The 115,343-nt window shown below is 64.0% G+C and carries 108 protein-coding genes and 5 tRNA genes (2 of these 113 only partly in view); 86 read left to right on the top strand and 27 right to left on the bottom strand.

Annotated features, from left to right (window positions below; genetic code table 11):
* The 12 genes from KTJ89_RS02075 to KTJ89_RS02130 all read left to right on the top strand — a co-directional run.
* On the top strand, positions 1-207 hold the 3' portion of the coding sequence (locus KTJ89_RS02075; protein WP_172169190.1) for a Cg1360 family ATP-synthase-associated protein. Its footprint begins 240 nt before the window's first position; the window shows 207 of its 447 coding nt (coding positions 241-447); its start codon lies beyond the left edge, outside the window; its stop codon occupies positions 205-207.
* Positions 208-536: 329 nt separating this feature from the next.
* Positions 537-1,283: a F0F1 ATP synthase subunit A gene (atpB, locus tag KTJ89_RS02080; protein ID WP_172170245.1), complete on the top strand. Its 747-nt coding sequence runs from the start codon at positions 537-539 to the stop codon at positions 1,281-1,283.
* Positions 1,284-1,364: 81 nt separating this feature from the next.
* Positions 1,365-1,589 carry a F0F1 ATP synthase subunit C gene (atpE, locus tag KTJ89_RS02085; protein ID WP_101572413.1) on the top strand — a complete coding sequence of 75 codons (225 nt, stop codon included), beginning with the start codon at positions 1,365-1,367 and terminating at the stop codon, positions 1,587-1,589.
* A gap of 19 nt (positions 1,590-1,608) precedes the next feature.
* Entirely contained in the window at positions 1,609-2,160 is a 552-nt protein-coding gene (locus tag KTJ89_RS02090; RefSeq protein ID WP_172169193.1) for a F0F1 ATP synthase subunit B, read from the top strand.
* Positions 2,160-2,966 carry a F0F1 ATP synthase subunit delta gene (locus KTJ89_RS02095; protein ID WP_172169196.1) on the top strand — a complete coding sequence of 269 codons (807 nt, stop codon included), beginning with the start codon at positions 2,160-2,162 and terminating at the stop codon, positions 2,964-2,966. Before KTJ89_RS02090 ends, KTJ89_RS02095 begins: the two co-directional genes overlap by 1 nt.
* 81 nt (positions 2,967-3,047) lie before the next feature.
* Positions 3,048-4,682: a F0F1 ATP synthase subunit alpha gene (gene atpA, locus KTJ89_RS02100; protein WP_139907924.1), complete on the top strand. Its 1,635-nt coding sequence runs from the start codon at positions 3,048-3,050 to the stop codon at positions 4,680-4,682.
* A gap of 31 nt (positions 4,683-4,713) precedes the next feature.
* Positions 4,714-5,646 carry a F0F1 ATP synthase subunit gamma gene (locus tag KTJ89_RS02105; protein ID WP_139466984.1) on the top strand — a complete coding sequence of 311 codons (933 nt, stop codon included), beginning with the start codon at positions 4,714-4,716 and terminating at the stop codon, positions 5,644-5,646.
* A gap of 26 nt (positions 5,647-5,672) precedes the next feature.
* Complete coding sequence (atpD, locus tag KTJ89_RS02110; protein WP_025776912.1) at positions 5,673-7,121, top strand: F0F1 ATP synthase subunit beta; 1,449 nt, start codon at positions 5,673-5,675, stop codon at positions 7,119-7,121.
* Positions 7,122-7,124: 3 nt separating this feature from the next.
* Positions 7,125-7,385, top strand: coding sequence for a F0F1 ATP synthase subunit epsilon (locus KTJ89_RS02115; RefSeq protein WP_101545515.1), 261 nt, complete (start codon positions 7,125-7,127; stop codon positions 7,383-7,385).
* A 22-nt stretch (positions 7,386-7,407) separates the two neighbouring features.
* Positions 7,408-7,875: a DUF2550 domain-containing protein gene (locus KTJ89_RS02120; protein ID WP_025776910.1), complete on the top strand. Its 468-nt coding sequence runs from the start codon at positions 7,408-7,410 to the stop codon at positions 7,873-7,875.
* Positions 7,875-9,188 (top strand): UDP-N-acetylglucosamine 1-carboxyvinyltransferase, encoded by a 1,314-nt coding sequence (gene murA, locus KTJ89_RS02125; RefSeq protein ID WP_172169199.1) that lies wholly within the window; start codon positions 7,875-7,877, stop codon positions 9,186-9,188. Before KTJ89_RS02120 ends, murA begins: the two co-directional genes overlap by 1 nt.
* 571 nt (positions 9,189-9,759) lie before the next feature.
* Entirely contained in the window at positions 9,760-10,542 is a 783-nt protein-coding gene (locus KTJ89_RS02130; protein ID WP_172169202.1) for a hypothetical protein, read from the top strand.
* 256 nt (positions 10,543-10,798) lie between these two features.
* Here KTJ89_RS02130 and nucS read toward each other — a convergent pair whose 3' ends face one another.
* Positions 10,799-11,494 (bottom strand): endonuclease NucS, encoded by a 696-nt coding sequence (gene nucS, locus KTJ89_RS02135; protein ID WP_139466990.1) that lies wholly within the window; start codon positions 11,492-11,494, stop codon positions 10,799-10,801.
* A 108-nt stretch (positions 11,495-11,602) separates the two neighbouring features.
* On the opposite strand from nucS, the gene KTJ89_RS19415 reads away from it, so the two are divergent.
* On the top strand, positions 11,603-11,821 hold the full coding sequence (locus tag KTJ89_RS19415) for an Rv1322 family protein (RefSeq protein WP_139467416.1): 219 nt from the start codon (positions 11,603-11,605) through the stop codon (positions 11,819-11,821).
* A 174-nt stretch (positions 11,822-11,995) separates the two neighbouring features.
* Here KTJ89_RS19415 and KTJ89_RS02140 read toward each other — a convergent pair whose 3' ends face one another.
* Positions 11,996-13,615, bottom strand: a complete 1,620-nt coding sequence (locus tag KTJ89_RS02140; protein WP_172169205.1) for a coiled-coil domain-containing protein — start codon at positions 13,613-13,615, stop codon at positions 11,996-11,998.
* A 233-nt stretch (positions 13,616-13,848) separates the two neighbouring features.
* Here KTJ89_RS02140 and KTJ89_RS02145 point away from each other — a divergent pair, with 233 nt between their 5' ends.
* The 9 genes from KTJ89_RS02145 (at position 13,849) to ettA (ending at position 22,733) form a co-directional block, all read left to right on the top strand.
* A complete protein-coding gene (locus KTJ89_RS02145) occupies positions 13,849-15,039 on the top strand; it encodes an acetyl-CoA C-acetyltransferase (RefSeq protein ID WP_172169208.1) in 1,191 nt (396 codons plus the stop codon).
* An 87-nt stretch (positions 15,040-15,126) separates the two neighbouring features.
* On the top strand, positions 15,127-15,441 hold the full coding sequence (locus KTJ89_RS02150) for a thiamine-binding protein (protein ID WP_139466993.1): 315 nt from the start codon (positions 15,127-15,129) through the stop codon (positions 15,439-15,441).
* Positions 15,442-15,529: 88 nt separating this feature from the next.
* Positions 15,530-15,736 (top strand): hypothetical protein, encoded by a 207-nt coding sequence (locus tag KTJ89_RS02155; protein WP_172169211.1) that lies wholly within the window; start codon positions 15,530-15,532, stop codon positions 15,734-15,736.
* 121 nt (positions 15,737-15,857) lie between these two features.
* Positions 15,858-15,931: transfer RNA gene (locus KTJ89_RS02160), tRNA-Arg, on the top strand.
* Between the two features lie 124 nt (positions 15,932-16,055).
* Positions 16,056-17,753, top strand: coding sequence for a dynamin family protein (locus tag KTJ89_RS02165; protein ID WP_172169214.1), 1,698 nt, complete (start codon positions 16,056-16,058; stop codon positions 17,751-17,753).
* Complete coding sequence (locus KTJ89_RS02170) at positions 17,750-19,330, top strand: GTPase (protein WP_172169217.1); 1,581 nt, start codon at positions 17,750-17,752, stop codon at positions 19,328-19,330. The genes KTJ89_RS02165 and KTJ89_RS02170 overlap by 4 nt, the downstream gene beginning before the upstream one ends.
* A gap of 190 nt (positions 19,331-19,520) precedes the next feature.
* Positions 19,521-20,114: a single-stranded DNA-binding protein gene (locus KTJ89_RS02175; protein ID WP_259356728.1), complete on the top strand. Its 594-nt coding sequence runs from the start codon at positions 19,521-19,523 to the stop codon at positions 20,112-20,114.
* A 101-nt stretch (positions 20,115-20,215) separates the two neighbouring features.
* Entirely contained in the window at positions 20,216-20,941 is a 726-nt protein-coding gene (locus KTJ89_RS02180; protein WP_139466998.1) for a DUF6993 domain-containing protein, read from the top strand.
* A 109-nt stretch (positions 20,942-21,050) separates the two neighbouring features.
* Complete coding sequence (ettA, locus tag KTJ89_RS02185) at positions 21,051-22,733, top strand: energy-dependent translational throttle protein EttA (protein ID WP_172169223.1); 1,683 nt, start codon at positions 21,051-21,053, stop codon at positions 22,731-22,733.
* Positions 22,734-22,942: 209 nt separating this feature from the next.
* Here the strand turns inward: ettA and KTJ89_RS02190 are convergent, their stop codons facing one another.
* Complete coding sequence (locus KTJ89_RS02190; protein WP_229663906.1) at positions 22,943-23,188, bottom strand: hypothetical protein; 246 nt, start codon at positions 23,186-23,188, stop codon at positions 22,943-22,945.
* Positions 23,185-24,093, bottom strand: coding sequence for an acyl-CoA thioesterase (locus KTJ89_RS02195; RefSeq protein WP_172169226.1), 909 nt, complete (start codon positions 24,091-24,093; stop codon positions 23,185-23,187). Before KTJ89_RS02195 ends, KTJ89_RS02190 begins: the two co-directional genes overlap by 4 nt.
* 95 nt (positions 24,094-24,188) lie before the next feature.
* Between KTJ89_RS02195 and KTJ89_RS02200 the strand changes: the two genes are divergently transcribed.
* Entirely contained in the window at positions 24,189-24,731 is a 543-nt protein-coding gene (locus KTJ89_RS02200; protein WP_172169229.1) for an acyl-CoA thioesterase, read from the top strand.
* On the top strand, positions 24,728-25,399 hold the full coding sequence (locus KTJ89_RS02205; RefSeq protein WP_139907946.1) for a DUF8185 domain-containing protein: 672 nt from the start codon (positions 24,728-24,730) through the stop codon (positions 25,397-25,399). Before KTJ89_RS02200 ends, KTJ89_RS02205 begins: the two co-directional genes overlap by 4 nt.
* 28 nt (positions 25,400-25,427) lie before the next feature.
* Here the strand turns inward: KTJ89_RS02205 and KTJ89_RS02210 are convergent, their stop codons facing one another.
* From KTJ89_RS02210 to pepN, 3 genes are read right to left on the bottom strand one after another with little or no spacing between them, the layout of a single operon-like run.
* Positions 25,428-25,832 carry a globin gene (locus KTJ89_RS02210; RefSeq protein WP_172169232.1) on the bottom strand — a complete coding sequence of 135 codons (405 nt, stop codon included), beginning with the start codon at positions 25,830-25,832 and terminating at the stop codon, positions 25,428-25,430.
* Positions 25,813-26,907, bottom strand: coding sequence for a mechanosensitive ion channel family protein (locus tag KTJ89_RS02215; protein ID WP_172169235.1), 1,095 nt, complete (start codon positions 26,905-26,907; stop codon positions 25,813-25,815). The genes KTJ89_RS02210 and KTJ89_RS02215 overlap by 20 nt, the downstream gene beginning before the upstream one ends.
* Positions 26,908-26,919: 12 nt before the next feature.
* Positions 26,920-29,598 carry an aminopeptidase N gene (pepN, locus tag KTJ89_RS02220; protein WP_172169238.1) on the bottom strand — a complete coding sequence of 893 codons (2,679 nt, stop codon included), beginning with the start codon at positions 29,596-29,598 and terminating at the stop codon, positions 26,920-26,922.
* Positions 29,599-29,791: 193 nt separating this feature from the next.
* Between pepN and KTJ89_RS02225 the strand changes: the two genes are divergently transcribed.
* The 3 genes from KTJ89_RS02225 (at position 29,792) to KTJ89_RS02235 (ending at position 32,061) form a co-directional block, all read left to right on the top strand.
* Entirely contained in the window at positions 29,792-30,397 is a 606-nt protein-coding gene (locus tag KTJ89_RS02225; RefSeq protein ID WP_139467006.1) for a mycothiol-dependent nitroreductase Rv2466c family protein, read from the top strand.
* A 64-nt stretch (positions 30,398-30,461) separates the two neighbouring features.
* Positions 30,462-30,935 (top strand): ribose-5-phosphate isomerase, encoded by a 474-nt coding sequence (locus tag KTJ89_RS02230; protein ID WP_172169241.1) that lies wholly within the window; start codon positions 30,462-30,464, stop codon positions 30,933-30,935.
* 13 nt (positions 30,936-30,948) lie between these two features.
* The gene (locus KTJ89_RS02235; protein ID WP_259356729.1) at positions 30,949-32,061 is read left to right on the top strand and encodes an alcohol dehydrogenase catalytic domain-containing protein; all 1,113 of its coding nucleotides are present in this window, start codon (positions 30,949-30,951) and stop codon (positions 32,059-32,061) included.
* Positions 32,062-32,214: 153 nt separating this feature from the next.
* Here the strand turns inward: KTJ89_RS02235 and KTJ89_RS02240 are convergent.
* A tRNA-Pro gene (locus KTJ89_RS02240) sits at positions 32,215-32,288 on the bottom strand.
* 165 nt (positions 32,289-32,453) lie between these two features.
* Between KTJ89_RS02240 and KTJ89_RS02245 the strand changes: the two genes are divergently transcribed.
* The 7 genes from KTJ89_RS02245 (at position 32,454) to KTJ89_RS02275 (ending at position 39,847) form a co-directional block, all read left to right on the top strand.
* Positions 32,454-32,527 (top strand) — tRNA-Gly (locus KTJ89_RS02245).
* A 62-nt stretch (positions 32,528-32,589) separates the two neighbouring features.
* Positions 32,590-34,008, top strand: a complete 1,419-nt coding sequence (locus KTJ89_RS02250) for a glycoside hydrolase family 15 protein (RefSeq protein ID WP_253903688.1) — start codon at positions 32,590-32,592, stop codon at positions 34,006-34,008.
* A gap of 212 nt (positions 34,009-34,220) precedes the next feature.
* Positions 34,221-35,597 (top strand): trigger factor, encoded by a 1,377-nt coding sequence (gene tig, locus KTJ89_RS02255; RefSeq protein WP_172169247.1) that lies wholly within the window; start codon positions 34,221-34,223, stop codon positions 35,595-35,597.
* 204 nt (positions 35,598-35,801) lie between these two features.
* Complete coding sequence (locus tag KTJ89_RS02260) at positions 35,802-36,398, top strand: ATP-dependent Clp protease proteolytic subunit (RefSeq protein WP_101545567.1); 597 nt, start codon at positions 35,802-35,804, stop codon at positions 36,396-36,398.
* A 26-nt stretch (positions 36,399-36,424) separates the two neighbouring features.
* Positions 36,425-37,069: an ATP-dependent Clp protease proteolytic subunit gene (locus KTJ89_RS02265; protein ID WP_139467010.1), complete on the top strand. Its 645-nt coding sequence runs from the start codon at positions 36,425-36,427 to the stop codon at positions 37,067-37,069.
* A gap of 195 nt (positions 37,070-37,264) precedes the next feature.
* Entirely contained in the window at positions 37,265-38,548 is a 1,284-nt protein-coding gene (clpX, locus tag KTJ89_RS02270; protein WP_139467011.1) for an ATP-dependent Clp protease ATP-binding subunit ClpX, read from the top strand.
* 12 nt (positions 38,549-38,560) lie between these two features.
* A complete protein-coding gene (locus tag KTJ89_RS02275) occupies positions 38,561-39,847 on the top strand; it encodes an MFS transporter (protein WP_259356730.1) in 1,287 nt (428 codons plus the stop codon).
* A gap of 549 nt (positions 39,848-40,396) precedes the next feature.
* Here the strand turns inward: KTJ89_RS02275 and KTJ89_RS02280 are convergent.
* Together KTJ89_RS02280 and valS are read right to left on the bottom strand one after the other, a co-directional pair.
* Entirely contained in the window at positions 40,397-41,089 is a 693-nt protein-coding gene (locus KTJ89_RS02280) for an AIM24 family protein (protein WP_139467014.1), read from the bottom strand.
* A 258-nt stretch (positions 41,090-41,347) separates the two neighbouring features.
* Complete coding sequence (valS, locus tag KTJ89_RS02285) at positions 41,348-43,993, bottom strand: valine--tRNA ligase (RefSeq protein ID WP_172169253.1); 2,646 nt, start codon at positions 43,991-43,993, stop codon at positions 41,348-41,350.
* Positions 43,994-44,179: 186 nt separating this feature from the next.
* Here valS and KTJ89_RS02290 point away from each other — a divergent pair, with 186 nt between their 5' ends.
* The 6 genes from KTJ89_RS02290 to ndk all read left to right on the top strand — a co-directional run bounded on the left by KTJ89_RS02290 (position 44,180) and on the right by ndk (position 52,175).
* A complete protein-coding gene (locus KTJ89_RS02290; protein WP_139907952.1) occupies positions 44,180-45,412 on the top strand; it encodes an acyltransferase in 1,233 nt (410 codons plus the stop codon).
* A gap of 78 nt (positions 45,413-45,490) precedes the next feature.
* Entirely contained in the window at positions 45,491-46,246 is a 756-nt protein-coding gene (locus KTJ89_RS02295; RefSeq protein WP_139467019.1) for an SDR family oxidoreductase, read from the top strand.
* A 311-nt stretch (positions 46,247-46,557) separates the two neighbouring features.
* Complete coding sequence (gene ileS / locus KTJ89_RS02300; protein ID WP_259356731.1) at positions 46,558-49,821, top strand: isoleucine--tRNA ligase; 3,264 nt, start codon at positions 46,558-46,560, stop codon at positions 49,819-49,821.
* On the top strand, positions 49,818-51,311 hold the full coding sequence (locus tag KTJ89_RS02305) for a bifunctional folylpolyglutamate synthase/dihydrofolate synthase (RefSeq protein ID WP_172169259.1): 1,494 nt from the start codon (positions 49,818-49,820) through the stop codon (positions 51,309-51,311). The genes ileS and KTJ89_RS02305 overlap by 4 nt, the downstream gene beginning before the upstream one ends.
* The gene (locus KTJ89_RS02310) at positions 51,308-51,673 is read left to right on the top strand and encodes a DUF4233 domain-containing protein (protein ID WP_139467025.1); all 366 of its coding nucleotides are present in this window, start codon (positions 51,308-51,310) and stop codon (positions 51,671-51,673) included. Before KTJ89_RS02305 ends, KTJ89_RS02310 begins: the two co-directional genes overlap by 4 nt.
* Before the next feature lie 82 nt (positions 51,674-51,755).
* The gene (gene ndk, locus KTJ89_RS02315; protein WP_039210750.1) at positions 51,756-52,175 is read left to right on the top strand and encodes a nucleoside-diphosphate kinase; all 420 of its coding nucleotides are present in this window, start codon (positions 51,756-51,758) and stop codon (positions 52,173-52,175) included.
* 134 nt (positions 52,176-52,309) lie between these two features.
* Here the strand turns inward: ndk and KTJ89_RS02320 are convergent, their stop codons facing one another.
* Entirely contained in the window at positions 52,310-52,957 is a 648-nt protein-coding gene (locus tag KTJ89_RS02320) for a vitamin K epoxide reductase family protein (RefSeq protein ID WP_172169262.1), read from the bottom strand.
* A gap of 244 nt (positions 52,958-53,201) precedes the next feature.
* Between KTJ89_RS02320 and KTJ89_RS02325 the strand changes: the two genes are divergently transcribed.
* Entirely contained in the window at positions 53,202-56,279 is a 3,078-nt protein-coding gene (locus KTJ89_RS02325) for an Rne/Rng family ribonuclease (protein WP_172169265.1), read from the top strand.
* 93 nt (positions 56,280-56,372) lie between these two features.
* Here KTJ89_RS02325 and KTJ89_RS02330 read toward each other — a convergent pair whose 3' ends face one another.
* Complete coding sequence (locus KTJ89_RS02330; RefSeq protein WP_253903690.1) at positions 56,373-57,770, bottom strand: SPFH domain-containing protein; 1,398 nt, start codon at positions 57,768-57,770, stop codon at positions 56,373-56,375.
* Between the two features lie 140 nt (positions 57,771-57,910).
* On the opposite strand from KTJ89_RS02330, the gene KTJ89_RS02335 reads away from it, so the two are divergent.
* The 12 genes from KTJ89_RS02335 to KTJ89_RS02390 all read left to right on the top strand — a co-directional run bounded on the left by KTJ89_RS02335 (position 57,911) and on the right by KTJ89_RS02390 (position 68,240).
* Positions 57,911-59,440 carry an alanine/glycine:cation symporter family protein gene (locus KTJ89_RS02335; RefSeq protein ID WP_172169268.1) on the top strand — a complete coding sequence of 510 codons (1,530 nt, stop codon included), beginning with the start codon at positions 57,911-57,913 and terminating at the stop codon, positions 59,438-59,440.
* A 112-nt stretch (positions 59,441-59,552) separates the two neighbouring features.
* Positions 59,553-59,870 carry a chorismate mutase gene (locus KTJ89_RS02340; RefSeq protein ID WP_139467033.1) on the top strand — a complete coding sequence of 106 codons (318 nt, stop codon included), beginning with the start codon at positions 59,553-59,555 and terminating at the stop codon, positions 59,868-59,870.
* Positions 59,871-60,118: 248 nt separating this feature from the next.
* Entirely contained in the window at positions 60,119-60,427 is a 309-nt protein-coding gene (rplU, locus tag KTJ89_RS02345) for a 50S ribosomal protein L21 (RefSeq protein ID WP_025776790.1), read from the top strand.
* Between the two features lie 15 nt (positions 60,428-60,442).
* Complete coding sequence (rpmA, locus tag KTJ89_RS02350) at positions 60,443-60,694, top strand: 50S ribosomal protein L27 (protein ID WP_025776788.1); 252 nt, start codon at positions 60,443-60,445, stop codon at positions 60,692-60,694.
* 100 nt (positions 60,695-60,794) lie between these two features.
* On the top strand, positions 60,795-62,360 hold the full coding sequence (gene obgE, locus KTJ89_RS02355; protein WP_259356732.1) for a GTPase ObgE: 1,566 nt from the start codon (positions 60,795-60,797) through the stop codon (positions 62,358-62,360).
* Positions 62,357-63,523, top strand: coding sequence for a glutamate 5-kinase (gene proB, locus KTJ89_RS02360; protein ID WP_139907962.1), 1,167 nt, complete (start codon positions 62,357-62,359; stop codon positions 63,521-63,523). Before obgE ends, proB begins: the two co-directional genes overlap by 4 nt.
* Positions 63,524-63,526: 3 nt before the next feature.
* Positions 63,527-64,816 (top strand): glutamate-5-semialdehyde dehydrogenase, encoded by a 1,290-nt coding sequence (locus KTJ89_RS02365; protein WP_139467039.1) that lies wholly within the window; start codon positions 63,527-63,529, stop codon positions 64,814-64,816.
* 176 nt (positions 64,817-64,992) lie between these two features.
* A complete protein-coding gene (locus KTJ89_RS02370) occupies positions 64,993-65,154 on the top strand; it encodes a hypothetical protein (RefSeq protein ID WP_167443897.1) in 162 nt (53 codons plus the stop codon).
* A gap of 1 nt (position 65,155) precedes the next feature.
* A complete protein-coding gene (gene nadD / locus KTJ89_RS02375) occupies positions 65,156-65,761 on the top strand; it encodes a nicotinate-nucleotide adenylyltransferase (RefSeq protein ID WP_139467041.1) in 606 nt (201 codons plus the stop codon).
* Complete coding sequence (locus KTJ89_RS02380) at positions 65,754-67,217, top strand: hypothetical protein (RefSeq protein ID WP_172169274.1); 1,464 nt, start codon at positions 65,754-65,756, stop codon at positions 67,215-67,217. Before nadD ends, KTJ89_RS02380 begins: the two co-directional genes overlap by 8 nt.
* A 52-nt stretch (positions 67,218-67,269) precedes the next feature.
* The gene (gene rsfS, locus KTJ89_RS02385; RefSeq protein ID WP_229663911.1) at positions 67,270-67,647 is read left to right on the top strand and encodes a ribosome silencing factor; all 378 of its coding nucleotides are present in this window, start codon (positions 67,270-67,272) and stop codon (positions 67,645-67,647) included.
* Entirely contained in the window at positions 67,644-68,240 is a 597-nt protein-coding gene (locus tag KTJ89_RS02390) for a histidine phosphatase family protein (protein ID WP_172169277.1), read from the top strand. Before rsfS ends, KTJ89_RS02390 begins: the two co-directional genes overlap by 4 nt.
* A 93-nt stretch (positions 68,241-68,333) precedes the next feature.
* Here the strand turns inward: KTJ89_RS02390 and KTJ89_RS02395 are convergent, their stop codons facing one another.
* The gene (locus KTJ89_RS02395) at positions 68,334-69,473 is read right to left on the bottom strand and encodes a glycosyltransferase family 4 protein (RefSeq protein ID WP_259356733.1); all 1,140 of its coding nucleotides are present in this window, start codon (positions 69,471-69,473) and stop codon (positions 68,334-68,336) included.
* A 114-nt stretch (positions 69,474-69,587) separates the two neighbouring features.
* Here KTJ89_RS02395 and KTJ89_RS02400 point away from each other — a divergent pair, with 114 nt between their 5' ends.
* The 6 genes from KTJ89_RS02400 to KTJ89_RS02425 are packed head-to-tail and all read left to right on the top strand — an operon-like array spanning position 69,588 to position 75,489.
* Complete coding sequence (locus KTJ89_RS02400) at positions 69,588-72,626, top strand: DUF4040 family protein (protein WP_172169280.1); 3,039 nt, start codon at positions 69,588-69,590, stop codon at positions 72,624-72,626.
* Entirely contained in the window at positions 72,623-72,955 is a 333-nt protein-coding gene (locus KTJ89_RS02405) for a sodium:proton antiporter (RefSeq protein ID WP_139467048.1), read from the top strand. The genes KTJ89_RS02400 and KTJ89_RS02405 overlap by 4 nt, the downstream gene beginning before the upstream one ends.
* Positions 72,952-74,469: a monovalent cation/H+ antiporter subunit D family protein gene (locus KTJ89_RS02410; RefSeq protein ID WP_172169283.1), complete on the top strand. Its 1,518-nt coding sequence runs from the start codon at positions 72,952-72,954 to the stop codon at positions 74,467-74,469. Before KTJ89_RS02405 ends, KTJ89_RS02410 begins: the two co-directional genes overlap by 4 nt.
* Complete coding sequence (locus KTJ89_RS02415; protein ID WP_139467420.1) at positions 74,469-74,843, top strand: Na+/H+ antiporter subunit E; 375 nt, start codon at positions 74,469-74,471, stop codon at positions 74,841-74,843. Before KTJ89_RS02410 ends, KTJ89_RS02415 begins: the two co-directional genes overlap by 1 nt.
* Positions 74,840-75,100, top strand: coding sequence for a monovalent cation/H+ antiporter complex subunit F (locus tag KTJ89_RS02420; RefSeq protein ID WP_139467051.1), 261 nt, complete (start codon positions 74,840-74,842; stop codon positions 75,098-75,100). Before KTJ89_RS02415 ends, KTJ89_RS02420 begins: the two co-directional genes overlap by 4 nt.
* A complete protein-coding gene (locus KTJ89_RS02425) occupies positions 75,100-75,489 on the top strand; it encodes a cation:proton antiporter (protein WP_101545629.1) in 390 nt (129 codons plus the stop codon). The genes KTJ89_RS02420 and KTJ89_RS02425 overlap by 1 nt, the downstream gene beginning before the upstream one ends.
* Positions 75,490-75,534: 45 nt before the next feature.
* Here the strand turns inward: KTJ89_RS02425 and KTJ89_RS02430 are convergent, their stop codons facing one another.
* Positions 75,535-76,257, bottom strand: coding sequence for an alpha-ketoglutarate-dependent dioxygenase AlkB family protein (locus KTJ89_RS02430; protein WP_139467053.1), 723 nt, complete (start codon positions 76,255-76,257; stop codon positions 75,535-75,537).
* Positions 76,258-76,313: 56 nt separating this feature from the next.
* Here KTJ89_RS02430 and KTJ89_RS02435 point away from each other — a divergent pair, with 56 nt between their 5' ends.
* Positions 76,314-76,982 carry an alpha/beta fold hydrolase gene (locus KTJ89_RS02435; RefSeq protein ID WP_139907966.1) on the top strand — a complete coding sequence of 223 codons (669 nt, stop codon included), beginning with the start codon at positions 76,314-76,316 and terminating at the stop codon, positions 76,980-76,982.
* Positions 76,983-77,050: 68 nt separating this feature from the next.
* Here the strand turns inward: KTJ89_RS02435 and KTJ89_RS02440 are convergent, their stop codons facing one another.
* Positions 77,051-78,262, bottom strand: coding sequence for an NAD(P)/FAD-dependent oxidoreductase (locus KTJ89_RS02440; protein WP_139907967.1), 1,212 nt, complete (start codon positions 78,260-78,262; stop codon positions 77,051-77,053).
* A gap of 162 nt (positions 78,263-78,424) precedes the next feature.
* On the opposite strand from KTJ89_RS02440, the gene KTJ89_RS02445 reads away from it, so the two are divergent.
* The 4 genes from KTJ89_RS02445 to KTJ89_RS02460 all read left to right on the top strand — a co-directional run bounded on the left by KTJ89_RS02445 (position 78,425) and on the right by KTJ89_RS02460 (position 81,771).
* A tRNA-Ala gene (locus KTJ89_RS02445) sits at positions 78,425-78,497 on the top strand.
* 117 nt (positions 78,498-78,614) lie between these two features.
* Positions 78,615-78,971, top strand: coding sequence for a DoxX family protein (locus KTJ89_RS02450; RefSeq protein WP_229663912.1), 357 nt, complete (start codon positions 78,615-78,617; stop codon positions 78,969-78,971).
* A gap of 161 nt (positions 78,972-79,132) precedes the next feature.
* On the top strand, positions 79,133-80,485 hold the full coding sequence (locus KTJ89_RS02455) for a GH1 family beta-glucosidase (RefSeq protein WP_172169286.1): 1,353 nt from the start codon (positions 79,133-79,135) through the stop codon (positions 80,483-80,485).
* Between the two features lie 65 nt (positions 80,486-80,550).
* Complete coding sequence (locus KTJ89_RS02460; protein WP_172169289.1) at positions 80,551-81,771, top strand: MFS transporter; 1,221 nt, start codon at positions 80,551-80,553, stop codon at positions 81,769-81,771.
* 35 nt (positions 81,772-81,806) lie between these two features.
* On the opposite strand, the gene KTJ89_RS02465 is transcribed toward KTJ89_RS02460, so the two are convergent.
* The 4 genes from KTJ89_RS02465 to KTJ89_RS02480 form a co-directional block, all read right to left on the bottom strand.
* Positions 81,807-82,349, bottom strand: coding sequence for a YdeI/OmpD-associated family protein (locus KTJ89_RS02465; RefSeq protein ID WP_172169292.1), 543 nt, complete (start codon positions 82,347-82,349; stop codon positions 81,807-81,809).
* Positions 82,350-82,461: 112 nt separating this feature from the next.
* The gene (locus tag KTJ89_RS02470) at positions 82,462-83,991 is read right to left on the bottom strand and encodes a 3-hydroxyacyl-CoA dehydrogenase NAD-binding domain-containing protein (protein WP_259356734.1); all 1,530 of its coding nucleotides are present in this window, start codon (positions 83,989-83,991) and stop codon (positions 82,462-82,464) included.
* On the bottom strand, positions 83,988-84,899 hold the full coding sequence (locus tag KTJ89_RS02475) for a beta-keto acid cleavage family enzyme (protein WP_172169299.1): 912 nt from the start codon (positions 84,897-84,899) through the stop codon (positions 83,988-83,990). The genes KTJ89_RS02470 and KTJ89_RS02475 overlap by 4 nt, the downstream gene beginning before the upstream one ends.
* Positions 84,896-85,828, bottom strand: coding sequence for a TetR family transcriptional regulator C-terminal domain-containing protein (locus KTJ89_RS02480; protein ID WP_259356735.1), 933 nt, complete (start codon positions 85,826-85,828; stop codon positions 84,896-84,898). Before KTJ89_RS02480 ends, KTJ89_RS02475 begins: the two co-directional genes overlap by 4 nt.
* A 193-nt stretch (positions 85,829-86,021) precedes the next feature.
* Here KTJ89_RS02480 and KTJ89_RS02485 point away from each other — a divergent pair, with 193 nt between their 5' ends.
* Positions 86,022-87,395, top strand: coding sequence for a pyridoxal phosphate-dependent decarboxylase family protein (locus tag KTJ89_RS02485; RefSeq protein WP_139907974.1), 1,374 nt, complete (start codon positions 86,022-86,024; stop codon positions 87,393-87,395).
* A gap of 70 nt (positions 87,396-87,465) precedes the next feature.
* Here the strand turns inward: KTJ89_RS02485 and yczE are convergent, their stop codons facing one another.
* Positions 87,466-88,161, bottom strand: coding sequence for a membrane protein YczE (gene yczE / locus KTJ89_RS02490; protein WP_139907975.1), 696 nt, complete (start codon positions 88,159-88,161; stop codon positions 87,466-87,468).
* 108 nt (positions 88,162-88,269) lie between these two features.
* Between yczE and yczR the strand changes: the two genes are divergently transcribed.
* The 5 genes from yczR to KTJ89_RS02515 all read left to right on the top strand — a co-directional run bounded on the left by yczR (position 88,270) and on the right by KTJ89_RS02515 (position 93,747).
* A complete protein-coding gene (gene yczR / locus KTJ89_RS02495; protein ID WP_139907976.1) occupies positions 88,270-89,760 on the top strand; it encodes a MocR-like transcription factor YczR in 1,491 nt (496 codons plus the stop codon).
* Between the two features lie 41 nt (positions 89,761-89,801).
* Positions 89,802-90,581, top strand: a complete 780-nt coding sequence (locus tag KTJ89_RS02500; RefSeq protein WP_139467073.1) for a YggS family pyridoxal phosphate-dependent enzyme — start codon at positions 89,802-89,804, stop codon at positions 90,579-90,581.
* 14 nt (positions 90,582-90,595) lie between these two features.
* Entirely contained in the window at positions 90,596-91,621 is a 1,026-nt protein-coding gene (locus KTJ89_RS02505; RefSeq protein ID WP_172169308.1) for an arsenic resistance protein, read from the top strand.
* Between the two features lie 32 nt (positions 91,622-91,653).
* Entirely contained in the window at positions 91,654-93,111 is a 1,458-nt protein-coding gene (locus tag KTJ89_RS02510; RefSeq protein ID WP_259356736.1) for a DNA-3-methyladenine glycosylase 2 family protein, read from the top strand.
* A gap of 63 nt (positions 93,112-93,174) precedes the next feature.
* Entirely contained in the window at positions 93,175-93,747 is a 573-nt protein-coding gene (locus KTJ89_RS02515; protein ID WP_310650269.1) for a methylated-DNA--[protein]-cysteine S-methyltransferase, read from the top strand.
* Positions 93,748-93,850: 103 nt separating this feature from the next.
* Here the strand turns inward: KTJ89_RS02515 and KTJ89_RS02520 are convergent.
* A tRNA-Ala gene (locus tag KTJ89_RS02520) sits at positions 93,851-93,923 on the bottom strand.
* A 186-nt stretch (positions 93,924-94,109) separates the two neighbouring features.
* Positions 94,110-94,337: a hypothetical protein gene (locus tag KTJ89_RS02525; protein WP_139467077.1), complete on the bottom strand. Its 228-nt coding sequence runs from the start codon at positions 94,335-94,337 to the stop codon at positions 94,110-94,112.
* Between the two features lie 863 nt (positions 94,338-95,200).
* Between KTJ89_RS02525 and KTJ89_RS02530 the strand changes: the two genes are divergently transcribed.
* Both KTJ89_RS02530 and KTJ89_RS02535 read left to right on the top strand, forming a co-directional pair.
* On the top strand, positions 95,201-96,106 hold the full coding sequence (locus tag KTJ89_RS02530; RefSeq protein ID WP_139467079.1) for a universal stress protein: 906 nt from the start codon (positions 95,201-95,203) through the stop codon (positions 96,104-96,106).
* A 133-nt stretch (positions 96,107-96,239) separates the two neighbouring features.
* Entirely contained in the window at positions 96,240-96,983 is a 744-nt protein-coding gene (locus tag KTJ89_RS02535; RefSeq protein WP_253903692.1) for an alpha/beta fold hydrolase, read from the top strand.
* Between the two features lie 94 nt (positions 96,984-97,077).
* Here KTJ89_RS02535 and KTJ89_RS02540 read toward each other — a convergent pair whose 3' ends face one another.
* The gene (locus KTJ89_RS02540; RefSeq protein WP_259356737.1) at positions 97,078-97,308 is read right to left on the bottom strand and encodes a hypothetical protein; all 231 of its coding nucleotides are present in this window, start codon (positions 97,306-97,308) and stop codon (positions 97,078-97,080) included.
* Between the two features lie 72 nt (positions 97,309-97,380).
* Positions 97,381-97,800 (bottom strand): phage holin family protein, encoded by a 420-nt coding sequence (locus tag KTJ89_RS02545; protein ID WP_039210811.1) that lies wholly within the window; start codon positions 97,798-97,800, stop codon positions 97,381-97,383.
* Positions 97,801-98,052: 252 nt separating this feature from the next.
* On the opposite strand from KTJ89_RS02545, the gene KTJ89_RS02550 reads away from it, so the two are divergent.
* A complete protein-coding gene (locus KTJ89_RS02550; RefSeq protein WP_229663914.1) occupies positions 98,053-99,363 on the top strand; it encodes an MFS transporter in 1,311 nt (436 codons plus the stop codon).
* A 147-nt stretch (positions 99,364-99,510) separates the two neighbouring features.
* A complete protein-coding gene (locus KTJ89_RS02555; protein WP_172169317.1) occupies positions 99,511-100,980 on the top strand; it encodes a peptide MFS transporter in 1,470 nt (489 codons plus the stop codon).
* Positions 100,981-101,262: 282 nt separating this feature from the next.
* Here the strand turns inward: KTJ89_RS02555 and KTJ89_RS02560 are convergent, their stop codons facing one another.
* The gene (locus KTJ89_RS02560) at positions 101,263-102,120 is read right to left on the bottom strand and encodes a CPBP family intramembrane glutamic endopeptidase (protein ID WP_374990245.1); all 858 of its coding nucleotides are present in this window, start codon (positions 102,118-102,120) and stop codon (positions 101,263-101,265) included.
* 111 nt (positions 102,121-102,231) lie between these two features.
* Here KTJ89_RS02560 and KTJ89_RS02565 point away from each other — a divergent pair, with 111 nt between their 5' ends.
* Together KTJ89_RS02565 and KTJ89_RS02570 are read left to right on the top strand one after the other, a co-directional pair.
* Positions 102,232-103,449 (top strand): molybdopterin molybdotransferase MoeA, encoded by a 1,218-nt coding sequence (locus KTJ89_RS02565; protein ID WP_259356739.1) that lies wholly within the window; start codon positions 102,232-102,234, stop codon positions 103,447-103,449.
* A 37-nt stretch (positions 103,450-103,486) separates the two neighbouring features.
* Positions 103,487-104,689 carry a ThiF family adenylyltransferase gene (locus KTJ89_RS02570; protein ID WP_259356740.1) on the top strand — a complete coding sequence of 401 codons (1,203 nt, stop codon included), beginning with the start codon at positions 103,487-103,489 and terminating at the stop codon, positions 104,687-104,689.
* Between the two features lie 32 nt (positions 104,690-104,721).
* Here the strand turns inward: KTJ89_RS02570 and KTJ89_RS02575 are convergent, their stop codons facing one another.
* Complete coding sequence (locus KTJ89_RS02575) at positions 104,722-104,967, bottom strand: MoaD/ThiS family protein (protein ID WP_139467091.1); 246 nt, start codon at positions 104,965-104,967, stop codon at positions 104,722-104,724.
* Entirely contained in the window at positions 104,968-106,056 is a 1,089-nt protein-coding gene (moaA, locus tag KTJ89_RS02580) for a GTP 3',8-cyclase MoaA (protein WP_172169326.1), read from the bottom strand.
* A gap of 41 nt (positions 106,057-106,097) precedes the next feature.
* On the opposite strand from moaA, the gene KTJ89_RS02585 reads away from it, so the two are divergent.
* The 10 genes from KTJ89_RS02585 to KTJ89_RS02630 form a co-directional block, all read left to right on the top strand.
* Positions 106,098-107,306, top strand: a complete 1,209-nt coding sequence (locus tag KTJ89_RS02585) for a molybdopterin molybdotransferase MoeA (protein WP_259356741.1) — start codon at positions 106,098-106,100, stop codon at positions 107,304-107,306.
* Positions 107,303-107,773, top strand: a complete 471-nt coding sequence (gene moaC, locus KTJ89_RS02590; RefSeq protein WP_172170255.1) for a cyclic pyranopterin monophosphate synthase MoaC — start codon at positions 107,303-107,305, stop codon at positions 107,771-107,773. The genes KTJ89_RS02585 and moaC overlap by 4 nt, the downstream gene beginning before the upstream one ends.
* Entirely contained in the window at positions 107,770-108,201 is a 432-nt protein-coding gene (locus tag KTJ89_RS02595; protein ID WP_259356742.1) for a molybdenum cofactor biosynthesis protein MoaE, read from the top strand. The genes moaC and KTJ89_RS02595 overlap by 4 nt, the downstream gene beginning before the upstream one ends.
* Complete coding sequence (locus KTJ89_RS02600) at positions 108,198-108,599, top strand: TOBE domain-containing protein (protein WP_259356743.1); 402 nt, start codon at positions 108,198-108,200, stop codon at positions 108,597-108,599. Before KTJ89_RS02595 ends, KTJ89_RS02600 begins: the two co-directional genes overlap by 4 nt.
* A 95-nt stretch (positions 108,600-108,694) precedes the next feature.
* Entirely contained in the window at positions 108,695-109,459 is a 765-nt protein-coding gene (gene modA, locus KTJ89_RS02605) for a molybdate ABC transporter substrate-binding protein (protein ID WP_259356744.1), read from the top strand.
* A 2-nt stretch (positions 109,460-109,461) separates the two neighbouring features.
* Complete coding sequence (locus tag KTJ89_RS02610; RefSeq protein ID WP_259356745.1) at positions 109,462-111,195, top strand: ABC transporter permease; 1,734 nt, start codon at positions 109,462-109,464, stop codon at positions 111,193-111,195.
* A 28-nt stretch (positions 111,196-111,223) separates the two neighbouring features.
* On the top strand, positions 111,224-112,915 hold the full coding sequence (locus KTJ89_RS02615) for an AMP-binding protein (protein WP_259356746.1): 1,692 nt from the start codon (positions 111,224-111,226) through the stop codon (positions 112,913-112,915).
* Between the two features lie 127 nt (positions 112,916-113,042).
* Complete coding sequence (locus tag KTJ89_RS02620) at positions 113,043-113,792, top strand: amino acid ABC transporter ATP-binding protein (RefSeq protein WP_374990246.1); 750 nt, start codon at positions 113,043-113,045, stop codon at positions 113,790-113,792.
* Positions 113,793-113,837: 45 nt separating this feature from the next.
* A complete protein-coding gene (locus KTJ89_RS02625; RefSeq protein ID WP_139467106.1) occupies positions 113,838-114,737 on the top strand; it encodes a glutamate ABC transporter substrate-binding protein in 900 nt (299 codons plus the stop codon).
* A gap of 68 nt (positions 114,738-114,805) precedes the next feature.
* A protein-coding gene (locus KTJ89_RS02630) for an amino acid ABC transporter permease (RefSeq protein ID WP_092014068.1) crosses the window boundary here: on the top strand, positions 114,806-115,343 show its 5' portion. 125 nt of this gene lie beyond the right edge of the window; 538 of the gene's 663 nt are visible here — the first part of the coding sequence; its start codon is at positions 114,806-114,808; its stop codon lies off the right edge, out of view.

The raw sequence follows: 115,343 nt of genomic DNA on the forward strand, positions 1-115,343 counted from the left end.
ACCGCGATCGCCGGGTTCCTCGGCATCGGGTTCCTCTTCAAGGCCTTCATCTTCATGATCGTCATCTGGCGCATCAAGGATGCGACCTGGCTCGACGGCACGGTCGCCTTCTTCACCATCGTCGTCGCGGTCATCGGCTCCTCGCTCGTCGAGGCGATCACCGTGGTCAAGGGACGCGTGCCCTATGTCGATCCGGAGGCGAGATAGGCGAGCGGAGACCGATCGTCGCTCCCATCTGAGACGCGTCGTGGGGTGAGGCGCAAGACGAATGACGTGTCGTATAAAATCGTTGACAGAAATTGCACAGAGAAGCCTGATGAATTTGTCGGTCACTCTCTACAGTTGGTAGAGTAGACCCGGTGCTTGGGCGGATCTTCGCCCTTTGTCGCTCCTGAACCTCAAGCCTCGCCATCAGTGCGGGGCCAAGGCCAGGCCATCAGGGCCCTTGACCATGGGAGAGTAGTAAAAACGTGGGAACACTCAACGCCGCGAACACAACAGTCAGTGCTGCAGAAGGCGGCTTCCACGCACCGTCGATGGCTGAATTCTTTCCAGCCTCGTTCCTCTTTGAGGGCACACCGTTCGAAATGAACCGCGTGATGCTCATCCGCATCATCGCCACCGTCGCCGTCGTTGTGCTCCTGGCCGTCTGGGCCAAGCGCATGAAGCTCATTCCGTCCCGCTTCCAGTCGAGCATGGAGCTCGCCATGGAATTCGTGACCGTCGGCATCGCCGAGGACACGATGGGCAAGGAGAAGGCCAAGAAGTTCATGCCGCTCATCGTGGCGATCTTCTTCGGAATCCTCTTCTGGAACGTCACGAAGCTCATTCCGTTCCTCAATATGCCGGGCACCGGCGTCATCGGCATGCCGATCGTGCTGACCCTCGTGGTCTATGTGACCTACCACTGGGCCGGCATCGCCGAGAAGGGCCTCGGCCGCTATCTCAAGGATTCGCTCGTCCTGCCCGGCGTCCCGCCGGCAATGCATATCCTGCTCATCCCGATCGAGTTCATCACGAAGTTCGTCACCCAGCCGTTCACTCTGGCGATCCGACTCTTCGCGAACATGATGGTCGGCCACCTCCTGCTCGTCCTCTGCTTCTCCGCTACGAGCTTCTTCCTCTTCGACGCAGCCAACGGATTCCAGTTCTTCGGCATCGTCACCTTCGCCGGCGGCATGTTCGTCTTCATCCTGGAGATGCTCATCGTCGTGCTGCAGGCCTACATCTTCGCTCTTCTGTCCTGTGTCTACATCAATGCCGCGATCTCGGACGAACACTGAGATCGCACCCCCAGATCCGTAACTCACGAGTTGCACGGTCGGGCCAACCACCCGGCTTCATTATGAAAGGAAAAGCATCCTATGGATATGCTCGCCGCAGTTGAAGGTAGCGTTTCGACGATCGGTTACGGCCTCGCCGCAATCGGTCCCGGTATCGGTGTCGGAATCGTTATCGGCAAGACCATCGAGGGAACCGCTCGTCAGCCCGAAATGGCCGGCGCCCTGCGCGGAAACATGTTCCTCGGTATCGCTCTGATCGAGGCCCTGGCCCTCATCGGTATCGCCACCCCGTTCTTCCTCCCCTGATCTCGAAGAGGACTGAAAGATGACTCCGGTAAACATCGTCGCCGACGCGGAGAACCCGCTTCTCCCGGCGGCCTACGACATCCTCTGGAGTGCCGTCTGTCTGCTGATCGTCTTCCTGGTTGTCTGGAAGTACGTCCTTCCCGCCTTCAACAAGACCCTCGACGAGCGTGCTGAGCGCATCCAGGGTGGAATTGAGAAGGCCGAGAAGGTGCAGGCCGAAGCCGATCAGGCTCTGGCCGAGTATCAGAAGCAGCTCGCCGACGGTCGTGCCGAAGCTGCACGACTGCGCGCCGAGGCTCAGGAAGAGGGCGCCCAGATCATCGCCGACATGAAGGCCCAGGCTCATTCCGAGGCTGATCGCATCATCGCTCAGGCACAGACTCAGATCGACGCCGAACGTCAGTCCGCCATGGTGCAGCTGCGTTCCGAGGTCGGCACTCTCGCCACGGACCTGGCATCGCGCATCGTCGGTGAGTCACTCACGGACGATCAGCGTTCGGCCAATGTGGTTGATCGCTTCATCTCCGATCTCGAGTCCAACTCGTCCGCGCAGCCGGTCAAGGGGGCGTGATGCTCCAGTCGAGCAGATTGTCCCTGCAGGCCGTCCTCGAGACCGCGAATTCCGAGATCTCCGGGGGAGACCCCCGACAGATCGGGGAGGAGACTCTGGCACTCGTCGGCGTCCTCGCCGAGAATGTCGGACTGCGCAAGGCTCTGGCAGACTCCTCCGAGTCGGCCGAGAGGAAGCAGCAGCTGCTGCGGACTCTGTTCTCGACTCGGATCACGGATGCGGCTCTGCGTATCAGCGACAAGGCCGTCGGTCATCGTTGGGCGCGGACCCAGGACCTCGTCACCAGCCTTGAAGTCGCCGGTGTGACAGCGATCGCCGCTGCCGCACAGGCCGACGGGAAACTGGGACAGGTCGAAGAGGAGATCTTCCGCTTCGCGCGTCTGCTTGAATCCAACCACGAGCTGTCCCGCGCGCTTGATTCGCAGGCCACCGAAGAGAGCAAGCGCGCTCTCGTCTCGGACCTGCTCACCGGCAAGGCACAGCTAGACACCATCAAGCTGGTCGAACAGGCAGCTCTGCACCCTCGCGGACTCCGCGTGGCGAAGGCGCTCGACCAGTACAGCGATATCCTCGCCGCCCGCCAGCAGCGGTCGGTTGCGGACGTCACCGTCGCCAGACCTCTGAGCGAGTCGCAGACCGAAAGGCTGCAGGCGGCATTGTCGGCCAGCTATGGTCGCGAACTCGTCCTCAATGTCCAGGTCGACCCCGATGTTCTCGGGGGAGTCCGGGTGCAGGTCGGCGACGAGATGATGAACTCGACCGTGGCCGATCGACTGGCCGATGTGCAGCGCAAGCTCGCAGGTTGACACTAGTGGCCGGCTTCTCCGGCATCGGCGGCCCACCGGTCGTCGGACGCAAGATTTGAGTAAAGGAAGCAGGGAAACCAGATGGCGGAACTGACAATTCGCCCGGAAGAGATCCGGGACGCTCTCGGGAAGTTCGTTGACTCGTACAACCCGGAGAGCTCGGAAAAGACCGAGGTCGGCAAGGTCGTCACCGCTGGTGACGGTATCGCTCACGTTTCGGGCCTGCCCGGCACCATGGCCAACGAACTCCTGCGGTTCGAAGACGGCACACTGGGCCTGGCACAGAACCTCGACGAACGCGAGATCGGCGTCGTCATCCTCGGTGAGTTCTCCGGAATCGCCGAAGAGCAGAACGTGTACCGCACCGGAGAGGTCCTCTCGATTCCGGTCGGCGACGGGTACCTCGGCCGTGTCGTCGATCCGCTGGGTCGTCCCGTCGACGGACTCGGCGACATCGAGACCGTCGGCCGCCGTGAGCTCGAGCTTCAGGCCGCCGGCGTCATGGACCGCCAGGAAGTGCGTGAGCCGCTCCAGACCGGTTACAAGAGCATCGACGCGATGATCCCCGTCGGCCGTGGTCAGCGTCAGCTGGTCATCGGTGACCGCAAGACCGGTAAGACCGCTCTGGCGATCGACACGATCATCAACCAGAAGGCCAACTGGGAGACCGGAGACCCGAAGAAGCAGGTCCGCTGCATCTACGTGGCCGTCGGCCAGAAGGGTTCGACCATCGCCGGCGTCCGCCGTTCGCTGGAAGAGGCCGGTGCGCTCGAGTACACGACCATCGTGTCCTCTCCCGCGTCTGACCCAGCAGGCTTCAAGTACCTGGCTCCATACTCCGGTTCCGCAATCGGTCAGCACTGGATGTACGACGGCAAGCACGTCCTCATCGTGTTCGATGACCTGTCGAAGCAGGCTGAGGCCTACCGCGCCGTGTCCCTGCTGCTGCGTCGTCCGCCGGGCCGTGAAGCCTACCCCGGCGACGTCTTCTACCTGCACTCGCGTCTGCTGGAACGCTGCGCGAAGCTCTCCGATGAGCTCGGCGGCGGTTCGATGACCGGTCTTCCGATCATCGAGACGAAGGCCAACGACGTCGGTGCGTTCATTCCGACCAACGTCATCTCGATCACCGACGGTCAGATCTTCCTGCAGTCCGATCTGTTCAACGCCGGCCAGCGTCCCGCTGTCGACGTCGGTGTGTCCGTGTCTCGAGTCGGTGGTGCCGCTCAGACGAAGGCTCTCAAGGGAGTCTCGGGCACGCTGAAGATCTCGCTGGCTCAGTACCGTTCGCTCGAGGCCTTCGCGATGTTCGCATCCGATCTCGACGACGCGACCAAGCGGGATCTGGCCCGTGGTGCGCGTCTGACCGAGCTGCTTAAGCAGGGTCAGTACGCTCCGATGCCGTTCGAGAAGCAGACCGTGTCGATCTTCGCCGGAACCAACGGCTACCTCGACGAGATCCCTGTCGACGACGTGCTCCGCTTCGAGTCCGAACTGCATGATCACATCGAGCGCAAGACCGGTATCTTCACGACCATCCGTGAGACCCTGAAGCTCGACGACGACACGACTGAAGAGCTGAAGAGCGTCCTGGCCGAGTTCACCCAGAACTTCGCCAGCTCGGACCAGAGCGGTTCGAAGGCCGGCAGCGAAGACACCGCAGCCGCGTCCTCCGACGAGGTCGAGCAGGAGCAGATCGTTCGGCAGAAGCGTTGAACCTGTTCCGTAACGGCGAAAGGAAGAACTGATGGGAGCCCAGCAGAGGGTCTTCAAACAGAAGATCCGCTCGACTCAGTCCTTGAGGAAGATCTTCAAGGCGATGGAGCTCATCGCTGCTTCGCGGATCCAGAAGGCCATTGCCCGCTCGCAGGCCGCAAGCCCGTACGCGAACGCCCTGACCCGGGCCGTGTCGGCAGTGGCCAGCGAGTCGAACGTGGACCACGTTCTCACCACGGAGTCGGACAACGTCAAGCACGCTGCCGTCCTCGTGATCGGACCCGACCGCGGATTCGCCGGTGCCTATTCCGCGAACCTGCTGCGCGAAGCCGAGGAACTCATTCGGCTGCTGCGCAACGAGGGCAAGAGCGTCGACCTGTTCACTATCGGCAGCAAGGCCAAGAACTACTACACCTTCCGCGATCGTAAGATCGAGAAGTCCTGGACAGGCATCTCCGAGAACCCGCTGGCCGAACACGCACGTGAGATCGGCGAGGCGCTGTTGGAGAACTTCGACCCGGAGTCGGCCGACTCAGGGATCGACGAGATCTACATCGTCTTCACCCGTTTCGTCTCCAGCGTCACGCATGACCCGGAATACCGGCGACTGCTTCCGCTGGAGGTCGTCGACGCCGAAGAGGCATCGACCGGCGGACAGGCTGGGGAATCGTCCGATGCACCCGCGTTCCCGCTCTATGAGTTCGAACCGAGTGCGGAGGCTGTGCTCGACGCACTGTTGCCGCGATACATCGATTCGCGCATTCTGTCGGCGCTGCTCAGCGCAGCAGCATCCGAGCAGGCCTCGCGACAGGCGGCGATGAAGACAGCCACGGACAACGCGGATGATCTCATCAAGACCTACACCCGGTTGGCCAATACGGCTCGCCAGGCGGAAATCACCCAGGAACTCACCGAGATCGTCGGTGGGGCGGATGCCCTCGCGGCATCGGCAGCCGGCGACTGACCGGCGAGAGCAGAGAGAAAGAGACCATGACTGCCACAGCAACGGAAACCTCTCCGGCACAGGGCACTGCCCTCGGCCGGATTTCCCGAGTCATCGGCCCGGTTGTCGACATCGAGTTCCCGCTCGACTCCGTGCCCGAGATCTACAACGCACTGACCGCGTCGGTGGAACTGTCCGAAGGAACCCGGAAGCTGACCTTCGAGGTCGCACTTCACCTGGGCAACGGACTGGTCCGCGCAGTGTCGCTGCAGCCGACCGACGGACTTGTCCGCGGACAGGAAGTCGTCGACACCGGCGCACCGATCTCCGTTCCCGTCGGAGACGTGACCAAGCACCATGTGTGGAACACCACCGGTGACTGCCTCAACCTCGCCGACGGCGAGGAGCTGGAGATCTCCGAGCGGTGGCCCATCCACCGTCCGGCACCGTCGTTCGACGAGCTCGAGTCCAAGACCGAGATCCTCGAAGTCGGCATCAAGAGCATCGACCTCCTGACTCCATACGTCCAGGGTGGAAAGATCGGTCTGTTCGGCGGCGCCGGCGTCGGCAAGACCGTGCTCATCCAGGAGATGATCTTCCGTATCGCGCACAACCACTCGGGCACCTCGGTGTTCGCCGGTGTGGGCGAGCGTACCCGTGAGGGCAACGACCTCATCATGGAAATGGATGAGGCAGGAGTCTTCAAGGACACCGCGCTGGTGTTCGGCCAGATGGACGAGCCGCCAGGCACTCGTCTGCGCGTGGCGCTGTCGGCGCTGACCATGGCGGAGTACTTCCGCGATGTGCAGAACCAGGACGTGCTGCTGTTCATCGACAACATCTTCCGCTTCACCCAGGCCGGCTCCGAGGTCTCGACCCTGCTGGGTCGCATGCCCTCGGCCGTGGGCTACCAGCCCAACCTGGCTGACGAGATGGGTCTGCTGCAGGAGCGCATCACCTCGACGCGTGGTCACTCGATCACGTCGATGCAGGCGATCTACGTTCCCGCCGATGACTACACCGACCCGGCTCCTGCGACGACATTCGCCCACCTCGACGCGACCACGGAGCTCAGCCGTGACATCGCTTCGCGCGGTCTGTACCCGGCGATCGACCCGCTCGCATCGTCCTCGCGCATCCTCGATCCGCTGATCGTCGGTGACGAGCACTACCGCGTGGCCAACGAGGTCAAGGCGATTCTGCAGAAGAACAAGGAACTGCAGGACATCATCGCCATCCTCGGTGTCGATGAACTCGGTGAAGAGGACAAGCTCGTCGTTCACCGTGCGCGTCGTATCGAACAGTTCCTCTCGCAGAACACCTACACCGCTGAGAAGTTCACTCAGGTTCCCGGTTCGACCGTGCCGCTGGCCGACACGATCGAAGGCTTCTCGAAGATCTGCTCGGGCGAAGTCGACCACATCCCGGAGCAGGCATTCTTCAACGTCGGCGGCCTTGACGATGTCATGCGCAACTACGAAGAGATGCAGAAGTAAGCCATGGCGACACTCGAAGTGAATGTCGTGGCTGCTGATCGCGAGGTATGGGTCGGTGAGGCCAAGCGCGTCATCGCCCGTACCCTCGACGGCGAGATCGGCATCCTGCCGGGCCACGAGCCCGTGCTGGGTGTCGTCGCCGACGGCGAAGCGCGGATTCTCACTCCGGGAGAGGACACCATCAGGGTCAAAGCCGATGGCGGATTCCTCTCGGTGGAGAACAACCGTGTGATCATTGCCGCTGATCAGGCCGAACTTCTCTGATCCGCAGGTTACACTGGCAACCGTGAACCCTTCTGTCCTGCTGATCGTTCTGCTCTCGTTGGTAGGACTTGCGCTTGCTCTGATCGTGGTCGTCACGATCCGACGCAGGTCGATCTCGAAGCTCTCGGGTGCCTTTGACTGTTCCATCAACGTGGGCGAGGAGTACTCTTCTCGCCCACGTTGGCGTTTGGGCGTGGCCGTGTTCTCGGTCACTTCACTGGACTGGTATCCGGTCTTCGCACTGACGCGGCGCGCCGCGTTCCGATTGCCGCGCGCGGATCTCGACATCCTCGTCCGGCGCAAGCCCACCTCCGGTGAGCAGTACTCGGTTCTGCCCGAAGCGGTCGTTGTCGACTGCTCGTACGGCAAGGCGGACGGTCGTCCGCGTTCCGTGTCTCTGGCAATGGACACCGAATCCCTGTCCACGATGGCTTCGTGGCTCGAATCATCACCTCCTGGCTTCAATCCGACGATGGGACGTTTCACTTAATGGATGTCTTCCGCTTGACCGGGCCCGCACAGTTGGCGGGAACCATCGACGTCAGAGGCGCCAAGAACAGCGTCCTCAAACTCATGGCGGCGAGTCTCCTCGCCGTGGGACGCACGACTATCACCAACGTCCCGGCCATCCTCGACGTGCGGATCATGGTCGAACTGCTCGTCCGCCTCGGTTGCGAGGTCGACTATGACGCCGAAGACGGCGTCGTGAGCATCGACGTCCCCGCCGAAGTCGGCATCCAAGCCGACTATGAACTCGTCCGCGCAATGCGGGCTTCGATCTCCGTCCTCGGCCCACTGACCGCACGGATGCGTGCTGCACATGTGGCTCTTCCCGGCGGTGACGCCATCGGTTCCCGGGGACTCGACATGCATCAGGCCGGTCTCGAGGCCCTGGGCGCTGTCGTCCACCTCGACCACGGCTATTTCGTCGCAGAGGCTCCGACGGGGCTGCGCGGTACCGAGATCGTCCTCGAGTTCCCCTCCGTCGGAGCCACCGAGAACCTCGTCATGGCGGCAACTCTCGCCCATGGCACCACTACCATCGCCAACGCCGCACGCGAGCCCGAGATCGTCGACATCTGTACGATGCTCGTCGAGATGGGGGCGCAGATCGAGGGGATCGGCACCTCTGACCTCACCATCACCGGTGTCGAATCGCTGCAGCCGGTCACCCACCGCACCGTCGGCGACCGCATCGTCGCCGGAACCTTCGCCTTCGGCTCCGCATTGAGCGCGGGCGATGTGACCGTGCGCGGAGTCGGGCTCGACATCATGCCCAATATCGGTATGAAGCTTCGGGATTCGGGCGCCACGGTGGAAGACCTCGGTGAGATCATCCTCGGTGACGGAACGCGGGGCAAGGGCTTCCGCGTCATCGGCGCCTCGCGTCCTCATGCCATCCGGGTGGCCACCATGCCGTTCCCGGGATTCCCGACGGATCTGCAGCCGTTCGTCATCGCGTTGAACTCGGTGTCCGACGGTATCGGTCTGCTGTCGGAGAATCTGTTCGAAGCGCGCTGGCGCTTCGTGCAGGAGATCGCCCGCCTCGGTGCGAAGGTCCGCATCGACGGCAACCATGCACTCGTCACCGGCAGCGAGAGTCTTTCCGGTGCCGAAGTCGAAGCTTCCGATATCCGCGCGGGAGCGGGCCTGGTCATGGCCGCCCTCCGGGCCGGGGGAGTGACCGAGGTATCGGGAATCGATCACATCGAACGCGGCTACGAGAATTTCGTCGACAATCTTCGCGCCCTCGGTGTCGACATCGAACGTGTCGAGAAGCGCGACGTCCTCAGCTTCGACTAGTTCTCTCACTCGACGAACCCCGCGGACCCTGGCAGTCAGGATTTGCCTCGTTCGTGCAAGTCGGTCGTCGGTTTTCGGTAGTCGTCGCGCTCGTTCAAGCCGGCCCCCGTCTGTCCGAGGTTCGCTCTCTCGTTCAAGGTCGCCCTCGTCTGTCGATAGGTAAACGGCGCGGAATTCGCGCTTCGCCTTGAACGGCGACTGCGGCCGACCGCCGTTCGAGGGCCTGCGCGGTGGTTCCGCGGTCCCGCACGTCGGCCGTTCCTCGTGACGATGCGGTCTGTGTGGAAGAGTCGAGGGTTGTCCACAGCCCGACTTCTCATCCTGGTTCTCCCGCGTCTCGTCACGCATGCTTGAAGGCATGTATAGATGTCTGTCGACTGCCGCACTGCTCGAGGCCGGGTGGGACTGTCATCGGATCAGAGCCGCCGAGCGATGCTGTCTGCGACGATTGGAACGAGGGCGATATGTTGTCACCGCAGAATGTTCTGATCCGGCGCACAGTTTCGTCAGTGCGATAGCCGCGGCTCCCACAACCACACTGCCGATAGAGTCGACGGGCCTGCGCAAACGCGTGGAGGATCTGAGAATCCTCGTCCGGTCGTACGTCGATCGCCTGCCTCCGGACGCAGTATTCTCTCACCGCAGTGCACTCATCGTTCACGGCCTTCCGATTCCATACGTCGAGCGGGACGATGTCTTCGCCGAATCGGTGAGTCCGCGCAGCGGAGTTCGTCTGGCGAAGATGCTTGTGCGGCGACGCGTCTCAGATCGTGCAGGGTACGAGTTCGTCGATGGGATCCCGGTGACGACGGTCCTGCAGACGCTGCTCGACATTGCTCGGGACTGTCCGCTCGCATTCTCTGTCGCGGCGCTCGATGCAGCGGTGCGCAGCTCGGTCGTGACCGTCGAACAGATGCGTTCCTTCAGTGAAGCGCATCCTGTTCGCACAGGCACACGGAAGATCGTCAAGGTATTGGAGAATGTCGATGCACGCCGCGAGAGCGTCGCTGAGTCGATCTGCGCGGTGCGGTTAGTCGAGCATTCGATTCCGGGGTTCGAGCCGCAGGTCGACATTCGCGATGGAGCCGGCAAACACTTGGGCCGTACCGATTCCGCCAATAGACGGGCGAAGGTCATCGCAGAGTTCGATGGTGCAGGAAAGTACCACCTCGACGGAGCGGATCCGCAAGTGACTTTCGAACGTGAACAGCGCCGCGAGTATGCGCTGCGCAACGAGGGCTGGTTGGTCTTCCGTGTCCGGTGGAGCGATCTCTTCTCCGCCGACCTCTTCCTGCGGATCGGAGAGTCAGTGCGACGACGACTAGTCATGGACGACAGCCGTCGCGAAGCGTGATCCTGACGCTCGATCAAGGCGGACAGCGCAAGTCGTTCCGTAGACGGGGCGATAGACGCTGTCCGCCTTGATCGACGGTTTGGGCCCGCGCTGAGGAGCTACGGACGCTGCACGAAGGGAGCGACACGGCTCGGCTTGATCGGCGCGGCTGAAGTGAGTGGCCGGCTTTCCCGCGGGTTGATCGGCGACGCTGGAGTTGGTGGCCGGCCATCCCGCAGGTTGACCGTGGGCTGATCCACCGGCTGATCGTGGGTGATCAGAAGAGGCGCGTCTCGGGGTCGTCCATTCCGCGGAGAGCATCGTAGTCGAGAACGACGCAGCGGATGCCGCGGTCCTCAGCGAGAGTACGTGCCTGCGGTTTGATCTCCTGAGCAGCGAAGACTCCGTTGACTGGGCTCAGCAGTGGATCGCGATTCATCAGCTCGAGATAGCGGGTCAGCTGTTCGACACCGTCGATATCGCCGCGGCGCTTGATCTCCACCGCCACAGACTTCTGTCCGTCGTCACGAGCCAAGATGTCCACCGGACCGATCGCGGTCATGTACTCGCGGCGCACCAGACTGTAGCCCTCGCCGAGGGTCTCGATATGTTCGGCGAGCAGTTCCTGCAGATGCGCTTCGACCCCGTCCTTGACCAGCCCGGGATCGACCCCGAACTCATAGGAGTCGTCAGCGAGGACCTCGGCGATGGAGATGACGAGACGGTCACCGGTCTTCGTCTGGGAAACCTCCCACAGCTCCGTCAGGCCGGCTTCGGCCTGCTCGGCGTCGGGCTCGATATGCCGAACCGTACACGGGGGAGTCATCCAGTTCAGCGGCTTATAGGAACCGCCGTCGGAATGGATAAGCACCGAGCCGTCGGACTTGAGCATAATGAGGCGGGTGGCCATCGGAAGGTGGGCGGTCAGACGACCGGCATAATCAACGGAGCATTGGGCAATGACTAGACGCACGCGCTTCAGCCTACGTGAGACAATGACTCAATGCCACGATCTTCATCCTCGCGTCGCAAGAACAAATGGCAGCAGTCTCCCCGCGATCTGTCCGACTCTGTGGCAGGCATGAGGACAAGCCGTTCACTGCCGGACGGAACCTGGTCCGTGCAGACCGTGAAGGGAAACGAATCCGGCAAAGTCTATGTCTGCCCTGGATGTGGCCGGGATGTCAGTGCCGCCTCGAGCCATGTCGTTGCGTGGCGTCAGGATGCTCCCCACGGAATCGAGATCGGGGTCGAAAGCAGGCGGCACTGGCACCAGCACTGCTTCGACCGCTTCCGGTGAGGTCAGATGATCTCCGGGCTGTCGTCAACAGGGCTGGAGTCGACTGAGACCTCAGTCAGCCAACGTGCCTCACAATGACGATGGGACCCGCATCAGCGGGTCCCATCGTCATAGTCGATTCGGCCGGTCTCAGATCAATCGTGCTGGACCCGGTCGGTCTCGACTCAATCGATCTCAGCGCAGCGAGTTGCGCGAGCGCGAGGTCTTCGAGTTGTCCTTCGAGCCGGAGACCTGAGCGTTGATCGAGATCGTGTCCTCGTCGGTGGCGCCGTTGGGCAGATCTTCGCCTGCCGTGTCCTTCTCATCAGCGGCAGAGTCAGCGTTCGACTCCGCAGCGTTCTTCGAAGCAGGAGTCGACTTCGAGCTTTCGGCCGACTCGTCGGAAGCCTTCGCAGGGCCGTTGTCCTCGGCTCCGGCACCATCGTTCTTCGCAGGACCGGTCGACTTCGAACCCCCGCCCGAGGCGGATCCGGACTTCGAGGTTTCGGCGTCGTTCGATCCTGCGTCATCGGTCGACTTCGCGGAGTCGTCGGCCTTGGGCGCATCCGACGAGTCATCGTCGGCCAGCAGGTCTTCGAGCTCCTGACCGTCGGCGATCTGCTCGGTGGCGTGAGACGCCGATTCGGCCTTCGCCGGATCCACTGAGTCGCCGCCCATGACCCCGGGCATAGCGAACAGCGAACGGAGCTGGTCGAGCTGAGCAGTGATCGTCTTGCGCTGCTTCGTGAGCAGATCGACCTGCGACTGTGCGGAGGCGACATTGCGTTTGGCCTCTGCCGCGGATTCCTCAATGGTTGCCTCGGCGGTGGCGCGAGCTTCCGCAATGAGCGTCTGTGCGCGGGACTTTCCGTCGGCGATGATCTCGTCGGCCTTCTTCACCGCGTCGGTGCGAGTCTGCTCCGCACGCTCGGCAGCTTCCTTGGCCTCGGTGTCGGCCTTCGCTGCGCGTGCCTGAGCCTCTTCGACGAGCTTCTTGTTCTCGACCTGAGCCTCTTCGTAGCGCTTCTTGCGTTCGGTCTCGGCTTCCTTGCGCTTGTTCGCGAGCTCGACGTCGAAGTCGTTTCCGGCCTTCTTCGATGCCTCGTCGCGTGCCTTCGCGGACTTGAGCAGCTCATCGGCCTGCGCCTGAGCAGCCGCCACTGTCTCCTCTGCCTCGGTCTTGGCTTCGGCACGCAGATCCGCAGCTTCCTTCTCAGCGGTCGCCCGCAGTTCGGAGAGCTCGAGATCGAGACTCTCACGAGCCTCCTTGGCGGAAGCGGCATTCGCTTCCTTGGCCTGGTTGGTCTCGCGTTCGGTGGTCGCGCTGAGTTCGGCTGCACGCTTCTCAGCAGCTTTGATCGTCTCTTCGGCGCGCAGCTCGGCCGAGGAAGTGATCGCATCGGCTTCCGAGCGAGCATTGGACAGTGTGTCGTTGCTCTCGGTGTGCATCCGAGCGCGAGCGGATGCCGCCTCGGCGCGGGCCTTGTTCCGAATCGTCTCGGCATCGGAATTGGCCTGAGCCAGGGTCTCGCGGGCCTGCGACTCGGCGATCTTGAGAAGATGGTCGATGCGGCTTCCGGGAGGCCCTGCCGCCTCTGCATTGTCGTTGGCAGCCTTCTTCAGCTGTGCTTTGGCTTCGGAGAGCTCACCTGCGATCTGCAGCTTCGCCCGATCTGCATTGATGACCTGGCTTCGCGCATCGGCCAGGGCCTTGCGGACCGACTCGACCTCGGTGCGCAGCTGCTGCAGTCGCGAATCGACTTCACTCTTCTCGTAGCCGCGCATCGCTGTGCGGAATTCTTCGGTGGGCGTCACTGAAGCGAACTCCTGTCATCTTGGAAAGGGGGTGTTCTTAGGCTGTCCTCGTCCTACTCTAACGGAGACTCCATGAGTGTTGGGTGCGAATGCGAGAGTGTGGACGAGGGCTTGATCCATGGCCGCGCGGACCCCGTGATGCAGGCCACATGGGCCTCGACTAGGCTGGTGGATGTCGAAATGCATACGTGCTGCGGACACGCGTCCGCAGCGCGGATATCCGAGGAGGAAATATGGCTGATGCAGTGATCGTCGCCGGAGCGCGCACACCGTTCGGGCGACTGCAGGGAGAGCTGTCGAAACTCAGTGCCGTCGAGCTCGGCGCCGAAGCCATCGCCGGGGCACTCGATCGTGCCGACATTCAGGGCTCCGACGTCGACTACGTGATCATGGGCCAGGTTCTGCAGGCCGGAAACAGTCAGGGCCCCGGTCGACAGGCGGCAGTCAAAGCCGGCATTCCGATGTCCGTTCCGGCTGTGTCGGTCAACAAGCTGTGCCTGTCGGGAATCAACACGATCACCCAAGCGGCTCAGCTGATCCGAGCCGGCGAGTACGACGTCGTCGTGGCGGGCGGGCAGGAATCGATGAGCCAGGCCCCGCACATGCTGATGAAATCGCGTTCGGGGTACAAGTACGGTGATGTCGTCGCCAAGGACCATATGGACTACGACGGACTCTGGGACGCATTCACCGATCAGGCTATGGGCGGACTGACCGAAGAGGCCAATGCCGGTGACCGCGAGTTCTCGCGCGCTGAGCAGGATGAGTTCTCCGCTCGTTCGCACCAGCGCGCGGCGGCGGCACAGAAGGCCGGTGCCTTCGAGAATGAGATCGTGCCAGTGACCATCAGCTCGCGCAAGGGCGATGTCACCATCTCCGCAGACGAGGGTGTGCGTCCTGACACGACGGCCGAGTCCCTGTCCAAGCTGCGGCCGTCTTTCCGGAAGGACGGAACGATCACCGCCGGCAACGCTTCGCAGATCTCCGACGGAGCCTGCGCTGTCGTCGTCATGTCGCGTGAGAAGGCCGAAGAGCTCGGCGCTCCGATCCTCGCCGAGATCCGTTCGCATGCCTGGACCGCCGGACCGGACTCGACTCTCCAGCACCAGCCCTCACAGGCGATCAAGGTCGCTGCCGAGCGTGAAGGCGTCGCAGCCGACTCCTTCGACCTCTATGAGATCAACGAAGCCTTCGCCGCCGTCGGCCTGGCCAGCGCCAAGGACCTCGGCATCGACGAGGACAAGGTCAACGTCAACGGCGGCGCCGTCGCACTTGGCCACCCGATCGGTGCCTCGGGAGCCCGGGTCGTCCTCACCCTTGCCCTCGAACTCCAGCGCCGAGGCGGCGGCACGGGTATCGCCGCACTCTGCGGAGGCGGCGGGCAGGGTGACTCGCTCATCGTGACAGTGCCCACTCAGGCCTGAGCCGAGTCGTTCGACCTCAATTCAGCCAGATGAACCGGTGGGGAGCCGATCGGCTCCCCACCGGACCGGACAGAAGGGACCATCAACATGCTCGCAGCTTTCTCAGTCGCTCCTAGTGGGGGAGAAGGGGCCGACGCCTCGGTCCACGATGCCGTGGCAGCGGCTGTCGAGATCGTCCGCAATTCCGGTCTGCCGCACCGGACGGACTCGATGTTCACGACCATCGAAGGGGAATGGGACGAGGTCTTCGCGGTCATCAAAGAGGCCACCGAGGCTGTCGGCCAGTTCGGCACTCGAGTGTCCCTGGTGGTCAAGGCCGATATCCGTCCCGGCTACACCGGCGAGATCGACGGCAAACTCGAGCGTCTGGAGAAGGCGATCGACGCTCGGGGCGAAGGCTGAGTCGAATTCTTCCGAAATTCTCAGTGACGTGAGTCTCATCTGGCGTTAGTCTTTCTCCATCGGATGCATCGATCGAAGGAGATGGACAATGAATGGTGCAAAGCTCTTCTCAGTTGCCACGGCACTGACGCTTGTCGCGTTGCTGGGCTTCATGCTCGCAGGATTCTTCCCGATCATCGTCGACTTCGCCTTTGGGATCGAAGCCGTGGCAGTCATTCTTGCGATGACGGGAGTGGTGGCCGTGTCATTCGTGACGGTGAGGCAGTCGATGGAGAACGCAGCCCGTCACTACTGAGATGTTCCTGCCGAGCTTTCACGGCAGCGCGTCGGCCCCGGTTCGAGGCGACGGACGAGACAGTCCGCACCGACCCGGGGCCGCTTTCTGTTCTCATCCGGGCATCGGTTACGATATTTGAGCCTCCGTAGCTCAGTCGGATAGAGCAACCGCCTTCTAAGCGGTAGGTCGCGGGTTCGAGCCCCGCCGGGGGCGCTTCTCATGCCCGCACCCGTTGAACGGGCGGATCCGTCTGATCCCTGCAGTCGCTGAGCAATTCCGCGCCGATACGGCGTGGCAGTTGGTGCCGAGCTGGGAAAACATAGAGAGTGGAGGCGTGATGACTGAGAGCAAGAGCGCCGTGACGCCGCCGGTCGGCCAAGCGTTGAACGATATCGTCAAGCGAGTTTCGGAGACGCGCTTCACCCTGCGCAGCGAAGACTTCGCCGACGCTCGCACAGCACACTCGACACTGACTGCGGAACTCAACGACTACGTGCTGCCGCGGATCAATCGTTCGCGGACTCCGTTCCTCATCGCCGTGGGCGGGTCGACAGGTGCCGGCAAATCGACACTGGTCAACTCCCTCGTAGGGCGCAATGTCAGTCCTGCCGGCGTGCGTCGACCGACGACGGGCAACCCGGTCGTCATCTTCAACCCCGCCGATGCGAAGTTCTTCGAATCAGAGCATTACCTGCCTGACCTGCCGCGCAGCTCCGATCCTCAGTCGGCCATGCCCGGAGTCGTGCTCATCGCAGATGAGAACATCGAAGCGGGCACTGCCATCCTCGACTGTCCGGACATCGACTCCATCTCGGAGACGAACCGTGCGCTCTCGCGCAGGGTTCTGCTCAGCGCCGACCTGTGGCTCTTCGTGACAACGGCGAACCGGTACGCCGATGCCGCCCCGTGGGCCCTGTTGAAGACGGCCGCTGCGCGAAGCACTTCGGTGGCCATCGTTCTCGATCGGGTTCCGCCCGAAGCCAACCGCGAAGTCAGGCATCACCTGTCGAGTCTTCTCGCCGATGCAGGACTGGCGAACTCACCGATCTTCTCCGTCGCCGAGCTCGAGCTGGAAGACGGTCTGCTGCCTCATGCGGCGATCTACCCTATTCGCTCCTGGATCTCTCAAGTCGGCACGGAGGGCACCTCACTCGAACGCATCCGCAATCGCACGCTGACGGGTGCGATCGCTGCCCTGCCCGCACGGGTGAGGGAGCTCGCCGACTTCGCCGAAACTCAGGAACAGGCCCACATCGCCCTGGTCGGCTCAGTGGAGAAGAGCTTCCGATCGGCTCAATCCGGACTCGCCGAAGTCTTCTCCGACGGACGGGTTCTCCACGGAGAGGTCAATGCCCGCTGGCAGGACTTCGTGGGCACAGGACAGCTCTTCCGCGGACTGGAGCCGACGATGGCTCGAATGCGCGATCGCATCTCCGCCGCAGTGACCGGCAAACATGACGCGGCCACTCCATTGCATGTCGCCATCCTGCGCAGCGCGGCTGTGTCGCTGCGCGAACAGGCCATCGACGTGGTCGATGAAGTCAATGCCGAATGGCGAAACACCGCTGCAGGTGCAGCGCTCATCGAAGATCAACCCGAACTGCGCACGGTGGCCGCGGGGCTCGAGGACTCAGTGAAGTCGGCGGTGGCCACGTGGTCGGATGAAGTCAACGCGCTAGTGCGCGATATCGGTCAGGGCAAGAAGTCCAAGGCCCGGATCCTCTCCTTCGGCGTTGCAGGAGTCTGCGCCGTCGTCGAATACGCGGCCTTCTGGGATCCGCGGAGCGCCAGCGATGGCGGGCAGAGCACCCGACAAGGGGCAGGAGTCGCACTCAATCTTGCGGAGACGATCTTCGGAGCCGACGAGGCGGCCGGTCTCATCGCATCGATCCGACAGCGCTTCCTCGACGCGGCTGTGGGCATCGTGGCGGGCTGCCGTACTCCTTTCGACAACGCACTGAGACTATCCGCGGTACCGGCGCGGCAAGCGGGCGCCCTGCGCGCCTCCGGTGAACGACTTGAGGTGGCATTGTGAACAGTTCCGCACAGACCGAGATCCGGCGTCTCGCCGAAGGCATCCGACACGCCCTGTCGCTGAGTGAGGACAAGCTCGGCGGAGAAGTTCGCACCGATGCTCAGAATCTGCTCGACCGGGCGGAAGACCGCCTGGGCCTGGGTGAGGACTTCACCGTCGTGGCCTTCGCAGGGTCGACGGGCTCCGGCAAGTCCTCACTGTTCAACGCAGTGGCCGGTCTCGAGATCGCCCGTGTCGGTGTGCGCAGGCCGACGACTTCACGACCGACCGCATGCGTCTGGGGCGAGGGCGGAAACGATGTCCTCGACTGGCTGCACGTGCCCGAACGCAGCCGCACCTGGCGCGAGTCCGCGCTCGACGGCGACGATCAGAGACGCCTGCACGGACTGATCCTGCTCGACCTGCCCGACCACGACTCCACGGCAGTTGAACACCGTGTCGAGTCGGATCGTCTGGTGGGACTCGTCGACGTCGTGTTCTGGGTCGTCGACCCACAGAAGTACGCCGACTTCTCGCTGCACTCCGAGTACCTGACCAAACTCGCCGAGAACAGTGCGAACATGGTCGTCGTCCTCAACCAGATCGACAAACTCAGTCCGGAGGAGCAGAAGGCCGCAACCGACCATCTGCGCCAGCTGCTCAACGAGGATGGGCTGAGCGAGACGAACGTGCGCATCTCCTCGGCCGTGACCCGAGAGGGCATCCCAGAGATCCGCAGCATCCTCGCCGACACCGTCGACTCGAACGACGCAGCGGCCGAGAGGCTGTTGGCCGATATGCAGGCGATGGCCAATCGGATCCGGAAGGAACTCGGAGAACCGGTCTCCTCGCCGGACGAACTGGCCGGTGCATCCCGACTGGTCGAGACGATGTCGGAAGCCGCCGGTGTCGAAGCCGTGGCACAGACCGTGCACGATGATTACATCCGCCGTTCCTACCGCAAGACCGGGTACCCCATCCTCGCATGGGCCCAGCGCAATGCGCCCGATCCGCTGGGTGCCAAACACGGTCAGGACAGGGACGAGCTCGTCCGCGCATCGGTGCCGGCGACGACGAAGGCACAGAGCTCCCACGTCCGGCTCATGGCCCACGAACTCATCGCAGAATCCGTGTCGACCATGCCGCAGGCATGGCAGAACGAGGCCGCGGAAGCAGAGAAGAAGAGCACCGACGAGCTGTCGGCGAATCTCGACTCGGCCGTCACCGCTGTGGATATCACTCGCCAGAGCCCTGGTTGGTGGTCGCTGGCACACACCCTGCAGATCATCTTCTTCGTCGCTTCGATCGTCGGTCTCCTCGGCATCATCGTCTCCGCCCTCGTCGCCGCAATCGGTTCGGGTGCCCTGCCGACGTGGTGTTGGATCGTCAGCATCGGGCTGTTCCTGATCGGCTGCATCGGTTCGTTCGTGACCTCTCTGATGGCAAAGTCTGCGCGGGCCAGAGGCGCGAAGGAGGCGGCCTCCGAGGTCGACGGCAAGCTGCGGGACGCGGTCGGCCGCGTCGCCCAGAGCTCGTATCTCAACTCGGTGAAGAGCGTCATCGGAGAGCACCGACGGGCTTACGAGATGCTCGGCTGAGACGCAGACGCGCGTCTCCGACTCGAACACACTCCGTGGGCGACTCGGACATTGAAGCTCTGTGGACGGAGAACCTCTGTCCACAGGGCATTTCATGTTTCTGGACACTGGAGCGATGGACCGGGCTGACTGGAGATCCATGCGGACGCAGATGACCGCATGGTTTCATCACACCGATTTGGAGACACCGATGTCCGCAATCCCGATCACCGTCACCGGCACCGTCGCCACCGAGCCGAGCGCGCGTACGTTGCCGTCCGGGCGAGCCTGCGCCTCGTTCAGGCTGGCCGTCAACCACTGGCGAGTCGACAAGAACACCGGCGAGTTCGTCTCAGACGGCACCTCGTGGTTCGGCGTCGACTGCTACGGCGACCTGGCGAGCAATTCCGCGACGTCGCTCAACACCGGCGCCGCAGTGATCGTATCGGGCAGCTTGAGGAATCGAGAATGGGCCACCGAGGAGCGCAGCGGAATCTCGCCGACGGTGGTCGCGGAGCATATCGGCCCCGACCTGAGGTACGGAACCGCTCATTACAAGCGCGCTAAAGCAGCCGACCGGTCACAGTCGACGACCGGAGAGTCGAACTCTGAGTCAGCCGGATCGAATGATTCGGTTTGGAACACCTTGGGCACCGCAGAAACGCCGCCGGAGTCCGAATCCGACGGCGATACCGATCGTGGCGACATCGTCGATGCCGCGAGCGGCGCCGATGCCGACATCGACACCGGTGCCGAAGATGATCCGATCGCGCAGGAGACCGCAAAAGTCGCGGCGCCCTTCTGATCGCGTGAATTCCTTGCCGTCCTGGAGAATGGATGCGCCTCGCGGCCCGTGTCATCCGCTAGAGTGAGACTGTCAATCGTCCCCTCTCGCCGAGGTTGCAGATGCGTCTTGTTCCTGTGCTGAGTGCTGCGGCACTGACTCTGGCATTGTCGGGCTGCTCGCTTCTCGGCTTCGGCGCCGATGATTCGCAGCCGCAGCCGAAGCAGACCCAGGCGAAGCCCGTTGCCGAAGTCGACAAGGTGCTCAAGGCACTCAAACCGCTGACGGGTGACAAGGAATCGGTGCCGTCGACGAAGAAGTTCTTCTCCACGATGCTCGACGCCGGATATGAGCCCGAACAGCTCGAGGCGACGATCGACGAATCGCCGCTCGGCAATGAAGTTCCTTCGAAGATGTTCGGAGTCAAGACCGACAAGGGCTGCGTCGTCGGCGAGATCCGGAAGGGCAAAGCCACCGCCGACCTCGTCCAGCCCACGGAATCGACGGGCTCCTGCCTGTTCGGCGAAGTGGAACGGCCGAAAGGTGTCAAAGCGCCGAAGGGCGAGAAGCGCGACGAAGACGGCGACTCGAACGGTGCCGGCCACCTGCCCGGCGAGGACATCAACGGCAAGGACGGGGAAACCGAGAGCCCCGTGCCGAGTGAAGACGGCTCCTCGTCGGCAAGCACCGGGGGAGCGGAAGGGACTGCGGGCTCCGAAGGCACTGACAGTTCCCAAGGAACCGATGGTTCTCAGGGCACCGACGGATCCTCCGGTGAGGGCGGGTCCGAGGAGACTTCGAGCGACGGTGGCACTTCGGGTGAAGCCCCGTCTCTCGGCGGAGGCTGAGCGCTCGTCAACGCAGGTCTGGCCGCCTCGGCGGAAGTTCGGACATCCCCGGCGGATGCCGAGCGTCAAGTGGCGCTGGGGTGCGCCGAACCGATAGCCTGAGTGCACTATGGCCGAATTCATCTACACCATGCACAAGGCGCGCAAAGCGCACGGTGACAAAGTCATCCTCGACGATGTATCGATGTCGTTCTACCCCGGAGCGAAGATCGGTATGGTCGGCCCCAACGGCGCCGGCAAATCAACCATTCTGAAGATCATGGCGGGTATCGAGCAGCCCTCCAACGGTGAAGCTCGACTCAGCCCGGGGTACTCGGTGGGCATCCTCATGCAGGAGCCGCCCCTGAATGAAGAGAAGACCGTCCTCGGCAACGTCGAAGAAGGCGTCGGCGAGATCAAAGCAAAGGTCGATCGTTTCAATGCCATCTCCGAGGAGATGGCCGATCCCGATGCGGACTTCGACGCCCTCATGGAAGAGATGGGCAAGCTGCAGGAGGCCATCGACGCCGCTGACGCTTGGGATCTCGACTCCCAGCTCGAACAGGCGATGGACGCTCTGCGGTGCCCGCCGCCGGACGCGGACGTCGCTGTACTCTCCGGCGGTGAACGTCGCCGCGTGGCACTGTGCAAGCTTCTGCTCGAGAAGCCCGATCTGCTGCTCCTCGACGAGCCGACGAACCACCTCGATGCGGAATCGGTGCTGTGGCTCGAGCAGCACCTGAAGACCTACCCGGGCGCTGTCATCGCGATCACCCACGATAGGTACTTCCTCGACCACGTGGCCGAATGGATCGCCGAAGTCGACCGTGGGCACCTCTACCCGTATGAGGGCAACTACTCGACCTACCTCGAGAAGAAGCAGGAGCGCCTTCAGGTCCAGGGCAAGAAGGACGCGAAACTCGCCAAGCGGCTGAAAGACGAACTCGAATGGGTGCGTTCGAACCCGAAGGCGAAGCAGACGAAGTCGAAGGCACGTCTGGCCCGCTACGAGGAGATGGCGGCCGAGGCGGAGAAGACGCAGAAGCTCGACTTCGAAGAGATTCAGATTCCGGCCGGCCCCCGCCTCGGTGATGTCGTCATCGAAGCGGACAAGATCGAAAAGGGCTTCGATGGGCGCAAACTCATCGACGGCCTGAGCTTCTCCCTGCCGCGCAACGGCATCGTCGGCGTCATCGGACCCAATGGCGTCGGAAAGTCGACGCTGTTCAAGACGATCGTCGGCATGGAAGACCTCGACGGCGGAGATCTCAAGGTCGGAGAGACTGTGAAGATCTCCTATGTCGACCAGTCCCGCGGCGGAATCGATCCGGACAAGAACCTGTGGGAGGTCGTCTCCGACGGGCTCGACTTCATCCAGGTCGGCAAGGTGGAGATGCCCTCCCGTGCCTATGTCTCCGCGTTCGGATTCAAAGGCCCGGACCAACAGAAGAAGGCCGGAGTCCTCTCCGGCGGTGAGCGCAACCGCCTCAACCTCGCTCTCACCCTCAAACAGGGTGGAAACCTGCTCCTGCTCGATGAGCCGACGAACGACCTCGATGTCGAGACCCTCGGCTCGTTGGAGAACGCTCTGCTCGAGTTCCCCGGCTGCGCCGTGGTCGTCTCGCACGATCGCTGGTTCCTCGATCGTGTGGCCACGCACATCCTCGCGTGGGAGGGCACCGAAGAGAACCCGGCGAACTGGTACTGGTTCGAAGGCAACTTCGAAGCCTATGAGAAGAACAAGGTCGAGCGACTCGGCGAAGACGCGGCCCGCCCGCACCGAGTCACCCACCGTCGTCTCACCCGAGACTGAGCTCAGTTCGGTCTGAGCCGAAACGGTTCCGACTCTTCTTTCGAACACAGTGATGCCCCGGTCATAGAGACCGGGGCATCACTGTATCCTTGCGGAACAGGTGGACGATGAACGCGCCCGCACAGAATCGGTGGGAGACGTGCGCTGCGTCCGCTGGCGGACCGTCCAAAACGAGCCAGCCCGAAGCCTCGACCGAATGAGGAGAAGAGTCAGTCCTCTGAGCGGCGGGTGAGTCCGCCGAGGTTCGCGATCCCTCTGAACAGCAGACGGACGAGGATCGTGCCGATGACTCCGCACACAACGGCCAACAGCCCGCAGACCGCCACATGCAGATCCGTGCGCCCCATGAACGCCACGAGACTGAGCAGCCCGATGACGAGGAAAAGCGCCACGTTGACCAGTCGGCTGAGGATGGTGCCGATGATGTCCATCATCGTCGGGTCCTTACTCGTCACTGAACCTCCTTGACCCGGACCATGCCTTCCTGGGCCACAGTAGCCAGCAGGGTTCCGTCCTGAGCGAAGATGCGGCCGTAGCCGAGACCGCGCCCACCCTGTGCGGCAGGAGACTCCTGCACATAGAGCATCCAGTCGTCGACGCGCACACGGTGGTGCCACCACATCGCGTGGTCGAGGCTGGCCACCCGCAGCCCCGGGGTTCGCCACGTCAGTTCGTGATGACGAAGGACGGGTTCGAGCAGGTTGAAGTCACTGGCATAGGCCAGAGCCGCGGCATTGAGCACTGGATCGTCGCCGAACGTCGAACTGGCTCGGAACCAGGAATGCTGTTCGGTGATCGAGGGATCCGAGACGCCCGAGGTGTGCAGAGACGGCTCGACAGGACGGACTTCGAAGGGACGCTTCCTCAGCCAGTCGCTGACGACCGGAGAATCCTCGTCACCGATATAGTCAAGCAGTTCCGGGCAGTCCTCGGGAGCCGGCAGACCGGTCGGCATCTGCTCGGCATGGCTGAGACCCGGCTGGTCGTCCTGGAACGAAGCGCTCAATGACAGGATCGGCGCGCCCTTCTGATATGCGTGGACGCGGCGGGCAGAGAACGAACGGCCGTCGCGCAGCCGCTCGACGCCGAATTCGATGGGCTCACTGACATCGCCGGCGCGCAGGAAATATCCGTGGAGCGAATGGATCAGGCGGTCACTGGGAAGTGTGGCAGCTGCTGCGACGACACACTGTGCGAGCACCTGCCCGCCGAAGACTCGACCGTCGGGTTTGTACTGACTGTGTCCGATGAAGAAGTCCGTTTCGCTGGACGCCGCAGTGAACTCGAGCCGGCGCAGATCGAGGATCTCGTGCAGCCGAGCTACGTTCGCCTCCGCTTCGGAGGATGCTTCGTCGGTCATGGGCTTCTCCCTCGGATGACTGGGCCAATCGTGCGTTCGAGTAACGATCCTATCGCGTGCGGCACCGTCGTGAGGAAGGTGGCATGATGGGAGGCATGCACTCTGGCGCCACCAACCCCCTTCTCGACGAATTCACCCGCGTACTGTTGGAACTGAGATGGGGTGATATGGACGCCTACGGCCACGTGAACAACGTCACCCAGCTCAAACTGCTGGAAGAGGCCCGCGTCCGTGCTCTCGGCTCTCCCACTCACAGCTCCGATGCACCGACCACGCCGGGAGAGCACGGGGTGACCGAGACGGTCAGCGGGGTCGAGATACCGACGATCTTCGCCGACGCCTCTGCCACCACCGAGCTGCTCGTGGCCTCCCACGCCATCGAATACCGTGCCCCGATTCCCTATCGGACCGGACCCATCGCCGTCGATCTCGTCATCAGCGATGTGCGACCCGCCTCGGTGACGGTGGGCTATGTCATCTGCGAACCGGACGGTTCGCGCACCTACACGGTCGCCGAGACCGTCATCGTCTTCATCGACATCGCCAGCGGCCGGCCGCGACGCCTCAGCGAAGCCGAGACCGTCGCCATGGAATCGGTGCTCGGCACGCCCGTTCCGCTGCGGAGGGCCCGACGATGACGGATCTGCATATCAGTGACCCGCTGGCGATGCGGGATCTCTCCGCCTTCACTTCTCTGGCGCACAGGGCAGATGCTGACGGAGCGATGCGACTGCAGGTCGCCTCCGACGTCCTGGCCGCCACCGTGGCACCGCTGTTCCCACACGGGCTCGGCGATTCGACACCGCTGGTGCTGGCCATGCGGATGCTGCGCCTGCACGACCACGAACAAGACGGATTCGACGAGGCGGTGCCGCTGTCGAATCTGCTCGACCGCTTCGCCCGAGACGAGAATGGAACCACTCTGCCGGTGCCGCCGAATTCGGTGCTCGTGTCGTGGACCGGGATCGCGCCCCCACGCGGGGGCTGGTCCGAGTACGACACGATCAGCGTCGGGCGGCTCCACGAGACTGCGGAGTCGGGGATCGCAGAGATCAGCACCGGTGCGCCCGAGGGTTCCGGGGGACACGCGGTCAAAGCTCTGCGTTCCCGCGTGTGGTCACGTCCGATGGCGGGCGAGCAGGGAACCGGGATGCCAGGAGGATTGGCCTTCGCAGCCGCTGCCCTGCGCTTCATTCCACCGCCGGGGCGCGATGACGACCGTCAGCTGCGCATCATGGAATCCGGAGGCTGGCTGCGTCTCGTCGCCCCAGGCGGTCACCTGCTCACGCGTGCCCGCGGACTGTGATCAGCGGTCTGTGGTCACCGGAGAGTGATCACCGGATGTTCGGGTTCGTATTCACCATCGCGGTCGCTGCCCGCTGGAAGTAGTCCCAGAACATCTCGTCGTACAGCGGCGGCAGGCTCACATCGTCGAGCGCCGCGCGCATGCAGCGCAGCCAGCGGTCCCGGGCATCGAAATCGATCGGATAGTCGAAATGCCGCATCCGCAGTCGCGGGTGACCTCGCTGCTCCTGGTAGGTCGACGGTCCCCCGAAATACTGCTCGAGGAACATCTGCAGACGGTGCTTCGCCCCCTCCAGCTCATGGCCGTCGGGATACATCGCAATTAGCTGAGCATCCGCATCGACATGCTGGTAGAACACGTCGACGAGGCGGGTGAACGTGTCATGCCCGCCGACGGCCTCGAAGATGGAACCGTCAGTTGTTGTCTGCGACATCGCTCGATCCTTCACTGGGGGAGTCCTCCTGCACGGTGCTGCGGATCTCCTGGTCACTGGGCAGAGGCGAGGGATTCTCGGAATCCTCGGCGACTGCCGGAGCCATCGCCTTCTCCTGAGCGGGCAGGGTACGCAGAACCGTCTCCTGCACCATACCGATCTGTCCGCCGCGCTTGGCCAGCTGGGTCATCAGTTCGGCACGGAAGGCACGCTCGACCAGCCACTGCAGGTTCGGCTTGGTCTTGACCATCGTGCGGATGACCCGGTGGGAGCCCGACAGCGACTGGACACCGGCGATCTCGGGATCCTCCAACATCGCACTGGCCAGCTCGGGATCCTTCCGCAGAGTGCGCGTGATGTCCGCGGTCATCTCGCGGTACTCATCCATCGAGGTCCGGTAGTCGAGCGGGATGTCGAGCACGGCACGAGCCCAACCCTGGGACAGATTGCCCACACGCAGGATCTCGCCGTTGCGCACATGCCACAGGGTGCCGGTGAGGTCACGGATCTGGGTGCGGCGCAGGCCGACGTCCTCGACTTCGCCGACGGCTTCGCCCAGGTCGACGGTGTCACCGATTCCATACTGGTCTTCGATGACGATGAAGAATCCCGACAGGTAGTCGCGGACGAGCTCCTGAGCACCGAAGGCGATGGCAACACCGGCGATACCGGCAGAAGCGAGGATCGGGGCGATGTTGAAGCTGAGCGCATCGAGGATCATGAGGACCGCGATGACACTGACGAGGATCGTCGTCACCGACGAAAGCATGCGCCCCACGGTCTTCGCCCGCTGGGCTCGGCGCTGCTTGATCGTCTGCTCATCGATCCCGGTCCGCTGAGCCTCAAGCGCCGTGGCGGAGAACTTCGCTCGGCCCGCGCTTTCGGCCTTCTCGCTGCCCACCGTGCCCTTGGCCACCGCAGTGGTGAACCGGCGGATGAAGAGCCGGATGATGAGGTTGACGACGATGGCGCCGATGATGATCACGGTGATCTTCAGCGGAGCGCCGAGGAGGAAGGTTGCCCAATCGAAGTCACTTGCGTTCTGAACAGTGGAATCTATTGCATCGGTTGTCATGATCTTTCGAGACTAACTGTGAAGGTTCAATGATCCCTTGGAAGCGCTGGACACACGCTGAACCTGCAGCGCCCGCTTCGCATCGGCGAGGTTCTCCCGCATCAGCCGCACCAGGCCCTTCGGTGCTGAGGGGTGATCGTCGAGCCACTGTGACGTGGCGTCGACTGTGGCAGAACTCACCGGTGGGTACAGCCGCAGAGTCATCGTCTGCGCCATCTCCAGGGTCCGCGTCTCCCACCAGCCTGCCACCCGTGCGAAGTATTCGTCGGCGAAGGACCGCAGCGGCGCCTCGGCGGCGATGGAATCCCCGGAGTTCGTCTGCAGCCCGGTACCGAAGCCGAGAGCGAGCGCCCCGAGTTCCGAGTTCGGCAGATCTGCATCGTCGACCATCCGTGTGAAGGTCTGCGATTTCGACGCCGAGGTGGGGCGGCTGGCCCGCGCTGTCGCGGCGTGGCGGACACCGGTGGCGCTGGGGTCTCTGCGGCTCATCTCCTCGACTGTCGAATCATCGACGGCGTCGTTCGAACACAGGCCGATGATGATCTCCCATGTGAGATCGGTGTCCAGGGCGATCCCATAGACGCGTTCGGTCTCCGGTCGCAACCAGGACTTCAGCCGATCCAGCTGAACGGGTGTGGTCGCGTGACGGATGAATCCGCGCACGAACTGGAAGGCCTGGTCCGATCCTTCCTCGGTCGCCTCGAGGACCTCGAGGAAACGGTCAGCCACCTCGGCGTGCATCCTCTCGCGCTCCTGCGGCGGCAGGTAGGAGCCGACCGCGGTATCGAGCTGGCGCATCTGCGTGAGCAGTCCGGAGGAATGGGTGATGGCGCCCAGATGGGTGAGCACAGTGTTGATGTAGTCGTGGACGGGCCGTTCTCCGTCACGGACTTCATCCCACAGCGTTGCCAGCACGAGGAGCTGGGTGAGCGAATCGTCGAAGTCACCCAGTCTGTTCGCCGCAGTGTCCATGCTGCGGGCGTCGAAGCGGACCTTCGCATAGCTGAGATCGGCGTCGTTGACGACGATGACATTGGGCAGGGCCAGGCCTCGAGCCTCGTCCACCTCTGCGGATTCTCCGTCGATGTCGAGGGGGAAGGAATGAGTGCGTTGCAGACGTCCCTGCCCGTTGTCCGAATAGAAGCCGACGGCCAGCCGGTGCGGACGCAGCGACGGGGTCGGCTGACCCGGAATCGACCAGGGCTGCTGAGTCACGCGCAGGCTCGAGATCGTCTGCTCGTCCGTTCCCGATGCCTTGGCCGTGCCATCACCGGCTCCAGTGGTGACGACGGCCTCGAGGAGGTTGACTCCGGATTCCTCCAGCCACAGCTTCGACCAGCTCTCCAGATCCCTGCCCGAGGTAGCCTCGAGCTCCGTGAGCAGATCGGAGAGCTCGGTGTTCGACCACGCGTGCTTGTCGAAGTAGCTCTTGAGGCCGGAGAAGAACTCCTCGCGACCGACCCAGGCCACGAGCTGTTTGAGCACGGAAGCGCCCTTGGCGTAGGTGATTCCGTCGAAGTTGACTTCGACATCGGCAAGGTCCTCGATCGGGGCGACGATCGGGTGCGTGCTCGGCAGCTGATCCTGTCGGTAGGCCCAGGACTTCTCGATCGTGGCGAAGGTCGTCCACGCATCGGCGAATTCGGTGGCCTCGGCCGTCGCCAGCGTCGACATGAACTCGGCGAAGGACTCGTTGAGCCACAGATCGTTCCACCAGCGCATGGTGACGAGGTCGCCGAACCACATATGGGCGAGCTCGTGGAGGATCGTGACGGTCCGGCGCTCAACAAGAGCCTCGGTTGGACGTGACCGGAACACATAGTTCTCGAGGATCGTCACGGCGCCGGCATTCTCCATCGCTCCGGCATTGAACTCGGGCACGAAGAGCTGATCGTACTTCTCGAACGGGTAGGAGACACCGAATTCGCGTTCGAAGAACTCGAAACCGGCCTTCGTGATCCGGAACAGCTTCGTCGCATCGAGGTGTTCGAGCAGAGACGCGCGGCAGTAGAGGCCCAGAGGAACAATCGAACCGTCGGAGGAAGTCAGCTGCGAATGCACGGACTCATACGGGCCGGCGATGATCGCGGTGATATACGACGAAATCGGCGTGGTCGGGGCGAACTGCCACACCGCCATGCCCTCCTGCGGTTCCTCTCCGAGCTCGGCGAAGGTCTCCTTCGCGTCGCTCGGAGTCGGAGTGGGGGAGTTCGAGACGACGGTCCACTTCTCCGGCGCGATGACGGTGAAGGAGTACGGAGACTTGATATCGGGCTGCTCGAACACGGGGAAGACACGGCGGGCGTCAGGGACCTCGAACTGAGAGTAGAGGTAGACCTCGTCATCGATCGGGTCGACGAATCGGTGCAGACCTTCTCCGGTGTTCATATAGGCGAAATGGGCATCGACGATGAGTTCGTTCTCAGCGGCGAGGCCGGGAAGGGTGATGCGGGCCGGTGCGACCACCTCGGCGAGGTCGAGGTCCGTGCCGTTGAGTCGGACGCGCTCGACACTCGCGGTGATGGCGTCGATGAATGTCGTCGAATCCGCTGCCGCGGTGAACCGGATACGTGAACGGACGCGGAAACTCTCACCGACTCCTGTGAGGATCAGAGTGTGCTCGTAGCTCGAGACGTCCACGATGGCTGAACGTTCGCGTGCTTCGTCGCGTGTGAGATTGTGTTGCGGCACAGTGAGGTGACCTTCGCTTCGGGAACCGGGTGTACTCGGTCATTCTTTCATGGACAGGCTCCGCTGCGGCGGTGTCGGTGCGACGGATCGCGATTCGGCCACCGTCACCGAGGATGGCCGGTCTTGATAGATTGAGCACTGACACGATGGGTGCCCGGCACGGGACCCTCGAGCGTTTGACGGAGGAGAGACAGTGAGCAAGGAAACACTCGATCTGTGGTTCGACACGGCCTGCCCGTGGGCATGGATGACCTCACGCTGGGGACTCGAAGTGGCGAAGGTCCGCGACGTCGAGGTGAAGTTCCACCCGATGAGCCTGAACTTCCTCAATCGGGACAAGGACATTCCCGAGGACTACCGGGCACTGATGAACCGGGCCTTGGCCCCGATGCGCATCGTCACCGCCGCGATCGCCGAGCACGGTGAGGAGATTGCCGAACCTCTCTACACCGCGATCGGCACAAGGATCCACCCGGGCGGAGAGAAGGACTTCGAGAAGGCAGTGTCCGAGGCTCTGGCCGAACTTCAGCTGCCCGCCGACCTCATGAAGTACGGCGAGACCGATGACTACGACGCGCAGCTCCAGGCCTCCCACGACGAGGCTCTGAGCTTGGTCGGCGACGATGTCGGCACACCGATCTGCCGTGTCGCCGGAACCGCGTTCTTCGGTCCTGTCGTCACCCCCGCTCCGAAGGGAGAGGACGCCGGACGCCTCTTCGACGGAGTCCTCGCGGTCGCCTCGACGCCGGGATTCTTCGAACTCAAGCGCACACGTGACCAGGGCCCGAACTTCGACTGAGACTCAACGGTCCGCACAATCAGCGGACTCGATCGATCAACAGATCCCACCGAAAGGCAGACATATGAAGGTTCACCTCGGCACCGACCACGCCGGATTCGAATTCAAGGAGGTCCTCAAGTCCCATCTCGAGTCGGCCGGTCACGACGTCGTCGACCACGGCGCCCTTGAATATGACGCGCTCGATGACTACCCGGCCTTCTGCATCGCCGCGGCACAGGCCGTCGTCGATGATCAGGCCGCCGGTCAAGAAGCACTCGGAGTCGTGATCGGGGGATCGGGCAACGGCGAGCAGATGGCCGCCAACCTCGTCAAGGGTGCACGCACCGCTCTGGCTTGGAACCCGGAGATCTCGAAATTGGCCCGTCAGCACAACAACGCGCAGATCGTCGCCGTCGGTGCCCGCCAGCACCCGGAAGCCGATGCGATCGCGATCGTCGATGCATTCTTGGCCGAGCCGTTCTCCGGCGATGAGCGTCACGAACGTCGCATCGACATCATGGCGAAGTATGAGGAGCAGGGCCGGCAGGCTCTGTAAGAGGGAGAACACTGTGAAGATCCACGGCGCTGTTCTGCGCGAGATGCAGCGGCCTCGGCCATTTGCCCAGTCGCAGCCGATGTCGGTTGAGACCCTCGAACTCGATGAGCCGGGTCCCGGTGAGGTGCTCATTCGGATGACGGCGGCCGGGGTCTGCCACTCGGATCTCTCTGTCGTCGACGGCAACCGTCCCCGCCCGCTGCCGATGCTGCTCGGGCACGAAGGCGCGGGAGTCGTTGAGAAGCTCGGCGACGGCGTCGATGATCTCGAGATCGGCCAACAGGTCGTCACAGTGTTCCTGCCTCGCTGCGGGGAGTGCGCGAACTGCCGCACCGACGGAAAACTTCCGTGCACGCCTGGCAGTGCGACGAACGGAGCAGGGACCCTGCCGTTCGACGGACACAAGGTGCGTCTCCACGACGACACCGGCGCCGAGGTGCTCCACCACCTCGGTGCGTCCGTGTTCGCCACTCACGCAGTGGTCAACCGGGCATCCGTGGTTCCCGTCGACGACGATGTTCCCGCCTCCATCGCTGCGGTGCTCGGCTGCGCCGTGCTCACCGGCGGGGGAGCGGTGCTCAATGCGGGACGGCCGGGACCGGATGATGAGGTGATGATCGTCGGTCTCGGCGGAGTCGGAATGGCCGCACTCATCACGGCTCTGTCGATCGAGACGGCCGGAGTCATCGGCGTCGACGCGAACCCCGACAAGCTGGTGCGGGCGAAGGAACTCGGCGCCATCGAGGTCTACACCCCCGAACAGCTCGGGGAGCGGAAGGCTCCGATCGTCATCGAATGCGTCGGGCATGCTCGGGCCTTCGAGACCGCGTTCACGGCCACAGCCGTCGGCGGGACGACTGTGACGGTGGGGTTGCCCGCCCCGGACGCGCAGTCTCACATCACCCCGGTGACCCTGACAGCCGAGGCCCGGACCGTGATCGGCTCCTATCTGGGGTCGGCAGTGCCGAGTCGGGATATCCCCGTCTATGCCCAGTTATGGAGAGAAGGCAAGCTGCCCGTCGAGGAGCTCATCTCCGACACGATCAAGCTGAACGAGCTCAACGAGGCCTTCGACGCGCTCTCCGACGGGACGGTCGTCAGGCAGGTCATCGACTTCGAGGCGTGAGCCTCACCTGAGATGTCTCCTTTGGTACTACCTGACGGCGGCTGAGCAACCTAGCGCCAGGTATCTGGGCCGCCCTCAGGTAGTAATTGGGGGCCAGCGTATTTCGGCATGACGAAGCCGCCCGGACCGATCGGTCCGGGCGGCTGGAGTCTGTCGGGATGACAGGATTTGAACCTGCGACCCTCTGTTCCCAAAACAGATGCGCTACCAAGCTGCGCCACATCCCGCGACGGCTCCTATCTAACCACAGGCGGGTCGCGACGTGCACCTTGTGAATCGCGCAAACCCGTCAATGCGATGCACCTCACATTGAGATCGCAGGGGTGACACAGGTCACCGAATGTCGATTTGGCGCTCGAAGAAGTTCTCGACTATAGTCGAACTCGCAACACGGGGATGTAGCTCAATGGTAGAGCCTCAGTCTTCCAAACTGATGGTGCGGGTTCGATTCCCGTCATCCCCTCCACAAGCCGGTCTGACCTGATGGTCAGGCCGGTTTCTTCATTCCCGGACGGGTAAGATCCTCAGATGACCACAGTCGATCAGCCGCCGCAGAGCACGCCCTTGCGCGATGAGCGGGACACTGCGTCGGCGATCGCCCGGCCCAGCCGGCGAGCGATGCTCACCGGAGCGGTCGCCGGGATCGGTGCGATCGGTCTCGGTTCGGCGATCACCGCAGCCCTCGCCGAGGCGGCCCAACCGGATCCCGTCCGCTCGGTCACCGCCGCCTACACCGGATCAGGCCGGCGTGAGGCCCTCGACGCCGTCGCCGCGCGACGCCTGCCCGCACAGTCACGAGTCATGCCGGATCTGTCCGATCCGGGCCCGGCCCGGAGGCAGCGGGAATTCCTCGACAGCTGCGAATCGTGGCTGGGATCTCTGCCTGCCCATCGCCGCGACCTCGCTGTCTCCGCCCTGCTCGACCTGTGGGTCCTCAGCGACGAGCTGCCCGCGCCGGTCGCCGGATGGGCCGGTGCTTGGCGCTATGTCTGGCCGCGGGACACGGCCTTCTCTGCAGTGGCTCTGGCGCGGGTCGGGTTGTCGGAACTGTCATGGAGCCATCTGCGCTGCCTGCAGTCCGTACAAGCGGTCGACGGGTCGTTTGCCGCCCGCGTCGACCCGTCGACCGGACTGCCTCCGGACGATCGCGAGTCGCAGTTCGACTCCCTCGGTCTCGTCCTGTGGGCGATCTCCGAAGTGCATTCGGTCTCCAGGGCGACGGCCGCTCAGTTCGACCTCGGCGAGTTCGATGACCTTCTGCGACGGACCACCCGGCGTCTCTTCGACCTCACCGACCGCGGTCGCAGCCTGCCTCCGGTCGGCCCGGACTATTGGGAGGTCGGAGAATCCCAGGTCACCCTCGGCTTGGCCGGACCGACTCTGGTCGGGATGAACTCACTCACCGCACTGACGAAGGCGGATTCGGAACTGTGGGGCCGCCTCGGCGAGGATGCGGCAGCCGTTCTGCTCGCAGCGGATGATTTTCGTGCGACCTTCACTCGAACCTTCGGAGCCAATGGGATGCAGCGGTACCCCACCTCGGGCGGATCGGATTCGGCCATCGCCTACCTGCCTGCGGCCGGGCTCGTGCCGAATCGGTCAGAGGGGATCTACGCGCTCGAACCCGAGGTTCTCGCCGGCGTCTGGGACCACCTCGAGCAGCCGGCCGGAGGGATCAAGCCCGGACACGGCTGGATCATCGACCGCTCCAGCTGGACGCCGTCGACGTCGCTCATGGCGCTCGGCTTCGCGCGCCTCGGGATCAGCGACCGAGCCGAATCGATCCTCGATTGGCTGGCAGGGCACCGCACGAGCGCAGGGTCTCTGCCGGAGAAGATCAGCGGGGACGGCGATCCGGTCTCCGTGGCGCCACTGTCGTGGACTGCGGCCAACGTCATCATCACCCTCGACGAACTCTATGGGCACCGAGGTGGAGCGAGCTCGTGAAATCACCCCGGTTTCGCGTATCGGGCGGGGTTTCGCGTAACATAGGGGATTGCGTCTTGCGGACGTGCGCGAACTATTCGTGGACTTTCGCTCCCTCTAAGGTCACGAGATGACCGATCAGGCTGTGAGATGGCCGTTTGCGGTCACGAACCCGGATGATCAGGTCGGAGATGACCGAAAATGCATGACTGTCGAATTTGAAAGGTCACACTGTGAAGAGCTCCGTCGAGCAACTCGACCCCACCCGGGTCAAGATCAGCGTGGAAGTCCCATACGCCGAACTCAAACCGAGCGTCGACGAGGCATACAAGACCATCGGGGCCCAGGTCACCGTCCCCGGGTTCCGTAAGGGCAAGGTCCCCGCGCGCATCATCGATCAGCGCATCGGCCGTCCTGCTGTGATCCAGGAAGCCATCAACAACGGTCTTGACGACTTCTACCGCAACGCGGTCGAAGAGCACGACCTCAAGCCGATGGGCCAACCCGAGGTCGAGATCTCCGAGGTTCCCGGTCTCGACGGAACCGAAGACGGCGAACTCGGCTTCACCGTCGAGGTCGACGTGCGCCCCGAGGTCACGCTGCCTGCCTACGACACGATCAACATCGAGGTCGACCCCATCGAGGTCACCGACGCCGATGTGGATGCGGAGCTCGAGCAGCTGCGTACCCGCTTCGGAACCCTCGTCGCCGTCGATCGCCCCGCGGCCAAGGACGACTTCGTGACTCTCGACCTCGTCGCCACCATCGGCGACGAAGAGATCGACACCGCCTCCGACATCTCCTACCAGGTCGGCGCCGGAACGATGCTCGAAGGCATGGACGAAGCGCTCGACGGGCTCTCCGCCGGAGAGACCACGACCTTCGAGACCACCTTCGCAGGTGGCGAGCACGCCGGCGAACAGGGCACTGTGAAGATCACCCTGGGCGCTGTGAAGGAACGCGAACTTCCCGAGGCCGACGACGACTTCGCTCAGCTGGCCAGCGAGTTCGACACGATCGACGAACTGCGGGAGGACCTGCGCGTCCAGGCCGGCAAGGCCAAGGAAACTGAGCAGGGCGTCCAGGCACGGGACAAGGTCCTCGAACACCTCATCGAGACCCTCGACGTTCCGGTCCCGGCCAAGATCGTCACCGACGAGGTCGAGCGTCACCTCGAGTCCGAGAACCGTTCGGACGACGACGAACATCGCAAGGAGGTCACCGAGGAGACCGAGCGCAACCTGCGCACGCAGTTCATCCTCGATGCGGTCTCCGAAGCCGAGAACGTCGAGGTCAGCCAGCCCGAACTCATCGAGTACCTGATCTCCGCTTCGCAGCAGTACGGAATGAACCCCAACGAGTTCGCCCAGATGCTCGACAGCTCCGGCCAGGTCAATGCGCTTGTCGGCGAGGTCTCGCGCCGCAAGGCCCTGGCCGCTGTCCTCGCCGGTGCCACGGTCAAGGACACCGCCGGAAACGTCGTCGACATGGAGGCCTTCACCTCCGCCGGGGACGACGCCGAGGAAGCCGGCGCCGAGGATGCCGACGCGACTGCGCAGAGCGCGGAAGCCGCGGACGAAGCACCTGCAGAGGCCGCCGAAGAGAACTGAGGACGAGCCGCCTCGGCGGTGGAATCCTGATGAGACGGTGGGTACGGATCACGATCCGTACCCACCGTCTTCGCATCTGCGCAGGTCCCGATCACGCTGAGGGCGAACACAGGCCTCGCCGCGGACTAAAACCCGGGGGAGAGCGGTTAGAGTCCATAACAAGCCATCCACAGAACACAGGAGTGAAACGTGAGCGCATACGACATGACAGCGCCCGTCGGCCTCGACGCCGGTGGGGGAATGGGTCTGGACGACCACATCTTCAATCGTCTTCTCAAAGAGCGCATCATCTGGCTCGGTTCGGAAGTGCGTGACGACAACGCCAACGCCATCTGCGCGCAGATGATGCTGCTGGCCGCCGAAGATCCCGAAGCGGACATCTCGCTCTACATCAACTCGCCCGGCGGCTCCGTCACCGCCGGAATGGCCATCTACGACACGATGCAGTACATCAAGCCCGATGTCTCCACCGTGGCCATGGGCATGGCCGCGTCGATGGGACAGTTCCTGCTCTCCTCGGGCACCCCGGGCAAGCGCTACGCCACCCCGCACGCCCGCATCCTCATGCACCAGCCGCTGGGCGGCATCGGCGGCACGGCCACCGACATCAAGATCCAGGCCGAACTGATCCTGCACATGAAGAAGCAGATGGCCGAACTGACTGCTCAGCAGACCGGGAAGTCGCTCGAGCAGATCCTCCAGGACAACGACCGCGACCACTGGTTCACCGCCGAAGAGGCGCTCGAATACGGATTCATCGACAAGATGGTCACCCGCGCGTCCGACGTCGAGAACAACTGAGCAGGAGTGAGGGAAGAATGAATTCAATGAACTTTATGCCGGGTTCGACGGCGTCGAACATGCCGCAGTCGCGTTATGTCATGCCGCAGTTCGAAGAGCGCACACCCTATGGCTTCAAGCGCCAGGATCCCTACACGAAGCTCTTCGACGACCGCGTCGTATTCCTCGGCGCACAGGTCGATGACACCTCCGCCGACGATGTCATGGCTCAGCTGCTCGTCCTCGAATCGCAGGATCCTGACCGCGACATCACTCTGTACATCAACTCGCCGGGTGGGTCGTTCACGGCGATGACGGCCATCTACGACACGATGCAGTACATCAAGCCGGAGATCCAGACCGTCTGCCTCGGTCAGGCCGCCTCCGCAGCTGCCGTGCTGCTGGCCGCCGGCACTCCCGGCAAGCGTCTGGCCCTGCCGAACGCGCGAGTGCTCATTCACCAGCCCGCGATGCAGGGGCAGGGACAGGGTCAGGCCTCTGACCTCGAGATCCAGGCCGCTGAAGTGCTGCGGATGCGCGAATGGCTCGAGGGAACTCTGGCCAAGCACTCGAACAAGGAGGCCGCACAGGTCTCGAACGACATCGAACGCGACCTCTTCCTCACGGCCGAGCAGGCCAAGGACTACGGTCTCGTCGACCAGGTGCTCTCTTCGCGCAAGAACGCGAGCTGATCACCTGTCGGAGGACAGGGAGACACTGAGAACGGGTTCGTGCGATTGCGATCGGCGGACCCGTTCTCGGTTCCTTCCGCCGACACACCGAGTCGTGGCTGGGGGCTCGTGTCAGCCACGTATGGGAAGCTATTGAGGTACAGGAAACACGAGCGGTAGAGTTGGGGCCAAGCGTCCTGGCGAAAGGTTGTGACAGTGGCTCGCAGTGCGGACGGAGCAGACCTGCTCAAATGCAACTTCTGTGGGAAGTCTCAGAAGCAGGTTCGGAAACTCATCGCCGGACCTGGTGTTTACATCTGCGATGAATGCATCGGATTGTGCAATGAGATCATCGAAGAGGAGCTCAGCGAATCCAGTCCGGAGCAGGCCGAACTCGAGTTGCCCAAACCTCGTGAGATCTTCGACTTCCTCCAGGAGTACGTCGTCGGTCAGGAACCGGCGAAGAAGGCACTGTCGGTAGCCGTCTACAACCACTACAAGCGCATCCGTTCGCTGCAGTCCGGTGACGAGAAGACCCTCGGCTCCAGCGAGTCCGAGGTTGAGATCGCGAAGTCGAATATTCTGCTCGTCGGTCCCACCGGCTCGGGAAAGACCTACCTCGCCCAGTCGCTGGCCAAACGCCTCAATGTCCCATTCGCGGTCGCCGATGCCACCGCGCTGACCGAAGCCGGCTACGTCGGCGAAGACGTCGAGAACATCCTGCTCAAACTCATTCAGGCCGCGGATTTCGATATCCAGCGTGCCGAGCACGGAATCATCTATATCGACGAGATCGATAAGATCGCTCGCAAGTCGGAGAACCCGTCGATCACCCGTGACGTGTCAGGTGAGGGCGTGCAGCAGGCACTGCTGAAGATCCTCGAAGGCACCCAGGCGTCGGTGCCGCCGCAGGGCGGGCGCAAACACCCGCACCAGGACTTCCTGCAGATCGACACGACCAATGTGCTCTTCATCGTCGCCGGCGCTTTCGCCGGGATGGAGGAGATCGTCGCCGGCCGCAAGGGCAAGCACGGAATCGGCTTCGGCGCCCTGCTGCAGTCGAAGAACGACGAAGAGGACCTCTACGCGGACATCCTTCCCGAAGATCTGCTCAAGTTCGGCCTCATCCCGGAGTTCATCGGCCGCCTGCCGGTGCTGGCCACCGTGTCCAACCTCGACCGGGCAGCGCTGATGTCGATCCTCACGGAACCGAAGAACGCCCTGGTCAAGCAGTACCAGCGGATGTTCGAGTTCGACAATGTCTCCCTGACATTCGAGACCGAGGCACTTGAGGCGATCGCCGATCTCGCTCTGCTGCGCGGCACGGGCGCTCGTGGCCTGCGCTCGATCATGGAAGAGGTCCTGCAGCCGGTCATGTTCGATGTGCCTTCACGCGAAGACATCGCCGAGGTGGTCGTGACCAAGGACGTCGTCGAATCCAATGTCGCCCCGACCCTCGTGCCGAAGTCACGGAACAGGACGAATAAGAAGTCTGCCTGAGTCTCTTTTCGCATGAGACTCCTGGCCGACACACGCCCACTGCGCTACGCGTCGTTCCGACGACTGTGGGTGGCCAATATCGTCACCGTCATCGGTGCGCAGATGACTGTTGTGGCGATCCCCGCACAGATCTTCCATATCACCGGGTCGTCCGGGTATGTCGGGCTCGCCGGTGCGTTCGGGCTGATTCCTCTTATCGTCTTCGGACTGTGGGGCGGATCGTTGGCCGATGTCATCGATCGACGCAGACTGCTCGTGATCTCGACGGTCGGTCTGATCGTCACGAGCGCGATACTTGCCCTCATCGCGGTGCTCAGCATCGACAATGTCTGGCTGCTGCTGTCGGTGTTTTCGATGCAGCAGGCATTCTTCGCACTCAACCAGCCGGCTCGGGGAGCTCTGCTGCCGTCGATCATCCCGCTCGGCCTGCTGCCCGCGGCGAACTCGCTGAACATGACTGTGATGACATTGGGCGCCGTCGTCGGCCCTGTCGTCGGCGGAGCGCTGATCCCTCTGTTCGGGTACCAGCTGCTCTACGTCATCGACGCCGTGTTCCTGTTCGCTACGCTCTACGCAGTGATGCGACTGCCGTCGCTGCCGCCGCAGAAACAGCTCGATACTCGGTCGGGGTTCAAAGGCATCGTCGACGGGTTCCGGTATCTGCGGACGAACACCGTCGTCATGGTCTCTCTGCTGGTGGACATCATTGCGATGGTCTTCGGAATGCCACGGGGCCTGTTCCCGCAGATCGCCGCGGAGACCTTCGACGGTCCGCCTGAGGGCGGCATCGTCTTCTCGCTGCTCTTCGCCGCGCTGGCCGGCGGAAGTGCATTGGCCGGGATCTTCTCGGGGTGGGTCTCACGTGTGGAGCGCCAGGGACTGGCCGTCATCGTCGCCATCGTCGTCTGGGGTGCGGCAATGACGGTGTTCGGACTGTCCCTTGAGCTGGCGGCTGGGTTCTGGCTGACCGCACTCGTCGTCGCATTGGCTGCGATGGCGGTCGGCGGAGGAGCCGATATCGTCTCCGGCGCTTTTCGGCAGACGATGCTCCAGGAAGCCGCAACCGATGCGATGCGCGGTCGGATGCAGGGAGTGTTCATCGTCGTCGTCGCCGGCGGACCTCGTATCGCGGACGTCCTCCACGGCTCCGTTGCTGCAGTCACAGACACCACGGTCGCCTCGGCGGGTGGCGGCATCGCCGTCATCGTTCTCGTGCTCGCCTGTGCGGTGGCCTTTCCGACCTTCCGGAAATACCGGGTCGAACGCGGCGGGCACGAGCACACTGTCCCCACTGCCTGATCCATCAAGCAGACCTTACGTTCGACCGTACTCCTGCTACGAGTCGTCCCCGAATCTGCGCGAGTCGTCGTCCCGGAGGGACTGCTCCATTCCGGCCAGTATTCCCGGTCACCCCGGACCCGTGCGCTTGAACGCCTGACGCCCCAGCGGAGAGTCGACGTCGAGCCCCGAATGAGCCAAGCGGACTCGGTTTCTCCGACATGTCAGGATAGCCCGACTCTTCTGCGCTTTCGGGTATTGTCGCGCAGCTTGCCGCGTACCACTCACACCGGATTGCAAGAGCCATGACGCTCCAGTACTTTCGCATCTCTCAGTGCTGCTCTCGCTCTACCGCGTTGGTGTCTTAACGCCCCGGTGCTGGTGCATCCCTCTCCCGTCCTGTCGAAACACCGTTGTGCACCAAGGCGTTGAGTCACGACGGGTGAGGGGCGCCCGATGCGAGAACATGGGGAGATGCGCGGGGGAGACGACGACACCCCCGACTCGCTGCCGAAGCTGCAGGTCGGGGGTGCGTCAGCGTGGTGATGCTGCGGACGGCCGCCAGGTGCGTCAGCTGGTGGTGGCCGAGTAGACGGCGTTCTCTGCGGGCTGGACGACGACGAAGCCGGGGCCGTGGAATGCCAGCTGCACGGACTCACCGGAGCCGCGACCGAAGAATGTGCCGACGCTGACGTCGGTCTTGATCTGCGGGGCCAGCGCCGAGGACCAGCAGACGGCGGCCTGCGGGTCGACGAAGGTCGGCTGCTGCGAGCAGTCGAGGACCATGGGTTCACCCTTGCAGCAGATGGCGGCAGTGCCCTGTCCGGCAAGTTCGAGGTTGAACAGTCCCGAACCGCTGACCATCGCACCGACACCGCCCTTGATGCGTTTGATCTCCCAGCTGAGCGCGTCGTCGAAGGCGAGCAGATTCGCGGTGTTGACGGTCAGTGCGTCCTGCGGACCTTCGAGCGCCATCATGAAGATGTTCGAGGCCTCCCTGGCGAAGAACACTTCTCCGTGTCCCTCGACGCGCATGACGTTCCCGCCCTCGCCGGTGGCTGCCTTCTTCATGAACTGGCCGACCGACTTCGACCCCTGGTGGGTGAAGCGGACATCGCCCTGATAGGCGACCATCGCGCCCTTGGTGGCGATCATCGGAGCGTTCGGTGTGACCACCGAACGCAGCATCTTGTTCGACTGGAGCGTCCACCGCTCTTGATTCTGGACCTCGGCGTTGCGCTTGGAAAAGAGTTCGCTTCTCACGGTTCTGGGGACCTTTCGTTCAGGGAGGACTTCGGTGTTTCTTCAGTGGTCGATAACCATAGTACGGCGGAGAGAACGCAGACCCCGGTCATTTCGTGTATCCGTTCCGGAACATGAACAGAGCCCCACGGCATCCACTGCTCCGACGCTGCGGAGGAACGAATGTCGCGGGGCTCTGCGGGACCAGTTCGGGTCTCAGTTCAGCCGGTGGGGCCGGAAGCTGCTTCTTCTGGCAGTCAGGGCCGGCTGGTGTTCGGCTCAGTCCTGGTCGACGAAGTCGATCGAGGCAATGGTGATCTCATCGCCGGCTTCCTCGGTGCTCAGGGACTTGATACGGCCCGCCGCCGTGAGGTCGCCTTCTGCCGCCGTGATCGCGGAGACGACGGCGGCCGGCGCCTGAATGGTCACGGAAGCGACCTCGGTCTTCTGCGACACCTTGGCCTCGGTCTTCGTGCGGCGGATCTCGGTCAGTGCGGCTGCCACCGAGGCTAGCAGCTCGGGATCGACGGACGATTCCGGATGGCTCAGCACCTCATCTGCCGGCCACGGCGCACGGTGGACCGAACCGGTGCGCCACCAGGACCAGACCTCTTCGGTGACGAACGGAGTGAACGGAGCGAACAGACGCAGCAGGACATCCAGAGCAGTGGCCAAGGTGACGTGCGCCGACAGCTGATCGTCAGATCCCGATGAGCCGTAGGAACGGTCCTTGACGAGCTCGACATAGTCATCGGTGAACTCCCAGAAGAAGCTCTCGGTCACACGCAGTGCATGAGCATAGTCGTAAGCGGCCATATGCTTCCCGGCCTGCTCGACGACCTCGGCAAGCTTTGCCAGCAGGGCCCGATCGAGATCGTGGGTGACGGCGCCGAGCTGACCGATGAGACCGGCATGCACACCCTGTGCCAGAGCGAACTTCGAGGCGTTGAGCAGCTTCATCGCCAGCCGGCGGCCGATCTGCATCTGTGTGACGTCATAAGCGGTGTCCGCACCGAGTTTCGCGCTGGCCGCCCAGTAGCGGACCGCGTCAGGACCGAATCCCGGCTTCGCCTCGCCGAGGATGTCCGACGGAACCACGACATTGCCCTTGGACTTCGACATCTTCTTCCGGTCCGGATCGAGGATCCACCCCGACAGGCCGGCGTGCTTCCACGGTGCCGCATCGTTGAGCGAGTTCGCCCGGACCACGGTGGAGAACAGCCAAGTGCGGATGATGTCGTGTCCCTGCGGACGCAGGTCGAAGGGGAAGACCTTGTCGAAGAACTCCTCGTCACGCGACCAGCCGCCGAGCAGCTGCGGCGTCAGCGACGACGTCGCCCAGGTGTCGAGGACATCCGGGTCTGCGGTGAACCCGCCGGGCACATCACGCTGGTCGTCGGTGAAGCCGGCGGGAGCCTCGGCGATGGGGTCGCACGGAAGCGACTCGGGCACGATCGGATCATCATAATCGGGCTGACCATCAGCGTCGAGGCGGTACCACAGCGGAATCGGGACACCGAAGAACCGCTGCCGGGAGACCAGCCAGTCGCCGTTGAGGTTCTCCACCCAGTTCTCGTAGCGGGAGCGCATGTACGCCGGATGCCACTCGATCTCGCGACCGCGGGCGATGAGCGCATCCCGCAGCTCGGCCGACCGCCCGCCGTTGCGGATGTACCACTGACGGCTGGTGACGACCTCGAGCGGTTTGTCGCCCTTTTCGTAGAACGGGACCGGATGCGTGATCGGCTCGATCTCACCGATGAGGTCACCGGAGTCGATGAGCATCTGCGCAATGTCCTTGCGCGCAGAGAACGTCGTCTTTCCTGCCAGCGCCTCATAGTTGGCCACAGCATCGGACTTCGGCGAGTTCGCGATCCACTCGGGCACCTCGAGGTTGAGGCGGCCGCCTCGGTTGATCACCGCGCGGGTCGGCAGATCGAGTTCACGCCACCACGTGACGTCGGTGAGGTCGCCGAAGGTGCAGACCATGGCGATGCCGGTGCCCTTATCGGACTTCGCAAGCTCATGGGCGCGGATCTCGACGCTGACACCGAAGAGCGGCGAAACGACATTCGTGCCGAACAGGGAGGCGTAGCGTTCGTCATCGGGATGGGCGACGAGCGCCACGACCGAAGGAATGAGCTCCGGACGCGAGGTGAGGATGATGATCGGTTCCGCCGAGGTGTCGGCCAGGCCATCAGCGCCCTCGGGGAAGAACTTCACCTTGTGGTACGCGCCTTCGCGCTCACGATCCTCGAGTTCGGCCTGAGCCACAGCAGTGCCGAAGGTGACGTCCCACATGGTCGGTGCGTCCTGCGAATAGGCATGCCCGTTCTTCAGATCGGTGAGGAAGGCTCGCTGGCTCACCGCACGCGAATCGTCATCGATCGTGCGGTATGTGTACTTCCAATCAACGGACAGTCCGGTGGAGCGGAAGAGGTCTTCGAACACCTTCTCGTCCTCGGCGGAGAGCTTCTCGCACAGTTCGATGAAGTTCTGGCGAGAGACCTTGACGAAGTCGCGCGAATTCTTCGGTGCCTTCTCCGGCGGCTGGAAGTCCGGGTAGTAGGACTGGCCGGGATCGCAGGTGACTCCGTAGTAGTTCTGCACGCGACGTTCGGTCGGCAGGCCGTTGTCGTCCCAGCCGAGGGGATAGAACACGTTCTTGCCGGTCATCCGCTGATAGCGGGCGATGATGTCGGTCTGGGTGTAGGAGAACACGTGTCCGACATGCAGCGACCCCGAGGCGGTCGGCGGGGGAGTGTCGATCGAGTAGACCTGCTCGCGATCGGTGTCGACGTCGAAGGCGTAGACATTCTGCTCGCTCCACGCGGCGTCCCATTTGTCCCGCAGCCCCTCGAGGGCCGGCTTGTCAGGAAGGTTCACTGACTCGTGCGTCGAGTCCGAAAAGGCAGGTGTGTTCATAATTGCTGATTTTCTCACCCGGTTCGCGATCGGCCAAACCGGTTCGCGCCAGTGGCCGCGCGAAGCCCGACCGGAGCTCGAGTGCAGCACTCGCGCCCCGGCCGCCCCAGTCCGACGGCGTGGGACGGCTCACACCCTGAAGGCGCAGTGAGTCGCCTGCGCCGCGGGCAATGACATCATGGACACATGGCGCCCTTGGACCGAATTCCGACAGAGAATCCGCCGCCCACGTCGACCGCGTGGATGAATCCGGCACGTGCGATCGCGATCATCGCCGTCGTAGCCATCCATTCCCTGGGCACCGTCGTCGAAGAGAACTTCGCGAGTATGGGACCCGACTGGTGGCTGGCCAACACCATCGACTCCGCCTGCCGGTGGTCGGTGCCCGTGTTCATCATGATCTCCGGGGCTCTGGCCCTCGACCCCGACCGGGGCAGCAAACCGCGCAGGTTCCTGTCCAAACGTGTCTGGCGAATCGGCATCCCCCTCGTGTTCTGGACAGTCGTGTACGTTCTGTTCCGCCGCTACTACCTGCAGCCCGACGATGACACCTGGAACCCGGGCATCGCGATCCTCACCGGATCGCCCTTCGTCCAGCTCTACTTCCTCTACGTCCTTGCCGGTCTGACCCTGCTCACCCCGTTCTTCCGCCTGCTGAGCGTCCATGGCTCCCGCCGTCTGCAGTGGGGGACCGGTCTGATCTTCCTCGGCATCGGCATGACCGACCAGTGGGTGTCGATGGTCTTCGACGTCGGCGAAGCCAATATCGCCACCAGGTTCCTGCCGATGGCCGGTTTCTACATCCTCGGCTGGGTGCTGCGCGATATCGTGCTCTCGGTCAGGGGTGCAGTCCTGGCGTGGGTCAGCCTCATCATCGCGGTCGCCGGAACCGCGGTCTGGGCAGGTCTGGGTCCCGGTGAGAAGCCGTGGATGTTCCCGTATGAATACCTCGCCCCCGGAGTCGTCCTCGCCTCCATGGCCGCCTACCTCCTCCTGCATTTCCATCTGCGCGAAGGCTTCGGATTGCTGCACCGGTTCTACCCGTATTCCTTCGGTGTGTTCCTCCTCCATCCGCTCCTGCTCTACCCTGTCCGAAATGCCATGGGCCTGCCTGACACCGTGCCAGGCGTCCTCCTCCACGCCGTGATCATGCCGATCGCCTATGCGATCATCTGCGCCGCAGTCACCTGGGTGGCAGTGAAGATCCCCGGCTTCCGTGCCGTCTTCGGCGAAGGCGGGCCCCGCAACCCGCACACCCGACCGAGCGTGAAGAAACTCCGACCGGGCGCGAAGGGTGCCCCACCTGCCGCGTCGACGACCCCGGAAGAAACGACGCCACCCGAGCCGGCCGGGAGTGGCCCTTTCGAGACCGATCTCGGCTCAGAAGACACCGCACGCGGCCGAGAGCCGACTCCGTAGACTGAGATGCGAACAGGAAACCCCGCTTCCGGGATCCAGACTCAAACCCGCCGACAGACCCGACAGAGGAGAACACAGATGGAAAAGCTCAGAGCAGTAGTCACAGGAGCCAGTTCCGGAATCGGTGCGGCCACGGTCCGACAGCTGCGCGAGCAGGGCTGGGACGTCGTCGCCGTGGCTCGCCGTGAGGACAAGCTCAAGGCCCTCGCCGAGGAGACCGGAGCCGACTACATCGTCGCCGACCTCACCGATGACGCCGCCGTGGTGTCCATGGCCGAACAGGTGCTCGCCGGCGGAGCCGTCCATTCCCTCGTGGCCAATGCCGGCGCCGCATTCGGAACCGACACCGTCGCCGAGGCATCGGTCGACGGGTGGCGGGACATGTTCGACATCAACGTCCTCGGCGTCCTGCGCGTCGTCAAAGCACTGCTGCCGGCTCTCATCGATTCCGGCCGCGGAGACATCGTCGTCATGTCCTCAACCGCCGGCCATCAGGCCTATGAAGGCGGCGGTGGCTACGTCGCTGCGAAGCACGGCACCCACTCGATGGCAGCGACCCTGCGCCTCGAGCTCGCCGGCGAACCCGTGCGCGTCATCGAGATCGCACCAGGAATGGTCGCCACCGACGAGTTCACCGTCAAACGCGTCGGCGGTGATGAGACGAAGGCCGCGAAGGTCTACGAAGGCGTCGAGAACCCGCTGACCGCGGACGACGTCGCCGACGCCGTCGTCTACACCCTCACCCGGCCCCACCACTTCAACGTCGATCTCATGGTCATCCGACCGATCGCCCAGGCCGCTCAGCATAAGGTCGCACGCAACCGGGGGCTGTGAGCACCCACGGCTCCAGCCCGGGGCCGCCTCGGCGAGGGAGATCCCCGCGCCGCCGAGTGGTCTCGGGCGGAGTCGACGGTATACGATTGTCTTGTGTCGATCCGGCTATCACCGGGGAGCATCCGGAAGAACGGAACCAGCGTTCGAAACGCCGCGTTCTCAGTAGACCCGGACGGGTGGACCCGTCATCGTCTGAGTGAATGAGCGATCCGCTGACCGATCTGAACCGGTCGGACTGCGGATAAGCGAGGTGGTACCGCGGCAGACTGTCGTCCTCGTGACAGTGACCGCAGTGACCCAGAAGGACGCTCATGACTCAGCCTCTCTATCCCAAGGTTTCGACCTCGACCTTCGGACTCTCGTCGTCCCCGAACTTCCCTGCCATCGAAGACGCTGTGCTGCGCTACTGGCAGGAGGACGACACCTTCAAGGCGTCGATCGCCCAGCGCGATGCCGGCGAGAACGGCGAGAACGAATTCGTCTTCTACGACGGACCTCCCTTCGCCAACGGCCTGCCCCACTACGGTCACCTGCTCACCGGCTACGTCAAGGACGTCGTCCCGCGCTTCCAGACGATGCGCGGCAAGAAGGTCGACCGCCGCTTCGGCTGGGACACCCACGGCCTGCCGGCCGAACTCGAAGCCGAACGCCAGTTGGGCATCACCGACAAATCCGAGATCGGTCGCATGGGACTGGCCGCATTCAACGACGCCTGCCGCTCCTCGGTGCTGCGCTACACCCAGGAATGGGAAGAATATGTGACCCGTCAGGGCCGGTGGGTCGACTTCGACAACGACTACAAGACTCTCAACGTCGAATACATGGAAAGCGTCATCTGGGCGTTCAAGCAGCTCTGGGACAAAGGCCTCGTCTACGAGGGCTACCGCGTGCTTCCGTACTGCTGGAAGGACGAGACACCGCTGTCGAACCATGAGCTGCGCATGGACGACGACGTGTACAAGATGCGTCAGGATCCGGCCGTGACCCTCGGATACAGACTCAAGGACTCCGACGAGTGGGTCCTCATCTGGACGACGACCCCGTGGACGGTTCCGTCGAACCAGGCCGTGGCCGTCAACCCGGAGATCCCGCTCGTCGCAGTGATCCCCGGTGAAGACGGAGCCGAAGAGCTTCAGGGCAAGACCCTCATCCTCGCCGAGGCGCGCCTGGGAGCCTATGCTCGTGAACTCGGTGCCGAACCGCAGGTTGTGCGCACCTTCCCCGGCAGCGAACTCGTCGGCGCCTCCTACGAACCTCCGTTCCCGTACTTCGAAGGCCGTCAGGAGGAGTTCGGCGAGAACATGCACACGATCCTGGCCGCGGACTTCGTCACCGTCGAAGACGGCACCGGAATCGTCCACCAGTCACCCGCCTTCGGTGAAGAGGACAAGGAACTCACCGACTCCTACGGAATCACCGCCGCCCGTCCCGTCGACGACGCCGGTCGCTTCGATACGACCGTTCCCGACTACGCCGGCCAGCAGGTCTTCGACGCCAACAAGGCGATAATCAAAGACCTGCGCAACCACACGGGTCCGATGGAATCGCGGGGTGCTCTGCTGGTCCGCCACGAATCCTACGAGCACTCCTACCCGCACTGCTGGCGCTGCCGGAATCCGCTGATCTACCGTGCGGTGTCCTCCTGGTTCGTCCGCGTCACCGAGTTCAAGGACCGCATGGTCGAACTCAACGAGCAGATCAACTGGGTGCCCGACAACGTCAAGCACGGACAGTTCGGCAAATGGCTCGAGAACGCCCGCGACTGGTCGATCTCGCGCAACCGCTTCTGGGGCTCGCCGATCCCCGTGTGGATCTCCTCCGACCCGGCCTACCCGCGCACGGACGTCTACGGTTCCCTGGCCGAGATCGAAGCCGACTTCGGACGTCTGCCGCGCAACGACTCCGGAGACGTCGACCTCCACCGCCCGTGGGTCGATGACCTCACCCGTCCGAACCCGGACGACCCGACGGGTCAGTCGGTGATGCAGCGCATCCCGGAGATCTTCGACGTCTGGTTCGACTCCGGCTCGATGAGCTACGCCCAGGTGCACTATCCGTTCGAGAACTCCGAATGGTTCGACAACCACTTCCCGGCCGACTTCATCGTCGAATACGTGGGACAGACACGCGGCTGGTTCTACCTGCTGCACGTTCTGGCCACAGCGATCTTCGACCGACCCGCATTCACGAACTGCATCTCCCACGGCATCGTGCTCGGTTCCGACGGGCAGAAGATGTCGAAGTCCCTGCGCAACTACCCCGATGTCAACGAGGTCTTCAACCGCGACGGCTCGGATGCCATGCGCTGGTTCCTCATGGCTTCGTCCATCCTGCGCGGCGGCAACCTCGTTGTCACCGAACAGGGCATCCGCGACGGTGTCCGCCAGGTCGTGCTCCCGCTGTGGAACACATGGCAGTTCTTCGCCACCTACTCCAACGCGGCCGACGGCCCGGCGGGGGAGAAGACCGGCTACCAGGCACAGTCCCGCTACGACTCGTCCCAGGTCCTCGACCGGTACCTCCTGGCCAAGACGCACGACCTCATCACCGAGTTCGCCGAGGCGATGGAGGGCCTCGATATCTGGACGGCATGCGAACTCGTGCGCAACTACCTCGACATGCTCACGAACTGGTATGTGCGTCGTTCGCGTCGCCGGTTCTGGGACGGCGGCACCGACACGCATGAGTCCTTCGACGTGTTCTATACCTGCCTGGAGGCATTCTGCCGTGTGGCCGCACCCCTGCTGCCGTTCACGGTCGAAGAGATCTATCGCGGACTGACCGGGCAGCGGTCGGTGCACCTGGCCGACTACCCGGATGCCGAGGCATTCCCTGCCGACGCCGACCTCGTCGCGGCGATGGACCTCACCCGCGATATCTGCTCAACGGCCTCCTCGGTGCGCAAGGCCAACCAGCTGCGGGTGCGCCTGCCGCTGTCGCAGCTGACCGTCGCCACCGACACGGACCTGAGCTCCGACTTCACCGAGATCATCGCCGATGAGCTCAATGTGCGTACCGTCGAGGTCCTCGACGTCGCCGAGGCGGAGGCCGCCGGATTCTCCCTGTCGCAGAATCTCGTCGTCAACGCCCGTGCCGCCGGACCCCGTCTGGGCAAACAGGTCCAGCAGGTCATCAAGGCTTCGAAGTCCGGCGACTGGTCCGTCACCGACGGCACCGTCGTCAGCGGTGGAATCGAACTCGTCGACGGCGAGTACACCCTCGAATCCGTGGCCGAATCCGGTACCGAGGGCATGGAGCTCGCGGCACTCGACTCCGGCTTCCTCGCCCTCGACACGCGGGTCACACCCGAGCTCGAGGCCGAAGGCATGGCACGAGATGCCGTGCGCGCCATCCAGGGCATCCGCAAGCAGCTCGATCTCGATATCTCCGACCGGATCGCCGTCACCATCGAAGCCGGCACCGAGGTGGTCGCCGCGCTCGAGCCTCACGTCGACCTCATCGCCGGTGAGACCCTGACGACCACTCTGGACTTCGGCCCGGTCGACGCCGATGCCGAGGTCTTCAGCCCCGAAGAGCTCCCCGGCGGCACCCGTCTGGCGGTGAAGCGGGCATGACCGAGGACAACACCCCGATCGACGGGCCCCTCCCGGACGAGGACCCCACCTCCGACGTGGAACCGCAGAGCGTGGACGAAGAAGCTTCGGAGGCTCCGCCCGAACCGGTCGTCGATGAGGCCACTCGGGCCGAGCTCGCCCGGGTCTATGCCCTGCTGCTGGCGCGGGCGGGGGAGACGCAGGTCGAGCTGCGCCTCGACGCGACTCGGCGGGCGTGTGAGATCCTCGGCGATATCCACACTGCGGCCCCGACGATCACGATCACGGGCACGAATGGGAAGACGTCGACGGCACGGATGATCGATTCGCTCATCACCGCTCATGAGCTCCGGGTCGGCCGGTTCACCAGTCCGCACCTGCATTCGGTGACCGAACGGATCTCCGTGGACGGCGCCCCCGTGTCCGCTCACACCTTCGTGCGCATCTATGACGAGATCGCCCCGTACCTCGAGATCGTCGATGCCCAGCTCGAATCCGAAGGACGCGCGAAGCTCACCTACTTCGAGGCGCTGACCGTTCTGGCCTTCGCCGTGTTCGCCGATGCTCCGGTCGATGTGGTCGTCACCGAGGTCGGCATGGGCGGACAATGGGATTCGACGAACGTCGCCGATGCCCAGGTGTGCGTGTTCACGAAGATCGGTCTCGATCATCAGGCGTTCCTCGGCGACACCATCGAGGAGATCGCCGCCACCAAGGCTGGGATCCTCGATCGCAGCGTCGAGGACAGCCCGGCTCCCGAACCTGTTGCCGTGTCTGCTGTCCAGGACGAGGCCGCCCAGGCGGTCCTCGACGAGGAAGCTGCCCGCCGTGAGGTTCCGCTGGCCGCTGAGGAGCGGGACTTCCGTCTCCTCGACCGGCAGCGGGCCGTCGACGGTCAGCTCATCACGGTCCAGGGCCGCAGAGACGTCTATTCCGACCTGTTCCTGCCGCTGCACGGAATTCACCAGGCCCACAATGCCGCGGTCGCGATCGTCGCAGCCGAGGCCTTCCTGGGAGCCGAAGACAAGCCGCTCAATCAGGAGACGGTGGCCGAGGGGCTGGCCCGCGTGACGTCACCGGGCCGCGCGGAACTCCTGCGCACGGGACCGAGCGTCGTCGTCGACGGCGCCCATAACCCGGATGCCGCGCATGTGCTGGCCGAGACCCTCGACGAGGCGTTCGACTTCGACTATGTCGTCATCGTGCTGGCGATGCTGGCGGACAAGGACAGCGACGGTGTCATCGAAGAGCTTCATCGCAGCGCAGATGTGTTCGTCGTCAGCGAGAATCTCAACTCCCGTGCGCTGCCGGCAGGCGACCTCGCCGAGGCGGCGCGGGAATGGGTCGACGAGGATTCCGTCATCGTCGCCTCCGATCTCAATGCCGCTCTGATGAAAGCCATCGACCTGGCCAACAGCGTCGATGCGAAGAGTCCGGGAATCGTCGTCACCGGCTCCATCTACACAGTGGCCGAAGCGCGCCTGCTGCTCGGACGTGGGGAGGAGGGATGAAATCGAAGTACCCCGTGCTCTGCGGATCGATCCTCATCTGCGAGCTCGTCGTCGTCTACTTCGCCGTGCTCACGACCTTCGGCCTGTCGGTGAAGTCAGCGCAGACCCTGACCCTGGCGCAGCTGCTCATCGGCGCCTCGGTCATTGCAGTGCTGGCCATCATCGCCGTCATCCTGCTGCCGCGGCGGATCGGTGAGAAGCGTCCCGGTGTCATCATCGGCTGGGTCGTGCAGGGGCTGCTGCTGGCCTCCGGCTTCGTTCTCACCTCGATGTTCTTCGTCGCAGCGCTGTTCATCGCTCTGTGGGCCGTGGCCGTGTACTGGTCGGCTCGCATCGATCGTGAGGTCGCCGCGCGCGGCTGAACTGTGAGAACGCCGAGGCGGGAGCGCCTCGGTGCCCGGGTAGACTGTGGACCGACGTCCACACGACATTGGAAGGACCGGAATGGAACGTACGCTCATCCTCATCAAGCCCGACGGAGTCGCTCGCGGACTCGTCGGACAGATCGTGGCCCGAATCGAAGCCAAGGGCTATGCGATCGACGCCTTGGATCTCCGTTCGGCCACCGCCGCCGAACTGGCAGCCCATTACGCCGAGCACGAAGGCAAACCCTTCTACCAGCCGCTGGTCGACTTCATGTCCGAAGGGCCGATCGTCTCGATCATCGCCTCCGGACAGGGCGTCATCCCCGGCTTCCGGTCCCTGGCCGGCGCCACCGACCCGACGGCAGCAGCCCCCGGCACGATCCGCGGCGATCTCGGTCGCGACTGGGGTGAGAAGGTGCAGAAGAACCTCGTCCACGGATCCGATTCCACCGAATCGGCCGAACGCGAGATCGGAATCTGGTACCCGGCCGAAGGCTGATGACAGGCAGAAGACCGCACGCGGCCGACGTCTGAGCCGAGCCGGTCGAATAAGTGAGGGTGCCCCACCGTTTGGTGGGGCACCCTCACTGCATCTGCGGACAAAGCCAGACGTCCAGAACTGGCTGCGGAGCCTCAGAACAGGTTGGAGAAGAATGCCCAGAACTGTACGACGATGCAGGCGAAGATGATGAGCATCCACAGCACCGACAGGGCGATGTTCTCCTTCGCCAGGACCCTCAGCACGGCATTGTCGGCGGCGCGCCGACCGAAGGCTCCGGTGAGCAGATTGCGGGCGGTGACGGCCATGAACATCGGAATCGTCACGGTCCACACGATGATGCACCACGGGCAGCCGACTCCGATCTTGTAGATCGAGACGTAGAACAGGAACATCACCAGCGCCACGCCGCAGCCCAGTCCGATATTCAGTCCCACCATCACCCAGCTGGGCAGCCGGGTGCCGGACAGGATGAGCACACCGAGCAGCAGCGGAATGATGAAGGCTGCCACGCCCATGAGCTGATTGGGAAAGCCCAGGAGCTCGGCTTCGGCATGTTCCATGACCGAACCGCACGAGAAGAACGGGTTGAGGTCGCACGAGAGCACGACGTCCGGGTTCGCCAGCTTCTCGTACTTCTCCGCCGACAGGGAGAACGAGGCGAGGAAGCCGATGGCAGAGGCGATGATGAGGAAGATCCCGAACGGCACCGATCTCAGCACCCACGACGAGGTGGTGTCGGCGGACTCGAGATCATCGGATTGAGTCAGTGTGGTGTTCACTCCTCAAGAATGCCTGGCCATGTCCCGTGCGGCAAACCCCGTCCCCGTCGAAACCTCAGCGCAGAGGCACTTCTGTGACATAATGGTCGGACGGATACCTGTTCTCACACCGAGCAGGAGAAGTGCCTCCACCGAGTCGAGGGTATGACCTCGCAGGTCGACAACAAGATGAGGCAGCACGGAAGGCCTACGCGCTGAGCGCGAGCCGGATGTGCCATCCACAGGTTTCGGTCCATTGCGGACCATGCAAGGATCCGAAGATCCGTACGGTGTGGACGGCGTCTTCGGACTGGGAGATACGATGAACGATACGTCGAACGACGGCACAGAGGCGACAGATCCGACCGAAGGCATTCTCGCGGACCTCGCGAATCTGCAGCAGTCGGCGGGTGCCAAGAACGCCGAACACGAGGATGTCGACGACAGCGTGCGTGCGCGCCTCGATGACATCGCCGAGGCGGCCGAGTCGCTGCGTATCGGCGATGCCGATGACAGCGACGACGAAGAGGACGAAGAACCGACCCCTCGCCGAGGCGGGCAGAAGTCCGCTCGCGATGCCGTGGCCAATCGGGGACTCGTCTTCGAGGAATTCGTCCGCGGAGACTCGGGCGACGATGACGATGATCACGACGACTCTGACAATGCCGATGGCGACGACGAGGACGATGAGTCGGATGCTGCGTCGCAGGCATCGCCGAGCTTCGACCCGCGCAATCCCTTCGCGGCTCCGGCCGCTCCGACTGCCGCACCCGAACCCCGCACCACTCCAGCTGTGCCCTATGACGGCGGCCTGATCTTCCAGGTGCCGAAGGCCGAACACGCCGAGGTCATCACGATCGACGACGATGACTCCGACGACTGGGATGATTCCCACGACTCCGATGGCGACACGTCGTCCTCACAGGAGAACCGCCAGAACGACCGCGGTGAGGACGATTCCTCCAGCGGTCCGCGTCGGCGGCGAGGCGGCCGCGGGCGCCGATCGCGGGGTCGCGATGACTCCCACGACGATTCCTCGGACTCCGACGACGACTCGAAGGACCCCGAGGACGACTCCTCGGACTCTGCCGGCAAGCAGGACGCGAAGTCGTCGAAGCGGGGATCTCGGTCGAGCAATCGCGGTTCGAAACGCTCCGATGCGGACGCCGAGGACTCTCATTCGAAGTCGGATCATCAAGACTCCGATCACAAGGAGTCCGACCACAGGGACTCCGACGATTCGGATTCGGACGATGGTGATGACGACTCCGACGGCGGTTCGCGCCGACGCCGCCGTCGCCGGTCTCGCACCCGCAGCACCGACCGCGACGAAGTCACCTCGCTCAAGGGTTCGACCCGCCTCGAGGCCAAGCGCCAGCGTCGTAAGGAGGGCCGCGAAGCCGGACGTCGCCGACCCATCATCACCGAAGCCGAATTCCTCGCTCGACGTGAGTCCGTCGAGCGGACCATGCTGGTGCGGGAGAGCGGCGACCAGACTCAACTCGTCGTCGTCGAAGACGGGATCGCTGTCGAGCACTACCTCAAGGAGAACCGTCAGCAGTCCTCGCTCATCGGCAACGTCTACCTGGGCAAGGTTCAGAACGTGCTGCCGAGCATGGAGGCGGCATTCATCGACATCGGCAAGGGCCGGAACGCCGTGCTCTACGCCGGTGAAGTCAACTGGGACGCCCTCGGCATGGACGGCAAGGCGCGCCGCATCGAAACCGCGCTGAGTCCCGGCGATGCCGTGCTCGTGCAGGTGACGAAGGATCCGATCGGACACAAGGGCGCCCGTCTGACCAGCCAGATCTCCTTGCCCGGGCGGTTCCTCGTCTACGTTCCGGGCAATTCGATGACCGGAATCTCGAGGAAGCTGCCCGACAACGAACGCGCACGGCTGAAGAAGCTGCTCAAACAGCTCGTCGGCGATTCGAACGGCGTCATCGTGCGCACCGCTGCCGAGGGCGCCACCGACTCCGATCTCTCGCGTGATGTCGAACGTCTCGCCAAACGGTGGGAGACGATCGAGAAGAAGTCGAAGTCGACGAAGGTGCTGGCCCCACAGCTGCTCTACAGCGAGCCGGACATGATCGTGCGCATAATCCGTGATGTCTTCAACGAGGACTTCAGCTCGCTCGTCATCGACGGCGACGGCGCATGGAACACCATCCACGAGTATGTCGAATCCGTCGCACCGGACCTGCTCGATCGTGTCCACAGCTACAACGAGGACGAGGACATCTTCGACCACTACCGGATCGAAGAGCAGGTCCAGAAGGCGCTGCAGCGCACGGTCAACCTGCCCTCGGGAGGTTCACTCGTCATCGACCGCACCGAAGCGATGACGGTCGTCGACGTCAACACCGGCAAGTTCACCGGCTCCGGGGGCAACCTCGAGGAGACGGTGACCCGCAACAACCTCGAAGCCGCCGAGGAGGTCATTCGGCAGATCCGCCTGCGCGACATCGGCGGAATCATCGTCGTCGACTTCATCGACATGGTGCTCGAGTCCAACCGCGACCTTGTGGTGCGCCGCCTCGTCGAGTGCCTCGGTCGCGACCGGACGAAGCATCAGGTGGCCGAAGTGACATCGCTGGGACTCGTGCAGATGACGCGCAAGCGCATCGGCACCGGACTCGCCGAATCCCTGGTCAGCGCCGGTGAAGACCTCACCGGCCGCGGCCTGCTGCTGCCGGGTTCGGAAGAAGACGGATCGAAGGCGCACCGCGGCGGCCGCTCGGCGAACCACGACAACCGCCGTGACCGCAAGCGCCGGGGAGACTCAGGCTCGAAGTCCAAGCACAATGAGGCCGAATCGACAGATGAGACAGTGTCATCGGACGCTTCTCGGTCAGCCGTCGCCGCGATCGCGAAGGCCACCCTGAAGAAGGATGACGCCGATTCGCCCGAATCGACGTCCGACGCTCAGACTCAGTCCGATGATTCGGCGAACAACGGCGAGAACGGCAAGTCCCGATCGCGTTCACGGAACGGCCGGCGACGTTCGCGCTCGAACCGGAGCGACGACTCGCAGGCCGCGACGCCCGACGAGAAGTCCAGTGGCAACGAGAAGTCGAACGGCGCTGAGCACACACCGGCGGAAGCGACGCCTGCGAACGAGCAGACACAGTCCGCTGAACAGAAGCCGGCGGCCGAGCAGAAGCCAGTCGCCGAAGAGCCGAAGGATCTGCCGTTGATGATCGGCGCGGACAGCGAGACGAAGGTCGCCGCCGCTGAACCGGTCAAGAGCACTCCGGCGAAGAAGCGCGAACCGGCGAAGAGGGCCCCTGCCCCCAAGCAGGAGCAGCTGCCTGCCTCGTTCGTCATCATCGGTGAGGACTGAACACCTCTCCTGAGCTGAGACACACGGCAGCGCCCCGCCGACGGATGACGTCGACGGGGCGCTGCGGTGTGCGGTACACCCAGCTCCGGGAGGTCAGCCTGCCGACTGCTGATTGCGGGTGGTGCTGATCGTCGGCTGTGCGGCCTGGTCACCGCAGAGGACGATCATCAGGTTCGATACGAGGTCGCTGCGTTCGGTCTGACCGAGCCTGACGATCTGGCGCCCTTCGATCTCCTCGATCGCCGTCTCGACCATGCCCACAGCTCCTTCGACGATCAGCTGGCGGGCGGCGACGACGGCCGTGGCCTGTTGCCGCTGGAGCATGGCACGGGCGATCTCCGGGGCGTACGCCAGTTGGGTGATGCGCGACTCGATGATCGTGACTCCCGCAGCCATGACCCGGGCAGCGACCTCATCGGAGAGCCGCGAGGTGATCTCGTCGGCGTTGTCACGCAGCGACATACGGCCGGGATCCGACGAATCGTAGGCATAGGAGTTGGCGATGTGACGAACCGCAGTCTCCGCCTGGATGGCGACGAACTCTTCGAAATCATCGACCTCGAACATCGCCTGTGCGGTATCGCGGACCTGCCAGACCACCACGGCGCCGATCTCGATCGGATTGCCGTCGAGATCATTGACCTTCAGCGTCGAGGTCTCATGGTTGCGGATGCGCGTAGAGATCTGATCCTTCGTGTAGAAGGGATTGACGAATCGCAGACCCGACTGCCTGACCGTTCCGACGTACTTGCCGTAGAGCTGGAGGACGACGGCATGTCCGGGCGCCACCGAGGTGCAGCCCTTGAACAGGAACATCGAAGCGATGAAGCTGAGGACGGCCACGATGAAGAGGACGACACCGACCGCGACCTGGGCGAAGGTCATGACGAACCCGACGATGCCCAGGAGCACGGCGAGGAGCAGCAGAACGATGGCGCCGACGATCGCGAAGTAGCCTGAGACCCCGCCCGCCGGCTTCTCTCGGACACGTTCGCCATCGGGGGAGACGATGCGCTTGGGGGCAGAATTCCCCTGCCCCGAGGCGGATGGGCCGCGGTGGGAATTCGGCGTCTGCGCAGCGGACCGTCGGTTCCCAGGGGGCGGTGCCTGCGACGAGACAGGTCCGGACCCGGTGGACGGGACCGGACCTGAACCGGCAGGCTGTCCGTCCGTGCGACGACTCTGCGGTGCCGGTGGCAGCGGTGTGCCTTCACGGTGGTGCGGCGGCGCACCGGTGTTCGCTTGGGCGCCGGCGGGCGGGCCATACGGTGGCGTCGTGCCCGAACCGCCGATCGACCCGGACTGAGCACCCTGCGAACCATAGTGGCCATTGGGATTCGTCACTGCTTCAGCCCCGGGATAGGCCGCGGGCTGACTGTGTCCGGCCTGGATATGTGTGCTCTGATCACCGCTGGGGACGGGGCCGCGATCGGGGTTCGGGCCCGAGGATCGATTCGGTCGCTGACCGGGCTGCTGAGGATTCTGAGTCATGCCCCCAGTCTAAGTCAGGTAATGAGACGCGGATCTCAAAAGTCCCGCGAACGCCCCATTTGGTAACGGTTCGATAACTGAAACGATCCCACAACATGGAACGCTTGAATGTGACGCAAGTCTCAGTAGGTTGTCGCACTATGGACAATCTTCATATCTCAGCAGCGCCGGTCTCACCGGTCGACGATGCCATCAACTCTTGGTTCGACCCGATCGCCACATGGTTCGGCAGCATAATCTTCTTTCCGCTCACCTTCGGAGACTTCTCATTCCCCTTCGTCGTCCTGTGGCTGATCTTCGCCGCAGCGGTCTTCACCGTCTACTTCGGCTTCATCCAGGCTCGAGGGGCGAAGCTGTCTCTCGAGATCATCCGCGGAAAATTCTCGTCGAAGTCCGACCCGGGTGAGGTCACCCATTTCCAAGCCCTTGCCTCTGCCCTGTCGGGCACCGTGGGCCTCGGCAACATCGCCGGTGTCGGCGTAGCCATCGCCCTCGGCGGCCCCGGAGCGACCTTCTGGATGATCGTCGCCGGCCTCCTCGGCATGTGCACGAAGTTCGTCGAATGCACCCTCGGGGTGAAGTACCGTGAGATCGACGAGAACGGCGTCGTCCACGGCGGTCCGTTCAAATACCTCCCCGTTGCGTTCCGACGCTTCTCGAAGCCCGTGGCGACCGCTCTGACCGGACTGTTCGCCGTCGCCATCCTCATCTTCGGTGTCGTCGGCGGCGGCATGTTCCAGGCCAATCAGACCTTCGCCCAGGTCCGCACCGCCACCGGCGGCGATGACGGCTTCCTGGCCGGCCCCTTTGCCTCACTCGTGTTCGGACTCATCTTTGCGGGGCTCGTGGCACTGGTGATCCTCGGCGGCATCCGCTCGATCGCAAAGGTGACCGACAAGCTCGTCCCTGGAATGGCCATCTTCTACGTCGTGTCATGCCTCCTCGTGCTCGGTCTCAACTACGCGAACATCCCGAACGCCATCGGCGAGATCTTCGCTGGAGCGTTCAACCCTCAGGGAGTGGCCGGCGGCATCGTCGGAGTCATGATCATCGGCTTCCAGCGTTCGGCCTTCTCGAACGAAGCCGGCATCGGTTCGGCGGCCATCGCCCACTCCGCTGTCAAGACCCGTCGCCCCATCTCCGAAGGATTCGTCGCACTGCTCGAGCCTTTCATCGATACGGTGATCATCTGCACCATGACCGCGCTGACCATCATCGTGGCCAACCAGGCTTCGTACCGAAATGACCTCGGTGAGGGCGAGATCGGCGGAGTTGCTCTCGCCTCGGATGCATTCTCCACCGTCGCTTCGTGGTACCCGATCCTGCTGGCCATCGCCGTCGCACTGTTCGCCTTCTCGACCCTCATCACATGGGCGTACTACGGGGAGCGGGCGTGGAGCTATCTGTTCGGCCGCTCGAAAGCCACGATCATGATCTTCCGCACGCTCGTCTGCCTCTTCGTCGTCGTCGGCTGCATCGCCAGCTTCTCCAAGGTCGTCGAATTCGCCGATGCGGCCCTGTTCATGTGCGCGTTCATCAATATCCTCGGCCTCTACATGCTCATGCCGGTGGTCAAGAAGGAGATGAGGAAATACCTCGCCGACCGGAAAGCCGGAACGCTCAACGACCCGGACACCGCCGACGCCGTCCCTGTCGACCAGCCCGCCTGAATCCCGACCTCCGTCGACATCGGAGGAGCACCAGCTCGATCAAGGATGCCTGTGCGCCGCGCCCAAACGGATGCGGCGCACGGGCATGTCCGGGCATCGATAGACTGGGAGCGTGGATGAGAACAGAGACGACAGAACACGCGCAGTCGAACGGCTGCAGGAGCTGCGAGGCAGCATCGACAACATCGATGCCTCCCTCGTTCACCTGCTCGCCGAGCGCTTCAAACTCACCGAACGCGTCGGTGAACTCAAGGCCGACCACGGTCTGCCCCCGGCCGACGAGTCGCGGGAAGCCAGGCAGGTCGCCCGACTGCGGGAACTCGCCGAGGAGTCCCATCTCGATCCGGAGTTCGCAGAGAAGTTCCTGGCGTTCATCGTCGCCGAGGTCATCCGCCGGCACGAGCGCATCGCGGAGACGCGCGAAAGCTGAGTCGACGTGCCCGGGGAGCCGCCTGCCTCCGGGAGTGAACGAGAGATGGCTCACAATGGGCAGGTCTTCCCCTCGAGCATGAGCGGCGGGTTTGCCGTTGCTGTGCACTCTCGACTAGAATTGATCGTCGGTGCGCGTGACGCACCACGGCTGGTGATTCCTCTCAATGGGATGTCTGCGGGACTCGTTCTGCGGCAGCCAAGGGACAACCGCCGTTCGTTTGTTTTCAACAGAAAGAGGGTTCGACCATGGTCTATGCCATCGTCCGCGCCGGAGGCCACCAGGAAAAGGTGAGCGTCGGCGATATCATCACAGTCAACCGAATGAAGGCGAAGGCTGGAGACAGCGTCGAACTCGATGCCGTACTTCTTGTCGACGGTGAGACGGTCACGACCGATCCCGACGCACTGGCGAAGGTCTCGGTCAGCGCTGAGGTCGCCGGTGAACTCCGCGGTCCCAAGATTGTGATCCAGAAGTACAAGAACAAGACCGGGTACAAGAAGCGTCAGGGCCACCGCCAGGACCTCACCCGTCTGAAGATCACGAACATCAAGTAAGAGGAGACTTCTCACATGGCAAGCAAAAAGGGAGTCAGCTCGACCCGCAACGGTCGCGACTCGAACCCACAGTACCTCGGCGTGAAGCGCTTCGGCGGCCAGGCCGTCAAGGCCGGCGAGATCATCGTCCGCCAGCGCGGAACCAAGTTCCACCCCGGAGCCAATGTCGGCCGTGGAGGAGACGATACCCTCTTCGCTCTGACCGCCGGTGCCGTGGAATTCGGAACCCGCAACGGTCGCAAGATCGTCAACATCGTCGGAGCCTGATCCTTCCCGGATCCGTTCCGTCGTCAATATGATCTCTCCCTGAAAAGGGAGCATGAAGGGTGAGTCGAACGACTCACCCTTCATCTGATATAAGGACATTATGGCCACCGAGTTCGTAGACCGTGTCACCGTTCACCTCGCCGCAGGCGCAGGTGGGGACGGGTGTGCCTCGATCAGGCGCGAGAAATTCAAACCGCTCGGCGGGCCCGACGGCGCCGACGGCGGCAACGGCGGCAACATCATCTTCCGCGTCGACCGTCAGACCACCACCCTGCTTCCCCTGCACCACCGTCCGCACGTGCGTGCCGACGACGGCGGGATCGGCAAGGGCGATCTGCGCCACGGCGCCGACGGCAGAGACCTCATCGTCGACGTCCCCGAGGGCACCGTGGTGAAGAACACCAACGGTGACGTCATCGCCGACCTCGTCGAAGAAGGAACCGAATTCACAGCAGCCGCCGGTGGCCGCGGCGGTCTCGGCAATGCCGCGCTGGCTTCGACGAAGCGCAAGGCCCCCGGCTTCGCGCTCCTCGGAGAGCCCGGGCAGACCCTCAGCCTCGTGCTCGAACTCAAGACGATCGCCGATATCGCCCTCGTGGGATACCCATCGGCGGGCAAGTCGAGCCTCATCGCTGCGCTGTCGGCCGCCAAGCCGAAGATCGCCGACTACCCATTCACGACACTCGTGCCCAACCTCGGGGTCGTTCAGGCCGGCGACACGCGCTACACCGTCGCCGACGTTCCCGGACTCATCCCCGGCGCATCTGAGGGCAAGGGACTCGGCCTCGAGTTCCTCCGCCACGTCGAACGCTGTGCCGGCCTCGTCCATGTCATCGACATGGCCACGTGGGAGCCCGGACGTGATCCCGTCTCCGACCTCACGATCATCGAATCCGAACTCGCCGCCTATGCCGTCGACCTCGACGACGGGAGCGGACTCCTGCCGCTCTCGCAGCGCCCGAAGCTCGTGGCGCTGAACAAGATCGACATCCCCGACGGTCGCGACCTTGCCGATATCGTCCGGCCCGATCTCGAGGCCGCCGGATACCGGGTCTTCGAGATCTCGGCAGTCAGCCATGCCGGTCTGCGGGAACTCTCGTTCGCCATGGCCGAGCTCGTGCTCGCCGAACGGGAACGTCGCGCCGAGATCGAAGCGACACCGCAGCGCGTGGTCATCCGTCCGAAGGCCGTCGACGATCGCGGATTCGAAGTCCGTTCCGAACGCACCTCCGATGGCCCGCTGTTCCGCGTCCTCGGCGACAAGCCTCGTCGGTGGGTGCAGCAGACGGACTTCGGAAACGACGAAGCCGTCGGCTACCTCGCCGACCGCCTCGAGCACCTCGGCGTCGAAGAGGCTCTTTTCAAGGCCGGAGCGAAACCCGGCGACACCATCGTCGTCGGCGGAGACGACGGCGTCGTCTTCGACTGGGATCCCACAACCGTCGGCGGAGCCGAACTGCTCGGCTCCCGCGGATCGGACGCCCGACTCGACGAGGAAACGCGCTCCACACGCAAGGAACGCAAGGCCGCTTATCACGAGAAGATGGACGCGAAGGCCGCCACCCGGGCCGAGTTCGAACAAGAACGGTTGGCCGAACGAGCACACCGCGAGAGCCGCCTCGGTGCACCTGCGACAGAGTCTGGTGAGGGAGCCGGCGAGGAGTGAGCGCCGCAGCTCAGGCGGACTCTTCCGCAGGATCGTTCCGTGACGACATCGCCCGAGCCCGTCGCATCGTCGTCAAGGTCGGATCGTCCTCGCTGACGACGATCGACGGCGGACTCGACGAAGCCAAACTCATCGCGCTCACCGATGTCATCGGGGCGCATCGATCAGCCGGTCATGAGGTCATCCTCGTCTCCTCCGGCGCGATCGCGGCCGGACTGGAGCCGATGGGGCTGAAGAAGCGCCCTCGAGACCTCGCCAGCCAGCAGGCGGCGGCCGGGGTCGGTCAGGGACTGCTCATGGCCGCATACACGCGAGCGCTGGGACGCTACGACCTCGTTCCCGGCCAGGTGCTGCTCACCGCCGATGACCTGATCCGACGCACCCAGTACAAGAACGCGCAGCGCGCCATCGACAAACTCCTGGCCCTGGGCACGCTGCCCATCGTCAACGAGAACGACGCCGTGGCCACCGAGGAGATCCGCTTCGGAGACAACGACCGGCTCGCAGCCCTCGTCGCTCACCTGGCTCACGCCGATGCGCTCGTGCTGCTCTCCGATGTCGATGCGCTCTACTCGGGACCCCCGGATCAGCCCGGCTCCCGCCTGATCAGCCGTGTGCACGGACCCAGCGACCTCGATGACCTCGCCATCGGCGGTGTCGGGACGGCCGGAACCGGCACCGGCGGAATGGCCACGAAGGTCGATGCCGCCATCATGGTCGCCGATTCGGGGATCCCGGCGGTGCTGACCTCGGCACCGCAGGCCGCCTCGGCGCTGGCGGGGGAGACCGTGGGCACATACTTCGCTGTCACCCACAGACGACGGGGCACCCGCCTGCTGTGGCTGCGCCATCTCGCCCGGACCTTCGGCTCGGTCACGATCGACAGAGGAGCCGAAACAGCTGTGCTCTCCCGGGGGACGTCCCTGCTCGCCGCGGGAGTCACCTCCTGCAGCGGAGACTTCGAAGCAGGGGACCCGGTCGAGATCCGCAATCTCGACGACGAGGTCATCGCCCGCGGTATGTCGAACTTCTCCTCGGACGAGCTGCCGCTGATGTTCCGTTCCACGACCGAGGAACTTGGCACCCGTCTGGGAAATGATTACCGTAAAGAGGTCATCCATCGAAACGATCTCGTTCTCACACAGGTGAGCGGGGGGAGATAGCACATGACAGCAGCAGCCGAGATCCACCCGAAGACCGTGCGCGGAGTGACCCGCATCGTCCGCAACGCCAAATCCGCCTCGAGCCTGTTGGCAACGACCTCTACCGCCGAGAAGAATGCCGCTCTCGGCGCCATCGCCGAGGCGCTGCGCAGCAGCACCGACCGCATCGCCAAAGCCAACGACGCCGACATCGCCGCCGGCACCGAGAACGGAATGAGCGAGTCTCTGCTCGACCGTCTGCGCCTCGACGCCGATCGCATCGCGGCGATCGCGGACTCCGTCGAGGACGTCATCGATCTCGCGGATCCCGTCGGCGACGTCGTTGTCGGACGCACCCTGCCCAACGGCATCCGACTCACCCAGAACCGTGTGCCGATGGGCGTGATCGGAGCGATCTACGAAGCCCGTCCGAACGTCACCGTCGACATCGCCGTCCTCGCACTCAAATCCGGAAACGCCTCGGTCCTGCGCGGAGGATCGGCTGCACAGAACTCGAACACTGAGATCATCTCCATCCTCCGCCGCGCCGTCGAATCGGCGGGACTGCCTGCCGACTCGATCAACGGCATCGACCAGTACGGACGCGAAGGCGCGAACGTGCTCATGCACGCCCGCGACTACGTCGATCTGCTCATTCCCCGAGGCGGCGCCGACCTCATCAACATGGTCGTGCAGGAATCGATCGTGCCCGTCATCGAAACCGGTGTGGGCAATGTGCACATGTTCATCGACTCCACCGCCACTGTGAAGACCTCCGTCGACCTCGTCCTCAACTCGAAGACGCATCGACCCAGCGTGTGCAACTCACTGGAGACCCTCCTCGTGCATGAGAAAGCCGCGAAACGAGTGCTGCCGAAGATCCTGGAACGCCTCGACGGCGCCGGGGTCATCGTCCACGCAGACTCGGACGTCTCGGCACTGGCACCGGCAGGGATGAAGGTCCGACGGGTGTCGCGGCGAGACTGGGCCAAGGAGTACCTGGGACTGGAGATCGCCATCAAGCTCGTCTCCGGTATCGAAGAGGCCATCGACCATATCCGTGCCTACAGCTCCGGCCACACCGAGGTGATCGTGACGAAGGACCTCGACAACGCGGACACCTTCGTCACCGCCATCGATGCTGCGGCGGTGGGAGTCAACGTCTCCACGCGATTCACTGACGGGGGAGAGCTCGGCTTCGGTGCGGAGGTGGGCATCTCCACCCAGAAGCTGCATGCTCGCGGCCCCATGGGACTCGAACAGCTGACGACCACGAAATGGGTGATGATGGGCAACGGCCAGGTCCGTTCCTGAGCCCGAATCGACTCCGACACTCCGCGATCAGGGTACTCACCGCCCGACCAGGGGAGACATCGGAGAGGGAAGAATTCATGTCGATGCCGGATTCCCGGATGGTTCATGAGAAACTGAGAAGGTAACGACCCCGAAGCGCTCTGCGCGCGACGGATCACTGAGTAAGGAGAAATGACGTGAACGCAGCCATTATGGCCGCCGCGGCCGAAGGTGGGGAGCACGCAGCCCACGTGGAGCTGCCGATGGATCCGATCTGGTACGGACTCATCACCCTGGCGATCTTCATCACGATGGGCATTGTGTCTCGGTCGTGGAAGGGCATCTCGCACCGCCACTGATATGGCAGAGCACAGACGCAGAGTCGGTGTCATGGGCGGCACCTTCGACCCCGTCCACAACGGCCACCTCGTCGCGGCAAGTGAGGTCCAGGCGACCTTCGACCTCGACGAGGTGGTTTTCGTCCCCACGGGACGGCCGTATCAGAAGGACGTCGAAGAGGTCAGCAGCGCCGAGCACCGGTACCTGATGACCGTCATCGCCACGGCATCGAATCCGCGGTTCACCGTCTCCCGAGCCGACGTCGACAGACCGGGTCCGACCTACACGATCGACACGCTGCGCGACCTTGCCAGCAGCTACGGTCCCGATACCGAGTTGTTCTTCATCACCGGCGCGGACGCTTTGGCTCAGATCTTGACGTGGAAGAATGTGGATGAGCTGTTTTCCCTGGCCCATTTCGTCGGGGTCAGCCGGCCCGGGCACGAACTCCGCGGTGAGGGACTGCCGGTCGACCGACTGAGTCTCGTGCAGATCCCTGCGCTGGCGATATCGTCCACGGATTGCAGACAACGGGTGATGGATGGTGCACCCGTCTGGTACCTCGTACCGGACGGCGTAGTGCAGTACATCGCGAAATACGAGTTGTACAGGAGTGAGAATGGCTGAGGAGCAGTTCACGTCACGTCGAGCACGGCGGGAAGCCGAAAGGCTGGCGGCGGAACAGGCGTTCGAAGCACGAGAGGTTCCTGAGCAGCCGAAGGAGGCTCCGAACTCTCGCGCCGGACTCCTCAGTCCGCTGCCCCCGAAGAAGCCCGGTGCGAAACCCGCCGCCGAGACCAGTGACGACACCGCCTCGCGCATCGACCCCGAGCCCTCGCCGCGGACCAGCCATGAGCGCGGCGCCCTGGCATCGGATCACCCGCAGGAGTCCCGGCCGCCGGTACATGCCGAAGACCGTCTCGACCCGACAAGAACCCCGTTGCCGCACTTCCAATCGCGCGCTGAGAAGAAGCGATACCTGCGCGAACACGGACTTTCGCTGTACGGCGATCTGTCCACCGGCGCGATGCCCGTTGTGGCCGACGAGAAGGAACTGGCCGAACGCCAGGCCGCTGCCGAAGGTCGACTGACAGGACCGATCCCGGAAGTCTCGGATTCCGAATCCGCGGACTCGAGCTCGGAATCTGCGACGCCGACAGCAGACTCCGCCGAAACTCAGGCTTCGGCATCCGCTGCGAAGGAATCGGCGGCCGATTCGCAATCCGACGCGAAGTCCGCTGTGACTGAGCACGAATCCTATGACACTGCCGGTTTCGGGGGAGCCTCCGACGAGGTCGCCGCCCGCGACTTCGAGGCGCCTGTCACGCCTGCCTCGGCTCCGCGGCCGACGACCGTGGAGAGCGAACCCTATGACGCACTGTCAATGCCGTACTCGGCTCTCGACGGCGACGCTCCTGCACTGGGCACCGAGGAAGAGGGCGAGAAGCCTGCCGAGACCCCGGACGAGCCGGACCCAGAGGATCAGAACGCCTCAACCGACAAGCCGACCACGAGTACTGCCGCTGCAGCAGCCCCCGCGGATGAATCTGTCCCAGAAGACAAGCCGGCTGCGAAGCCTGATGCCGAGGACGAGCCCGAGCCTTCGTCCCGGTCGCGACGGATGCCGATCGTGCAGCCGCCTTCGACATCCGGAGTCCGCGTCGTCACGGCCGCCTCGGCGCAGATCCCCGAGGTCGATGAACCCCGCAAGAGCGATGCTCGCAGACCGCAGACGCCGCTGTCCGGTCGTGCCGACGAGCCGCAGTCCGGCTCAGACTCCGGCAGGACCGATGATTCGGGCGGCGACGCAGGCTCCGACGACGCGGCACGCGCCCTGGCCGCCAATCCGGAGACCCGGCCGATGGACGCTGTGCCCGAAGCCTGGTCGCTGCCGAACGCCGACTACGAAGACGAAGAGACCGTCAACCCTCCCGGCTCACGCATCCGTGCCAGCTCGGTGACCGGGCAGGACGGTCAGATCCTCATGGGCGAAGAGCCTTCGAAGATGCCCTATATCGTCCTCGGCGTGGCCGCATTCTTCGCTCTTGCCCTCATCGTCATCGCCCTCGTCATGTTCCTCTGAGCAGCACCCGGGACACACCACCTCGATAACCGCATCCATGCGAAAGGATCTTGTGAGCGAGATCGCCGAATCCACCCAGCTGCTTCGAACCGCGGCCAAAGCCGCGGACGAGAAGCTCGGAACCGACATCATCGGCCTCGATGTGAGCTCCACGCTCTACATCACCGACGCGTTCCTCATCGTCTCCGCCGACAACGAACGCCAGATCGGGGCGGTCATCGACGCGATCGAACAGGAAGTGCAGCTCGTCCACGACCGCACCCCGTTGCGCCGCGAGGGCCGGGGAGGGGACTGGGTGCTGCTCGACTTCGGCGAGATCGTCGTCCATGTCTTCTCCGCCGAACAGCGCGAATACTACGCGCTCGAGCGGTTGTGGAAGGACGTCCCGGTCATTGATCTGCAGCTGCCGGAACCCGGCTCGGACACATGACGAAGACCGTTCTGTTCTGGCGTCACGGACAGACGGACTTCAACCTCGCGGGACGGTTCCAGGGACAGTCCGATGTCCCCCTCAACGACACCGGCCGCGCGCAGGCCGATCAGGTCGCCAGGCGGCTCGCTGAACTCGGACCGGAACTCATCGTCTCCTCCGACCTCTCGCGCGCCGCTGCGACCGCCGACAGCTTGGCGACACTCGTCGCTCTCGAACCCGTTCGCGATGAGCGGCTGCGCGAGACCGCCTTCGGCGAGTGGGAAGGCTCCACCCGCGCCGAGGTGGCGGAGACCTGGCCGGACGAACTCGCCGAATGGGCCTCCGGAGCCGATATCGCACCTCCCGGAGGAGAATCGCGTTCCCAGTCGGGTCGCCGCGTCGCCGACGCCATCACCGATATCGTGCGGTCCGCTGAAGCCTCGACGATCGCCATCGTCGCCCACGGTGCGGTGCTGCGCGCCGCCGCCGAAATTCTCCTGGAGATGAACGGGACCGGCCGGCTCGGGGTTCTCGGAAACTGCGGTCATGGAGAGTTCGGGTACACCGGCGACCAATGGGTCCTGCGCAGTTGGGGCACGCGCTCTCACTGAGTCCTTTGGTCGCACCGTTGCGGGTTCGGTCACCGGCCGCTGCGCCACTGTCGAACCGGAGGCGGACATCCGTGCATCGGTGCCCGCTCGGACTCAGCCCTCTGTCTTGCGGTTGGCAGCGACGGATCTGATGAGCTCGACCAGCGAGTCTGCCGACTTCGCCCAATCGAAGACCTGTGACTGACGCCTGCCGGCCGCGGACTGCTCCGCCCACCTGCCGGCATCGGTGAGCCGGTCGATCGCGTGCGCGATCGACCGCGGATCTTCCGGGTCGAAGTATTCGGCCGCCTCGGCGGCGATCTCCCGGAAGATCGGAATATCCGACACGGCTACGGGCACTCCCTTGGCCATCGCTTCGATCACGGGCAGACCGAAGCCCTCCTCCCGCGAAGCCGTGACCAGGGCAGTCGACTCGTCGAGCAGACGTGCATACTCCGCATCGCTGATTCCCCGATGGAAGACGACCTTCGCCCGGTCGGGAATGAGGGCTCGCAGCTGAGCTTCCCTTCTGCCGTCGATGCGGCTGGCGATGTGCAGGGTCCACGCCGGCAGGTGCTCGAGCGCGCGGATGAGGGATTCGACGTTCTTGTACGGCAGGAACGCACCCATGTAGATGAGCGTCTTCGCATCGTGACGGTTCACTGTCCGCGCCGGCGCGGCGACCGCCTCGGCGGCATTGGACACCACCTGCACCGGACGATCCGTCAACCGGTTTGCGGCGATGAGCTCTTTCGTCGTCTCGGAGACAGCTGCCACGGCATCGGCACGATTGAGCAGCAGCCGCTGCGGGACGAAGCTCAAGTGATACGCCCGCCACAGCAGCCTCACCGGCAGCGGCAGGTCACCCGGCGGTTCGGGGTGGGAGTAGTAGATGAGGTCGTGGATGGTCAGGATGAGTCCGTAGCGACGTCCGAACGAGCCCATCGTCTGCATCGTCGAGAACACGACATCGGCGCCCAGTGCATTGAGCTTCCCGGCGATGGCCACCTCGGCGGGGGAGGTGGGATCGCTCAGCTGCACCCACGAGCATTCGGGAAGCAGAGCCAACTGAGCCTCATCGCTGATGATCACGGTCACGTCGATCTCCGTGCCCTCGACGGCCGTCAGCAGGGCCGAGAGCAGACACGAACCGTACCGGGAGATCCCGTCGTGATGAGTCGTGCGGGTGAAGCGTGCGTCGAAGAAGACCGACAGCCTCGGTGACGGTTGGAGGCTCTTTGTGCTTTTGCTCATGGAACTCCGAGTCGATAGTCTGAATCTTCGAAAGCCTGTGTCTATCAGTTTGCGCACGAAGGATCAGTGAGTGAAGGAACGATCACCTGTGCCCGCGGCCGTTGAGGCCCGGTCATGATCCTAACGCTAATCGCTCTGGCCGCACTCGTCGCACTCACCCCCGTTCTCACCCGTTCTGCGGGTCGGGAGAGCGGCTGGCCGCTGGCGATCGCCTATCTCGGCGTGGCAGCCCTGTTCACTCCCACCGCCGCCGAGGTGATGGCCGGGCGGAATCCGGAAGTCTCCTACTCCTGGATTCCCAGCTTCGGCGTCGACCTGGCGCTGCGCGCCGACGGAATCGGTGTCGTGTTCACCTATATCGCACTGATCATCGGTGCGGTCGTGTTCGTCTATTCGACGCGCTATCTCAGCCCTGCACGCAATACGAGCTTCTATTGGCTGATGGTGATCTTCACCTTCTCCATGGTCGCCCTTGTGTTGACCAACGATGTGCTCGTGCTGTTCGTGTGCTGGGAGCTGACGTCCCTGGCATCGTTCTTCCTCATCGCCCGGTCCGGATCCCCCGGGCAGGCACCGGCCCTGCGGACGATGTTCTTCACCTTCATCGGCGGCCTCAGCCTGCTGGTGGCCACCGGAGTGATCATCGCCGTGACGGGGACGACGAACCTCGCGGAGGCGATCAGCTCCCCGGTGTGGGCGGGCCAGCCCGAAGTCACGACGCTCGTGGCCCTCCTCGTCGGCGTTGCAGCCATGACGAAGTCGGCTCAGTTCCCTTTCCACCCATGGCTGCCCGATGCGATGGCCGCCGCCACCCCTGTTTCGGCTTATCTGCATGCCGCAGCCGTCGTCAAGGCCGGCATCTTCCTCATGCTCCGGTTCTCACCGACCTTCCACGCCACGCCGGCATGGAACGTCCTGCTCGTGACGGCAGGACTCCTCACTGCCTGCCTGGGCGGCTGGTTCGCGCTCAACCAACATGACGTGAAGAAGCTCATGGCCTATTCGACCGTGTCCCAACTCGGGCTCATCACCGCGGTCATCGGTGTCGGCACCGAGGCTGCGATCGCCGCCGCCACCCTCCACGTCATCGCGCATGCACTCTTCAAGTCCGGCCTGTTCATGATGGTCGGCGTCGTCGATCACCTCGCCGGCACCAGAGACCTCGCACGTATTCCGAAGCTCATGCGCACCGCCCCGGCGGCGTTCACGGTGATGATCATCGGCTGTGCGTCCATGGCCGGGATTCCGCCGCTGTTGGGATTCGTGTCCAAAGAGGCTCTGTTCACCGCGCTGGGGGAGACCCCGGGCGGGCCCTGGGCCGGCTGGGTGGCTCTGCTCGTCGCCGTGGGTGCCTCGGTGCTCACCTTCGCCTACTGCGCGAAGACGGTCTGGGGCAGCTTCATCGACGGCCGCGAACCCGAGGAGCGCCGCATCCACCGCGGTTCACCCGTCATGCTCATCGCAGCGGCCCTGCCGATCCTGACCTCGGTGCCCCTGAGCTTCGTCCTGTTCCTCTTCGACACCCTGCTCGACCAGGTGGTGCGGGCAGCGGTGCCGACAGCCTCGGAACACGTGCACCTGGCGCTGTGGCACGGGTTCAACATCGAACTGCTCGCCTCCGGGCTCATCATCGTCATCGGCGTGTTCATCATCCTCCGCCGATCACGAGTCTTCGTCTTCTTCCACAAAGCCACGCTGCCCTTCGACGGAGCCGATGTCATCGACTCACTGACGAAGACTCTCAAACGGCTGGGATACGGGCTCTCCGCTTTCGTCCGGCCGATGAACTCAGGGCCCTATCTCGCTCTGTCCCTGGGCGGACTGAGCGTGCTCGCAATCGGGGCCCTGCCTGTCGTCTTCGCCGAACTGCCGCCGCTGCAGGAGAACCTCAGCCGTCCGGTGGACATCATTCTGCTCATCCTCATCACCGTGGCTGTGCTCGTCCTCTGCACCTCGCACTCACGACTGACCACCGTTGTGGCGCTCTCGGCCATCGGCATCCTCGCCACCGTGCAGATCCTCGCTCTCGGCGCCCCCGACGTCACCCTGACACAGCTGCTCGTCGAAGCGATGACGATCATCGTCATCATGCTCGTGCTGCAGAAGCTGCCGCGCTCGTTCTGGAAGTACCCGAAGCGCAAGCAGACACCGCGTCTGCTCCTGGCGATCATCGTCGGCGCGAGCGTCGCCGGACTGACTCTGGCGCTCAACGGCCGTCGGGAACGCTCCGCCCTCGGCCAGTACTATCTCGACAAGGCTCCGGACATCAGCGGCGGAGACAACATCGTCAATACCATCCTCGTCGAATTCCGTGCACTCGACACCCTCGGTGAGCTGACCGTCCTCGGCATGGCCGGAATCGCCATCGTCGCGGTGATGTCGACGGTCAAGGACAAGTTCATCGACCCGCCGGCCGAGAACATCCCGGAACCGCCCAGGCCCCCGTGGGTGTCGATCCGCCCCAAAGGCACCACCGCATATCGAGCTGTCCACGAGGCGTGGCCGAACGTCATCCCTCTGCAGCTGACTCTGAAGGTTCTCGGGCCGCTGCTGGCGCTGAGCTCCCTGCTCATCTTCTGGCGCGGTCACAACTCCCCGGGAGGCGGATTCATCGCCGCCCTCGTCGGTTCCGCCGTCATCGGTCTGGCCTACCTGTCCACGCCGAAGGACCGGGCGCTCGGTCCGCCGCGTGCGCCGCTCTATCTCATCGGCTCCGGAGTCGCCACGGCGGTGGTCACAGGAATCATCGGTCTCCTGCTCGCCGGTTCGTTCCTCCAGCCCATGCACACGGAATTCGCCGGTCAGCATTGGACGACATCGATGCTCTTCGACGTCGGCGTCTACTTGGCGGTACTCGGCCTCATGCTGCTCTCGTTCAACCTCCTCGGCGTCTCGGACTCCGCGGCCACGCCAGCCGGAGACGATGTGCTCACCAACGGCATCATCCGCCGAGACGTCGAACGCACACGCGAACGTGCCGATGAGCTGCTCTACGGTGAGCTGAGCGGTCCGATGGAGGCCATCCGCGGGGAACGCCCCGAACGCAGCCGCCGCCGCGGCGTCGAAGCGTCCGGGGAGGCGAAGGTGCGCGCGAATTCGACGCATATCCTCCACGGGGACCCACCAGCCGACGGAGATGAGGAGGAAGCATGATCCTGGCACTGACGATCGGCGTCCTCACCACAGGCGGCGTCTACCTCATGATGCAGCGCTCCATGGTCCGGGGAGTCTTCGGTCTCACCCTCATCTCCCATGCCGCGAACTTCATCCTGCTCTCGGCTGGCGTCGGCGCGTGGAGAGGGGAACCTCTGGCCGGGCGCGGTGACCTCGCCGAGGCGGCCGATCCGCTGCCTCAGGCCTTCGTCCTCACCGCCATCGTCATCACCTTGGCGGTGACCATCTTCATGCTCGCGCTGGCCGTGCTCGGCCACGATGACGATCAGAAACGCAATCCCGAGACAGGGGAGGAGCGCGACTCATGAACTCCGCACTGCTCCTCCTGCTCATCGGCATCCCGCTCCTGGCCTCGGCCCTGAGCGTGCTCATCACCTCACGCACCTTCGACCGGCTGCTCCTGCTCGCCGTTCCTGTGCTCGTCGGCGGCAGCGGCATCGTCCTGCTCGGGGTGCACGCCTCGACCCCGGTGATCGCCCATTCGGTCGGTGACTATGTGCCCGGCCTGGCGATCGTGTTCGTCTCGGACACGTTCACCGCGCTCATGCTCGTGCTCACCTCGCTCGTAGCGCTCGTCAGCAGCCTGTTCCTCATCTCCACCGGAGAGGACCAGTACAGATTCGTCCCGGCCCTCATCCTGATGATGCTCACCGGCGTCTACGGTGCGCTGCTGACCGGTGATCTGTTCAACTTCTTCGTCTTCGTCGAAGTGATGATGCTGCCCGCTTACGCTCTCATCGCCGTCACCGGCACCTGGCGCAGGCTCGGCATCGGACGTCTCTACGTCATGGTCAACCTGCTGACCTCGACGATGCTGCTCATCGGTGTCGGGTTCGTCTACGGAGCCACCGGAACCGTCAACCTCGCCGTCCTGGCAGATCAGGGCCGCCCGACCGGACAGGCCGCGATCGCTCTGGGCGTGGTGCTGCTCTCCCTGTTCGTCAAGGCCGGCGGCGCGCCCTTCCACGGGTGGCTCGTCCTCTCCTATCCGAACACCTCGGCGGGCATGATGTCACTGTTCTCCGGTCTGCATTCGAAGGTCGGGCTCTATGCGATCTATCGCATCTACACCACCGTCTACGGTGAACCTGCCCCGTGGGCGACCGTCATCCTCATCGTCGCGGTGGCCAGCATCCTCATCGGTGCGATCTCCGGATTCGGGCAGGTGCGGGTGCGCAACGTGCTCGGATTCCAGATGACGGCCGGTGTGGGCCATATCCTCATCGGCGTCACACTGCTGACTTCGGCGGCTCTCGGTGCCGGTGCCTTCTACATGATGCACCACATGATCACGATGGCAGGCCTCCTGCTCATCATGGGTGCCGTCGAACAGACCTACGGCACCGGTTCCTTCCGCAAGCTCTCGGGCCTCGCCTCACGAGAGCGGTGGGCGACCGTCCTCATGATCCTCGGACTCTTCTCACTCGTCGGTCTGCCGCCGACCTCGGGACTGTGGGGCAAGGTCGGACTCGTCAGGGCCTCCACGGACACAGGCGGCGGCTTCGGATGGGTCCTGGTCGCCGTCATCGTCGCGGGCGCACTGATCAGTCTGCTGGCGCTTCAGCGCACCTGGCGCAACACCTTCTGGGGACCGCCGATGCAGACGTACCGTCCCGACTCGGCTGAGACCGGGCGTGCCCCGGCCGAACCGATCACGCGCAGCGTGCGCATCCCGGGCCGACTGCTGGTGCCCGCCACGATCATGATCGGGCTGTCCGTTGCGCTCTTCTGCTTCCCGGAGCCTCTGCTCGCCCTCACACATCGGGCAGCCGAAGGTCTGCTCGATCACAGTGACTACATCGAGGCGGTGATGGCACCGTGATGCGAGTCATCCACGGCATCTCATACGTCGGCTTCATCGTCTGGGCGATCATCACGGGCTCGGCGACCATCATCTCCCGACTCTTCCGCAGCGACTACGCCCAGCCGATGATCGTCGAACTGCCGATGCGCTGCGCCACCGACCTCGAAGTCACGCTCTTCGCATCGTCGATCACCATCACTCCCGGCACCCTGGTGACAGCGATCGCCGCCGGCACGTCGACGACCCCGCCGGTGATCTTCGTCCATGCTCTGTTCGAGGAGTCGGAGGAATCCGCTCTCGACGGACTCATCGATATGGAATCCCGACTGCTGTCCATGACCCGCGGACGAGCACCGGGGCCACACGCCGATCCGCAGGGAGGCCGTCCGTGATCGTCATCGCAAGCATCTGTGCGGTCATCCTCGCCGCCGCCATCATCATCGGCCTCATCCGCGTGCTCACTGCTCGCGATCAGGGCTCACGCGCGGTGGTCTCGGACCTCATCTACTTCTCGGCGATCGCCATCGTCACCATGCTCGGCATCACCGTGTCCTCGTCGATCGTCCTCGATGTGATCTTCCTGTCGTCCATGGTGGGCATCCTCGCCACGATCGCTCTGTCCCGAATCCTCACGAGGGGGCACCGCTGATGAATGAAGCACTTGCCACGACCCTCGTCGGGATCTTCGGAATCACCGGCTCCCTGCTGCTGCTCGGCTCCGCTCTGGCGATGTTCAGGGTCCGTGATGCCCTGTCTCGGATCAATGTGTTCTCTCCGGCCACCGGACTGGGTATGCCGTTCATCGTCATCGCGGCCTTCATCTACGACCTCTACGCGTCCGGGTTCTCCTGGAGTTCGCTGATCATGGCGGTCATCGCCGTGCTGTGCCTGATCATCGTGTCCTCGGTTGCGAGCAACACCCTGGCCAGGTCGGCGGTGCTCTCCGGACAGCCGGTATTCCGGAAGACGTCACCGAATCGGCTGGCAGCGCCGCCCGAAGGGGTTGTCGACATCGACCCCGACGCGAAGGACTCCTGAGCCGACTCAGTCAGTCGGGTCTGCCCGGCCATTGATCACGTGAGCTCAGTTCCGTCCGGTCGTGCGCATCGTGATGTTGATCCTGCCCCCGCCGAGGTGGTTCAGTCGTCCCGCATCCGGTGCAGTTCCCGGCTGGATCGACCTGACCCCGTGGTAGGCGAAGCGGGCAGGGCCGCCGAAGACGAAGGCGTCACCCGAGGCCAACCGCAGATCCTCGAAGGGACGGTTACGTGTCTCCGTGTTCCCGAACCGGAAGAGGCAAGTATCGCCCAATGACAAGGAGACGACAGGAGCAGGGTCGAATTCGTCCTTGTCTTGGTGCATACCCATCTTCGCGTGCTCGTCGTAGTAGTTCACGAGGGCCACATCCGGGTGGTAGTCGGCGGGGTCGAATCCCCACGCGGCGGCTGTACCCGGGGCGAGATCCGGTGCAGCCTCGACGACCGCTGCTGTGGACTGCAGAACCTGGCGGCCCAGACGGGTCATCCAATCGGGGAAGGGCAGCACCACCTTGTCGTTGACGTCGACGGCGCGGCGGTCGTAGCGCCCGGGCTGCCAATGCCAGCCCAGCCCGATCGTCGTGACACTCATCGGATGCCCTGCGATCGTCGTCGCATGGGGAGGAACCGGACCGGACTGCCAATCGGCATAGCGGGCGATGATCCACTGCTGCGCCTCGGCGCTGAGGAAACCCGGTACCCAGACCGCGCCGGGGGCGACGATTCTCGGTCGGCGGTCGAAGGCCTCATCGGCGAAGAGCGAATCCATGTCTACCAGGATGCCAGAGCGGGATCTAGAATGATCACGAGACCCGAGGAGACGCGATGAACGCAGCCAACACGCAATTGATCTTCCTCCACGGCGCCGGTGAGCGCGCCGATGTCTGGGACGACGTCATCGCCGAACTGCCGGCCGATTGGTCGTGCAACGCCATCGACCTCGGCGAACTCGGCGTCATCGACGACGGAATGTTCGACTTGTCCGACGCCGCGGATCGAGTTCTACAGAGGATCGAAGCGGAGCAGTCGACAGTGGTCTGCGGACTCTCTCTCGGTGCGATGGTGGCGACGGTGGTCGCGGCTCGAGCCGACCCCGGCGCACTCGACGCGCTGATTCTCTCCGGTGGACAGGTGAGGCCGCCGAAGTGGATGATGCGCCTGCAATGGCAGATCTCCATCCGACTGCCGGAACGGGCATTCGCCGCATACGGTTCGACGAAGTCCGAGACCTTGGCCATGTACGCGGCGGTCGAAGCCGCCGATCTGCGGGACCGCCTCGGCGAGGTGAGGGTGCCGACTGCAGTGTGGTGCGGAACGCGGGACATCGCGAACAGGCCTGCGGCCAGGGAGTTGGCGGAAGGCATCGACGGAGCCGAACTCCGGTTCGTCCCCGGGATGGGCCATGACTGGCACCGCAGTCATCCGGCGGCTTTCGCAGCGCACCTGCGCGAATTCCTCTCTGCCACGTCGGCACGCACGCCGCGGGGCCGGTGACATTCGGTCACCGGCCCCGCGGAGTCGACGATGGATCGCCGATCCGTCCGACTCGGACGTTCTCGGACTCAGAGTTCGCCGACCGGCACCTGTTCGTCGGCGAGACGGTCGGCGCTGACTTCCTTGCCGATGAGGGCGCGGAGCTCGTCGCCGTAGTCCCAGACATTGACGTTCATGGCCGCGGTGACCTTGCCGGCTCGGTGCCAGAACACGATGAATTCGCCGCTGGACTTGTCGCCGCGGATGACGACGTCGTCCTCGGATTCGCCTTGACCGACGTATTCCATGCCGAGGTCGAACTGGTCGGTGTAGAAATACGGCTGCCAGTCGTAGGTCTTGGTCCCGCCGCTGATCGTCGAGGCTGCGACCTCGGCCTGGCGAACTGCATTGTCCCAGTGCTCGACGCGCAGACGTTCACCGCGCAGAACGTTCTTCGCATTCGCGATATCGCCGATGGCAAAGATGCTGCCATCAGAGGTGCGCATCTGTTCGTCGACGATCACGCCGTTCTCGGTCGTCAAACCCGCCGAGGTGGCCAGATCGACGGCGGGATCCGCGCCGATTCCGATGACGACGAGATCGGCGGGTACACTTCCGGCAGACGTTTCGACGGCCTCGACAGCGGAGTCACCGGTGAAGGCTGTCGTGTCCGCGTTCTTGAGGAAGTTCACTCCGTTCTTTCGGTGCAGGTCTTCGAAGTACTCTCCGAGCTCCTGCCCGAGGACACCGGAGAGCGGGGGAGCATCGGTGTGGAGGATGACCGTGACATCGCAGCCGTGAGACTTCGCTGCGGCCGCAACTTCGAGGCCGATCCAGCCGCCGCCGATGATCGCGACCTTCTTGCCCTCACCGAACTGGGACCGGATGGCCACGGCATCCCCGGCGTCGCGGAGAGTGTGGATATTGCCCAGTTGAGCGCCGGGGACATCAAGAGTTCGGGGCACCGATCCGGTCGCGAGGATCACCTGACCATAGGACAGGTCACCGCCGTTGTCGAGAGTAAGGGTCTGAGCATCTGTGTCGACCGCGGTCACCGAGGTGCCGAAGAACGTCTCGACGTCGTGGGCCGAGTACCAGTCTTCTCCTCGGAGGGCCGAGTCGGCGGGATCCGAACCCTCGATCATCACCTTCTTCGACAGATCCGGGCGGTAGTACGGAGCCGCGGGATCGGTGCCGACGAGCGCGATCCGAGCGGTGTAACCGGCATCCCGCAGCGATTCGACCACGGTGCCTCCTGCCAGGCCTGCGCCGATGACGACTGTTCCGAATTCTTCTGCCATTGTCGGTCCTTTCGTAGAGGGGACTCTCGTTCGACTGTACTCGCCGAGTTCAAGTGGCTCCACCGAGCCCGCCCCAGGTGACACACTGTGCCTCACGAGGTCCCATACCGCTCGTGCGATTTTGATCAAGGGCAGGGGGCAGGCGTAAGCTGAAGTCGAAAAGGGGCTATAGCTCAGTTGGTAGAGCGTCTCGTTCGCAATGAGAAGGTCAGGGGTTCGATTCCCCTTAGCTCCACACATCTCTCCGTCGACTCGTTCGATGCCGAATATTGCGTTGTGGACCTCATGCAATCGAAGCCGGACGCCGGGTCAGGCGGCGCGTCGAAGCGAGCAGAGTCAGGACGGACGTGGAATGGACACGAAGACGGCGACCATGACCGGCGTCCTGGGCCTTGCCGGGGTTGCCCATTTCGCCCGACCCAAGCTCTTCGACTCCATCGTCCCGCCTCGGTTGGGCAATCCACGTTTCTGGACCATAGCCAGCGGCGTCGCCGAACTCGGTTGTGCAGGGCTGTTGGCCAACCCGGCCACCCGGCGCCTCGGCGGTGTCGCTTCTGCCGCGCTCATGGTCGGCGTCTTCCCGGCCAACATCTACACAGTGGTCAAGCAGTGGGACAATCCGAAGGGCCGAGCCATCGCCTGTGCGAGACTGCCTCTGCAGATCCCGCTCGTGTGGGCATCGGCGGCGATTGCCGCTGAATCCGACTGATTCTCCTCCTGCACACCCGAACCTCCTGCCGCGATCAGTCCTGAGCTGACCGTTCGCGACGCCCCCTGCGCGCCGCCCGTCCTCCTCGCAGAGTGAAGACCTGGCTGCAAGGTTCCGGATCATCTGTTGCAGGCCCTCACCAACCGTGACATATTCGACTCATGGTGGGGAATCTTCCAAGCAATGTCGAGACTTTGGCCGGAATGCACTTCTCTGCGGCCACAGCTGCCTTCCAGATCGAAGGGGCGCGCAGCGCAGATGGTCGCGGCCGCAGCATCTGGGATGACTTCGTTGACACGCCCGGTAACATCATCGACGGCAGCACTGCCGAACCGGGTCCCGACAGCTACCACCGCCTCGATGACGATATCGCGATGCTTGCCGACCTCGGTGTCGACCGGTACCGGTTCTCCATCTCCTGGACCCGTGTCATTCCGAATGCCGGGACGGACGCCTCGGTGAATTCGGCGGGGCTCGACTACTACGACCGCCTTGTCGACGGACTCCTCGCCGCCGGGATCACACCCGAACCGACGCTCTACCACTGGGACCTGCCGGTCGCACTCGAGGCGAACGGCGGATGGCTCAACCGCGACACAGCCCACCGCTTCGGTGACTATACGCAAGTGGTAGCCGGTCGCCTCGGTGACCGCGTTCGTCATTGGTACACGATCAACGAACCCGCATCGACATCGCTGCAGGGCTATGCGCTGGGGGAACTGGCCCCCGGGCGTACTCTGCTCTTCGACTCTCTGCCCACGGTCCACCACCAGCTGCTGGCCCACGGGATCGCCGCTCCCATTCTGCGCGGGCACGGCGCAGTTCAAGCGGTGCCGACGCTCAACCACAGTCTCGTCCTCCCCGCTTCCGAGTCTGCCGACGACCATGCTGCGGCCGACCTGCTCGATGCGATTCACAACCGCCTCTTCACTGACCCGCTGCTCACGGGACGATATCCCGACCTCAGCCCCTTCGGCGTCGAGCTGCCGGTGGCCGACGGCGATATGGACCTCATCTCCGCACCAAACGAGGTCTACGGCTTCAACTACTACAATCCGACCACGGTCCGTGCCTCGGCAGGACCGGTGCCGTTCGAGATGGTGCCCACACCCGGGGCGCCCGTGACCGGGTTCGGTCCCATGTGGCCGATCCGACCGGACACGATGCGCGACTTCCTCATCGACATGGGTCGACGCTACGGGACCGCACTGCCGCCGATCATCATCACCGAGAACGGAGCCTCGTTCCCCGAACCCGACACCACCGATACGGAGATCATTGATTCCGAGCGGATCGACTATCTGCGTGACCACCTCGGCGCGGTGAGTGAAGCGAAGGCAGCAGGTGTGCGCATCGACGGGTACACCGTCTGGTCGCTGTTGGACAATTTCGAATGGGCCGAAGGATGGAGCCAGCGCTTCGGCCTCGTACATGTCGATATGAACACCGGAACGCGGACACCGAAGGCGTCCTTTCGCTGGTATCGGGATCTCATCTCCGCGGTTCGGCCATGAGCGCGGTCAGCCCTCCGCCTCACCCAGGCGGCTCCGTTTCGCGAGTACGTGTATCGATTGGGTGGATGGTGTGGTTCACACTCGCCTGGTTGGCGATCTGGACGGTTCAGCTGACACCGATCCAACTCCTCCTGCCACTTCAGCTCGACACTCAGAGCGGACACTGGATCGACGGAGTCGTCTGGTCCGGACTCGTCCTCTCGGCCGGCGGCCTGGCAGGTATCGCTGCCGCCCCCGTGGCCGGTCGGCTCTCTGACCGCACCCGTTCGCGGTACGGTCGGAGACGTCCTTGGGCGATCGGAGGATCGGTGCTCGCCGCACTCGGTCTCGTCCTCACCGGCAGCGCGGAAGGACCCCTGCTGGTCGGGGCGGCGTGGGTGGTCACCTCGGTCGGCGTATCCGTGGCTTCTTCGGCGCTGACTGCACTCATCGCCGATCAGCTCGATGACCAGCGCGGTGCAGCGTCCGCTGCGGCCAGCTCGGCTCAAGCCGTCGGCGTCGTCGTCGGCGTCGCCACAATCGTGCTGCTCGGCCTGAGCGCCGGCGCATCCTATGCGGTGCTGGCCTGCTTCATCCTCGTCATCGGCACGGTCACTGCGCTGCTGCTGCCCGATCCGCCGCTGCCGCATGCCGCCGTGCTCGAGTTCCATGCCCGTCGTGATCTCATTCGGCCGCGGGTATCCTCACTTGTCGACCCGAGCTTCACCCGCCTGCTCCTCAGTCGCTTCATCGTCAACGTCGGCAATTCGTTCGGAACGTCGCTGCTGCTGTTCTTCCTGCTCTACGGGATCATGATCCCCGCCGCCGACGCCGAGAACCGCCTGCTCATCCTCATCGTCATCTACACGGTCTTCGTGGTGGCGGCCTCGATCCTCGTCGGCATGGTCACGGACAGACGAGGCAGCCGACGCTTCTGGACAGTCATCGCCGCACTCGTCCAGGCCTGTTCGGGAATCATCATCCTCATCAGCCCGAACTTCACCATGACAGCAGTGGCGGCCGGAGTCATGGGTGCCGGATACGGAGCCTACATGGCGGTCAGTCTCGCCCTGGCCACGGACCTTCTGCTCGACCCGGACGACCATGCTCGCGACCTCAGTCTCGTCAACAGTTCCGCGAACCTCGGCCAGCTGATCGGTCCGCTCCTGGGCGCCGGGCTCGTTGCCTTGGTCGGTGGGTTCTGGCTGCTCTTCGCGGCCGCCGCGGTCGTCTCCGTGCTTGGAGCAGGACTGACGCTGACTGTGCACCCCTCACGTGCCGTGCTGCGGGCTCCGCAGCCGGACTGAAGCTCATCCGACTCGTCGGTCGGATGAGCTCTGGCTCAGGCCAGCCCGAGCAGCTTTCCGCTCTTCGACAGTTCCGGGTCCGTACATGAGGACAGATCGAAGCAGCAGGGACGACGTTTGCCGGACTCGAGCTTCGAGATTGCGACGTCGACACGGCGTGCCCGTGTATCGGCGTTCTTCGTCGACTTGATCCAGCGCACCCATTCCCACCGGGCCATCGGCGTGAGTCCGGCCCAGACATCGTCGAGATCACCGGCACCGTCGAGCGCCGCACGGAGGTCTGAGGGAACCGTCACCTCCGGCCAGTTCTTCGTCGGCGTCAGGCCGACCTCGATCCCCGCTCCTTCTCTCTTCCCAAGCTTCTCCCACTGGTCGTCATCGAGACTGATCCAATGACCGCGACGTCCGTCGGGTTCGATGACAGTGCTGAAATCGGTGCCATCGAGGGTGCCCGTGACTGCGACCTGGCCGCGTGAGGGCAGCTGATCGCTGGCGTCCTGAGGCAGGCGCAGAATCGGCCGGTCGAAGAGCAGCTCGGCGTTCGCAGTGAAAGTGACGTCGGCAGTCGTGGCGGTCATGGTGACTCCTCAAAGTACGGATGCTCGGGTCGGGACACTCGGCTTCTGTTGATCCAATGACTTTCAGAATAGCGGCACGAGACGGTGCCGGCTTCTTGATTCCTGACGTACTTCAGCCGACCGCCCGACCGACCCAATCCGGGCGCTCCATGTCGATCTGTGAGATCCGATCCGCCACTGTGTCCGGGAAGGGCACGACTCGGTCCTCCGCCTGGTCGACGTGGAGGCCCATGATCTCCTCGGTCGATACGAGCCGCTCATCGACGTACATCTCATAGGCCAGGTGCAGCTTCTTCTCAGCAGCACTCACGAGGTGGGGGACGACGGTGATCCTGTCGCCGAGGGCCGCCTCGTCGAGGTAGCGGATATGGGATTCGACGGTGTACAGGGACGCCTTCGCGCTTTCCCGGTAGGCGGCATCGAGACCGAGCTGATCCATCACCTGATCGGTGGCGAAACCGAACACGAGGACGTAGAAGGCTTCTGACATGTGCCCGTTGTAATCGATCCACTCGGACACGACTTCGGTGCTGTATGACCCGAGTGTCGTCGCCGAGGCGACCCTTGACATCGGTGCGGACGTCGGGGGAGCAGCAGAGGAGGGAGGAGCGCCTGCCACGCCGTCCGCAGACTCACCGTCACCGGAGTCTGCCGTGGTGGTGGCCAACTGGTCGGTGAGCCGACGCAGGGCGATGATTCCGGCATCACGATGCGCCACGAGGTCGGCGATGGAGCGGTCACCGGCCTCGATATCGCAGCCGGCCACGACATCATCACGCAGCCGTTGACTGAGCTCCGGAGCGGTCAGCCGCGTCCACGGAGACTTCAGCGAGGGGCCGAAATGGTCGAGCATATGCGCCATTCCGCCCTCGCCGCCGGCGAGGTGGAAGGTGAGCATCGGCCCCTGGAACGGCCACCGCAGACCAGGGCCGTCGGTGATCGAGCGGTCGATCTGCTCGACCGTGGCCTCGCCCTGCTCGACCATGTACAGGGCCTCGCGCCACTGAGCCTCCTGCAGTCGGTTGGCAATGAAACCGGGGACTTCGCGGTCCATGCGGATGACGGATTTGCCGATATGGCTGAAGAAGTCGGCGGCCCAGTCGACGGCGGCAGCCGACGTGGACCGGCCGCCGACGACCTCGACCAAGGGGATGAGGTAGGGCGGGTTGAATGGGTGGCCGACGACGAGGCGCTCGGGGTGGGCCGCCTCGGTGGCCATTTCGGTCATGCTGTATCCCGAGGTCGACGAGCTGACGACGATATTCGGCGGGCACACCTCGTCGATCTGGGCGAGCAGTCCGCGCTTGAGGGCGAGGTCCTCGGGTGCGGACTCCTGGACGAATCCGGTGCCGGCGACCGCCTCGGCGAGGTCGGTGTGGATCGACCAGGCGGTGCGGTCGGCTGACTCGACCATGTCGAGTTCGGCCAGGGCCGGCCAAGCCGCATCGAGGAGGCGCGCGAATTTCTCGCCGGCGTCTGGAGCCGGGTCCCAGATCTTCACCCGGTAGCCCTGTGCGAGGAAGTATGCGGCCCAGCCGCCGCCGATCGTTCCAGCGCCGACGCAGGTGATGGTGTCGATGGCGTCGAAGCCGAGGAACTCCGGCGTGTCGGGAAGGGGCGTGGCGGGGGTGGAATCGTTCACAGATCGCCTCCGGTGATGGTCGGTGTCTGCACGCGCAGATCGAGGATCTCGCGGGCCTCGTCAGGAGTGGCGACTGATGCACCGAGATCGGTGATGATGTCGACGGCACGAGCGGTGAGATCGGCGTTCGTGGCCTTGACGCCCTTGGACATGTAGAGGTTGTCCTCGAGTCCCACGCGGGCATGACCACCGGCGAGCACGGAGTGGGCCACCCACGGCAGCTGGTTGGCACCGATGGCAAATGACGTGAACTGCGCACCTTTGGGCAGCATGTTCACCATTGCAGCCAAGAGGCCAGGATCGGCCGGAGCACCGTAAGGGATGCCCATGCACAGCTGGTACAGGGGCGGGGCGTCGATGAGTCCCTCCTCGACCAGCACATTGGCGAACCACAGATTGCCGGTGTCGAAGATCTCCATTTCGGGACGCACTCCCAGAGTCTGGATGCGCTTCGACCCTTCGCGCAGCATGTCGGGGGTCGAGACATAGAGGTTCGAACCTTCGCCGAAGTTGAGGCTGCCGCAGTCGATCGTGCAGATCTCGGGCAGCAGCTCCTCGACGTGGGGGAGTCGGTCCAGGGCGTTGATGAGATCGGTGCCCGGCATCGTGGTCAGCGGATCCTGCGGATCGATGACGAGGTCGCCGCCCATCCCGGCGGTGAGGTTGATGACCGGGTCGACGTCGGAGGCGCGGATGCTGCGAACCACTTCGCGGTAGTAGGCGACTTCGCGCGAACCCTGTTTCGTCTCGAGGTCGCGGACGTGGATGTGGACCACCGACGCCCCGGCGCGGGCCGCCGCAATGGCATCGTTCGCAATCTCTTCGGGGCTGACGGGAACGTGTTCGCTCTTGCCGGTGGTGTCCCCGGCTCCTGTGACGGCACAGGTGAGGATGACCTTGCGGTTCATGATGACTCCTTCAGTCGATCGGCGGTTGTAGCGGTTGTGGGTTCTGTGGGATGCATGATGGCGCGATCGAGGTAGGAGCGCAGACGCCGGGAGAAGGTCTCGGTGTCCATCACCCCGGTGAGCACCTTGATTCCGAGTCCGTCGAGGAGGGAGGTGAGCTCGTCGGCCATGGCACGTGGATCACCGCCACGGAAGCAGCCGGTGCGCTGACCGTCCTCGAGCGTCGTCTGGACGGTGCGCGACCAGCGTTCGTAGCTGAGCGGATAGTTCGACAGAGCCGAACCTTCGAGGGCCATTCGAGTCCACGTCTGCAGCCAGATCGACCATTCGCCGCGTTCCGTGCGTCCCAGTGGGGACTGCAGCTTCAACAGACTTTCTAGTCTCTGCGCGGGGTCCGCGATGTCGTCAAGCCACGCGATCTGACGGTCGAAGGCGAGTTTGACCGAATAGTCGAGAGCGGCATCGAAGAGCTCGGATTTGTTGGCGAAGTAGTAATGGATGCTCGGCGCCGAGACCCCGGACGCCGCCGCGATATCGGCGATGCGCACCGCGTCGAAGCCGTACCGGCCGAACAGCGTCCACGCCGCCTCGGCGATCGTGCGTCTCGGGTTGGCGTCGTCGTCGCTGACTGCCGCGGCTGCTGGGTTCGGCGGAAGCGCGGAGACCTGGGACTCGTCGCCGAGCAGCCACCGGACGGTCACACCTGTGGCGGTGGCCACGCCGAGGAGCTCATCGGCGGTGAAGCGGCGGCGACCTGACAGCGCCTTGGACAGCTTCGTCTCGTCGATGCCGATCACAGAGGCGATCTTGCGCTGCTTCAATCCGGACCGCCGGATGGCGTCTCGGACGCGGAGTCCGGTGGCCTCGGAGCCCTTGCCGATTGTGCCGCGGGAATGATCCCCGGCTTCGGTCGTCTGCCCTCCTGTCATGGTGCCGAACCTACCTCAGCAACAAGTCGGCTCGCAAGTAAATATGAATACGAGTCAGAACTTGCGATTAGTGATCATGGAGAGGAATTCGTGTCGATCCGAACCGTCCGAGGCACCACAAATCGGTTCTATGCGGTTAGTCTCGTTATCGGTGGGCGATCCCCATCACCATCGACCGCGCCGAGGAGCACCCATGACCGACAGTCTTCATTCCCGCATGCACGTTGTCTCCGATGAGACCCGAAACCTCGTGAATCTCGTGCTCGAGTACTCGCGTCGTCGGACTCTGGCCGAGGACACTCCGCTCGACCATCCGACCTCGGAAGCTGAGCTGCGTCGACTGGCCGGCCCCACCGTCACCGAGGAGGGGCTGGGATCAGCTCGGGCGCTGGCGATCTTCGAGCACATCTTTGCTCCGGCCTGTATCTCCACCGACCATCCGAAGTACCTGTCGTTCATCCCCAGCGCTCCCACGAAGGCGGCTGTCGCCTTCGACCTGGTCGTCTCCGCCAGTGCTCTCTACGGCGGTTCGTGGCTCGAAGGTGCCGGAGTCGTCCATGCAGAGAACGAAGTCCTGCGCTGGCTGGCGGGAGAGTTCGGGCTGCCCGCTGGAGCCGGGGGAGTCTTCGTCCAAGGAGGTACGATCGGCAACCTCTCAGCTCTCGTCGCCGCCCGCAACGCACAGAAGGAGAAGCTCGGTGAGACTCGGCCGGGACGCTGGGTGATCGTGTGCAGCGCCGAAGCCCACTCCTCGGTCGCCTCCGCAGCCGAGGTCATGGATGTCGATGTCGCCCCGGTGGCCACCGGCGAGGACGGGATCCTGCGTCCCGACGGCGTGCGTGAGGCCCTGCTCGAACACGGGGACGCCGTGATCGCGGTGGTCGCCACCTCGGGGACGACGAACTTCGGCACCATCGATGACATCGCCGGCATCGCCGCTCTCAAGGACGAGTTCGACTTCTGGCTCCACATCGACGGCGCCTACGGTCTGGCCGCGATGCTCTCGCCGCAGGCACGCCACAAGTTCGCCGGAGTGGAGAAGGCCGATTCGCTCATCGTCGACCCTCACAAATGGCTCTTCGCTCCCTTCGACGCCTGTGCGCTCATCTACCGCGATCCGAATTCGGGGAGGCGAGCGCACACGCAGAAGGCCGAATATCTCGATACGCTCACCGACGCTCAGGATTGGAGCCCCTCGGACTTCGCCATCCAGCTGACACGGCGACCGCGTGGGCTGCCGCTGTGGTATTCGCTGGCCAGCTATGGTGCCGAAACGTATCGGGAGGCGATCGGCCATTCGATCGATCTGGCGCGTGAGATCGCCACGGAGATCAAGCATCGAGAGCATCTGCGGCTCGTGCGCGAACCCGAACTCTCGGTCGTCGTGTTCGAACGCGACGGTTGGCAGCGGTCGGATTATGACGCATGGTCGGATCGTCTGCTCGAGGACCAGCGCGCTTTCGTCGTCCCGAGCTCGCACCAGGGGCGGCCGAATGCCAGGTTCGCGATCGTCAATCCGCTGACGACGTTCGACGATCTCACCGACATCCTCGATTCGATGGAGTGAATGGATGCGTTCGATCCGTCCTTCACTGAGGTCCTCGATCTTCTGAGGGCCCCGCAGAGGTGACGGTCGCTCAGTCTTCGGGTGCATCCTCGGCGGCGGTCGTCGGCTTCGACCGGGGACGGAGTTCGACGGTGAAGGCGGGAAGCAGAGCCTGGGTGATCGGGCCGATCCCCAAGGCATAGAGGACTGTGCCGACCCCGACGACTCCGCCGAGAAGCCAGCCCACGGCGACGACGCTGACTTCGATGAGGGTGCGCACCAGTCGGATCGAGCGTCCGGTCACGCGGGAGAGCCCGGTCATCAGCCCATCGCGGGGGCCCGGCCCGAATTGGGAGCCGATGTACATCGCCGAGGCGGCCCCGTTGAGGACGACGCCCGTGACCATGAGAGAGATGTTCCACCCGAGTTCTTCGGGCCGGGGCAGGAACAGGCGGGTGAGGTCGAGCGCCGGCCCGACGAGGAGGGCATTGAGAATCGTGCCGATCCCCGGCTGCTGGCGCAGCGGGATCCAGATGAGGAGTACGAGGAACGCGAGAATCGTGATGATGGTGCCGAAGGTCAGCGGCACGTGATTCTGAATGCCGGAGTGGAGGACGTCCCACGGCATCATGCCCAAGCCCGCGTTGACCATCATTGCCATCGAGGCACCGAAGAGGTAGAGGCCGAGGATCAGCTGGGGGAGACGCCGCCACAGCCGTCCGCCGCGCAGCTGTGCGATGGGACCGACGTTGGCCAGCTGACGCCTCGAGGCTCTCATCTTCGTCATGTGGTGGCTTTCTGAGGGTTGCGATCAGAGGGACAATTCCATCATGACCGAAATTGGACTTGTGCGATATAGCCACTTGCTGGAAAGTGGTCCCATGAGGTCAGAACCATGAGCACACCGGTCCTGGGAGCCAAACGACTCATCGGCATCATCGGAGACGGACCGTGGAAGGCGCCCGCATACGAATCGCTGGCCGCCGCAGTGGCCGCGGCGATCACCGACGGACGACTCCCGGTCGGCACGAGGCTGCCGAGCGAACGCGAACTCGCAGCCGCCTCCGGTCTCTCGCGCACGACGACGGGACGAGCGTACGCTCAGCTGCGGGAACAGGAATACATCCTCACTCGCCGAGGCTCCGGCAGCACCGTTCAGCTGCCCAGCGTCCCGGGCGGCCGCATCGACCACCTGCTCTCACCTGCCGGCGGCGACGAGTCGGAGGTCGATCTCACGTGCACCGCTCCGGTCGCACCTCCGGATATCCTCGACGCCTACGACCGGGCACTGTCACGTTTGGGTGCCTACCTGCCCGGCACCGGGTATTATCCTTCCGGGCTACCGGTGCTGCGGGAGATCATCGCCGATCGCTATACCCGGCGCGGCGCCCCGACCGACCCCGATCAGATTCTCATCACCTCCGGGGCACTCGGCGGTGCGGCCATCGCCGTCCGCGCCCTCCTCGACGTCGAACCCGATGAGTCCGCGCGCCGAGGCGGGGCACGGTCGACCTCGCGGGTGCTCATCGAAAGCCCCACCTATCCGAATGCGATCGCCACACTCGAAGGCGCGGGCGCCGCTCTCGTGACCTACCCCCTCGAGTTCGGAACTCAGGGGCACCATTGGGACATCGACGCCATGGAGCAGCTGATGGGACAGACACGTCCGCGCAGCGCCTATCTCATCCCCGACTTCCACAATCCGACCGGCGCACTGCTGCCCGAAGCCCAGCGCAGTGAGCTCGCGGAGGCTCTTCGTCGGCATCGAGTCGTCCCCGTCTTCGACGAATCCCTCGTCGAACTGGAACTCGAGGACGGCAGGATGGCCACTCCGATGTCCGCGCTGATCACGGACGCGGTGACAGTGGGCAGTGTGAGCAAGATCTATTGGGGAGGTCTGCGCATCGGATGGATGCGCATTCCCCGCCACCGGATCGGTCATTTCGCGTCCTCCCGGCTCGGACTCGACCTGGGAGCACCGGTCCTCGAACAGCTCGTCACGGTCGAACTCATGAGCAATCACGATGCTGTCGTCGCCGACTGCCGCTCCCGGCTCAGAGCCGCCCGAGACCTGCTCGCCGCACAGGTGAGGTCATGGCTGCCAGAGTGGAAGCTCATCGTCCCCTCCGGTGGAATGGCGCTGTGGGCCGAACTGCCGGAGGCACGTTCCGGGGTACTCTCGATCGCCGCGAGAAACCATGGTCTCCGCCTCGTCGCAGGACCGAACTTCGCCCCCGCCGGTGGACTCGATCGGTGGGTGCGCCTGCCCTATACGGTGACGGAGAGCGAACTGCAGCATGTGGGGCCGCGACTGGCCGCAGCCTGGGAGGAAGCCAAATCGATGACCGGACGTGGACCGACCGACCGGGCCCGCATCGTGGCGTGAACATCGCGGGCACGCAGGGAAAACCTGAGTACGATGACCGTATGGGAGACGACAGCGGACTCAGTCACGATGGGCAGTACTCGACGGCGACGACCGTCGGGGAGTTCCGAGCCAATATCGCCGAGGTGAAGCGCCGGATCGCCGCTGCCGCCGAGCGCGCCGGCCGGGACCGCGCCGACATCGAGCTGCTTCCAGTGAGCAAGACCGTACCCCAGGAACGCATCCGCCTCGCCGTTGCCGCCGGTTGTGCGAAGTTGGGTGAGAACAAGGTTCAGGAGGCCCACCGCAAATCCGAGGAGATGGCCGACCTCGACATCGATTGGGCTGTGATCGGGCACCTCCAGTCGAATAAAGCCAAGGACGTGGCGAAGTTCGCCAGCGAATTCCAGGCGCTCGACCGACTCAAGGTCGCCAGAGCCCTCGACCGTCGACTCGAAGCGGAAGGACGCAGCCTCGACGTGTATGTCCAGGTCAACACCTCCTCTGAGGACTCCAAATTCGGCATGCCGCCGGAAGAGCTCCTCGACTTCCTCAAGGAGGTGCGAGCCTTCGAGACTCTCAAGGTCCAGGGACTGATGACTTTGGCAGTCTTCTCTTCGGATATCGACCGTGTCCGTCCCTGCTTCCAGCTTCTGCGCGGTCTGCGCGACCAGGTTCGCGAAACCGATCCTGACCTTCTCGGCCTGGGGCGGCTGTCGATGGGCATGTCTGGTGACTTCGAAGTGGCCATCGAAGAGGGCGCAGACTGCGTCCGTGTGGGGCAGGCCATCTTCGGTCGACGAGCGCTGCCGGACTCCCACTACTGGCCCGAAGCCGACTGAACGGCCGACCGGCTGTGCCTCCTTCCCACCCGGAGTCCGGACGTGACAAGCCATCGGCTCAGACGAGTTCGGACGCCGTTCGGCGCCCCTCGACGCAGACGCTCTGGTGGTTCGGCGGTGCCGTGCTCGGCGTCATCCTCGGTGCGGGAATCTCCGGATTCGCCGCTCTGGCCGAAACCGCCCTGACGTCGTGCCTCATCGCTCTGCTCTTCCTCACGTTCCTCGACATCCCTTTCGAAACGGGATTGCGTGCGGTTCGCGATCTGCCTCTTCTTGCTGTGACGGCGGCCTTGAACTTCCTCATCGTCCCGCTGGTCGTCGCCGGTCTCATATCGGTCTTCGACATCGCTGATCCGCTGCTGCCGGCTGTGCTCATCGTGCTGCTGTGTCCCTGCATCGACTACGTCATAGCGTTCACACGTGCTGCAGGAGGCGCCGCCGATCGCCTGCTGATGCTCACTCCCATGCTCATGATCGCTCAGCTGCTGTTGCTGCCCGTGATGCTGTGGGCGGTCACCGGAGGGCGGCTGAGCATCGATCTGCCTGTTCGTCCGCTCGTCGGCGCGCTGGTGCTGTTCATCATCATTCCTCTTACGGCCGCCGTCGTCGTTCGTCGACTTGCCCGCCGGACGCCACGATTGGGCCGGCCCCTCGCCGCGAGCGCACGTCTGATGGATCCGGTCATGACGCTGACGCTGCTCGTCATCACTGCCTCGGTCACCCCGAGGATCGCCCATTCCGCCGGACAGTTGGGGACCGTGGCCGTCGTCTTCGCAGTCTTCGCTGTCGTGATGACCACGATCGGGTGGGGCGTCACGCGGGCTCTGCACGTCGGTCCGCGGCGATCACGTGCTGTGATCCTCTCCGCCGTCACGCGCAATTCCCTGGTCATGCTTCCGATCGTTCGTGCGATCACCGGGGAGGGCATCGGTCCAGCGGGGGTCGTGACGCAGACCCTCATCGAGCTTCTTGTTCTGATCGTCCTCGTCCGCGTCCTGCCTCGTCTGGTGCCGGCCACTGCCGTGGCCGAAAACCGCTAGTAATCGTTCTCCTCGGGGCGGACAATGGAACTATGTTCACCTCCGATCAGTGTTATCAGGCAGTCACTTCCCGTGACCGACGCTTCGATGGAATGTTCTTCACCGCGGTGCGCACCACCGGGATCTTCTGCCGTCCGTCGTGTCCGGCGAGGACTCCGCGGCGGGAGAACGTGGACTTCTTCGTCACGGCCGCGGCCGCGGCAGACGCCGGTTTTCGGGCCTGCCGACGGTGCCGCCCGGATGCCAGTCCGAATTCGCCGCAGTGGGACACCCGCGGAGACGTCGTGGCCCGAGCCATGCGCCTCATCCGCGACGGTGCCGTCGACCGCGGAGGAGTCTCAACCCTCGCCGCCGAACTCGGGTACAGCACTCGCCAACTCGGGCGCCTCATCCACGCCGAGCTCGGTGCCGGACCTCTGGCGCTGGCTCGCACCGAAAGGGTACGCACTGCCAGGACACTCATCGAGGCCACCTCGATGCCGATGAGCGAGATCGCCTTCGCCGCCGGCTTCTCCAGTATCCGACAGTTCAACGATACCTTCCGAACGATGTATTCGATCAGCCCACGACAGCTGCGCAGAGACGGTGCCGAACATTCGGTGACCGACGAAGTCGTACTCCGATTGGCGTATCGCCCGCCGTTCGACTTCGCGCATCTGCTGGGGTACTTCGAGGCACGAGCCGTTGCCGGGATCGAAAATGTCTCGGACGGCGCCTACACCCGGTCGATGCGGCTGGCTCACGGTCCCGCCGTGATCACGGTGCGGCAAGGGCACGGGGACTTCGTTGACTGCCGTCTCCGCCTGGCCGACACCCGCGACCTCGGCAGCACCGTCGCACGAGTCCGGCGCCTCCTCGACCTCGATGCCGACCCCGAGGCGATCGCCCATACACTGCGGTCGGCGGGCCTGCGCCGCCTCGTCGACGACCATCCAGGACTTCGTTCACCGGGCCACAGCGACCCCGTCGAACTGGCTCTGCGGACAGTCCTCGGACAGCAGATCTCCTTGGCCGCCGCCCGCACCCATCTGGAACGCCTCGTCGCAGGTGTTGGAGAATCACTGCCGGAGGAGCTGAGCTTCGGCGGAGTCGACAGGGTCTTTCCCACCGCCGAGGCGATCGCCGCTGTCCCCGCATCCGAATGGGCGTTGCCTTCGAGTCGGATCAGGACGATTCAGACACTGTCGCAGGCGTTGGCCGAGGGCAGTGTGGACCTCGGCGCGGGCAGCGACCGCGAGGAAGCGAGCCGGAATCTGCTGGCACTGCCCGGAATCGGTCCGTGGAGCAACGGCTATATCCGGATGCGCGCCCTCGGAGATCCCGACGTCTTCATGGACTCCGACCTCGGCGTGAAGAAGACCATCGCCGATCTCGACGCGAGTTCAGCGGCACCTGTCGATTGGAAACAGGTCGCCATGAACTGCAGTCCCTGGCGCTCCTACCTCACCCACCTGCTGTGGGCACATCACGCCCGCAGCCCAGCAGCCTGACCGACCGAGACCGAGCAACGAATGATTCTGCCCATGACTCACCGACACGAAGGACGCGCAGACATGACCACGCCGACAACGACCCAACCCGACACCGCACGGAAGTTCACCGCTGCCATGGAGCTGCCGACCGCCTCGGCGCCGGTATATACGACGATCCTCGATACGGACCTAGGACCGATCCTGCTCACCTCCGACGGAGTCCATCTCACTGGTCTCTATCTCGAGGTCTCCGAGGCGATCGATGCTCGACTCGACAGAACGTTCGGAGTCGAACCGACTCCGGAAGACGACCTGGAGATCTTCCACCGCGCCGAGGCACAGCTGGGGGAGTACCTTTCAGGCCAGCGCACACAGTTCGATCTGCCCTTGGCGGCGAAGGGAACGGAATTCCAACGCTCGGTGTGGCAGGCGCTGACGCAGATTCCGTTTGGCAGCACAGCAGGTTACGGTGAGCTGGCCGAGATGCTGGGAAGACCCGGTGCGGCGCGTGCTGTGGGGGCCGCCAACGGAAAGAACCCTATCAGCATCATCGTGCCCTGCCACCGAGTCATCGGAGCGGACGGATCCCTGACCGGCTACGCATGGGGAGAGGGAAAGAAACGCACCTTGCTCACCCTGGAAACCCGCCCCTAATTACTACCTGACGGCGGCCCAGCAACCTCGCGCCAGGTTGCTGGGCCGCCGTCAGGTAGCAAGAAGGGCGAGGATCCTTGTTTGGATCCCCGCCCTTCAGCGGTGGAGGTAAGGGGATTCGAACCCCTGACCTTCTCCATGCCATGGAGACGCGCTACCAACTGCGCCATACCCCCGCTTGCTTGATCAATATTACCCACGTGTGGGTGAGAGACCAAATCGGCGGAGAGTGACGCTCGCCACAAGGGCGGGAATACTGGAACCCCGTGTTCAGGCACTGATCGGGGCCGACCCCGCGGCCCGAGTCCGATGAACTCGGGCCGCGGCGAGTCAGCTATCCGCCGAGGATTCTCCGCGGTGGATCAGATGAACGGCCGGACCTGGCTGAGGTAGCGCACGATATCCCGCTCGCGCAGTTCACGTACGCGCTGCTCGCGAGCGTGTTCGCGCAGGCGAGCCTGCTGACGACGGGCAACCTTCAGGCGGCGAGACTCGGGTGTCGGGGCTGGGCGGCGCGCCCACCGGATGAGCTTCATTCCGGTGCTCAGGGCCCAGCGTCGTGGATAGGTGAATGGGAATGTGGTGGACACAATTATTCCTCGTGGTTTTCGGGCAGGGGATATCCGCAAATGGGCAGGAGATATCCCGGAATGGCGGTCAGATAAACAATTGCCGAAAAAGTCGCGACATTGACAATGAATCGCCTGCGCAAGGGTGCATATGACAAAGGCAGCTAATTGCCAATAAGGGAATAGGTCATTGCAATGACAGATTCACTGATATGGCAACGGAATACGATAGGCAATGAATCCGAACTGGTCGGCCGCACAGCGGAAGGCGCCAGGTGGTACGGCGCTCACTCGCGAATGCAGCAGATCGGACCGAACTCAATGATGTCGGCGTGAAGTGGCCGGATCAGGTGCGGCAACTGGCGGTGCTGGGCACAGCAGGGATGCCGAAAGTGATCTGGACACAAGCCGGGCGTGAAGAATGCCGGATATCAGGCAACCGGTGGCTCAGAGGACAACGGTGGCCGGAAGCCAACCGGTGGAAAAGACGTGGGAGACGGCTGTGTCAGCCGACGAGTCCTTGTCCGCCAATCGGGCAGGCAGCGTATTCATGCCAAGGCGTTCGAAGGTCAGGGCCTGCAAGAAAATTCATCATCGTAACTGCTCTCCTTTCATGGTCGTGGATCTCGTGGGGACGGCGTCAACGTCCGCTATTGTCAAGGTGCAATCAGGGTGGTGTCTGCGAATCCGTAATTGCACTGTCGAATTTAGCACAGCTTTCATTGCGTGTGGGAGTTTTGTTCATTATTTTCTCAAATATTTTCACTTCGACTGTTCGGGCGAGAAAGACGGTTCGTGAAAACTGTTGGTCGAAGCGCTGTTTGGGCCGACGTAGAATCGGAAGAGACGTGCATCAGTCGGACACGCAGCTTGAGGAGTTGAGGATGTCAGAGACCGCCACCACCAGACGTCTGGTCGTCGGATACATCGCCACGGATCGGGGCCGGGATGCGATCTCGCTGGCCATTTCGATCGCGCGTTCCATCGACGTCGAACTCGTGGTCACCATCGTCCGTCCGGAATCATCGACGATTCTCGCCGGCAGCGCCGTGCCCAAGGACGGGGCCGGGATCGTGGCCCAGCAGATCGACGATTGGCTGGACGAAGCCCTGGCACTCATCCCCGATGACATCCGCGCCAGAGGCTGCATCCACATCGCCTCGAACGAATCCAAGGGCCTCATGGAGGTCGCCGAGCAGGAAGGCGCACTGGGCATCATCATCGGTGCACGGGCCACCACACTGATGCGCCAACTGCGCATCGGCACGGTCGCTTCATCGCTGCTGCACTCGTCGACGGTGCCCGTCGTGCTCGCCCCGTCGGGCAGGTCCGACATCGGGCCGATCTCGCGGGTGACCGCACTCTACGGGGCTCGCCCAGGTGCTTCGTCACTCATCGGAGCGGCCATCGAATCGGCTGTCGGCCTCGGAGTCGATCTCAGACTGCTGTCCCTGATCGAGAACGACGGACTCTATGACGACGAGGTCGCCGAGATCACCGAATTCGCCGAACAGTACGGGGGAGCGGTGCTGGCGGACGACGCTTCGGAGATGCTGGCCTCTGGCCGTGCGACGGTGAGAACCAAGGCCGGAGCCGATATCGAAGAGGCCGCCGAGACCATCGACTGGCAGCCCGGCGACCTCGCCTTCATCGGATCGAGCCGCTTGGGCCACGGAGGCAAGGTCGCAATCGGTGCGAGGGCTCGCCGTCTGCTGCGTGTCCTGCCCGTTCCGGTGGTGGTCGTGCCCCGACGTGCCGTGAGTCGACTGCACACCGCCGAAACCGACTGAGGTGCGGATACGAGAATCACAGCGGACCGACATCCGGCTGGGCTCCCACAGCACGGCCGCGTGGATCCATCCGGGTGAGCGGCGTCGGCGTCCGCTGCTGATGGTGCATGGCTTCCGTGGGGATCATCATGGAATGGACCTCATCGCCGGCAGCATCACCGACCGCGAGGTGGTCGTGCCCGACCTGCCCGGGTTCGGTCTCACTGCCCCGCTGGATTCGGGTTCGTCGCTCTCTGCCTTCGTCGATCATCTCCTCGCTCTGCGCGCCGAGGTGGGCAGGCAGCGGGGCGTGACACCGATCCTGGTGGGGCACTCCTTCGGGTCGATCCTGGTCAGCCACCTGGCGGCCTCCCACCGGGACGTCGTCGACGAGCTCGTGCTCATCAATCCGATCACCAGCCCCGCCCTCGAAGGGCCCGCACGATTCCTCACCGCGGTCACCCGCGCCTATTACGCCCTCGGTGCGCGGCTGCCCGAGCGAGCCGGTCGCTCCCTGCTGAGCAACCCCGTGATCGTCCGGGCCATGAGCGTGGCCATGGCCACGACTCGCGACCCCGGCCTGCGTTCGTACATCCATGATCAGCATTCGCGGCACTTCTCGTCGTTCGCTGACCGCGCGTCCCTGTCAGAGGCCTTCGCGACGTCCGTCGCGCACACCGTCACCGAGGTGGCCGACCACCTGAATATGCCCACGCTCGTCATCGCCGGCGATCAGGACGCCATTGCCCCGATCGGCCCGACCCGGGCATTCGTGGAGAAGCTCCCCGACGTCGAATTCGTGGAATTGGATGGGGTGGGCCACCTCGTGCACTATGAACGGTCGGAGGAGGCCGCCTCGGCGATCATGGATTTCTGCCACCGGCGAATCGACCGGTGATTCGGCGCGTGACAGGCCCAAGGCAGATACGGTGAATCGACGAAGGGCCGCTGCGCATCAGCGCAGCGGCCCTTCTCTTCAACCGTGTTGGAGATCAGCGGCGGGAGTCGCGTGCCCAGCGGTAGAGAATCGGCACGAGGAATGCGAAGCACGACGCGAGCAGACCACCCCAGAACACCCAGAACTCGGTTCCCTCAGGTGAGGAGAATGAGGCTCCGAAGAGGTAGAGTCCGAACACGAACAGAGCGAAGGCGAAGACGAAGACGGTGACATCGGCGAACGATGCTGAATTGCGGGTTCTCTTCGGGGCGGCGATATCGGACATGGTCTCCTCCGGCGATGTTTCTGGTGGTCAGCTGACTCTCAGCAACAGTCTACATCGCGTAGAGGACTTTGCTCATCTCCGGTCGTGTTCGGCGCTTCGCTCCGGGACCAGCCAACCGAGCAGAGCCGAGACGATCGAGACGATGATCGCGGCGAAGATGGCGGAGAAGAAGAACGAATCGATGGTGAACTCGAACGGGGTGAACCCGCTGAGCCAACTCGTCAGCGCCAACATGATCGCGTTGATGACGATGGAGAACAGTCCCAGGGTCAGACACGTGATCGGAGCCGAGACGAAGCTGAGGATCGGTTTGATGAAGGCATTCGCCAATCCGAAGATGAGGCCGATGACGAGGTAGGAGATGATCATCGCCGGAATGGCGCCGGCCTGCTCCTCGACGACCCGGTTCCCTGTGATCGTCACACCCGGCAGGATCCAGGCCGCCACCCAGATCGCACAGGCGTTGACGATGACGCGAGACAAGAAGTTCATAGCCGTCATCCTCGCAGACCGATCTGCGTTCTTTCTGAGTCGCGGATGGGAATGAGGTCCGTGCCATGGTGATCAAACTCAACGTCGCTTGGTGCATTGGCACTCGAATCGGATCGCCAAACACAGTAGCCTGAAGGTGAACCCTTCGGTTCGACTTTCTCAGATCAACAGCGTGCACCTACCGAGTGATTTGATCCAGGTCACCACGGCGGCACGACCTCCCGGACGAACGGGAGCAGAAACTGGATTGATATGACAGACAGCGACATGCCCGCCTCGGCTCGGCGCACCACCGCGCAGCAGTCCTCACCGACTCTGTTCTCGGCCGTCGGACGCAGCTATTTCCCGATCGCCTTCGTCGCCCGCATGCCTTTCGCCATGATCGTCGTCGGTGTGCTCACCCTCGTTGTGGCCGGCCGCGGATCGCTGAGCTTGGGCGGGATCAACTCAGCTGTGGTCGGATTGGGCACGGCTCTGTTCGGTTCCTTCATCGGGGCGGCCGCCGACCGGTGGGGTCAGCGCTATGTTCTGCTCATCGCCGGGATCCTCAACTGCCTGGCGCTGACCTTCATGGCGTGGGTCGTCTTCAGCCCGCTGCCGGATTTCGTCGTGTTCATCGCCGCCTTCGCGATCGGTGCCACCTCACCTCAGGTCGCGCCGATGTCGCGGTCTCGCCTCGTCGACATCGTCATGTCCGTGCTGCCCTTGTCGAGGCGGCCGAAGGTGCTCAATGCCACGATGGCCTATGAATCCGCAGCCGATGAGGTCATCTTCGTCTTCGGACCCTTCCTCGTCGGACTCTTGGCGACCTTCTTCACCCCGGTCGCGCCCATCATCGGGGCGATCGTGATGACGCTCGTCTTCGTCTCCGCCTTCGCACTCCACCCGACCGGGCGGGCGCGTTCGACTGGAACGTCGAGCAGCCTCGGCGAGCGTGCCCCCGCCAAGGACATGTTCACCGCCGGTGTCTTCGTCATCATCCTCGGTGTCTTCGGCGTCGGAATGGTGTTCGGCTCCACCCTCACCGCTCTCACCGCGCTGACCAACGACATCGGCCGGCCGGAGGAGGCCGGTCTCATCTACGGAGTGATGGGCATCGGCTCTGCGGTGCTGGCGATCTCGGTGGCGCTGTTCCCCTCTGCGTTCGCTCTGTGGGCGCGACTGCTGTGCTTCGCGCCCATTCTGGTCACGGGATCGGTCATCCTCGCGTCGACGGAATCGATGCCGATCATCGTCATGGCTCTGCTGCTCATGGGCACGGGAATCGGCCCGAGCCTCGTCACCCTCTTCAGCCTCGCCGCCGAACGTGCGCCGCTCGGACGGTCGGCGACCGTGATGTCGATGGCGGGGTCGGCGATCATCGTCGGCCAATCGGTGTCCTCGGCGATCAACGGAATCCTCGCCGAGGATCGGGGAACGGCCGTGGCGATGGCCGTCCCGGTGGCCGCCTCGGCGATCGTCCTGTGTGCCGGTGTCCTCAATCTGTTCGTCGGGAGGCGCCGCGATCTGAGCTCTGACAAGCCGTCACGGCAGCGCGTCGACGGAGCCGAGGAAGAGATCTGAATCACTTCGACTTTCCGTGTTTTGGGACGGCGTGTCCCAGGCATTGCCAGGTGTGACCGGGACATAACCGAGGAGTAGGATGTCCGCTGGTCCATCGTGAAATGCGCCACGGATCGTGGCCTCTCACACCACTACGGAAAGCACACAATGTCTTCAAGCACCTCGACGACCGAGGCCGTCCGCAGCGATACCCGCTTCTTCGGACACCCTCTGCCGCTCATGCAGCTGTTCAGCCTGGAACTGTGGGAGCGATTCTCCTACTACGGGATGAACGGCATCCTCGCGATTTACCTCTACTTCAGCGTCACCGACGGCGGCATGGGGATGGAGCAGGGTACGGCCGTGGGCATCGTCGGTGCGTACGGCGGTGCCGTCTTCCTCGCCACGATCCTCGGCGCCTGGATTGCCGACCGGCTGGCGGGAGCGGAGAAGGTCCTCTTCTACTCCGCGATCATCATCATGGTCGGCCACATCTGCCTGGCTTTCATCCCCGGCTTCGGGGGAGTGGCCGTCGGCCTCATCCTTGTCGCGCTCGGCTCGGGCGGTCTCAAGGCGAACGCCTCGGCGCTGGTCGGTGAACTCTACGAAGAGAAGGACCCGCGTCGTGACGCCGGCTTCACCATCTTCTACATGGGCGTGAATATCGGTGCCCTCCTCGGCCCGCTGCTCACCGGACTCCTGCAGAAGAACATCGGATTCCACTATGGATTCGGGGCCGCCGCGGTCGGTATGGCACTCGGCCTGATCATCTACCTCACCGGTCGCAAGAGCCTGCCGCCGGAGTCTCGTGTTGCAGTCAATCCGCTGCCGAAGAACAAGCTCTACCTCTTCATCGTGGCCGTCGTGGTCGTCATTCTCCTCGCCGTCATTCTATGGATGACGAAGATCGTCAACGCGGAAAACCTCGATTGGTGGATCGCCGGGATCTCTGCCGGAGCGGCCGCCTGCTACTTCATCGTCATGTACACCTCGCCGCAGACGAACTCCGACGAACGCTCTCGTGTTCTCGCCTTCATCCCGTTCTTCCTGACGGTTGTGGTGTTCTGGTCGATGTACCAGCAGATCTTCGGAGTGCTGACCGTCTACTCGGATACTCAGCTCAACCGGTCGATCTTCGGATGGGAGATGCCGATCAACTGGATCCAGCTGATCCCTGCGTTCTTCGTCATCGTCTTCGCCCCGCTGTTCGCGACGATGTGGATGAAGCTCGGACCCAAGCAGATCTCGACACCGGTCAAGGCCGGACTGTCACTCGTGCTCATCGGCATCGGCTTCCTCATGTTCCTGCCCTTCGCTGAGGCCGGCCCCAATGAGACTCCGCTGCTGTGGGTGGCTCTCACATTGGCCGTATTCGTCTTCGGTGAGCTGCTCATCTCGCCGGTGGGCCTGTCGTTCTCGACGAAAGTCGCTCCGAAGGTCTTCCAGTCGCAGATGATCGCCGTGTTCTTCCTTGCCTCGGGTGTCGGTACGGCACTGTCCGGTGTGCTCGGCGGGTACTTCGACGCCGGCAACCAGGCACCCTACTGGCTGTCGGTCGGCGGATCGTCGGTCGTGCTCGGCCTGCTCGCGCTGACGCTGACGAAGCCGATGCTGGGGCTGCTGCGCGGAATCCGCTGATTCAGTAGCTTCGCGCATAGCCAGCGCAGTCCGAAGGCTCCTGTGGGTCACCGCCTCACGGGAGCCTTCGTCGTTTCCGGGCGGGCATCCCTCACCCGCAGTGTCGCTTCAGAGCGTTGCAGCACGAGGGTGTGGCCGGACGGGTGAGGGATGCGGGAGCAACGGTATGAATTGGCACTAATGGGAGGGCGTGCGACCAACGGGAGGGCGTGACGCTGGCGCGGCAAATCGCGAGCACAGCGCCGCACAGCCTCGGCGAGCGCGAGGGACGCGACCCCCGAGTCAGACGCCGATGAAGATGGGCAGCGCGTCAGGATGGTGGGCGTGGACGATCGTGAGGAACACGAGCGCGTCGAAGAGCAGATGCACCGTGACCGTATACGGCAGCGATTTCGTGCGAGTGAAGATGAAGGCCTGCACGAGTGCGAAGGGGATCGTCAGCAGCGGACCGATCGACCGGTAGCCGAGCTCCCAGAGGAACGAGACGAAGATGATCGTGGTGAATATGTTCGCGGTCCAGAACGAGAAGTGTTTGCGCAGGAGCGCGAAGACCGTGCAGATGAAGAACAGCTCGTCCCAGATGCCCACGGCGTTGACCCCGAAGAACAGTCGGATGATCTCCGACCAGTTCGTCAGCGGAGGCCAGTTGAGGTAGACCCCGGTGCGCATGAAGTACTGCGGCAGCACTGCCCAGGCGACCACAACGACGAAGACCAGCCAGGCCCATTCCAGCCGCGACCAGGGCTGGCCGCGACGCAGCGGAAACTGGATCGTCTCGTCATCGAACACGTAACGAGTCACGAGCCAAGGGCCGATGACGACGGCCGAGAGCACAACGCCCATGCGTGCGATGTTCGACCACGAGATATCGGCTTCGACCGATATCGCCGAGATGAGAGCGAGACACGCGGCGATGATGCTGAGGTCTCTGGCGAAACTCCGATTGACACTCCACGCGATGATCAGGGCCGCGAGCATCGGTGCGTATCCGAAGGCGCGGACCTGCGGAAACGTCGTTCCCAGGCCGAAGAGCACAACCGCCGAGACCGCCAGCGAGGCAGCCGCAGCGGCCTCCCAGCTGAGCGGTTTCAACTGTGAGGATTCGATGGTTACTGCTCGGTCAGTGTCCACGCTCCACACTGTAGACGAACCCGGTCCGAGTCGCACCGGAACTTCGACCAGTGCCGCACCGAATCATCGCGTCTGGCTCCGCCGATTCACAAGTAGGATCGGAGCGAGGGAAGGACATCATTGGACCCAGAGGACTACTCCGAGCTCATCGCCGAATTGGCACCGAATCTCCACACCGAGACGACGCCGGTACGCAGCGCCGTCGGGCGCACCACGGCCTCGGACATCAGAGCTCCGCGATCGGTGCCCGACTTCGCCGCCTCGGCGATGGATGGTTTCGCCCTCGACGGCGCGGCCCTGAACTCCGCCCGCGACGGGAACGCCATTCGAGTCGTCGGCGACACCCCCGCCGGACATTCCGCCGTCACGCTGCAGACGGGATGTGCCGTGCGCGTGATGACAGGTGCTCCCGTTCCCTCCGGCGCCGAGGCGGTCGTCCCTGTCGAGCTGACCGACGCTCGACAGACCGGGCCGGCTCCCGAAGCCATCCGAATCGATTCCCTCCCCGCCGCTGTCCCGCCCGGGTGGAACATCCGCTCGATCGGTGAGGACATGTGCCGGGGCGACATCGTCCTGACCGCCGGGGAGCGGATCACCTCAGCCGGAGTCGGCGTGCTGGCGATGCTCGGCATCACCGAGATCGAAGTTCTCCGCAGACCCCGCATCGGTCTGATCGTCACCGGGGACGAAATCCAGGGTGCCGACCAGACAGGTGAGAGTCGCACCGAGGCGGCCGCCTCCTCGATCTTCAATTCGAACCGGCCGATGCTCGCCGCCGCAGTCCGCGGCTTCGGTGCCGAACCCATCGAAGCCACGTGCAGCGACGACGCCGACGAGCTGCGCGGTGTGCTCACGACGATGAGCGCCGAGGCCGACCTCGTTGTGACAACCGGAGGTATCAGCGCCGGTGCCTTCGAAGTCGTCCGTCAGGTCCTGGAACCCGACCATTCGACGTTCCGCCGACTGGATATGCGACCCGGATCGCCTCAGGGCTTCGGACGCCGCGGCACTCTGCCGCTCATCCATCTGCCCGGCACTCCACAGGGAGCCTTCGTCGCCTTCCACCTCTTCGTCGGCTCGCTGCTGACCGGGAAGAGCCTGCGACGGAGATGGCGGAAGGGACTTCTCGCAGGACCCGATCTGCGAACACACGGAAACGCCGTCACTTTCCGTCCCGGCACCTTCACCGAATCAGGGGAGATCCTCCCTGCCGACCGGTCCAGGCTTCCGAACTTCGCCGCGGCCGATGTGATCATCAGAATCCCGCGCGGCACCGATACCCCGCATGGTTCAGCAGAACTGTGCGCAGGCACGGCCATCGACTACCTCGAGTGCTGACGCCTTCCCTCCCTCCCTTCCGGATTAGGATGGGGTCATGTCGACTTCACGCCTGAGTCCTGCCGACCGGACCCGCTACGCCCGGCAGATCCGACTGTCCGGATTCGGTGAAAGCGCGCAGGCCGCACTGCTCGACTCGCATGTTGTCGTCATCGGTGCCGGGGGACTCGGCGCCCCGATACTCAGCTACCTCTCGGCCGTCGGCATCGGCACGATCACCGTGATCGATCCCGATGTCGTCGAGCTGAGCAATCTGCATCGCCAGGTCATCCACACCGAGGCGGCCATCGGCACTCGTAAGATCGATTCCGCCCGGCAGCGGATGAACGGGATCAATTCGTCGATCGAGGTCCGGACGATTCCGCAGCTGCTCACTCCGGACAACGCTCTCGAACTCTTCGAAGGCGTCGACATCGTCGTCGACGGCAGCGACAACTTCGCCACCCGCTACCTTGCCAACGATGCCTGTGAGATTCTCGGAATCCCACTCGTGTGGGGGACGATCCTCGGTTTCGACGGTCAGGTCGCCGTCTTCGATGCCGAACGCGGCGCCACACTGCGCGACCTCTACCCCGAGGTTCCGGCTCCGGGCAGTGTGCCCGACTGTTCGGTCGCCGGAGTCCTCGGGCCCCTGTGCGGAAGCATCGGATCCGCGATGGCGATGGAGGCCATCAAGGTGCTCACCGGAATCGGCACACCGCTCGTCAACAGCGTGGCCATCCACAGCAGCCTCGACACCAGTTGGGAGACGGTCCCGGTGCGACCGATTCCGGGCAGGCCTCCGGTGACAGACCTCGGGCAGCACCGCGGCGACTACGCCCAGCACACGTTCGACTCACTCAAGACCGACGACACCGCAGAGAGAACAGCCGGTCCGACCACAGGGGAAAGCCTTCTGGGGCCGGCCACCGTGACCTGGGCGGACGTCGAGGCCGACTCCATCCTCGTCGACATCCGCGATGACGATGAGGTCGCCTCGGGGATGGTCCCCAGTGCCATTCACATTCCGATGGACGAGCTGCTCGCCGATCCCAGCCGCCTGCCGACTCCCGACACAGCGGACACGTCCGCCTTCTCTGATGCCGCCCCAGCACGGCCGCACGGCATCGCCCTCTACTGCCGGTCGGGAGTGCGCTCGGCGAAGACCGCTGCGCAGCTGCGTTCACACGGCATGGCAGTGACGTCGGTCAACGGCGGATATCTCGCCTATCTGTCACAGGCGGCTCCAGAGCAGAGCTGACGAGGCTTCAACCGATCTCGCCGTTCAAGGTCCTACCCGCCGGCGAACGGCGGGAGGACATCGACGGTGTCACCGTCGGACAGTTTCACGGACCGATCGGTGGCGGCCACGGAATTGACGAGGAAGCTCGAGCGCGACAGCACGGTCGCGGCTTGGGGGTCGGCCGCCTCGGCGAGGGACGTGACGAGCTCATCGACGGACCCGGCACGGATCTGTGATTCGCGGGCGCCGAAGGCCTCCCGGGCTGCGGCGAAGAACCGAACGGTGATGGTGGGCACTTATCCTCCGATGGCGCTCATGGGTCGTTGTGGCTGCTCGAACGAATCCGTGTCCATCCCATGACCGGCGAGCTTCTTCCAGTGCGCACCCTTCCATAGGTTCGCAATCGATTCGTCGGAGGCACCATCGCGCATCGCCGTGAGCAGATCGACCTCGGTGCGAGAGAACAGGCAGGTGCGCACACGTCCCTCCGCGGTCAGGCGGGTGCGAGTGCAGTCGGCGCAGAAGGGACGCGTGACCGAAGCGATGATGCCGACAGTGCCGAGGATCGAATCGGGACGGCGTCGATCGGCGACGAGGAACTTCTCGGCCGGGGCCCCGTTCCGCGGGGCCGAATCCGGGGTGAGCACGAATCGGGGTTCGAGGAGGGCGAAGATGTCGGCTGCGGTGATCATCGACGTCCGTTCCCAGGAATGTCCGGCATCCAGGGGCATCTGTTCGATGAACCGCAGGCTCAGATCCTGCTCGAGACACCACTGCAGAAGATCAGGAGCCTGTGCATCGTTGACCCCCGGCAGCAGCACAGCGTTGATCTTCACAGGGTTGAGACCGGCGGCTTTCGCCCCGTCGATGCCCTCGAGCACACGTTTGAGGAACGGGCGCCGGGTCATGGTCGCGAAGGTCTCCGGATCGATCGTGTCGAGAGAGACGTTGATGCGATCCAGTCCCGCCGCTTTCAGCCCCGCGGCGCGTTTGTCCAGGCCGATCGCGTTCGTCGTCAGTGCGATGTTCGGTCGCGGCTCCAGTGCTGCGACGCCGGCGATGATCTCGTTGATGTCCTTGCGGGTGAGAGGTTCGCCTCCGGTGAAGCGGACCTGGTCGACGCCGAACTTCTCCACGGCGATGCGGACGAAGCGGACGATCTCGTCACCGGACATTGCGGAGTCGCGAGACATGAACTCGACGCCCTCTTCCGGCATGCAGTAGGTGCAGCGCAGATTGCAGAAGTCGGTGAGGGAGATGCGGAGGTCGCGAGCGCGGCGATCGAAGGTGTCGAGCAGCGAGTCCTCCTTATGAGCGGTGAACTCCTCGCCCGGGTCCACCGTCGGAGTTCTCAGCACCGGCATGGGCAGGCCGATCTTCTCCATTGCGTCATCCTCCTTGAACAGCGTGTCGATATCATCGTCCCATGACTACTGCGAAGATGCATCGTGAGCGCATATCCGAGATCATATCGCCGCTGACCGGTCCGGTGAGCCTGCCGCTGAGTTCACTGCTGGAAGCGCCGAGGCGACTGACCGCCGATGTGGAATCGCCGATCGATGTGCCCGGCTTCGACAACTCGAGCATGGACGGCTACGCCCTGGCCGCGGCCACCGTGGAGGAGATGCGGCAACGCCCGATTCTCGTATGCGGTCGCGTCGCAGCGGGGTCCCGTGGTGAGACAGTCCAGCCGGGCACCGCGGTGGAGATCATGACCGGGGCACCGCTGCCGCAGGGAACCGATATGGTCGTCAAGATCGAAGACACCTCGCCGGGACGCTTCGGTGCCGAATCCATCACCCTCGACGCTCATGCGGAACCGCGCCCGGGAGCATTCGTCCGCCCCCGCGGCTCCGACGTGAGCGCCGGTCAGACCGTGTTGAGCGCGGGCACCATGCTGACGCCCGCTCACCTCGGCGTGGCCGCCGCGTGTGGAGTGAACGAACTGCCCGTGCTCGGCCTGCCGCGTGTCCTCGTCGTGAGCACGGGTGATGAGATCGCCGCCGAGGCGGCCGCCGGGATCAACGACGCGAATTCCGTGACGCTCAGCTCCGGGCTCCGCCGCCTCGGTGTCGACACCGAGGTCGCGTTCGTCCCCGACGACCCGCAGCAGCTGCTCGACCGAGTCCGCGACAGCGACGCTCAGCTGGTCATCTCGACCGGCGGCATCTCGAAGGGAGCGCACGAAGTCGTCAAACTCGCCGCCGACCTCGATGCGGACTCGTCGATGACCTTCGAACCGATCGCCATGCAGCCGGGGGGACCGCAGGGCTGCGGACGCCTGGCCGATCACGCGTGGGTGGCACTGCCCGGCAACCCGGTGAGCACACTCATCAGCTTCGAGCTCTTCATCCGCCCCGCCCTGCTCGGGCTGGCCGATCATGAAGCACCCCGGGAAGTCGCCCACCACCGACTGGCCCACGGATTCGACGAAGCCCCTCCAGCCGGAAAGCTGCAGGTCCGCCGCGCCAGACTGACTGAGGCAGGCCTCGAGTTCGTCGGTGACTCCCGATCCCACCTGCTGCACAGCTATGCCGAAGCCAGCCATCTCGTCTTCGTCTCACCCGAGGAGGCGGGCACAGGCGATCCGTTCTCAGCTGTGGGAGATAGGCTGATGACGTGGAAGATCGCATGAAACTCAGCCACGTCGACGCATCGGGGACCGCCCAGATGGTCGATGTCGGCGACAAAGACGTCACGAAGCGCCGGGCCGTCGCGTCCGGCCTCATCACCACTCGGTCCGAGGTCATCGACCTCATCGCCGAGGCGGGCCTGCCCAAGGGCGATGCCCTGCCCGTGGCCCGCATCGCGGCCGTGATGGGCGCCAAGCGCACCAGCGACCTCATCCCGCTGTGCCATCCGCTGCCGCTGACGGGAATCGATGTGGAGTTCGAACTCCGCGAGGATGCGGTGGCCATCACCGCCGCGGTCAAGACCGTGTCGAAGACCGGCGTCGAAATGGAAGCGCTGACGGCTGTGACCACGGCGGCGCTGACGATCTTCGACATGATCAAAGCCGTCGACAGTCGAGCCGTGATCGGCGACATCAAGGTCATCGAGAAGACCGGAGGAAAGAGCGGCGATTGGACACGAGAGTCATGAGCACCGGAACCGTCGTGACCACAGGAGTCGTCGAGACCCCGATTTCGACCCAGGAGCTCGAACCCGAGGTCCTCACCGACGCCTGTGGTGCCGCCGTCAGCTTCTCCGGTGTCATTCGCGACCACGATGAAGGCCGTGGAGTGAGCCGACTGCACTATGAATCCCACCCCCTGGCCTCAACACAGATCGCCGAGGTGGCGGCAGACGTCGCTGCCCGTCATCCCGCGGTCAGGCTCTCCGTCGTCCACCGCGTCGGTGACCTCGAGATCGGCGACGTGGCCCTGGCCGCGGTCGTCGCCTCCGCTCACCGGCAGGATTCCTTCCGCGCCTGCTCCGAGCTCATCGACGAGGTCAAGGCCCGGGTCGCGATCTGGAAACACCAGCACTTCAGCGATGGCACGGACGAATGGGTAGGAGCCCTCGAATGACACGACTGCGCATCAGCGATGCGGCACGCTTCCTCGGAGTCAGCGATGACACGGTTCGCCGGTGGGTCGCCGATGGTCGCCTCTCCCAACACAAAGACGCGTCGAACCGGGCGGTCGTCGAAGGCAGTGAGCTCGCCGCTCTCGCCCAATCATCGCCCGGGGCTCTGCCCGATCCCAGCGGCGTCGTGAGCTCCTCGCGCAACCGCTTCGCCGGACTCGTCACAGACGTCAACATCGACGGAGTGATGGCCCAGGTCAGCATGCAGTGCGGTCCCTTCCGCGTGGTATCGCTGATGTCGGCCGAAGCCTGTCGCGAACTCGAGCTCGAACCGGGAAGCCTCGCGACCGCCTCGGTGAAGGCGACGATGGTGTCGATCGACACCGTCCCGGGTTCGTGAGGGGCAGCCGACTCTTCCGTGCTGCGCAAATTATCCGAGTCTCATAATCGGAACTGAAGTCGACAGGAAACCGCATCTGCGGGTTCAATGGGGGTATGAAGAAAACCCTGCTGGGGCTCTGCACCGTCGCAGCCCTGACCCTGACCGCCTGCTCCTCCGGACCCGACACGGGGGCCGAAGCGGACCAACCGGAAGAGATCACCGTCTTCGCCGCCGCTTCGCTCACCGAAGTCTTCGAAGACATCGCCGATGAATTCAAGGCCGCCGACCCGAACGCACCCGATGTGAAATTCTCCTTCGCCGGATCGTCCGACCTGGTCTCCCAGATCTCCGAAGGCGCCCCCGCCGACGTCATCGCCACCGCTGATGAGAAGACCATGGACACGCTGGAGAACGATGACCTGCTCGCCGGCGAGCCTGAGATGTTCGCTTCGAACACGCTCACCCTGGCCGTGGCCGACGGCAATCCGAAGGCGATCAAGAGCTCCAAGGACTTCTCCGGCAACGACCTCGTCGTCTGCGCGCCTCAGGTGCCTTGCGGAGCCGCGACGGAGAAGTGGGCCGAGACCAATGACGTCGAACTCGATCCGGTCAGCGAAGAGAACTCGGTCACCGATGTCCTCGGCAAGGTGGGCGCCGGACAGGCCGATGCGGGAATCGTCTACGTCACTGATATCGCCCGTGGCGACGGCAAGGTCGAACAGGTCGATCTCGACGGCGCAGACAAGGTCATCAACAAGTACCCGGCCGCCACCGTCAAGGCCAGCGAGAACCAGGACCAAGCCGATGCCTTCGTGAAGTTCCTCGGCTCCGACACAGCCCAGAAGCTGCTGCGCGACGCCGGTTTCGCCGCAGGCTGACAATGCCCGCGCCCTCCCCGAACTCACCGGAGACGTCCCCGCCCCGCCGAGAGAGGCGGCTCAGATCGGATCCGCTCATCCCGGGCTGGCTGTGGCTGCCCGCCGTCATCGGCATCGTCTTCCTGCTCCTGCCGATCATCGGCCTGCTCACCCGGGTTGAACCGCAGGGTCTGCTCGCCGTGATCACGGCCGAGGAATCCCGACTGGCGATGAAGCTGTCCCTGCTGACCTCGGTGACCTCGGCCCTCATCAGCGTCCTCATCGGCTTTCCCCTCGGGTACCTGCTCGCCACCCGAACGTTCCCCGGCCAGCGCATCGTCCGCACCCTCATCCTGCTGCCCCTCGTGCTGCCACCGGTGGTCAGCGGACTCGCACTGCTCTACACCTGGGGGCGGTCGGCCATCCTCGGCGGAGGACTCGAAGCGGCGGGACTCAGCCTCGCCTACACCACCTCGGCGGTGATCATGGCGCAGGTCTTCGTGTCCCTGCCGTTCATGGTCATGTCTGTCGAGACCGCCACCGCTGGGCTCGGCCGCCGCTATGAGCTCACCGCCGCCGAGCTCGGCGCGAAACCCAATCGCGTCTTCTTCACCGTCACCCTGCCGCTGCTCCGACACGGGATCATCACGGGTGCCGTGCTGTGCTTCGCTCGCTCGCTCGGCGAGTTCGGGGCGACGCTGACCTTCGCCGGGTCGCTGTCCGGCGTCACCAGGACGATGCCGCTGCAGATCTATCTCGTGCGCGAATCCGACCCGCAGGCAGCCATCGGCCTCTCGCTCCTGCTCCTCGCCATCGCCGTGCTCATCATCATCCTCGCCTACCGGTCCCCGCACGCTCCCCGCCTGAAGTCCCCGCGCAGTTCCCCGACACCCACTCCCGCCGACACGGTCCCGGCTGCCGCCCCCGCCGAGGCGGACCCGCGCTCCCCGACGGATGTACCCGAACGTGGGGGAGCGGAGAGCACAGACGCGCAATCCGCTGACCCCGGGCAGGGCATCAGTGCCGAAATCCGACTCAGCGCCCGTGGAATCGCACTGGATCTCAGTGCCTCGCGGCCGGGAACCACCGCGATCATCGGTCGCAACGGCGCCGGAAAATCCACCTTGTTCCAGGTCCTCACCGGAGCCCTCGTGCCCGACTCCGGACGACTCCGCATTGGGGAGGACACGGTGTTCGATATCGCCGCGGGCCTGTGGCCACCCGTCCACGATCGCGGCATCGTCCATCTCGCGCAGAACCCGCTCCTGTTCCCGCACCTCAACGTCATCGAGAACGTCAGCTTCGGATTGCGGGCTTTGGGCGCGTCTCGCGGCGCCGCACATGAACGCGCGCAGGCGATGCTCGACCGCCTCGGCGTGGGTCAATGCGCGAACCGCAGACCGGACGCCGTCTCCGGCGGGCAGGCCGCCCGCATCGCCCTGGCTCGTGCTCTCGTCGTCGAGCCGAAGCTGCTGCTGCTCGACGAGCCTCTCGCCGCCCTCGACGTGGATGTGGCAGTCGAGACACGGCAAGTGCTGGCCCGTCTGCTCAAGGGTCGCAGCGCACTGCTCGTCACTCATGACGTCGACGATGTCACCGCCTTGGCCGACTCCCTGGTTCTGGTCGAGAACGGAACCGTCGCCCATTCCGCTCCCATGGGGCAGGTCGACCCCGAAACCGCAGGTGAGGGCGCTGAATTCCTCGTCAGTTTTTGCATGCGGGACCGTGACGGAATAGTGTGCAATCAGTCACAGTGAAAATTGGCATGCAAGGGAGCACACCGCAGTGTCCGAATTGTCTTACTCGTCGGGAACTTCGACGCAACCGCTGCTCGGGATCACCATCGCCGAGCACATCAAACGCACCGCAGCCGAGAATCCCGAAGCGCTGGCGTTGGTCGATCGGCATTCGAGCCGGAGGTGGACGTACGCCGAATTCGACCGCGACACCGACGCACTGGCCGTCGGGCTGATCGAACGTGGGGTGAAGAAGGGCGACCGCGTCGGCATCTGGGCGCAGAACGTCGGCGAATGGGCGCTCGTCCAGTACGCCACGGCGAAGATCGGGGCGATCCTCGTCAACGTCAACCCCGCCTATCGCAGCCACGAACTCGAGTTCGTCGTCGAACAGTCCGGAATGAGCCTGATGATCTCGCAGATCGTCGCGCCTCCGCACTCGGACTTCCACGCGATCGCCACCGAGGTGGCCGCCAAGATCCCCGGCCTCGACCTCGTCTTCCTCGACACGGTCGCCGAAGACCTCATCGGCGGTGTCACGGTGGGCGAGCGCGAATCCTTCGCCCACCTCATCGAGCAGGGTCGTGAGATGCTCGACGACGAAGGGGCGAAATACGCGGTGCGGCTGCAGCAGCTCATCGACGACCTCTCGGCCGATGATCCGATCAACATCCAATACACGTCCGGAACGACCGGATTCCCCAAGGGCGTGACGCTCAGCCACCACAACATCCTCAACAACGGCTTCTTCATCGGCGAGATGCTCTCGTACACCCCCGCCGACACCGTGGTCGTTCCCGTGCCGTACTACCACTGCTTCGGCATGGTCATCGGCAACCTGGCCGCACTCAGCCATGGCGCGGCGATCGTGCTTCCGGCTCCCGCCTTCGACCCGGTGGCGACGATGCGGGCGGTCACCGAAGAGCAGGCCACCTCGCTCTACGGAGTGCCGACGATGTTCATCGCGGAACTCGAGCATCCGCAGTTCGCGGAATTCGACTTCTCCTCGCTGCGCACCGGCGTCATGGCCGGTTCGCCCTGCCCGGTCAATACGATGCGTCGAGTCATCGACGATATGAACATGTCCGAAGTCGCCATCTGCTACGGCATGACGGAGACCGCGCCGGTGTCGATGATGACGCGAGTGGATGACTCACTGGAGAAGCGCACCGAGACGGTCGGCCGAGTCATGCCCCACCTGGAGATCAAGATCGTCGACCCCGTCACCGGACAGACCGTTCCGCGCGGCCAGAAGGGCGAATTCTGCACTCGCGGATACGCTGTCATGCTCGGCTACTGGAATCAGCCGGACAAGACGGCCGAAACCATCGATGCGGCTCGCTGGATCCACACCGGCGACCTGGCCATCATGGACGACGATGGGTACGTCGACATCTCCGGACGGATCAAGGACATGGTCATCCGCGGAGGCGAGAACATCTATCCGCGCGAGGTCGAGGAATTCCTCTACCATCATCCCGCGATCCGCGACGTCCAGGTCGTCGGCGTCTCCGATGAGAAGTACGGCGAGGAGCTCATGGCGTGGGTGATCCTCAAGGACGGATTCGACTCGCTCACCGCCGACGAGGTCCGTGAGTTCTGCTCCGGCAGACTCGCTCATTTCAAGATCCCTCGCTATGTCGAAGTCCGTGAGTCGTTTCCGATGACCGTATCGGGCAAGATCCGCAAGATCGAGCTGCGCAGAGAGGGCGAGAAGCTCGCTCACACGGCCGACGCCTGAGGGCGACGGGCACATCCAGGCAGGAACTGCAGCCGGACGAGTGCTCGAGGTCACAAGTCGGTTGCAGTTCTGTCTGCCCGGGGCGTGCCGTTCTTCTGCGCGCCCATATTCACTAGGATCACAACATATGAGAGCTGAATCACCACCACTGGTGTCCTTGAGCAATGTCGAGAAGCACTACGGCGACTTCCATGCGCTGAAGAACGTCAACCTCGATATCGCCGAACGCGAGGTCGTCGTCGTCATCGGCCCCTCCGGCTCGGGCAAATCGACCCTGTGCCGGACGATCAATCGGCTGGAGACCATCACCTCCGGCAGCATCACGATCGATGGCAGGGAACTGCCCGCCGAAGGCGCTGCCCTGGCTCAGCTGCGCTCCGACGTCGGCATGGTGTTCCAGGCCTTCAACCTCTTCGCCCACAAGACGATCCTTGAGAACGTCACTCTGGGACCGATCAAGGTACGCAAGATCCCGAAGTCCGAGGCGGACAAGCAGGCGATGGCGCTGCTCGAACGCGTCGGCGTCGCCCACCAGGCCGACAAATATCCGGCTCAGCTCTCCGGTGGTCAGCAGCAGCGTGTTGCGATTGCCCGGTCTCTGGCGATGAAGCCGAAGGTGATGCTCTTCGACGAGCCCACCTCGGCGTTGGACCCGGAGATGATCAACGAAGTCCTCGACGTCATGGTCGGACTCGCCGAGGAGGGAATGACCATGGTCGTGGTCACACACGAGATGGGCTTCGCCCGCAAAGCCGCCCATCGCGTGGTGTTCATGGCCGACGGGGAGATCGTCGAAGTCTCCGAACCCGAGGAGTTCTTCACGAACCCCCAGAGCGCCCGAGCCAAAGACTTCCTATCGAAGATCCTCACCAACTGACACCACCGCTTTCAATCAGCACCACCTCACTCACAAGGAGAGACCATGAAGAAGCTCAGACTGGCGGTCGCCTCGGTGGCCATCGGAATGCTGGCACTCAGCGGCTGCGGCCAGGGCGGAACCCCGGACGCACCTGCCGACGGCGACGGAGCCAAGGCAGAAGCACCCGAATACACGGTCAACGAGAGCGCGGACATCGCCGACTCGAAGACGTGGAAGGCGGCGAAGGACGCCGGCGAGATCACCATCGGCGTGAAGTACGATCAGCCGGGTCTCGGAAACGTCTCGGCCGGATCGAAGACGCCCGAGGGCTTCGATATCGAGATCGCGAAGATGGTCGCCGCACAGCTCGGATTCAAGCCCGACCAGATCAAGTACACGGAGACCGTCTCGGCCAACCGTGAGCCGTTCCTGCAGCAGGGCAACGTCGACATGGTCGTCGCCACCTACACGATCAACGACGAGCGCAAGAAGGTCGTCGACTTCGCCGGGCCGTACTACGTCGCCGGTCAGGATCTGCTCGTGGCCGAGGACTCCGATATCGCCGGCCCTGAGGACCTCGACGGCAAGAAGGTCTGCTCCGTCGACGGTTCGACTCCGGCACAGAACATCAAGGACAAGTACAAGAAGGCCGAACTCGTTACCTACGATGCCTACTCGAAGTGCGTCACCGACCTGCAGTCGGGATCCGTCGACGCGGTGACCACCGATGACGCGATCCTGCGCGGCTATGCCAAGCAGTACGAAGGCGAATTCAAAGTCGTCGGCAAGCCCTTCACCGAGGAGCCCTACGGTGTCGGACTGCCCAAGGACGACAAGGCTCTGCGGGACGCGGTCAACGATGCTCTGGAGAAGGGCATGGACGACGGCGATTGGAAGAAGGCATTCGAATACACACTCGGATCCACCGATGGTGTCGACATGCCCAAGGTCGACCGCTACTGACCCAGTCCACAGATTGACATGATGCGAGGGCACCGTGCGGTGCCCTCGCATCGATTAAGGAATCTGCCATGGATTTCCTGGAGCTTCTCCAGATGTTCCTCTCCGGCGCGTGGGGAACGATCAGACTCTTCACCGTCGCCCTGATCGGATCGATGATCCTCGGTACGGTACTCGCCGCCATGCGTGTCTCACCGACCCCGGTGCTGCGCATCGCCGCATCGACGTACATCAACGTCGTCCGGAACACTCCGCTGACGCTCGTGATGTTCTTCTGTGCATTCGGACTGCCGTTCCTCGACATCCGATTCGGGTCGACGAGTTCTTTCAACTCCTTCGTCTACGCCACGATCGCTCTCATCGCCTACACCGCGTGCTTCGTTGCGGAGACGCTGAAGTCGGGAATCTCGACGATTCCCGTCGGACAGGCCGAAGCCGCCCGCGCAGTAGGCCTGAGTTTCGGACAGACCTTAAGCGAAGTGGTTCTGCCTCAGGCCTTCCGAACGGTCATCCCGCCCCTGGGCAGTGTGATCATCGCGATGCTCAAGAACACCTCGATCGCTTCGGCGTTCAACAACCGAGAGCTGATCTCCGCGATGCGCAATGCCA

The sequence above is a fragment of the Brevibacterium sediminis genome, from assembly GCF_024895295.1.
GTDB classification, from domain to species: domain Bacteria; phylum Actinomycetota; class Actinomycetes; order Actinomycetales; family Brevibacteriaceae; genus Brevibacterium; species Brevibacterium sediminis.

Coding starts and splice junctions, on each gene's coding strand:
- obgE (WP_259356732.1), top strand. CDS start 60,795: ATGGCCACCGAGTTCGTAGACCGTGTCACCGTTCACCTCGCCGCAGGC.
- KTJ89_RS02335 (WP_172169268.1), top strand. CDS start 57,911: ATGGACAATCTTCATATCTCAGCAGCGCCGGTCTCACCGGTCGACGAT.
- KTJ89_RS02325 (WP_172169265.1), top strand. CDS start 53,202: ATGCAAGGATCCGAAGATCCGTACGGTGTGGACGGCGTCTTCGGACTG.
- ileS (WP_259356731.1), top strand. CDS start 46,558: ATGACTCAGCCTCTCTATCCCAAGGTTTCGACCTCGACCTTCGGACTC.
- KTJ89_RS02440 (WP_139907967.1), bottom strand. CDS start 78,262: ATGGCAGAAGAATTCGGAACAGTCGTCATCGGCGCAGGCCTGGCAGGA.
- KTJ89_RS02410 (WP_172169283.1), top strand. CDS start 72,952: ATGAACTCCGCACTGCTCCTCCTGCTCATCGGCATCCCGCTCCTGGCC.
- KTJ89_RS02250 (WP_253903688.1), top strand. CDS start 32,590: ATGACCACAGTCGATCAGCCGCCGCAGAGCACGCCCTTGCGCGATGAG.
- KTJ89_RS02400 (WP_172169280.1), top strand. CDS start 69,588: ATGATCCTAACGCTAATCGCTCTGGCCGCACTCGTCGCACTCACCCCC.
- rpmA (WP_025776788.1), top strand. CDS start 60,443: ATGGCAAGCAAAAAGGGAGTCAGCTCGACCCGCAACGGTCGCGACTCG.
- KTJ89_RS02555 (WP_172169317.1), top strand. CDS start 99,511: ATGTCTTCAAGCACCTCGACGACCGAGGCCGTCCGCAGCGATACCCGC.
- KTJ89_RS02215 (WP_172169235.1), bottom strand. CDS start 26,907: ATGACAACCGATGCAATAGATTCCACTGTTCAGAACGCAAGTGACTTC.
- ndk (WP_039210750.1), top strand. CDS start 51,756: ATGGAACGTACGCTCATCCTCATCAAGCCCGACGGAGTCGCTCGCGGA.
- KTJ89_RS02480 (WP_259356735.1), bottom strand. CDS start 85,828: ATGACAGGAGGGCAGACGACCGAAGCCGGGGATCATTCCCGCGGCACA.
- yczE (WP_139907975.1), bottom strand. CDS start 88,161: ATGACGAAGATGAGAGCCTCGAGGCGTCAGCTGGCCAACGTCGGTCCC.
- murA (WP_172169199.1), top strand. CDS start 7,875: ATGGATGTCTTCCGCTTGACCGGGCCCGCACAGTTGGCGGGAACCATC.
- KTJ89_RS02200 (WP_172169229.1), top strand. CDS start 24,189: ATGCACTCTGGCGCCACCAACCCCCTTCTCGACGAATTCACCCGCGTA.
- KTJ89_RS02275 (WP_259356730.1), top strand. CDS start 38,561: ATGAGACTCCTGGCCGACACACGCCCACTGCGCTACGCGTCGTTCCGA.
- KTJ89_RS02260 (WP_101545567.1), top strand. CDS start 35,802: ATGACAGCGCCCGTCGGCCTCGACGCCGGTGGGGGAATGGGTCTGGAC.
- KTJ89_RS02530 (WP_139467079.1), top strand. CDS start 95,201: ATGTCAGAGACCGCCACCACCAGACGTCTGGTCGTCGGATACATCGCC.
- KTJ89_RS02535 (WP_253903692.1), top strand. CDS start 96,240: ATGGACCTCATCGCCGGCAGCATCACCGACCGCGAGGTGGTCGTGCCC.
- KTJ89_RS02095 (WP_172169196.1), top strand. CDS start 2,160: ATGCTCCAGTCGAGCAGATTGTCCCTGCAGGCCGTCCTCGAGACCGCG.
- KTJ89_RS02585 (WP_259356741.1), top strand. CDS start 106,098: ATGACTACTGCGAAGATGCATCGTGAGCGCATATCCGAGATCATATCG.
- KTJ89_RS02115 (WP_101545515.1), top strand. CDS start 7,125: ATGGCGACACTCGAAGTGAATGTCGTGGCTGCTGATCGCGAGGTATGG.
- KTJ89_RS02380 (WP_172169274.1), top strand. CDS start 65,754: ATGGCTGAGGAGCAGTTCACGTCACGTCGAGCACGGCGGGAAGCCGAA.
- KTJ89_RS02195 (WP_172169226.1), bottom strand. CDS start 24,093: ATGACCGACGAAGCATCCTCCGAAGCGGAGGCGAACGTAGCTCGGCTG.
- KTJ89_RS02465 (WP_172169292.1), bottom strand. CDS start 82,349: ATGACCGCCACGACTGCCGACGTCACTTTCACTGCGAACGCCGAGCTG.
- KTJ89_RS02305 (WP_172169259.1), top strand. CDS start 49,818: ATGACCGAGGACAACACCCCGATCGACGGGCCCCTCCCGGACGAGGAC.
- KTJ89_RS02415 (WP_139467420.1), top strand. CDS start 74,469: ATGCGAGTCATCCACGGCATCTCATACGTCGGCTTCATCGTCTGGGCG.
- KTJ89_RS02290 (WP_139907952.1), top strand. CDS start 44,180: ATGGCGCCCTTGGACCGAATTCCGACAGAGAATCCGCCGCCCACGTCG.
- KTJ89_RS02365 (WP_139467039.1), top strand. CDS start 63,527: ATGACAGCAGCAGCCGAGATCCACCCGAAGACCGTGCGCGGAGTGACC.
- KTJ89_RS02405 (WP_139467048.1), top strand. CDS start 72,623: ATGATCCTGGCACTGACGATCGGCGTCCTCACCACAGGCGGCGTCTAC.
- yczR (WP_139907976.1), top strand. CDS start 88,270: ATGAGCACACCGGTCCTGGGAGCCAAACGACTCATCGGCATCATCGGA.
- atpA (WP_139907924.1), top strand. CDS start 3,048: ATGGCGGAACTGACAATTCGCCCGGAAGAGATCCGGGACGCTCTCGGG.
- KTJ89_RS02165 (WP_172169214.1), top strand. CDS start 16,056: ATGACTGAGAGCAAGAGCGCCGTGACGCCGCCGGTCGGCCAAGCGTTG.
- KTJ89_RS19415 (WP_139467416.1), top strand. CDS start 11,603: ATGAGGACAAGCCGTTCACTGCCGGACGGAACCTGGTCCGTGCAGACC.
- atpD (WP_025776912.1), top strand. CDS start 5,673: ATGACTGCCACAGCAACGGAAACCTCTCCGGCACAGGGCACTGCCCTC.
- rplU (WP_025776790.1), top strand. CDS start 60,119: ATGGTCTATGCCATCGTCCGCGCCGGAGGCCACCAGGAAAAGGTGAGC.
- KTJ89_RS02180 (WP_139466998.1), top strand. CDS start 20,216: ATGCGTCTTGTTCCTGTGCTGAGTGCTGCGGCACTGACTCTGGCATTG.
- KTJ89_RS02435 (WP_139907966.1), top strand. CDS start 76,314: ATGAACGCAGCCAACACGCAATTGATCTTCCTCCACGGCGCCGGTGAG.
- atpE (WP_101572413.1), top strand. CDS start 1,365: ATGGATATGCTCGCCGCAGTTGAAGGTAGCGTTTCGACGATCGGTTAC.
- KTJ89_RS02460 (WP_172169289.1), top strand. CDS start 80,551: ATGGTGTGGTTCACACTCGCCTGGTTGGCGATCTGGACGGTTCAGCTG.
- KTJ89_RS02090 (WP_172169193.1), top strand. CDS start 1,609: ATGACTCCGGTAAACATCGTCGCCGACGCGGAGAACCCGCTTCTCCCG.
- KTJ89_RS02155 (WP_172169211.1), top strand. CDS start 15,530: ATGAATGGTGCAAAGCTCTTCTCAGTTGCCACGGCACTGACGCTTGTC.
- KTJ89_RS02620 (WP_374990246.1), top strand. CDS start 113,043: ATGAGAGCTGAATCACCACCACTGGTGTCCTTGAGCAATGTCGAGAAG.
- valS (WP_172169253.1), bottom strand. CDS start 43,993: ATGAACACACCTGCCTTTTCGGACTCGACGCACGAGTCAGTGAACCTT.
- atpB (WP_172170245.1), top strand. CDS start 537: ATGGCTGAATTCTTTCCAGCCTCGTTCCTCTTTGAGGGCACACCGTTC.
- KTJ89_RS02570 (WP_259356740.1), top strand. CDS start 103,487: ATGTCGACTTCACGCCTGAGTCCTGCCGACCGGACCCGCTACGCCCGG.
- KTJ89_RS02515 (WP_310650269.1), top strand. CDS start 93,175: ATGACCACGCCGACAACGACCCAACCCGACACCGCACGGAAGTTCACC.
- KTJ89_RS02545 (WP_039210811.1), bottom strand. CDS start 97,800: ATGAACTTCTTGTCTCGCGTCATCGTCAACGCCTGTGCGATCTGGGTG.
- KTJ89_RS02145 (WP_172169208.1), top strand. CDS start 13,849: ATGGCTGATGCAGTGATCGTCGCCGGAGCGCGCACACCGTTCGGGCGA.
- KTJ89_RS02150 (WP_139466993.1), top strand. CDS start 15,127: ATGCTCGCAGCTTTCTCAGTCGCTCCTAGTGGGGGAGAAGGGGCCGAC.
- KTJ89_RS02210 (WP_172169232.1), bottom strand. CDS start 25,832: ATGTCGCAGACAACAACTGACGGTTCCATCTTCGAGGCCGTCGGCGGG.
- KTJ89_RS02600 (WP_259356743.1), top strand. CDS start 108,198: ATGACACGACTGCGCATCAGCGATGCGGCACGCTTCCTCGGAGTCAGC.
- KTJ89_RS02390 (WP_172169277.1), top strand. CDS start 67,644: ATGACGAAGACCGTTCTGTTCTGGCGTCACGGACAGACGGACTTCAAC.
- KTJ89_RS02625 (WP_139467106.1), top strand. CDS start 113,838: ATGAAGAAGCTCAGACTGGCGGTCGCCTCGGTGGCCATCGGAATGCTG.
- KTJ89_RS02430 (WP_139467053.1), bottom strand. CDS start 76,257: ATGGATTCGCTCTTCGCCGATGAGGCCTTCGACCGCCGACCGAGAATC.
- KTJ89_RS02595 (WP_259356742.1), top strand. CDS start 107,770: ATGAGCACCGGAACCGTCGTGACCACAGGAGTCGTCGAGACCCCGATT.
- KTJ89_RS02475 (WP_172169299.1), bottom strand. CDS start 84,899: ATGAACCGCAAGGTCATCCTCACCTGTGCCGTCACAGGAGCCGGGGAC.
- KTJ89_RS02500 (WP_139467073.1), top strand. CDS start 89,802: ATGGGAGACGACAGCGGACTCAGTCACGATGGGCAGTACTCGACGGCG.
- modA (WP_259356744.1), top strand. CDS start 108,695: ATGAAGAAAACCCTGCTGGGGCTCTGCACCGTCGCAGCCCTGACCCTG.
- KTJ89_RS02230 (WP_172169241.1), top strand. CDS start 30,462: ATGAAGGTTCACCTCGGCACCGACCACGCCGGATTCGAATTCAAGGAG.
- KTJ89_RS02510 (WP_259356736.1), top strand. CDS start 91,654: ATGTTCACCTCCGATCAGTGTTATCAGGCAGTCACTTCCCGTGACCGA.
- KTJ89_RS02310 (WP_139467025.1), top strand. CDS start 51,308: ATGAAATCGAAGTACCCCGTGCTCTGCGGATCGATCCTCATCTGCGAG.
- moaC (WP_172170255.1), top strand. CDS start 107,303: ATGAAACTCAGCCACGTCGACGCATCGGGGACCGCCCAGATGGTCGAT.
- KTJ89_RS02105 (WP_139466984.1), top strand. CDS start 4,714: ATGGGAGCCCAGCAGAGGGTCTTCAAACAGAAGATCCGCTCGACTCAG.
- KTJ89_RS02485 (WP_139907974.1), top strand. CDS start 86,022: ATGACCGACAGTCTTCATTCCCGCATGCACGTTGTCTCCGATGAGACC.
- KTJ89_RS02265 (WP_139467010.1), top strand. CDS start 36,425: ATGAACTTTATGCCGGGTTCGACGGCGTCGAACATGCCGCAGTCGCGT.
- KTJ89_RS02205 (WP_139907946.1), top strand. CDS start 24,728: ATGACGGATCTGCATATCAGTGACCCGCTGGCGATGCGGGATCTCTCC.
- KTJ89_RS02550 (WP_229663914.1), top strand. CDS start 98,053: ATGACAGACAGCGACATGCCCGCCTCGGCTCGGCGCACCACCGCGCAG.
- moaA (WP_172169326.1), bottom strand. CDS start 106,056: ATGGAGAAGATCGGCCTGCCCATGCCGGTGCTGAGAACTCCGACGGTG.
- nadD (WP_139467041.1), top strand. CDS start 65,156: ATGGCAGAGCACAGACGCAGAGTCGGTGTCATGGGCGGCACCTTCGAC.
- KTJ89_RS02540 (WP_259356737.1), bottom strand. CDS start 97,308: ATGTCCGATATCGCCGCCCCGAAGAGAACCCGCAATTCAGCATCGTTC.
- ettA (WP_172169223.1), top strand. CDS start 21,051: ATGGCCGAATTCATCTACACCATGCACAAGGCGCGCAAAGCGCACGGT.
- KTJ89_RS02425 (WP_101545629.1), top strand. CDS start 75,100: ATGAATGAAGCACTTGCCACGACCCTCGTCGGGATCTTCGGAATCACC.
- KTJ89_RS02450 (WP_229663912.1), top strand. CDS start 78,615: ATGGACACGAAGACGGCGACCATGACCGGCGTCCTGGGCCTTGCCGGG.
- KTJ89_RS02610 (WP_259356745.1), top strand. CDS start 109,462: ATGCCCGCGCCCTCCCCGAACTCACCGGAGACGTCCCCGCCCCGCCGA.
- KTJ89_RS02295 (WP_139467019.1), top strand. CDS start 45,491: ATGGAAAAGCTCAGAGCAGTAGTCACAGGAGCCAGTTCCGGAATCGGT.
- KTJ89_RS02330 (WP_253903690.1), bottom strand. CDS start 57,770: ATGACTCAGAATCCTCAGCAGCCCGGTCAGCGACCGAATCGATCCTCG.
- KTJ89_RS02395 (WP_259356733.1), bottom strand. CDS start 69,473: ATGAGCAAAAGCACAAAGAGCCTCCAACCGTCACCGAGGCTGTCGGTC.
- KTJ89_RS02175 (WP_259356728.1), top strand. CDS start 19,521: ATGTCCGCAATCCCGATCACCGTCACCGGCACCGTCGCCACCGAGCCG.
- KTJ89_RS02455 (WP_172169286.1), top strand. CDS start 79,133: ATGGTGGGGAATCTTCCAAGCAATGTCGAGACTTTGGCCGGAATGCAC.